This window comes from Pseudomonas rhizoryzae (assembly GCF_005250615.1).
GTDB lineage: Bacteria > Pseudomonadota > Gammaproteobacteria > Pseudomonadales > Pseudomonadaceae > Chryseomonas > Chryseomonas rhizoryzae.
In genome coordinates, this window is record NZ_SULM01000013.1 from 1 (window position 1) to 111,035 (window position 111,035).

Below are 111,035 nucleotides of genomic sequence, written 5' to 3' on the forward strand. Positions count from 1 at the left end.
GGTACCGGTATGGACAGCTTGCGCTCGCTACCTTCTAGAGATTCCGACAGCGCATTCAGCCAGATGCCTTCCTCGAAATTGGCCGGTTGGACGAACTGATCGATGTAGCGCAGGGTAGGCCGACCTTCTGCATCGGTGTCGAAAACCGAGTGAAAGACGTCTTCGGTCACCTTCTTGCTCGGCGGGGCGGTCCAGCGCATGACGCGACGCGCCATGGGATGCTGGAAGAATTCCTCGCACTGCTCCCAATCATCGAGGTGTAGCAGCAGCGAGTTGCCACCCTCCATGTTGCGCTCATCGATTTTCATCATCAGCACATAGTCGGTGATCTGATCGACGAAGGTGCCGTCGTTGTGCAGCTCCATCACCCGGTGCGGTTGCCGCAGGTAGCTGTCGGAATTGTCCGTGTTTACCACGGCGAAGCGGGCATAGAACTGGCCGCTCATGGCGTCGTAGTTGGAGCGGCCTACCAGATGAGCGCAGGCGGTCGCGAACTTGACCATGTCATCTGCTTGGGCGACGTCATCCAGGCCCAGTGGCTTGATCAACATGCCGCCGCTGTACCGACTGAGCAGCGTATTAAGTAGCACTGGACGCAGGGTGCTGGCGCAGAGGTCATCCAGGATCTCGCCTACGCGGAAGCGTAGTAAGGACTTGTATTCCAGCGCCTGTACCGGCCACTGCGCGACAGCCTCTACGAAGGCAGTCACGGTTTCCTTAGCGAAGGTCAACTCCAGCAGCCGGGGCGACTGTGCCGAGGCGGCGAGGGTGTAGCCGCGGGTTTCCAGTGGCATCGGCATCACAAGGTCTTCGATCGGAGTGAAGGCGTTCATGGTCTTGTCCTTATGCAAAGAGAAGGGGGATGCCGTTGGGTTAGGGACCATTTCCCATCAGCAGGATCAAGATTATCGCCAAAATGAAAAAATGTCTACATTTTTTTATTTTTGTATAAATTGTATCTCCGCCGAGCATTAAGGGTTGCGTGAGGCTTTGCTATCATCCGTCGATAGATCCTCAGGAGCAGACATTTGGAAGCGCTCAACCCTCGACAGAACTCTTCCCTCAATGGCTACGCTTGGCTGAAGCAAGACATCATTCGAGGCCTCTTCAAGCCGGGTGAAAAGCTGCTGATGAGTACGCTCAAGGAGCGCTACGAGCTCGGCGTCGGACCGTTACGGGAAGCCTTGTCACAGCTGGTTGCCGAGCGCCTGGTGGTGGCAATTAGCCAGAAGGGCTATCGCGTCGCCTCCATGTCGGTAGCTGAGCTGAACGACATCTACGACGCCCGAGCTCACCTGGAGGCGATGATCGTTACCCTGGCTATCGCCCGTGGTGACGACGCCTGGGAAGCGGCCGTGCTGTCCAGTGCCCATACACTTGCCAAAGTGGTCGATGTGAAAACGCCCGAGCAGCGACTCAACCTGTGGGACGAGCGGCACAAGGCTTTCCATACGGCGATTGCCACAGGCTGCGGGTCCAAACAGTTGCTACAAGCACGTAGCTATCTGTTCGACCAAGCCGAGCGTTATCGCCATCTCTGGCTGACGCAGACGGTTTTTTCTGATGAGGCATTGGCTTTGAAGCGCCAGGAACACAGCGCGCTGGTCGAGGTTATCCTCGCCCGCGACGCCATACGGGCGAGCGAGATGATGCGCCAGCACCTCATGACTCCGGTACCCATAATTGGTGAGCTATTAAAGGCACAAGGTTCAAGCATGCTTTAGGGCCCGAAGGACAGGTGGCCGCTAGTCTTTGTGCTGATCCTAAAAGCTCTACAGTACCAACTGCCCGTCAAACGTTTTCGGGGTGCCTTTCTTTACCCCAGGACATTGACGAAGCCGGGCGTCGCTTTCAGAATCATCTAAAGGTGCGCTGACTTTGTTAGCCATGCCCAGGTGGTCAGGATCTCAAGACCACAGCGCCTTGCGCTGATCCAACCCCAAGCTTGCCGAGCATCCGGTAGCGCAAGCGGTCGGCTCCGCCGATGGATGCACCTCTCACCGTTTTCTCCCACAGGGTACCCATCCCCCTGCTGGGCATGGCGTGCCCCCTTTTTACGAGGACCGCCATGATCAAGATCCCCGGCCATCTGGCCATCCGCACCATCCAGGGACGCAACGGCGCCTTCAACGTCGGCCGCCTCTCTACCTCTATTGGCGAATTCGTCATCAAGGACGCTGTGCTCGAGCAACACGTCGAGGGCAAGTACCGCGGCGAGTTCGTCATCACCGAGATCCGTGCCTCGTCCTACAGCACCGGCGGCCGCCTGGTCATCGAGATTCGCGCGCGCCTGGACAGCATGGTGCTCGAGGACCTCGACACCCTGACGGCCTACGACAACGCGCAGATCGATGCGCAGTCACCAGATCCACTCGATGAAGAGCAACCTGTTGCGGCGCCCCCGCCAAAGGCTCGACCACAACCCTCTCGTCCAGCCAGGCCTGCCAGCGCTCCGGTCGCACCTGCAGACGACAACGCACCCTTCGGGATGCCGGCATCACCAGCCTCTACTCAGCTGACACCTGAGCCGGATGTCGATGAAGCTGACCAGGAGCTCTTCGGCACCGTCTGGCCCTTGGGCGAGACCGTGCGGCTGGACTCCACGGTCGACCGGCAACGCCTGCGTCAGCAATGCCACCGGCTGGGCGAGCTGGGCTACAACATGGACTTCAAGTCGCAGGCCTGGAATCGAGCGGCCTGACCTCACCCTTCACAACCACACCCGGCTGGGACCTCTCCCAGCGGGAAGGCCTGGCCATCACCACAAGGACCTTCCCTATGCATGAACCTGTACGCCTGGTCGTGGACATCTGCGGCGGAGCCATACAAGGTACCTACGCGGGTCTCCCGGTAGAGATCATTTTCGTCAGCAGTGACTCGGACGACATCGAGTGCGCCGATCACGTCGTCACTGATGAAGAGGGCAAAGACACTGCCGTATGGCTTCATTTCGCCGACGGCGATCAATCCGTTGTCGATCACTTCTTCACGCAGATGGCCGCTTTCCTACAGTCATCCAGCTGATCTATCACCCACTTCGGGGCAACCGCCCCGAAGGGCGCGTTGCCTCCCTCAGGAGCTGACGATGCCCCTCTACCCTATTGATGAGTGCCCCGATCTGCTGGTGGACGCCTGCGTCTGCGATGAAGAACGGCGGCTGATCTTTCTCTCGGCCTGGGGCCGTGACACCGCCGTCCAGGAATTCCTGGCCAGGCTCACCCTGGGACGCAGCGAAGGCGGCCTCGAGCAATTCCACCTGGTCCAGAGCGGTCGCAGCCTGCCGGTTTTTCCGGACGCTGAGCGGCTGAAGAAACGCACGACTCGCCAGCTGCGCGGCACCCTGTTTGGCAGCCTGCTTCACGTCTGGCTGTTCGATGAGCGCTGCGCGGTACCGGACCGCGCCAATCACCTGGCCTACGCCCTGGTGCGCGAAAACATGGACCCCCTGACCAGCCTCTGGCCGCTGGTGGTCGACACCTGCCCACTCCCTCTCCTGCCGCACTGGCAGGAGCCGGTCATGGAGCTGCTCCTGCAGGAGCAGATGCTCGAGCGCCTGCCCGGCGCCCTGGGCGAACTGGCCGGCTGGCGACTTCGACTCAAGCTCGACGAGCTGCAGTACCACCTTGGCCAGCGCATCCGCGTGGGCCAGCTCACCACCTCCTGATCCGGCCGTTCGCGGCCCCTCCCCCCTCACTTTCCCAACACTGGAGCTCCGACCATGGCCCTGATGTTTCCGCGCCTGGCGCGCAACTTCGCCAAGAACGGCTATTACCCCACCGATGAGGTCACCCTCGAACGTACCCTGCAGGCCCTGGGCCCTGCCGCCAATGGCACCATGCGGATCCTCGATCCGTGCGCCGGCGAAGGGGTGGCCCTGGCGGAAGCCGCTCATACCCTCGGGCGTGAGCGCGTTCAGGCCTGCGCGGTGGAGTACGATCGAGAGCGCGCCGAGCACGCTCGCGGCCTGCTTGATCGCGTCCTGCAGGGCGACCTCATGGATACCATCGTCACGCGGCAGGCCTTTGGGCTGCTCTGGCTCAACCCACCCTATGGCGACCTGGTCGCCGACCACAGCGGTGCCGCCCAGTATCAGGGCAGCGGCCGCCGGCGCCTGGAGAAGCTGTTCTATCAGCGCTCGCTACCACTGCTGCAGTACGGGGGCACCCTGGTGCTGATCGTGCCGCACTACGTTCTGGACGATGAGCTGTGTGGCTGGCTCTGCAACCACTTCACCAGCCTGCAGATCCATGCGGCCGCGGATCCAACCTTCAAGCAGGTAGTGATCTTCGGTATCCGGATTCGCCGGCAGGACCTGGCGAGACCCGCTGACGTCAAGGCAACCCGAGAGTGCTTCCGTGCGATCGGTAGCGGCGAGACCGTGGCCGAACCGCTGCCGGAGGTATGGCTCGGGGAACCCTATGGTGTGCCAGCCGCCGTCACGGAGCTGGAGCACTTCTACCGCGTCACCCTGGAGCACGAGCAGCTCGCCCTGGAGACAGGTCGACTGGGCGGACTCTGGAGCGACTTCACCCTACACTTTGGCCAGGCTGGCCAAGTACCACGACCACCGGTCAAGGCGCTGTCGCAATGGCACCTGGCCCTGGCCCTCGCGGCCGGAGCGATCTCGGGCGTGGTCACCTCTCCCAATGGGCGCGTCTTGGTACTCAAGGGCGACACCTACAAGGAAAAGGTCAGCCGCACCGAGATCACCGAGGATGAGGACGGCAACGTCCTGGAATCGCGGATCCTGACCGACCGTTTCGTGCCCGTGATCCGGGCCTGGGACATGACACCAGGATCTCAGACGCTGGGACAGGTTCTGACCATTACGTCGGCGCCGGCGACCGAGCCACCCGCACCGGCAGCACCTGAACCGCTCCGGCTACCGGCTGGACGCTTCGACCCTGGTCGGATCGTCATGACGGCAGCGGTAAGCGACCTGGTGGAGCGCGGTGAGCTCAACCCCGCGACCTACCTGCGGCGTCATCTGCAGGCGGACTGGGGCGAGCTTGACCAAGAGGACAAACACAGTAACGACCAGGCCCTGCGCCTGGGCAATCGGCTGTTCTCAAGCTACGACACCCCGATGTCCGACGAGCCCCGGCTCTGGATCATCACCGAAGCTGACCGCAGCGTTACCACACTGCTGTTGCCCTCCGACTACTAAACAACACCGCCCGCTGGCGGAACCGTTCCATCACCTCAACCCCTTGGGTACGCCGATACCCGTCCGGGGTCGGTCGTGCCCGTCTCTCATCCCAGGAGATCCACATGACCGACCTCAACGCTGGCCAACCGGCTCTGCTCACCACCGTCAGCCTGACCGACTTCATCGCCGAGTTCGGCGAGGGTCTGCTCGACTCCCTCAACCGCTCCAACCCACCCGTCTATGCCGGCGCCGCTCACCCCGGACGCCAAGCCGTGATGGCAGGTCTCAAACGCACACCCTTCCCGGCGCAAGCCGATGTCGTCCAGGCGATTGCCGCGCTGCTGCTCGACCGCGGCGAACACGCCGGCATCATCAACGCCGAGATGGGGACTGGAAAGACCATGATGGCCATCGCCGTGGCCGCTGTACTTCACGCCGAGGGCTATCGCCGCACCCTGGTCGTCTCGCCGCCCCACCTGGTCTACAAGTGGCGGCGGGAGATCCTCGAAACCGTCCCGGGCGCGCGCGTGTGGGTGCTCAACGGGCCGGACACCCTGGTGAAGCTGCTCAAGCTCCGCCAGGCCTTGGGCGAGCCCTACGATGGTCGTCAGGAGTTTTTCATCCTGGGCCGCGTGCGGATGCGGATGGGCTTCCACTGGCGGCTGGCGTGCGGTACGCGCCGCGCCGCCGGCGGAAGACGACTGGCCTGCTGCACTGACTGTGGTCGCGTGCTCGAGGACGAGGAAGGCAACTACCTCACCCTGGAAGACTTCCAGCGCGAGGAGCGGCGCCGGCAGTGCCCGAAGTGCAAGGCGCCCCTCTGGACGCTGATGCGCCCGGGCAAGGCCGCCTGCGGTGACAGGCGCAGCGTGATGCTCAAGTCGATGTGCCGCATACCGACCATTGGTCCCATCCGGGCCGAGAAATTGGTGGCGGACTTCGGCGAAGAGTTTCTCGCCACCATGCTGGCTGACAACGTCCACGAGTTCATCAACCTGATGGACGCCAAGGGCAACTTCGTCTTCAGTGACCGCCAGGCTAAGCGCATGGAGCGGGCGATGGCCAACCTGGAATTCGGCTTTGGCGAGGGCGGCTACCAGCCGACCGAGTTCATCAAGCGCTACCTCCCGGACGGTTACTTCGACCTGCTGGTGGTGGACGAGGGACACGAGTACAAGAACAGCGGTTCGGCCCAGGGCCAGGCCATGGGGGTGCTGGCAGCGAAAGCGCGCAAGACGCTGCTGCTGACGGGCACGCTCATGGGCGGCTACGCCGACGACCTGTTCTACCTCCTGTTCCGGATCCTCTCCCGGCGCATGATCGAGGACGGCTACCGACCGAACGCACGCGGCAGCATGGCCCCCGCGGCCATGTCGTTCATGCGCGACCACGGCGTGCTCAAGGACATCTACACCGAGCGCGACAGCCAGTCGCACAAGACGGCTCGGGGCAAGAAGCTCTCGGTGCGGACTGTGAAGGCCCCAGGCTTCGGCCCCAAGGGCATCCACCGCTTCGTGCTGCCCTTTACCGTGTTTCTCAAGCTCAAGGACATCGGCGGCAATGTGCTGCCGGCGTACCAGGAGGAGTTCGTAGACATCCCGATGGAGGCGCACCAGGACGCGGCCTATCGGCAGCTCGCTGGCAAACTGACCGCGGAGCTTCGCCAGGCCCTGGCACGGCGAGACACCACGCTACTCGGGGTGGTGCTCAACGTGCTGCTGGCTTGGCCGGACTGCTGTTTCCGGCCGGAGGTGGTGAAACACCCTCGGACTCGGGACACCTTGGCCAGGGTCGACGCGATCTTCGACGAAGACCAGGCCAGCCCCAAGGAGGAGGCGCTGATCGAGCTGTGCCGTCAGGAGAAGGCACTGGGCCGTAAGGTGCTGGCGTACACCGTCTACAGCGGCACCCGGGACACAACCAGCCGGCTCAAGCGCTTGCTCGAGCAGGCGGGTTTGAAGGTGGCGGTACTGCGTGCCTCGGTGGACACGGCCAGGCGCGAGGATTGGATCCTCGACCAGGTCGACCGCGGCGTCGACGTGTTGGTCACCAACCCGGAGCTGGTGAAGACCGGGCTGGATCTGCTGGACTTTCCGACCATCGTCTTCCTGCAGACGGGTTACAACGTCTACACCCTGCAGCAAGCCGCGCGCCGGTCGTGGCGGATCGGCCAGAAGCAGGCGGTACGTGTGCTGTTCTTCGGCTATGCCGGTAGCTCGCAGATCACCTGCCTGCAGCTGATGGCCAAGAAGATCGCAGTGGCTCAGAGCACATCAGGCGACGTTCCAGAGTCAGGGCTAGATGCGTTGAACCAAGACGGTGATTCGGTCGAGGTGGCATTAGCTAGGCAACTCATTAATAGCTGATAATCACCCCTCTTCGGAGGGGTTCTTTTCCTCCATACTGCTGGGAACGTTGCTGCTTGGTCTAGGGACATCGCATATCTCCTGAGCAATAGCCAAGTCATTCATCAACTGATTCGGCCTATCCAATGCAGCGCTCGGGGGCAACGGATTATTTTTCAGGCCTTCCTGAATCCGCTTTGCTGCTCGGTAGATTCGAACATCCTTTAGAAAATAGCGAACTACAAATGAGCACCCAATGAAAAAACCTGTTCCTACCAACATTGGTAAAAGGGCACTTTCTGTGACACCTAAGTAGCTAAGCCTCGCAAACACCGTAAGGCTATAGAAAAACACCACGCCAGCACTAATAGCAGCGTAAATCATAAACGCTTTATCTATTTTACCGATCTGAATAGAAATTTTGCCGTCAGCGGATAATCTAACGAATGGCGCGATTCTCTTTACCTGATTAGAAGCCAATAAACCATATTCGCATAAACACATGAGAGCGGATGCGTCACGATCACTAGCTTTCACTCCTGAAGCAATTTTGAAAATCTCTCCATTGATGACCAGTCGCAAGAACTTTTGCTGCTGGCTGCCTATATCAGTCAACGGCAACAATTCGACCATACGCTTAAGGTGCCGCCTAGTTATGTAGTCATAGTGAAAGTCCCATGCACCTCTAACGACTTTAAGAACCGCGCCAAATGCGGACAGCCCTCCAACAAGCGCTGCTAGCGGCCAGTACGAATATAGGGTTTCCGGCATTGGAACGTCCATAATTATCCTTGAAATTTTTTAGAGGCGATATCGCAACGCCCGACCACGGTTCGATTCTACTGTAGTTCAATGAGGCGCTTGCAGCCATCCAGGCTGAGCTTTGCCTTTTACACCCGAGCTACCAGCTTTCTTTTGCATATGGCTCAATGACTACATACCGCCTGTCGCCCGTAGCAAGCCATTGACTGCAAAAGTCCACAAAAAAGATAGTTATCGAGCGGAAATAGCATCCCGTGAAATACATCTATTGACAATAAGCCTCCTCTAACCAGCGACCAGATTCTTAGCTACGCAACTCGTCAACTGAATATTACTGCGCGCTTAAATGGCCCATAAGAGAAGAACCAAGACACCCTAAATAGGGTCGCAGGTTAAATATCTGCGACCTCGTACGGGCCAATGCCTTTCAAGCTTTTAGCTATTTATTCATGGCTTGGTAGTGCTCGGAGTAACCGCACTCTTCAAAAATCAACCTTAGGCCATCCTTGAACACTTCGTAGTCAAACTCCTTTATGTCAAATATATTCTGACCCAAGGAGTGAGACTCCCTATTCATGTATCTGTAGAAAGTAGCAAATTTATCAGCGGACAAAGCAGGCGCCTGAAAAACATTATTGAAATCCTTCTTCTGAACGAAATTAAAGAAATATTCAACGATGTTACGCATGCAGTTAGCTATTAGCGCCGGCGGAGATGTTTTATCTTTTATGATTGACCAATAGGACTGGTAGTCATTTTGAATCTCCTCATACCGCATTGTCGCCACACAGCTACCATTTGCATTCTTAAAAATTCTAAATAAGTGCTGACTCTCTCCGCGCACTTTGTGGTTCGCGTGAGTCAACTCATAAAAGAAATATAAGCTATGCGTTAGCACAACGACTTGCTTATACAAATCGTTATTTACGAAATTCTTCTTGATTAGCTGCCCAATATTAAAAACGTAAAGGTGAGAGAGACTGGAAATGGGATCATCAATCACAACCACTCTAGCTCGAGGGACTGCACCAGCCGTTTTCTGCCCCTTACAAAGTTCTATGAAATAAAGAAAACTAATAACTGTTTTTTCACCTTCGCTCAGTGAGTGAAAAGCATTTGATTGATCGGCGGCGCGAGATACTCGATAAAAATTCTCTCCATACGGCACCACCAAAAACCCATCAATGCCAATCTCTAAAAGCCCTAAGTTAATATTCTCGATTGACTCTTCAATATTGACTGTCTGCCTTCTAAGTGAGGCAATCTTACGCTTAGATTCTGCAATCCTTGTATTTATCTCGGCAGCTTCCTCATTTATTTTGCTAGCATCTTCTTCAAGCTCCAATACTGCTTGCAGATAGGCGGAAATCGTCTGATCAAATTCCCAGCGCATCAGCCTCCAGAAGCGAGACTTTATGTCGTCTTTGGTTTTTTTCTTATTAGCCAGCCTATCATTGTGTGTACTAATCTTCCCATTCAAATCATTGATAATATCGTTAATCAAATCGACCGCAGGCTTCGTATCGGCAAGGACAACCGATGTGCTAGGGCTTTTTATCTTGTTGCCAATATGAAGAATATTCTCGCGTACAGCTGCTTTTAGAGCTTCGCAGGCGGCAGTCCAAGCCTCTACAACCTCTTTGGTAGCAAACGGAAGATTCGAAATATCTTGAGTATTAAGATTTGATGTTTCCGTCTCATAGCGATCTTTGATTGTCTCAAGCTGCTTGATATCCCGTTCGTAAGCCTCATCAAAAACGCGGCGTATTGAGTCGATAATATTTTGCTTGATTGTTTCCTGCTGGCAAAATGGGCATGCTTGGGAATCTTTATCATCTGAGAGGTACTGAAGCCCTTGCTTTACCCAATCAGAATTGCCGGTCTTCGCGATAAACTCTGCAACTGATCCATCTTTGCTACCGACTATAACCTTTGACCATAATGAATCCTCTTCGATAGTCAGCCAGCTAGCCGAAAGAACTGGAACATTTGAGAAGGAAACTGCAGCCTCCCCCTCAATAGATGATGCTTCTGATTTCAAATCTTCAGCCGTGTAATTAGGCTCATCACTAGGCAAAGGTAATCCAACAATATACTGAAAAAGTAGCTCTGTTCTTTTTAGGTTATCCAGGCAAAACTCGAGAACACGATCACCTCCCGTAAAATTTGTTTTAACCCACCAAACCTTGTTACTGGCCTTTGTTTTTTCCTGGCTTACCCTTTCATTTACTTCCAAGGTCAGCTTTGAATTTTCCTGTTGAGCAGCCAGATTTTTCTCCAGGTTCTTTGTTTCGGTTTCGATTTGCTGGAGAACAGACTTGTTTTCTTTTGAAAGAGTAAATATTCCTTTTAAGCTATCTGCCTCGTAAAAATAGTCATTAAGAAAGCTTTGATTGTATACGAGCGTTTCGCAAGCATAGCTCGTTTTCATACTGCACTTTGCAAATCTCGCCGCGCTGGGGTCATATAGATATTCGGAGATGGTGCTTTTTCCTGCTCCATTTAATCCGTAGATCAAAGACGTCTTATTGGTGAGCGCAATAGTAGACCTTGACTTGTAACTGGCAACGCCATCTATGTTCAACTCCGTGATCATGATCATACTCCTGACTGTTAAATGGCTTTGTATTATTTCTATTGACAAGGTGCAGTTATGGGCTGACTAGGGAATACCTTTGGATAGGTTCCAAGCTCGCATATCGGCATTCCATGTACTCTCCCCAGAGCGCTTGACAGGGTGGATAAGCCTACCTGTCTACCTTGTTTTCGACGGGCAGAGCGAGATCTGAAGCTGTCTTGACGAGCGGCTAATTTTGGCCGGAAGAATTTTGCCGTCCGTGCAAAAGTCAACTGTTTTAGCAGAGGCTTTTGGCTGTACCTCAAGCGATACGCCAATCAGGGCACCCGAAGACGTGGCGAAAAGTAGTCAGGCGGACCCAAACGACTACAGGTATATTTCGATACTCCAAACGACTACACCGGAGCCCGCCATGTTCGTTCGTGCCTACCTTCGCGCCTCGACCGACGATCAGGACGCCACCCGAGCACGGGAGGCCTTGCGCGCGTTCGCCGCCGAGCACGGCGCCCGGATCGCGGCGACCTACGTCGAGAACGCTTCCGGCACCCTGCTGGATCGTCGCGAACTGCTGCGCCTGCTGGCCGATGCCGAGCCTGGGGACGTGCTGCTGGTGGAAGCTGTCGACCGGCTGTCCCGTCTTGACCGTGCGACCTGGGACCAGCTGCGCGACCGGATCGCCCGGGCGGGCCTGCAGGTGGTTTCCCTCGATCTACCGCTGACCCATGCACTGATCCGGCCAGCGGCGGCCGGTGGCGATGGCCTGCAAGAGTGGATGACGCGGGCTCTATCCCAGATGTTCTTGGAATTCATGGCGGCGTTCGCCAGGAAAGATTATGAGACGCGCAGGGCCAGGGCGGCCCAGGGTATCGCCAAGGCGAAGGCGGCGGGGATCTATAAGGGCAGGCCAAGGGATGAGCAGCTGCACGCGCGGATCCGCGAATGCCTGGACAGAGGGATGTCTGTGCGTGGGACGGCTAAGCTACTCCAGTGCTCCACCAGTACCGTCAATCGGTGCCGGACCATCCTTTACGCCGCTCAGTGAAGACCGACATAACTATGAGTAAAGAACGCCTCATTGGGACCTGCCACTGCGGTTTAGTACAGCTGACGCTGTTTTCAAAGCCCAACCATGCCATCAGCTGCAATTGCTCAATCTGCCGCCGATTGGGGGCAATCTGGGCCATCTATGATCACAGCGCTGTTTCGTTCAAGGGTCATCCAGAGCACACGCAAGCCTATGAGTGGGGACAGAAGACAATTCTGACCTACAGATGCAGGGTTTGCGGCTGTGTATCCCATTGGGAGTCTGCACCAGACCAACCACGGTCCGAGTGCGGCGTTAACCTGAACAACTTTGAAGCCGGCCCTATGGGTGACGTGCCCATCAGGCGGTTTGATGGTGCAGACACCTGGCAGTATCTAGATTAAACATAATCGCTACTTATCCGTAGCCGGCTTGTTACGGCCAAATAGTAATGTCGCGATCCAGCCAGATAGAAATGTCCCGATCACTTGCAGCGGCTAGCCTACCGGTTTTCCAGTCGACGCGGAGCGATCAGGATGTCAGCCTACGAGCGGATCACGATGAGCCTACGTGAAGTTGATCGTCTCAAGGTCATCCAGGCGGTGACCGAGGGTTTCCTCACGCCTACCCGTGCCGCCCAACGCCTGCAGTTGAGTACCCGGCAAATTCACCGCCTGGTCCAGCGTTACCGCGAAGCTGGCGTTCTAGGGCTCACCTCCAGAAAGCGCGGCCAGCCCAGCAACCATCAGCTGCGTCCAGGCCTTGAGCGGCGTGCCGCGAATCTGATCCGCGCGCACTATCAGGATTTTGGCCCTACGCTCGCCGCCGAGAAGCTGGCCGAGTGCCACGGCCTGCGTATGGCCAAAGAAACGGTCAGGCGGATCATGATGGATGCGGGATTGTGGACGCCTCGTCGGCAGCGCCCGCCCAAGGTGTACCAGCCACGCAATCGCCGAGCCTGCCTGGGCGAGTTGATCCAGATCGATGGCAGCGATCATCGCTGGTTCGAGGACCGAGCGCCGGCATGTACCCTGCTGGTCTACATCGATGATGCCACCAGTCGCCTGATGCACCTGGCCTTCGCCCGCAGCGAATCGACCTTCAGCTACTTTCAGGCTACCCGGGCCTATTTGGAGCACCACGGGAAGCCCTTGGCGCTCTACAGCGACAAGGCTAGTGTGTTCCGAGTCAACAACAAGGACGCCCAGGGCGGCGCTGGCCACACGCACTTCGCTCGGGCCATGTTCGAGCTGAATATCGATACCTTTTGCGCTAACTCCAGCCAGGCCAAGGGGCGTGTCGAACGTGCTCACCTCACCTTGCAGGATCGTCTGGTCAAGGAGCTGCGACTGCGACATATCAGCACTGTCGAGGCCGCGAACGCCTATCTCCCGCTGTTCATGGTTGATTACAACCGGCGATTCGCCAAACCGCCCCGCTCTGATTTTGATTCCCACCGCCCAATCCGCGGCGACGAGGACCTGACCCTTATCTTCACGTGGCGCGAGCCGCGGAGAGTGTCGAAGAGCCTCACGCTGCAATACGACAAGCGCCTCTTTGTCCTGCACGATACGCCGCAGACGCGTGCATTGGCCGGCCGTTACGCCGAGATCTATCACTACCCGGACGGCCAAATCGAGGTGCGATCGGAAGGCGCTGCGTTGCCCTATGGCATCCTCGATCAGCTGCCCGAGGTCAACCAGGGCGCTATCGTCGATAATAAGCGGCTGGGGCACGTTCTGCAGGTCGCGCAGCGGATGCAAGAGCAGCGCGATAGCCGTCGTTCCCAAGCGGTACCGGGCAATCCGAAGCCAACCAAAGCGCAACGCCAGGAGCCGCCGAAGAAGAAGGCCAAAGAGTTCATGCCAGAGGACATCCTAGCTGCTCTGCAGCAAGGCTCACTGCCGAAGCGGAGCCGCCATGCGTCAATCGATCAGCGCTGAAGGACTCAGTGCTTTGGTGGCTGCCGGGGCCGCATGGGATGTACGAGCTGTTCCAGGCCCCGACGGACATGGATGGCAACTGCAGGTACGCTACAGCAAAGAAAGCCGGCACTTCCCTCTCCGCTCGCGACGGGAGTTGGTCAGGGTATTTCGCTCGCTGGACACGCTCAATAGGTATGCGCAGAGCGTTGGAATACACGCTTTCCGGGTGGAGACCTGAAAGATACGGACTGCGGTTGAAGGCAAGCCGGCGGTGTTCGGCGCTTGTCGAACGCCAAACTCAGAAACCAGTAACCCCACCGGCGACCTTAGTATGGCTGGAACAATCTGCTAGCCCTTGCAGAATGCCGCAGGACTCAATGGGGCGGGCTCCACCGCACCTTTTACGTAAAGCAGCCATGTGCTGCTTTAGCTGCAGCAATGCCGCGATTCGCTCTTCCACCTGCTGAAGATGTGAGTCCAGCAGTGCGTTGACCTCGCTACAGTCTTGGGTGGGGTTATCCCGCAGCCCCTGCAGAGCGCGTATCTCGGCATGCGTCATGTCCAGCGTGCGGCAGTGCAGAACGAACTGCAATTGCTCAAGGTGGGCCTTGCTGTACAACCGGTAATTCCCGCCGCTACGTGCTGGTGCCGACAGCAGCCCTTCCTTCTCAAAGTAGCGGATGGTCACGACTTCGCATCCTGTGAGCCGGGCTAGCTCCCCAATTCTCATTTCCACTTCGACCGCCTTGAGCGCTTGACTCTATAGTAGCTATAGGGATTGTAATGCTCCCCCTTCAACGATGAAAGTGGGGTCTGGACATGAGCGATTGCGGATCAAAGGGATGCGGTTGCAGCTCGGCCGCATCAGGCCCTCTCCTTACGCCCGAATCGACGGCCAGCGCCTTGGCCGAGGCTAAGGAAGCTCACTACCTCATCCAGAACATGGACTGCCCCACAGAGGAAGCGCTCATTCGGCGCAGGCTGGGCGGCATGTCTGACGTGGTCGGCTTAGAATTCAACCTGATGCAGCGCACGCTGATCGTGCGGCACAACCTGCCGTCGTTGTCCCCGATAGAAGAAGCCCTGTCGGCGGTCGGTATGCGGGCGGTGCTTCAGGGAGACGAACCAAGCACGCAGATTACCCGTCTTGGCATCGCCCAGATGGATTGCCCTACCGAAGAGACCCTGATTCGAAACAAGCTCGCCCTTCTGCCTGGTGTAGTCGATCTGGACTTCAATCTAATACAGCGCACATTGACTGTGCGTCATACCGCCAGCGCACGAGTCAAGATACTCGATGCGATCCAGTCGTTAGGCTTCGAGGCCCTAGAGCTGGATACCCAGGATTATCGCACTCCACCATCCAGGGCCTATAGCGACTCGACGCCGTGGCTGCAGCTCGGCTTCTCTCTTGCTGCTGCAATAGCCGCAGAGGGCGTGTACTGGTATCTAGGTGGCAATCACTGGTCGGTCCTGGTGTTGGCGTTGATTGCCATCTCCATGGGCGGCTTGTCCACCTACAAGAAGGGCTGGATAGCGCTTAAAAACCGCAACCTCAACATGAACGCCCTGATGTCGATTGCCGTCACCGGGGCCATGTTGATCGGCCATTGGCCGGAGGCGGCGATGGTGATGGTGTTGTTCGCCCTCGCCGAGGTCATTGAGGCTAAGTCGCTGGATCGTGCCCGCAATGCCATCCGGGATCTACTCGACCTAGCCCCTGAGCAAGCCACGGTGCAGCAGCCTGACGGTAGTTGGCTCGCTGTGGAGGCCAAGCAGGTCGCAATCGGTAGCCGGGTGCGAGTGCGGCCGGGCGAGCGCATCGCCCTCGATGGCGTGCTGCTAGAGGGCGGGTCCACTGTGAGCCAAGCGCCGATCACCGGGGAAAGCCTTCCCGTTGAAAAGGTCCCTGGCGACCCGGTCTATGCCGGCACCATCAACGAATCGGGGTCCTTCGAATACCACGTCACGGCGATGGCCGGTAACTCCACCTTGGCACGCATCATCCAAATGGTGGAAGAAGCGCAAGGGAGCCGCGCTCCAACCCAGCGCTTCGTCGATCAATTCGCCCGCTGGTACACGCCTGCCGTTTTCGTGCTGGCCATTGCCGTGGCGGTACTGCCGCCCCTGCTTCTGGGCGCAGCTTGGATGGAGTGGATCTATCGGGCCCTGATTCTGCTGGTGGTGGCCTGCCCCTGCGCCTTGGTCATTTCCACCCCGGTCACCATTGTCAGCGGGCTGGCTGCCGCAGCACGTCAAGGCATCCTCATCAAGGGTGGGGTGTACTTGGAGGATGGTCGCAAGCTGCGATGGCTAGCCTTGGACAAGACCGGCACGCTCACCCACGGCAAACCCGAGCAGACCGATGCCATCTCCCTGAACAGCGCCTTGACCGACAGCAGTCGCAGCATTGCAGCGAGTCTCGCCAGCCGCTCTGATCATCCGGTATCCAAAGCCATCGCGAAAGCCGCCATCGGCGACGGTGTGGTGCTGCGAGAGGTCGGGGAATTTGCCGCGCTGCCTGGCCAGGGCGTACGCGGTGTGATCAATGGAGAGATCTATCATCTTGGCAACCATCGAATGGTCGACGGATTGGGGGGAGGCTCCGCGGACCTGAAACAACGTATCACCGCGCTCGAACGCGAGGGCAAGACCGTAGTGATGCTGGTAGGGGCTGACGATGTACTGGCGATCTTTGCTGTCGCCGACACCATCAAGGACAGCAGTCGCAGTGCGATAGCCGAGCTGCATGCGCTGGGTATCCAGACCGTGATCCTGACGGGCGATAATCCACATACCGCCCAAGCAATTGCTGTTCAGGCCGGCATAGATCGCGCCCAAGGTAACTTGCTACCGGCCGACAAGGTGCGCGAAGTCGAACAGCTTGCCCAGTCCAGTAAGGTCGGCATGGTAGGAGACGGTATCAACGATGCCCCGGCATTGGCACGCGCCAATATTGGCTTTGCAATGGGGGCTGCGGGCACCGACACGGCCATCGAGACAGCAGACATAGCACTCATGGACGATGACCTGCGCAAGATCCCGACCTTCGTCAGGCTGTCTCACGCCACCGCTCACGTGCTCTTGCAAAACATCGTGCTCGCGCTTGGCCTGAAGGCTGCATTCCTGGTGCTCACCTTCACGGGGCAAGCAACCATGTGGATGGCCGTATTCGCCGATATGGGAGCCAGCCTGCTGGTGGTCGGCAACGGCTTGAGGCTACTGCGCCGATAAGTAGGACAATCGCCCCGTAGCAGGCTCATAGCCGCCCAACGTACTTACCTGGTCAGTTAGTCGACCACGGGGTAGTCCGCACGATCTTCACCTCTAGTCGGCTATGACCTGCAGGAGATCTTCACAACACAAAAATATATTCGTATATTCGAATATACGAATATTTGAATGACTAGGCCTCACATGGACCTCCAGCCGCATACGTTTTTCAAGTGCCTCGCCGACGAGACACGAGTCCGGATCATGCTCATGCTCGCCGCTGAGGGCGAGCTATGCGTTTGCGAATTGATTTGGGCGCTCGACGATAGTCAGCCGAAGGTCTCTCGCCACCTGGCTCAACTCCGCGTCTGCGGTTTGCTGGAGGATCGCCGGCAAGGTCAGTGGATCTACTACCGCCTTCATCCGAAGCTGCCTCAATGGGCAATGGATGTGCTCCAGGCAACGCTCGAGGCGAATCGCTCTTGGCTTGGCGAAGACCAGGGCCGCCTTGCTTCGATGGAAGGTCGCCCGGTACGCCAGGCCTCCTGTTGCTAAGTGATTTCGGAGACTTGACATGCTGTTGGCAATTGCAATTTTTCTCATCACGCTGGTGTTGGTGATCTGGCAACCTCGCGGGCTTGGCGTGGGCTGGAGCGCGTCGGGCGGAGCGATACTCGCCTTGGTGACGGGTGTTGTCACGCTCAGTGACATTCCGGTGGTCTGGCACATCGTGTGGAACGCCACGGCAACGTTCATCGCGGTCATCATCATCAGCCTCCTGCTGGATGAGGCGGGCTTTTTCGAGTGGGCTGCGCTTCACGTGGCTCGCTGGGGCCGGGGCAGTGGTGCGCGCCTATTTGCGCTCATGGTGCTCCTCGGGGCAGCTGTCTCAGCGCTATTTGCCAACGATGGCGCAGCTTTGATTTTGACTCCCATCGTCATCGCCATGCTGACTGCGCTGCGCTTCAGCCCGGCGGCGACCCTGGCTTTCGTTATGGCAGCCGGGTTCATTGCCGACACGGCCAGCCTTCCCCTGGTTGTCTCAAACCTGGTGAACATCGTCTCCGCGGATTTCTTCAACATAGGGTTCGCTCGGTACGCCTCGATCATGTGGCCGGTGAATCTGGTAAGCGTCGTGGCAACCTTGGGCATGCTCTGGTGGTTCTATCGAAAAGAGGTGCCGCTTTCGTATTCGCCCGAGGAGCTACGCCGACCAGAAGAGGCGATCAAGGATCGCCCTACGTTTATTGCTGGCTGGTGGGTGCTGGTGCTCCTGCTGGTCGGCTTGTTCGCTCTTGAGCCGCTTGGCATTCCTATCAGCGCGGTGGCCGCCGCCTGTGCGCTGGTGCTGCTGATCATTGCAACGAAGGGTCATGTGATCTCGACCCGCAAGGTGTTGATCAACGCGCCCTGGCAGGTCGTGCTGTTTTCACTCGGCATGTACCTGGTGATCTACGGGCTGAAAAATGCCGGGCTGACGGAGGGGCTCAGTTCTTTGCTTAGCACCTTTTCCGATCATGGCCTGTGGGCTGCCACATTGGGCACCGGTTTCACCGCGGCGCTGCTGTCCTCTGTCATGAACAACATGCCCAGCGTGCTGATCGGTGCTTTGTCGATCCAGGGCAGTGGCGTGACGGGACTTGTACATGAAGCCATGGTGTACGCCAACGTCATTGGCTGCGACCTGGGCCCGAAGATCACGCCTATTGGCAGTCTGGCGACGCTGCTGTGGTTGCATGTCTTGGCTCAGAAAAACATCCGCATCACCTGGGGTTACTACTTCAAGGTCGGCTGTGTACTCACCTTTCCCATTCTGCTCACGACGCTGGCAGCCCTCGCCGTGCGCTTGAGCATCACCGCTTAGGAGTGACCTTATGAAGATCCTGTTCATGTGTACGGCCAATAGCTGCCGCAGCGTTTTATCCGAAGGGTTGTTCAACCAGATGGCGCCGGCCGGCTTTACCGCCATCAGTTCGGGAAGCTTCCCGAGTGGCAAACTCAATCCACGAGCGGTAAGCACTTTGCAAGGCTTGGGCATCGACACGTCGAGCCTGTACAGCAAGGGATCTGAAGTGTTCGCCGACACGCCCCCCGATATCGTCATCACCGTATGTGACAAGGCTGGCGGTGAACCTTGCCCGGTGTATTTTGGGCCAGCCATCAAGAGCCACTGGGGACTGTCTGACCCCTCCGATGTAGAAGGCAGCGATGAGGCTATCCAGGCCGCTTTCGACGCAACTGTTGAGCACATCAAAAGGCGATTCGCGGCATTCTTCACGCTGGATCTTGCAGCGCTTCAAGGCGCGGAGCTGAAGCAGGCACTGGATCGGATCGGGGCACTGTGATGAGCGATTTAGAGATGGCATCTGCCGAGATCTTCCCGGCCCTCGATCTGTCGCTGCTAGATCTGCCCAGCACAAACAGGTTGGGTCTTTCAGACACCTCTGATACCAAGCCACGAATCCTTCTGCTCTATGGGTCGAACAGGGAGCGTTCATTCAGCCGCCTGCTGACGCAAGAAGCCGCACGTCTGCTGCAGCGCATGGGCGCCGAGACCGTGATCTTCGATCCCTCCGGACTCCCCTTACCGGATGACGCACCGGCCGACCACCCCAAGGTGCAAGAGCTGCGCGACCTGGTGCTCTGGTCAGAGGGGCAGGTGTGGTGTTCACCAGAACGTCACGGCGCCATGTCTGCGGTGCTCAAGGCGCAAATCGACTGGATTCCCCTGACCCTGGGTGCCGTACGGCCTACGCAGGGCAAGACACTCGCCGTCATGCAAGTGTCAGGCGGCTCTCAATCGTTCAACACCGTGAACCAGATGAGAATTCTTGGGCGGTGGATGCGGATGCTGACCATCCCCAATCAGTCATCCGTGCCGAAGGCGTATCTTGAGTTCGACGACGCCGACCGGATGAAGCCTTCCGCGTATTACGACCGTGTAGTCGATGTGATGGAGGAATTGGTGAAATTCACCCTACTGGTTCGTGGCCGTGAGGATTACCTCGTTGATCGCTACTCGGAGCGAAAAGAAAGCGCGGACGCTTTATCGGCCAGAGTCAATCAGCGCTCTATCTAGCATTTGAGCGGATGGAGCCAGCGCTGGGCGCTAACCAAGCTAGCCCAGCGCTATGGTAGATCCTGAATCAAGGTCCGTTCGACTGACCTCTTGTTTTGACACTTCTACTTGGCCGCCAGAGCGACATCTGTACTTAGCCTTGACAGCAAGCCTGATGCTAAACGGAACGTGCGCGTGTGGTTTTGATGTGTGAATAAGGCAGTGTGCCATTTGGCAACGGCTCCAGACCCTAATCCATACGAAATCTGGCACACCCAATGCGTACGGCTTGCGGTCTACCCTAAATGCACACTCTTTTTGGTCGACCGGAAGATCAAGTCGTATCAGCAACCGCCGCTTCGCTTCTACCGTTCGTCGGTGTCAAGCTTGCTGGGAACCCTTTCGCTGATTACTGTCTATCCATACAGTACCCAGAAAGGAGGTTTATCCCATGTTCACTTCGCGCCCCATTCCTCGTCTCTGCCACGGTTGTCCCGGTCGTTCTGTCGAGTACCAGAAGGTCACGGCTTCAGGGATTGAGCAGGTGGGCCGCTATGGACATGCTTGGTGATGAGCAGGACAGCTTCGAGCAGCAGCAGTCCCTCTTCCGTCCTACGGAGCTGATGTATTGCCGCAACCTCGTTGATCTGCTGACTGAAGAACTGGACCAGGTGCGTCAGTGCTTGGGGCAAGCCCAGCGTGCCAATCGGGTTTTGGTCGCTGAGCGGGATGTCCTGACGGCGGAGGTACAGCGCCACCGACTACGCTACGTCCAGTTCGTACAGGAAGAGAACCAGCGCCACGTGCCACGGGGTGACCGGCTCATTCCGGACGACCGCGACGACCCGCTCTCGCGTGCCCAGCGTCATATCCTGCGGCTGGAGTCTATGAACTCTGTCCTGCACGCAGACCTCTTCAAGGTGCGTGCGCAGCTGCAGATCCTGCTTACCGAACGAGGCAGCTCGCCGTCGGCGCCGGCGGGGGTGCAGCATGGATAACGCCGCCACCAATGTCGTTGCGCTTGACTTTCTGCTAGACAGTCGCCGCGTATGGCGCGGGCAGAGTCCTCACGTCGACGACGCCAGCACCCAGCCAACCGGGCACGCCGCGCTCGACGCCCAGCTACCCCTCGGCGGTTGGCCTGATGCCGCCCTGACCGAGATCCTGAGCCCCCGGCCGGGCCTGGGTGAGCTGACGCTCGTGTGGCCGGCGCTGGCGCGCCTTACCGCCACCGGCGAGCGAGTCGTGCTAATCGCCCCTCCCTATCTGCTCTACCCACACGCCTGGTTGCAGGCCGGCGTCGATCTCGGCCGGCTGAGCGTCATCCAGGTCCAGGGCAAGGACGTGCTGTGGGCCGCTGAGCAGTGCCTGCGCTCCGGTAGCTGTGGTGCGGTGCTCTGCTGGCCCAGCCGTGCGGACGATCGCGCGCTGCGCCGGCTGCAGGTGGCTGCAGAGACCGGGCAGACCCTGGCGTTTGCGTTCCGCCACCAGCGGGAAGCCGTCAATGCCTCACCTGCAGCGCTACGCCTGGTGCTCGAGGGTTCGCCTCAGCAGCTGCGGGTGCTCAAGTGCCGCGGCGGCAACCCACCGGCGACGGCCCTTGAGCATCGGGTTTGGCATTGAGGGACGACTGCCATGAAATGGGCCTGCATTTACTTTCCGCAGTTTGCGCTGGACGGCGTACTGCGTAATTGTCCTGACCCGGACGAACCCCTGTTACTGCTCCACGGGCCGATACAACGCCGGATCATCAAGGCGGCAAACCCGGCGGCGTTGGCGCTCGGCCTTCGGCCTCAGATGACCTACACCGCGGCTCAAGCGATCTGCCCGCAGTTTGCGACGGTGGAGTACGACGAAGCGGCGCTGAGGCGACAGCACGAGCTGCTGGCGGCGTGGGCGTACGGGTTCAGCTCCCAGGTGAGCCTGCACTTCGCCGACGCCCTGGTGCTGGAGGTGCAGTCGAGCCTGCCGCTCTTCGGGCCCTGGCCAAGATTTGAAGCGAGGCTGCGCCAGGAGCTCACGGCGCTGGGCTTCGGCCACCGAATCACCCTGGCACCCAACCCAGTCGCCGCCCGGGTGTTGGCCAACGCCGGCGACAGCCTGGCGGTTCGCGACGAGGCAGGCCTGGCCAGCGCCATGCGCACGCTGCCAGTAGCGCTGCTTGGCTTCGAGCCCGAGATCGTCCAGGCCTTGAGCCGCATGGGGCTTCGGCAGCTCAGCCAGGTGCTGGCGCTATCCCGGGCGCAGCTCGCCCGGCGCTTTCCCCTGAGTCTGCTGAACCACATCGATCAGATGCTGGGCAGCAAGGTTCTGCCCCTGGAGTTTTTCCTGCCCCCGGCCACCTTCAGGCTGCGGATCGAACTCAACTTCGAGGTCGAGTCGACGCAGGCCCTGCTGTTCCCGCTGCGTCGCCTGACCTCGGACCTGGCCACCTACCTCGCCGGCCGGGACATGGGCGCCCAACGCTTCACCCTACGGCTGGAGCATAGGGAGGCGCCGACCACGGAGGTGGTGGTTGGCTTACTCGCCCCGGAGCGTGACCCTGCGCTGCTGTTCGAATTTGCCCGGGGACGCCTGGAGCCCACCCAGGTGGTGGAGCCGGTACTCGCGATCGGCCTGGTCGCTGACGAGCTGCCCTCGTTCGTCCCTCAGCACCGCGGCCTCTTCGATGAGCGCCCGCAACAGACCGTGAGCTGGGAGCAGCTGCGCGAGCGGCTGCGCTCTCGCCTGGGCGACGACGCGGTCTATGCGGTCGGCGCCCAGGGCGATCACCGGCCGGAGCGGGCCTGGCGGCGCGACACGCCTTCGTTGGCGCTCCAGGCACTAGGGCCGAATCGGCGGCCTGGCTGGCTGCTACCGGCGCCGGAACCCCTGGACGTCGATCAGTCACGGGTCCTGAGCGGGCCTGAGCGTATCGAGAGCGGATGGTGGGACGGTGAAGATGCCCGTCGGGACTACTACGTGCTCGAGCTCGCCGACGGGCGTACGGCCTGGGCCTTCCAGTCTCCGGCGGAGGGGCCGGGCTGGTGGGTGCAGGGGTGGTTTGCGTGACAGTCCGCTATGCGGAGCTCCACTGCCTGTCGAACTTCAGCTTCCAGCGCGGTGCCTCCAGCGTCGATCAGCTGTTCGAGCGGGCCAAGGCCATGGGCTATGAGGCACTGGCCATCACCGACGAGTGCACCCTCGCCGGCATCGTGCGCGCCTGGCAGGCATCGGAGAAGCATGGCGTCCGGCTGATCGTGGGCGCGGAGTTCCAGGTCGCCCAGGGCCCCAAGCTCGTGCTGCTGGTGGAAGACCTGCACGGCTACCAGCAGCTGTGCCGGCTGATCACCCTCGCCCGCCGGCGCGCGGAAAAGGGCAGCTACCGGCTGCTGCGCGAGGACCTCGACCAGGTCGCCGGCCTTGTCGCGCTCTGGGTACCGGAGCGCGACGCGGAAGCGGAGGCGGTGCGCTGGTTGATAAAGGTGTTTCCCGGCCGGCTGTGGATTGCTGCCGAGCTCCACTTCGATCAGGACGACAAGGTACTGCTGCAGCAGTTGCAGGGGCTGGGTGCGGCCTTGGGCGTAGGGCTGGTGGCTACCGGTGATGTGCACATGCACTGCCGCGGGCGCCGGGCCCTGCAGGACACCATCACCGCGATCCGCCATCACGTCCCCGTGGCCGAGGCCGGTCAGCTGCTCTTCCCGAATGGGGAGCGCCACCTACGGACCCGTGAGGCCTTGGCGAGGTGCTATCCGCCCGAGCTGCTGGAAGAGACCCTGCGCATTGCAGAGCGCTGCACCTTCAGCCTGGCGGAGCTGCGCTACCAATACCCCAGCGAGGTGGTACCGGAAGGTCATACCGCCACCAGCTGGCTGCGGGTGCTGACCGAGGAGGGCTGCGCCTGGCGCTGGCCCGAAGGCCTGTCTGATCGGCTGCGAGCCCAGATCGAAAAGGAGCTGCAGCTGATCGCCGACAAGGCATACGAGAGTTACTTCCTGACGGTGCACGACATTGTCCGCTTCGCACGGCAGCAGGGGATCCTCTGCCAGGGGCGCGGCTCGGCCGCCAACTCTGCCGTCTGCTTTGCACTGGGCATCACTGAGCTGGATCCGACCCGGATCAACCTGCTGTTCGAGCGCTTCATCAGCCATGAGCGGGACGAGCCGCCGGACATCGACGTCGACTTCGAGCATGACCGCCGTGAAGAGGTCATCCAGTACATCTTCCGCCGCTACGGCCGGCAGCGTGCTGCGCTCACTGCGGTGGTGTCCACCTATCACGCCGCGGGCGCTGTGCGGGACGTGGCCAAGGCCCTGGGCCTGCCTCCGGATCAAATCACCGCGCTGGCGGACTGCTGCGGCCGCTGGACGGACAACCTGCCGCCACCGGAGAGACTGCGCGAATCAGGCTTCGATCCTGATAGCCCCGTCCTTCACCGGATCCTGGTGCTCACCGGCGAGCTGATCGGATTCCCGCGGCACCTGTCGCAGCACCCGGGCGGTTTCGTTATCGCCGACCAGACGCTGGATACCCTGGTGCCGGTCGAGAACGCGGCTATGGAAGGACGCACCGTCATCCAGTGGGACAAGGACGACCTCGATGCCATGGGCCTGCTCAAGGTCGACATCCTCGCCCTGGGCATGCTCAGTGCCCTGCGCCGGTGCTTCGACTTGGTGAGGGGCTACCGGGGTGAGGAGCTGACCCTGGCCACCGTGCCCCAGGAGGACAAGCCGACCTACGCGATGATCAGCCGGGCGGACACCCTTGGCGTGTTCCAGATCGAGTCACGCGCCCAGATGGCCATGCTGCCGCGGCTGAAGCCACAGACCTTTTACGACCTGGTGATCGAGGTGGCCATCGTCCGCCCGGGCCCCATCCAGGGAGGCATGGTCCACCCATACCTGCGCCGGCGGACGGGGCAGGAGGAGATCAGCTACCCGCCGGAACTCGAGCGCGTCTTCGGCCGAACGCTGGGTGTCCCATTGTTCCAGGAGCAGGTGATGGAGCTCGCCATCCTTGCCGCCGACTACACCCCGGGCGAAGCCGATCAGCTGCGCCGCAGCATGGCGGCGTGGAAGCGACATGGGGGCCTGGAACCCCATCGGGAGCGGCTCACCTCCCGCATGCTCGCCAACGGCTACAGCGCCGAGTACGCCGCGGACATCTTCCGCCAGATCGAGGGGTTCGGCAGCTACGGCTTTCCCGAGTCCCATGCGGCCAGCTTTGCCCTGCTGACCTATGCAAGCTGCTGGCTCAAATGCCACGAGCCGGCCGCTTTCGCCGCGGCGTTGATCAATTCCTACCCCATGGGCTTCTACAGCCCCGACCAGATCCTGCAGGACGCCCGGCGCCATCGGCTGCAGACCCTGCCGGTGGATGTGACCTGCAGTGACTGGGATTGCAGTCTTGAGGCTGTCGCTGATAGCTCGCAGCCGGCGATCCGGATGGGCTTGCGGATGGTGCGCGGCTTGGCCGAAAAAGCAGGACGTGCAGTTGAGCAAGCCCGCCTGCAGCGGCCATTCCGCGATGTCGCTGACCTGTGCCTACGGGCAGGCCTCGATGCCAAGGCCCGCGAGTGCCTGGCTGATGCGGGTGCACTGAAAGGCCTGGCTGGGCACCGGTTCCAGGCACGCTGGGCCATGGCCGCGGTTGAGCCGCAGCTGCCCCTCTTTGCTGAGGGCGCAGTGGTGGAGGAAGAGATCCAGGAGCTGGTGGCACCGACCGTGGGTGAAGACCTCTCTTCGGACTATGCGTCTCTCGGCACTACTCTGGGTCCCCACCCACTCACCCTGCTGCGGCCGGAACTTACGGCCCGGCGGCTTATGAGCTCAAAGGAGCTGAAGGAGCGGCGCCACGGTCAGCCAGCGCGGGTCGCCGGTCTGGTTGTTGGTCGGCAGCGGCCTGGTACAGCCAGCGGCGTGACCTTCGTGACCCTTGAGGATGAGTATGGGATGGTGAACGTGGTGGTGTGGCGGACCCTGGCAGAGCGCCAGCGGCGAGAGCTGGTGGCATCTCAGTTGATGCGCGTGGATGGCACTGTCGAGACACGAGGCGGCGTACTGCATGTAGTGGCGGGCCGACTGGAGGACATCAGCGAGCTGCTTCAAGGGTTGGATACACGCAGTCGGGATTTTCACTAGCCGTTCACCACCGATGAATTGTGATCAGAGGCCGCAGGTACGAAGTGGGAAGCGTTCCGGCCTTAATCAGACGGTTGAGTCCGGAACGAAGCTTGGGGCAATTCAAGACGTGTACAGCCTCGACCTGATCAATCGACCCCTCGAATGAACGCTGCACGGCTATCTGATAAGGGCTAGGCGCGATCAAAATAGATACTATGATGACCTTAAGGCTGCAGACTCAGAAACCTGGCATTGGCGGTCGCTTCAGAGCGTCAGCTATACTCAAAAGGCGGTCAACTGCAAGCAATTTGGGGGCTCAATGACGTTCTGCTCGCAGGACGCCGCAAGGTGATTGCGGGTCTAGCTGTTAGTAACTTGGTTTCTGGTGAGCACTGCGAGCCTTTGGAGGGAGAGTAATTAGCATTGGGGAACTCGACCGAAGCGGGGTAAGAAGTGGAAAAGGAAAAGCGAAAGATTGTCGTGCTACATAGCGGCGGGCTGGATTCAACTGTCTGTTTACTACTTGCGCAGTCACGTGGTCACGAGGTTGTTAGCCTCGGGGTAAGCTATAACCAGCATCACCACGTCGAGCTGGACTACGCAGCTGCACAGTGCGCTCGTTTTGGTATTGAGCGGAAGATTGTTTCGGTCGCATGGAGCAAGCCAGCACGTAATATCCCGAAAAACCGCTCAATGGAAGACATCAAGAAGGGGGTTTCGAGTGCCTTCCTTCCAGGCCGCAATGGCATTTTCCTTATGCTGGCTTCAGCCGAAGCTGCCGGAATCGGCGCTGACGAAGTATGGACAGGAATCAACTCGATTGATTTTTCCGGCTATCCTGATTGCCGCCCTGAGTTCATTGCAAGTTTCAGAAAGATGCTCTCGTATGCTATTCCTAAAGGACCGAAACTGTCCGCGCCGCTGCAAAATAAGTCGAAGCCTCAGATCGCCAAGCTTGCCCAACGTCTAGGTTTGCAGCGCCATGAAACATGGAGCTGTTACAGGCCTGAGATTGCGGAAGCTGGATTCGTACCATGCGGCGCATGCGATGCATGCAAGCTCCACGAGTTTGCATGGCAGGGCATTAAGTGACAGAGCTTTTGGAGAAGGCCGGCGTGAATACAGTTTGTTTGGTCGCCTGTACCAGCAAAAAGAGTGACCAACCGACAGCAGCTGAGCTTATCTACCGGTCGCCGCTCTTCTTAGCTGCACGCAGCTACGCTCAGCACCGTGCCGACCAATGGTTCATACTTTCAGCGAAGCATGGACTGCTATCTCCCGAAGAAATAATTGCTCCTTACAACGAGTCGCTTCTAAATCAAAGCGAGTTGCAACGACAGGAGTGGGCTACAGATGTCTATAAGGCTTTGAATGCACGCGTACCTGCGGGGGCGCGCATCATATTTTTAGCAGGATCTGCCTATCGCTCTTATCTTGCCCCTGCATTCGAGGCAGATGGCCGTGAAACAGCAGCTCCTATGTCAGCGCTGGGGATAGGTAGTCAAGTAGCTTGGCTGCAGAAAGTCGAGAGCGAACACGTACGTTTGTCCCAAATCGATCGCTTTTACGCGCTTCTAAAGCGTGTGATAGCTTTGAATACCGGTTTAAGCCAAAAACTATCTCAACAGACAGCTGCGTCTGTTCGACACGAGCGGGGCATTTACTTCTTCTTTGAAGATGGCGAGATGCGTATGACTGCACCGTTCCAGCAACGAGTTGTTCGAATCGGCACTCATGCGGTCAGTGAGGGATCAAAAGCCACACTCTGGAACCGCCTACGCACGCATCGAGGGGGAGGCAATGGTCTTGGAAATCACCGCGGATCGATCTTTCGTCTTCACGTGGGCGAATCACTCATAAGGCGTAAAGAGCTTGAGGCAAGCTTCCCGACCTGGGGTAAGGGGCAATCGGCACCAGCCAATGTTCGCTCGGGAGAAGAAGAAATTGAATTCGCAGTCTCCGAGCACATTCGAGCGATGCAAGTAGCGTGGCTAGAGGTGCCTGACGCATCGTCGGCTGATAGTGATCGTGGCTATTTAGAAAGAAATTTCATCGCGCTCTTAGCGGGCCCAACCGGACCACTGGATCTACCAAGTGGGAAGTGGCTAGGTCGGTGGAGTACTCGTGAAGCCGTCAAAAGCTCAGGACTATGGAACGTAAATCATGTCTACGAGACATTTGATGAAACGTCACTAGAGGTATTCGAGCAACACATTGAAGTCGCTGAGGGACTGCGTGCTAGAACAGAGCAGTCATTAGCGCCAAGTGGATGGCGCTCGCGCATTAAAGAGCGCGAAAACGCGAGCGGACAAATTGATTTGTTATAGGGAATAGCATGACCAAGGACAGATGCAACGATAGAGATAAGGATTTTTGCGATCTGCTGAAGCGGTACCCCCGTGCCATCGTGCACTTACGATCTCAGGTTCGCAAGCAGCGTTTCGGCGCAATCCTTGGGGCGGGAATCAGCGTTGATTTCGGCGCTCCACAGTGGAACAACTTGATCAATGACATCGCTTCTGATCCCGCTGTTGACGCAACTGATATAGTAGGAGGCAAGACATTCACCAGCATGGCAGCCCCCTACCAGACCGAAATTCTCTATCAAAAATTTAGGGGCAAGTTTTATGAAAACTTGACGGGCCTATCCCCGGCAGAGCAATTAAATTCTGCTACGGCAGAGTGGCTCACAATATGCCAAAAGTATTTATACAAAACACCACCAATCGATATAGCAGAAGCGCTTCCTAAACATCCATATATGGAAGAGTTGATTCCGCTAATTCAAAATAGCGCGCTAACTATAAATTTTAACTTTGACGACTATCTAGAACGGGCACTCGTAATAAGAAAGCGCCCTATAGATAAGGGTAATCGCGGCTTCGAGGTTGTCACTGACCCTTGGCCACAGTTTCGGCGACAAGACTGTGTGATTTATCATATTCACGGATATGTCCCGGAAGGCCTTATGGAGAAAACTGTCGATCGATTTGTATTTTCAGAAGCTTCATATTCAAAGCAATATGTTGGATCTCGCGGCCATGACTCGTCATTTTTTCTGGCTCACCTGGCTAGAAACACCTGCCTACTAATCGGCTGCTCGTTGGAGGCAGAACTTAGAAATGTATTAATGCGAGGTGCTGAAACAAACCCCGGAAACTTTCATTACTATTGCCATTGGGTTCCTCGCCACGACGCTCTTTCCGATGTCGAAAAGCAGCTAATTTCCGATACGAATTTCAAAGTTTACAATATAATAACACTCTTCCTAACCTCCTCAGAGATTAGACTGCTACTAAAATTAATTAACGGAAATGATATCTTGGACGGCAGGCTTAATGACCTGGCGACACGCAGCGCTACTCCACTGAAGTACACTTTCTATATGACGGGCTCGCTCGGAGTTGGTAAGAGCACTACCACAAGTCATCTTCGCAATTTAAACGTTCTAGATGAGTGGCTTGAACCTCGCCCTGAGGTACTAGGTAAACCGTGGGACGACCTGACGGAGAATGAGAAAGTTTCTGCGGACAGTTGGGTCGCAGGTCAGTTTACGCAAAAGAATGACACACTTAGACACGAGAAACATCCAGTTATCAGTGTTGTTGATCGTCCACCGCTCGACCCATTGGTGTTCACGCTGCCTGTAGAAAGGTCTGCCAAGGCGAAATTCTTAGCGGACCATATATGCCCTAATGACGGTCTCGGGAGCTACGGTATAGAAAAAGGCGTCGTCATCCTGTTACTGGGCGATCCTAAGGAATTGTCTGCTCGGGTACGCGCAACAGGCAGGAGCAAATATACGGCGGAAAGATTGGAGGACATGCAACAGCAAATGAGGGAACTGTACGAGCCCATGCAGGGCACTGTTACTATCGATACCCAATTTATGAGTATAGCAGAGCTAACCAAGCGAGTCGCTGAAGTCATACATCGAGAAAAATACGAGCCTGCAGATTTAACAACGAAGCTGCATAGTTACCTCGGAGACGGCAGTGGATCTGTTTGATCACAACCGGCCGCTTGTTTACCTCGCGGGCCCCCTCTTTTCAGAGGCTGAACTCAACTTCAATCTCGCTTTGACTGAGCGTATTGAGCAAAGTTTGGATGTATATCTGCCGCAACGAGATGGCGGAAAACTCGTTGATTTGCTGGCATGCGGTGTGGAAAAGCGAGCAGCCTATAAGTCAATTTTTGACCGCGACCTGCGAGCTCTAGAGGCCGCAAGCGCTGTGATCATCGTGCTTGATGGACGTACGATTGACGAGGGCGCAGCTTTCGAGCTCGGGTACGCCTATGCCCATGCAAAGCTGTGTTTCGGCCTCCAAACCGATCCCCGGCGTTTAATGCCGGCGGGAAACAATCCGATGATCGAAATGCCATTGCAGAAAATTTTCCATAGTATCGAGAGTGTCGGCGAGTGGGCCGACTGGTTCGCGCGCACTGAGGTAACGCTCTACAGGAAATGAAGTGCCAAAGGATACGGATTAGGCTGTCATGATTTCGCTCAGCAGCTCCGTGTGACCATCAAGTACCGTGAGCAGCTTGACTAGAGCCAGTGACGGCTTTGTCTTACCAGTTTCATGCTGGGAGAATGCGTTGACTCCGCCGCCGAATCTGCCGGACCCAGGCCGTCGCTCGTCGCCGACGACTGGAGATATATACATGGCCAAGCCCAATCAGCGTGACCTGACCTACTGCACGTTGGCTCTGCTGCTAACGGTACGGATCCATGGCACCGAGAGCGCCGTACGTGACACGGCCAGGCGCTGTGTAAAGCTGCTCCCCAGGCGGCAGCGAGACCTAATGCTAAACGTCGTCCAGGCTCAGTATCCCTTGGATCTAGTCCGCCATATCGCCCGAAACCTAGATGCATGACATGGTCGTTAGGACTGCAGAACTCTTCTGCCTAGAGAACTTCCTACTTCAGATTAGCTAGTTCCTCTCGAGCAGCGCCAATAGCTTTTGCGCGGAATTACACTGAGGTGAAAGCAGAACCTGCCGCACCTTCTCATATGCTCGAGCGGCTTGCTCATAGGGCAGGTGACTCTCGTCGTAGTGCCAGCCCGCTGCTGCCAGAGCTGCGCACTTCAACTGGCGTGCTGCTCCCCATCCCTTCCAGCCTTCCCAGCTGGGCTGCGATCTGATGACGCCTACGCCCCATCCAAGCTTTTCTAAGAGACCAGTGTTGGCCTTCGCTTCAGCCTCAGCTAGCTCAGCGATCGCGGCTTCCACCTTTAGATACCTCGGGATGGGCCCTTCGATTCGATACATTTCTGTGGCCGTGATCGGCTCGATGTCACGAAGCTCGTCTTTAAATCGCATTGCTCAACATCCCACATAAAGAAGTGAAGGCATCTCGATAGCAACGGGAGACGAATCAGATTCCGTCGAAGCTAGCGATCCCTACCCGGAAGGGCTTCCATTCATTCTCCGGCGTACCAGGCAGACAGATCGCCACGCTCACCTGCTGTCCAGCCTGAGGATCAGCCGGCTTTATCGCCACGTGCCGATAGACCGTGAAATCAGGCCTATACATCGTCGAGCTCTGGCTCCGGTGGTACTCCCAGATGCCGTACCCGTTCAAGGTACTCACCTGGCGCTCCAGATTGATCACGCCACCTTTTTCCAGCCGAATCACTAGCACCTTGGTAGCCCTCTCAGCCAAAGCACGCATCATAACCTGCCCGCTCTCAGCACCTGGCCAAAGGGCGACCTATGAGCTGTTGAACGCCGAAACCTAACCTCCTGAGACCTGGATAAGGTTTCCTGCTGATCCCATTCCGCACTTCTGCGACCGTGCACGGCATCCTGTGCGAGGTCTCCTATGAAGCGCCCTTCCCTCTCTCAAACGCTTGCCGCTGTAGGCTTTGTTGCCTTGTCGGGTGCGTGCCTTTATCTCTACGTAGAGCTGTCTCACGTCAATCGTGACCTCAACGCGACGGCAGACCAGAACACGGTCCAAGCCATTACCCAGCGTCTGGACAAGATGCAGGACCAGATGGATGGCTTCGCCGGCGGCAAGCCTGTCCAAGACGCCGATTTCCGGGCCAGTCAGCAAGCGCTGTCTCAACGGATCGATACCGCCCAGGCCATGCTGGTGGAGATCCAGCGTGCCAATCAGACCGCGCTGCAGGGCATGGCCCAGGCCGGTGACCTAGTGGTGCTCGAGGCGAAGATCGAAGACCTGCAAAACGACCTTGGCGACCTGCGCAGAAAAGCAGTGGAGCCTGTCAAGGCACCGCCTCCACTGATGGTTCCCAAGCAGCGCAGCGCTCCATCCACCGCGCACAAGCCCGAGCCACCCAAGCCAGTCGACACCCCTCCACCTTTCACCGTCGTGGGCATCGAGTACCGCGGCGGCGAGCGCTTTCTTTCAATCGCCCCGCCCGGTAGCACCCAGCTCAGCGAGCTCTACCTGGTGCGCCCAGGCGACAACGTCGGCGGTACCCGCTGGCGGCTGGCCAACCTCGACGACCGCCAGGCGCAGTTCAGCGTCGACGGCGCGACCCGCACCCTATCCGTCAAGTAGTAGAGGCAACCCATGCATCCACAGTCCCATCTTCTTCCCGCGAGCCTTGCAGTTGCCCTCCTCCTACTCTCGCCATCCGCGCCGGCACTCACCGCTGATCTAGTGGCCGCTCAAGTCTTCTCGGGCGAAACGGGCAGTGCTGAGCGCCAAAGCGCGGTACAGCGCAATGACAGCGCCGCTGCCCAGGAATGGGGCCTCAGCAGCCAGGAATTCCAGCGCTACCGGACCCTGATGCAAGGCAGCCGCGGCGTTTACTCACCCGGGCTGGATCCGCTCACCGCCCTGGGCATCGAAGCTCAGACCGATGCTGAGCGGCGTCGCTATGCCGAGCTGCAGGTCCGCGCCGAGGCGCAGCGGGTACAGAAGGAGCTGGCCTACGACCAGGCCTACCGCGACGCCTGGAATCGCCTCTACCCGAACCTACAACCGGTACAGGCCGGCGGCCAGGCAGCGCCGCAGGCCAGCCCCGCAGCACGCGGCAACGGGCGACTCGCCATATTCGTGACGGACAGCTGCGCGGCCTGTACCGAGCGGGTCCAGGCCCTGCAGAGCGCTGGCCAGGCCTTCGATCTCTATTTGATCGGTAGCCAGAACGACGATGCCAAGATCCGCCGCTGGGCGGTGCTCGCCGGCATCGATCCGGCCAAGGTGCGGACCCGACAGATCACCCTCAACCACGACGCCGGGCGCTGGGTCCAGCTCGGCCTGGGCGGTGAACTGCCCGCAGCCGTACGCGAGGTGAATGGGCAATGGCTCAGGCAATGATCAAGGCGCTCGGCGCCGGTGTGATCCTGCAGGCCTTCGCGATCGGCGCCCAGGCTTCCGAGACACCGCCGCCCGCCTATCAGCTGGCCGCCTACCAGGCCGGCATCCCTTCCGAGGTGCTGTACTCGGTTGCTCTGCAGGAGAGCGGCACTCGCCTGCGCGGCCAAGGCAAGCAGCTGGTGCCCTGGCCCTGGACGCTCAACGTCGCCGGCGCCGGCTATCGCTTCGCCACCCGGGCAGACGCCTGTACCGCACTGCTGGTCGCGCTCAATACCGCCGGCGCCAAACGCGTCGACGTCGGTATCGCCCAGGTCAACATGGGCTGGAACGGCCACCGCTTCGGCCGCGGCGTCTCGCCCTGTGAGGCGCTGAACCCCTACAAAAACCTGGAAGTCGCGGCCCGGATGCTCGCCGAGCTGCGTGCACAGGGCGGCGACTGGATCAATGTCGCCGGTCGCTATCACCGCCCCGCCGGCGGCGCCCCTGCCGCCAAGTACCGCGAACTCTTCGCCAAACACCTGAGCCGGGTCACCGGCCTGAATCTCCTGGCCTCGAACCCATGAAGCAGATCCTCTCCCTCTCCCTCACCCTCACCCTCACCGTGACCCTGCCGCTGGCCGCCCAGGCCGCCAACCTCACAGTGGTCGAAGACCGCGGTGGCGTCTCCGCCCTGCCCTATTACCAAGGCCTCAATCCAGAGCCTGCGCAGACGCAGCACCAGGCACCGGTGCCACAGCCCACCCTGGCACAGGGTTTCCCGGTGCGATCGCAGCGGCTGACTCCCGGCACCGTCCAGGGGCGCGCGCTCAACGCACCCGGCCTGCAGCCCTTCTTCCTGGTCGGCGACGACGAGCTGTCTCGCCAATGGCTGGCCAGCCGCGGCGAAACCCTGCAGCGCCTTGGCGCCGTAGGCTTGGTCGTCAACGTTGCCAGCGCTGAACGCCTGGCGGTGATTCGCCGATGGACCGGCGGACTGGCCGTCAGCCCTGTCGTCGGCGATGACCTGGCCGCCCGCCTGGGCCTTACCCATTACCCCGTGCTCATCACCGCTACGGCACTCGAGCAATAGGAGCCCACATGCCCAGCCCCCAATCCCTCTACCTGACCCTGGTGATCCGGATGCCCAATGGCCAGGCCGCCCGTGCGGCCCTGGCGGGGGATGTCGAGGTCCTGGTCGACCTCCATGGCGGCGAGGTCACTGGCCGGTCACTGGACGACAAACTGACGCTCTGCGAGCGCTTCGAGGCGGCGCTTTCACCTGGTGAAGCCGAGGCGATCCGCAGGGACCATGCCGCTGGACTGCGCTTGCCAGGCGCTGACGAGCAGGAGCGCTAGCCATGGCCCGCAACCATGCACTGGACACGCTGTTGCGCCCTGCCGTTGAGCTCTACACGGTCCAAGTGTGCCTGGCCATGGCCTTCCTGTGCGTGTTCGCACCCTGGGCCATCGCCCTGACGCCACTGTTCGGCCTGGTCACGGCCGTCGCCTTTCTTGGCTTCGGGATCTACCGCCTGCGCCAGGCGCTGCGCGTGCTGCGCTATCGGCGCAACATCCGGCGCCTGTCGTACTACAGCATGACCAGCAAGGAGATCCCGGTCAGCAATGAGCGGCTGTTCGTGGGTAAGGGCTTTCGCTGGGAGCAGAAGCACACCCAGCGCCTGGTCGACACCTACCTGCCGCAGTACGCGCCCTATGTCGAGCCGTCGGAGTGGACCAATAAGGCACGGCGCCTCGAGGCGCGCCTTGAGTTCGCGCCCTTCCCGCTCACCCTGCTGGCCAAGGCCACGGCCTGGGATAACGCCGTGAACCCCTTCCGCCCGCTGCCCCCGGTGGGCGGCCTACCACGGCTGCATGGTATTGAGCCCGAGGAGCATGACGTCACCCTGCCGCTGGGCGAGCGGGTAGGTCATTCCATCGTCCTGGGCACTACCCGGGTGGGCAAGACGCGCCTGGCCGAGCTCTTCATCACCCAGGACATCCGCCGCAAGCGGCGCGGTCAGCATGAGGTGGTGATCGTCTTCGACCCCAAGGGCGATGCCGACCTGCTCAAGCGCATGTACGTCGAGTGCGAACGCGCCGGTCGGGCCAACGAGTTCTACGTCTTCCATCTGGGCTGGCCGGACCACTCCGCGCGCTACAACGCCGTGGGCCGCTTCGGTCGGATCTCGGAGGTGGCCACCCGTGTCGCGGGCCAGCTGTCCAGCGAGGGCAACTCGGCGGCGTTCAAGGAATTCGCCTGGCGCTTCGTCAACATCATCGCTCGGGCCCTGGTCGCTCTCGGCCGGCGGCCGGACTACCTGCAGATCCAGCAGCACGTGATCAACATCGAAGGGCTGTTTCTGGAATACGCCCAGAAATACTTCGATGAGCACGACCCCAAGGCCTGGGAAAAGATCATCTTCATCGAAAGCAAGCTCAACGATAAGAACGTCCCCTTCAACATGAAGGGCCGGCCGTTTCGGGTCATCGCCATCGACCAATACCTGAACCAGACGCGAGTGCTGGATCCGGTTATGGACGGCCTGCGTAGCGCCGTGCGCTACGACAAGACCTACTTCGACAAGATCGTCGCCTCGCTGCTGCCGCTGCTAGAAAAACTCACCACCGGCCGCATGGCGGAGCTGATCGCTCCGGACTACCACGACGTCAACGATCCCCGACCGATCTTCGACTGGATGCAGGTGGTGCGCAAACGCGCCGTGGTCTACGTCGGCCTGGACGCTCTCTCCGACACCGAGGTCGCCGCGGCGGTGGGCAACTCCATGTTCTCGGACCTGGTCTCGGTTGCCGGCCATATCTACAAGTACGGCATCGATGATGGCTTGCCCGGGGAGGCCAGCAGCAAGGTGGCCATCAACCTGCACGCTGACGAGTTCAACGAGCTGATCGGCGATGAGTTCATCCCCATGATCAACAAGGGTGGCGGCGCCGGTCTGCAGGTGACGGCCTACACTCAGACCCTGTCCGACATCGAGGCCAAGATCGGCAACCGCGCCAAGGCCGGGCAGATCATCGGCAACTTCAACAACCTCTTCATGCTGCGGGTCCGCGAGACTGCGACGGCTGAGCTGCTGACCAACCAGTTGCCCAAGGTGCAGGTCTTCACCGCCACACCGGCAAGCAGCGCGAGCGACGCCGTCAACGGCAAGACCGCCTTCACCTCCAACACCCATGACCAGCTTAGCGCTACCAGCGTGCCCATGCTGGAGCCCGCCCATGTGGTGGGCCTACCCAAGGGCCAATGCTACGCACTGATCGAGGGCGGCAACCTATGGAAGGTGCGGATGCCGCTGCCGGCAGTGGATCCGGATGAAGCGATGCCCAAGGACCTGCAGGAGCTCGCCGAGAAGATGCGCAAGGCCTACCAGGTGGGCCAGGCCACCGGCAGTGAGTGGTGGGAGGCCCCAGGGCAGCGCCGGGTCGCAGACGATCTGCCTTTGGACCTGCAGGACGACTTCCGGCAGATGGCCCAAGGCGCTGCAGACGAAGGAGACGCGGCATGACCATCGGCCCTGATCATGCCCGTCTCGTCGCACTGGGCGCCGCTTGGTTGCGTCGGCAGGGCTTTCCCCTCGTCGCCACCGAGCTGCGGTGCTTCGGATCACGCGAGCAGCCGGATGTGCTGGGCTTTCGCAGCAACTGCTCGACGCTGATCGAGGTGAAGACCAGCCGCGCCGACTTCCTAGCCGACCGGAACAAGCCTGAGCGCACCGCCGGCGGCCTAGGGCTCTATCGCTTCTACCTCTGTCCCGAAGGGCTGCTGCAGGCCGCTGACCTACCGCCGGGTTGGGGCTTGCTGGTAGCCACCGGCCGCCAGGTAGCCGAGGTCGTGCGGCCCCGCGGCAACCTCTGGCCGCCGGCAGGGCGAGCCGGTGGCACTGAGTGGGAAGCCTTCCAGCATCAGCCGGATCTTGCCGCCGAGCGCCAGGCGCTCTTCTCCATCGCCCGGCGCGCCAGCGCCGCTCCTCGAGGACGCAGATAATGGCCGACGTCGCCCAGCGCGCTCAGCAACAGCAGGTCAAAGAGCAGACCTTTATCGGGTCGGTGCTCAGCTTCCCCTTTCACTTCATCGGCGTGATGTTCCTGTCCCTGGGCGGTGCCATCCTGGTTGATTGGCTTTGCCTCTACTTCTTCTGGCCGGAGGCTGGCTGGCACCACGCGAAAGGCATGCTTGATCACGAGCTGGGCTGGCTGTCCCAGGGATTTCTCTCCAGCGTCGTGGTTCAGGAGCCCGGGCACACGGCGACCTGGCTGGTAGGGCTGCTCTACGACTGGCTCTTTGTGAAAACAGGACTGGTTCAGTGGCTGACCGGGATGCAGCAACTGGCGGCTGCCGGCCCGCGGAGCGAGCTCGATGTGCGCTACCTGGCCGCCCAGAGTGTCACGACGGTGCAGACCTATGGCCTATCTGCCCTCTTCACCATCCTGGTGTTCTGCGTGCGCCTGGTGATCCTGATCCTAGCGGTACCGCTCTTCGCCATGGCCGCCTTGGTCGGCTTCATCGACGGCCTTGTGCGGCGGGACATCCGCAAGTTCAGCGCCGGCCGCGAGTCGAGCTACTTCTACCACAAGGCCCGTAGCACCATGCTTCCGCTGGCCCTGCTGCCCTGGTCGCTGTACCTCGCCTTGCCTATCAGTGTGAGCCCACTCCTGGTGCTGCTGCCGTGTGCAGCGCTGCTGGCCCTGTCGGTGAACCTTACGACCGCGTCCTTCAAGAAATACCTGTAGCCGCCGGCGTGCTCCGTGGCCGCGACCTGGCCACAAGGAGCGCCCTCACGCCAATCAAAATGCAGGGGTGGTATTGAATCCCTGTCCCAGCCGATCTGGAGTTACCCCATGCAGTGGACCCCCGAGCAAGCCCCCGCTATCGCGTCAAATGCACGCAAGCTGCTGATCCAGGCCTTTGCTGGTACCGGCAAGACCACCACCCTGGTGGGTTACGCCAGCGCCCATGCGGACGTCAAGATGCTCTACCTCTGCTACAACAAGTCGGTCGAGATGGCGGCCAAGAATCGCTTCCCGCGCAACGTCATCTGCAAGACCGCCCACGGCCTGGCCTATGCGGTCTATGGCACCCAGTACCAGCACAAGCAGGCGGGCAACTTGCGCATCACCGAGGTCGCCCGGGTGCTGGATACTCAGGATTGGGAGCTGGCCCGGGACGTGGTCAACACCCTCAACACCTTCATGGCCAGCGCTGACATGGCCCTGGACGGTCGTCACTTCACTCGCTACGACGGCCGCGGCCTGACGCCGCTGCAGGAGCGGCGCATCACCCAGGTCGTGGGGATGGCCATCAGCGTCTGGAAGCGCATGATCGACCTGCAGGACGCCGGCGTGCAGATCACCCACGACGGCTATCTCAAGCTCTACCAGATGAGCCGCCCGGATCTCTCCAACCGCTTCGGCGCGATCCTGCTCGATGAGGGCCAGGACGTGAATCCGGTGATCGCCGACCTGGTGCAGCGGCAGCGCACCATCCAGGTCATGGTCGGCGATCGCCACCAGCAGCTCTACCGCTTCCGTGGAGCCCAGGACGCCCTGAACGCGGCATGGATGGCTGATGCCGAGAAGCACTACCTGACCCAATCATTTCGCTTCGGTCCGGCCGTGGCCCACGTGGCCAACGTCATCCTGTCGTTCAAGGGCGAAACGGTGAAGCTGCAGGGGCTCGGCCAGCGCACCCTGGTCAAGCGCGCGCTGCCGGAGGACCTCTCCCACCGAACCTGGCTGCATCGCACGGTCAGCGGCGTGATCGAGAACGCTCTGCGCCTGGAGAAACAGGGTGGCCACCGCATGTTCTGGATTGGCGGGATCGACAGCTATTCGCTGCGCGAGCTCGAGGACCTGTTCCAGTTCAGCCGAGGTCGCAATGACCTGGTGCAGCAGAAGAAGCTCTTGCGTGACTACCGTGACTTCGAGCAGTACCAGGAGATCGCCAAGGCTACTCAGGATCCGGAAATGCAGCGCTCGGTGAGGATCATCGAGGCCTACTTCGATCTACCCAAGCGCATCGAGCAGCTGCGGCGCTGCGCGGTGGCCAGCGAGCTGGATGCCACGGTCACCTTGACGACCGCGCACAAGGCCAAGGGCCTGGAGTGGGACTTCGTGGGGTTGTACGAAGATTTCAGTGCGGATCCGCTAGCACCGGAGATCGATCGCGCCAGCCGCGACGATGAGCTGAACCTGCTGTACGTCTCAGTGACTCGGGCGATGCAGATCTTGGCGCTTAACTCGCTGGTCATCGATATCATGCAGAGGTACAAGGAAACGCATGGCAGCATCGCCACGTAAGTCCTCTCCCCCTTTAGGAGGAACCATCAAATGCGCTTTGCCAACGTGGACGGCACTCGATCAGAAGCCCAGCCCAAGCTGAGAGGTATCTGCCGAGGTTGCGGGGAAGAGGTCATCGCAAAATGCGGGAAGCACGTTGTCTGGCACTGGGCGCACCGCTCGCTTGCAAACTGCGATAGATGGTGGGAAGCCGAAACGGAATGGCACCGAGCGTGGAAAAATCGATTTCCAGTCGAATGGCAGGAAACGATCTTGCACGACAGCGCGAGTGGGGAAAAACACATTGCTGACGTCAAAACGGCGCATGGCGTCGTCGTGGAATTTCAACGATCCTCGATTGATCCCGCCGAAGTTAAGCTGAGGGAACAATTTTACCAGCGCATGGTTTGGGTGATCGACGGAACCAGAAATGAACTCGATCAGGCAAATTTCGGGATGTCCAGAAGCCGTGTAGACGGTAACGGCTTCGCAAGCCTGCATTGGTTCAGCAGGAGCAAACTGTTCGCCCGGTGGCATACAACCGTACCCGTATTCATCGACTTCGGCGAAGGCCACGGCTTTTGGCGCATCTGCAGATTCGACCCTGTAACCAAGCGGGGCGTGCTCAAAGTGGTGGATCGCTCGGTGTTCGCTGACGAGCTAATCAATGGCCTCACAGATTACAGCCGTAATGGAGGTCCGGCATCAGCCTGATATAGGAAAGCTTAGCCCAGCAGCGGTCGCTTCCCTTTTGATCGCCTGACTCTTTCTGCGACCGCACCAGCGATATGTCGACGTGGCTTCTGCTTATGCTTCAAGTATTCAGACCGGCAATGACCGAAGAGATCGGCCGCTGCCTTGAGGAGCTGTTTACCCTGCGGCGCAGTGATTTGCTCGAAGTCGAGCAGTGCCATGATGTAGCCCTCAAGCTGGCCGTACAGCCTGGCCAGATGCCCAAGGCCCATGACGGCCATTGCATGAGTCAGGTCCTGCCAGCGTTGTTTGGCATCTTCGGGGAGAAACGCAATCTCGGTCATACAACCTCCCGTGATTTTCCTAACGACAGCATAGGCGGCGGTTTCGTTCGTCACCCAGCTGTAACCGTTTAGGACTTGAATACGGTTTTACCTCGTAAGGGCAATGAAGCCAGTTCGAAGATGACAAGCCCATCGAACTGGAGCCGTCCATGTCCCCTGCCCGCTTCGAATACCACACCGAATTCGCCCCCCTCACATACCGCGTCCAAGAGCGCGGCTGGCTGCTGTTCAAGCACGAAGAGCAGACCGGTACACCTGACATCGCGGCTTTCCTGGCCGACCCGGAGCGGCAGGCACGATTGCAAGCCCTCGGCGCCGACGGCTGGGAGCTGGTCAGCGTGCAGCCGGTGCTGGAAGGCCGGGCCCAGATCGGACAGCAGACCGCCCAGGGCAACCAGGGCTGGGGTGTTGGCTACGCGGTGGCCACCGGCTTTCTGCTGTTTTTCAAGCGACTCATCGTCCCGATCGGAAGCCAGTAACCAAGCGGGTTTGCAACCTATTTGGGTGCAGTAATGGTTTCCCGCTGACCTCGCCTACGGCCCTCGGCATCCTGTGCGGCATCAACCCGCTAGCCCAGGGCCCTGCTGTGAAACTGTCCTTCTACTCTCGCACGCCAACCCGCCGCTTCGCCGTTGCCGGCAGTCTGGCCATCGCGCTCGGGATCCTGACGAGTCAGGTCCAGGCCGCCGGCACCGCCTCCGAGCAGGCCAACGTCGACGTGATGATCCGCCAGCTCAATGCCGTCGAGGCCGTCGCCCGGCGAAGCGCAGAGTTGCCCAGCGATGGCAGCACCCGTTACCGCCTGGACTACAACCGTCTGGCCGCTGACATCGCGCGAATTCGTCAGGGCCTGCAGGACTACCTGGCACCGAGCCGCGCCCAGCCGCGCGACGCGGCCGAGCTCTCCGGTCAGTACCAGCGCGAAGGCGTACAGCCATGAGCATGACCGCGGCGCAGACCGCTGCCTTTCAGGCGGCGAGCGGTATTCCGCCCTCTGCCAGCAACCTGTTCTGGCTCTCCGCGGCCATGGCGGTCACCACCCTCTGGTTCGCCTGGCTCGCCATCAGCCTCTACAAGGGCTGGGCCAACCAAAACCTCAAACCCGCCGCGGCCAAGGGCGCCCTCATCAAGGGGCTGCTCCTCTACTTCGTCCTGTCCTGGCTGATCTTGCATTAACCCCCTCGAGGAGAAATCCATGCTGTCCCTCAAACGTCTGTTCACCCTCGGCGCTCGCGCCAAATGCTTCACTTCTGCGGTAGCCAGCGTGGCCTTGATGCCGGCCGTCAGCCAAGCCGCGTTACCTAGCGCTCAAGCGCCCTCGCGCGGCGAAGGTTCCACTTGGCTCGAAACGCTCAAGAACTACGGCTACGACGGCTTCATGCTGATCGCACTGGTGCTATGTGCCTTCGTCTTGATCGTCGTGGCTACCCATGGCGTGGGTGTCTATCACGAAATCCACACAGGCAAGAAAACCTGGAAAGACCTGGGCGTCACCGTTGTCGTCGGCGTGATCCTCATCGGCCTGGTGATCTTCATCGTCACCAAAGCCAGCGGCATCATGTAAGGCAGGACGGCGCAGATGGACATCACCCAGGACCTGCACGAGGACGGCACGCTTCTCTTCTTGCCGAATCGCCTCAATACCCAACCCGTTGTCGTGGGCGGCCTGACCACCGACGAGATGTTCGCCACCATCATCGTCTGCGCCTCGTTCGGCTTTGTGGTCGGCATTCCCTTGGCGTTTTTCACGACTCCGGCCATGCCGATCTTTGCCGCGCTAGCCTGCGGCTCCCTGGGCCTTGTGCTTGCCGGACGTCAACTGCGCCGCTGGAAGCGCGGGCGGCCCGAAACATGGCTGTGGCGGCAAGTGGAATGCCGCCTGGCCCAATGGGGGATTGCCGGGCGCCACCTGGTGATCCGCAGTGGTAGCTGGAGCTGCAAACGGATGGTGGGGCTATGAGTCGCGCCTGGAAGCTCTCCGACTCGCAGCGCGCCCACATCACGACGCTTCGCCTCGCGCTAGGGATGATGACCGGCATCGCCGTGTTCAACGGCTATGGCTGGTCCACGGCGCCGAAGGACCTGACCGTCCATGTGCCCCCGGACCTGCGCTCGGGTAGCACGCGCCCCTGGTGGGAGATACCGCCTGAGTCGGTCTATGCCTACGCCTTCTACATCTTCCAGCAGATGAACAGCTGGCCCTCCGATGGCGAGAAGAACTACAGCGACAACATCGCGCGGCTGGCCAACTTCATCACCCCGTCCTGCAAGGTCTACCTGGAAGGTGATGAGGCGCTCAAGCGCAATGCCGGCGAATTACGCAGGCGCGTGCGCAACGTGGCGGAGATCCCCGGATCGGGCTACGGCGATGACCCCACCCGGCGCGTCCAGGTGCTGGGCAACAGCGAGTGGACCGTCATGCTCGATGTCGTCGCGAACGAGTACTTGGGCGGCGAGAAGGTCAAGACGGCGCTCACGCGCTACCCGCTGCACGTCGTCAGAGCCGACGTCGATCCCGAGAAAAATCCTTGGGGTATGAAATGGGACTGTTACAGCGGTCAGCCGCAGCGGATCGAGGCTGGTATCGAAGTCAAAGCCCGAGGTACACCATGAGGTCCAGTCATTCCCTCGCCCTGGTGCTGGGCGGCCTGCTGCTGAGCAGCCTGGCCCAGGCCATCGAGATCCGCAAATGGGAACGCGTCCCCATGGCCATCCCTTTGGTGGTGGGCCAGGAGCGGATCCTGTTCGTCGACGCCAACGTCCGCGTCGGTGTTCCTCCGGCCATCGCCGACAAGATCCGAGTGCAAAGCACCGGTGGTGCGATCTACCTGCTGGCCAAGGAGCCCATCGAACCGAGTCGGTTGCAGCTGCAGAACGCGGCCACTGGCGAGATCATGCTGGCCGACATCGCGGCCACCCCCGCCCAGGAAGGTCACGCCCCGCTGGAGGCGATCAAGATTGTGCCCGGCGATACGACCCCGACCCGATATGGCCAGGCAGCTTCGACCAGCGGAAGCAATGCCCCAAGGGCCACAGCCAAGGCCAGCAGCCAGGCTGATGAAGAGAACGACGAGCCGGCCCCGCCCAAACGCGAAACGCCGATTCCCGTCGTGCTCACGCGGTATGCCGCTCAGATGCTTTATGCCCCGCTCCGTACGGTGGAGCCGGTCGACGGCGTCGCCCAAGTCAAAGTCGACAAGCGCCTGGACCTGTCGACGCTGATGCCGGCCTTGCCCGTCGAGGCAAGCCAGTTGGGCGCCTGGCGGTTGGACGACCATTGGGTGACCGCCGTGAAGTTGCGAAACCAGACCGGCCAGCGCCTGGCCCTGGATCCACGCGAGCTAATGGGCGACTTCGCGACTGCCACCTTTCAGCACCCCTACCTCGGAGCCCGCGGCGATGCCAGCGACACCACGGTGCTCTACCTGGTCACCAAGGACCACGGACTCGGCCAGTCGCTGTTACCGAGCCTGAGCGCTGCTGATCCTCGAGTGAGCTCGGAGGCGCGCCATGCAGCTCAGAAGTAATCCGCTACTCAAGTACGCTCTGCTACCCCTCCTCGTCCTGGTGGTATTCGTCGGGGTGAAAATGCTCGGCCGTAGCAAGTCCGTAGAGCCGGAGCAGCCGCAATCCGCCCAGCTCACCCCCGAACAGGCCCAGGCGCTCGGCATTGAAGGCGATACGGCCAACGACACCCTGCGCACCATCGTCGCCGAGAGTCGCCAGTTGAAGGACCAGATGAGCAAGGTCCTGAAAGACAACGAAGAGGCCAAGCGGGAGAACGAAGGCCTCAAAGCCCAGTTGAGCAACATCAACAGCACGGTCGACAACCGCGTTCAGGCAGGCATCAACCAGGGCATGGAGAATCAGCAGAAGCAGACCCAAGGACTCGTTGATAATTTGCAGAAGCAGCTCAACACCCTGTCGCAGATGGGCAGTCAGTTGGGGGGCGCTGCAGGCGCCGGCGGCGATATGCCAATCGGGCTCGGCATCAACCCGGGCGAAGGTAATCAGTTCAAGAAAGGCAGTGGCAGCTCGGACCTGGTCTGGATCGAGCCGCAGGACGGCACGGCCGTCGATGCCAATGGCAAACCGCTCGCCGCCGGCAGTGGCCAGGCGGCCAGTGGTTTTGCCTTCCCCACGTCGTTCGGCACCGCTGGCCAGAAGACCCTGGACGCGGCGTCCGGAGGTGCGCAGCGCGTGGCGGATGGTGTGGGTGGGGATGAACAGACGCGCAAGAAGGTGCGCAAGGTCTACACCCTGCCCCAGAACTCGACGCTCATGGGTTCGGTATCCATGACCGCACTGGTGGGCAGAGTGCCGGTCGACGGCACGGTCAACGACCCCTACCCCTTTAAGGTGCTGATCGGCCCCGACAACCTGACCGCTAACGGTATCGACCTGCCCGACGTCGCCGGCGCCGTCGTGAGCGGTACCGCCTCAGGCGATTGGACCCTGTCGTGCGTGCGAGGCCAGATCCGCAGCATGACCTTTGTCTTCACCGACGGCACCGTGCGTACCCTGCCGGCACCGCAGGAGAACGGCGGTCAGCAGAACAACGGCCAGAACAACCAGAACAGCTCCACCAATGGCCAACCGGCTGCGGTCCAGGGCGGTATGGGCTGGATCAGCGATCCCTATGGCATCCCGTGCATCGCGGGCGATCGCCGCAGCAATGCTGCCCAGTACATCGGCTCCCAGGCGCTGATCACGGCCGCAGGCGCCGGCGCGGCCTCACTCATCAAGAGCGACGGCAGCAGCTCCAGCTACGTGCAGACCTCCAGCGGCACCATCGGCACGACCGGGATCTCCGGCAACGAGGCGATGGGCAAGATCCTGAACCAGGGCGTCAGCGATATCTCCACCTGGGTGAACAAGCTCTACGGCCAGGCCTTCGCCGCTATTTACGTCCAACCCGGGGCGAAGGTGGCCATCCATCTCGACCAAGAGCTGGCCATCGACTACGAACTCAAGGGCCGCAAGGTCGACTATCGCAAGGGAGCTCGCCATGCCTCGGCTGACCTCGACTAATCACGCACGACTACAGATGGCGGCTGTGCTGGCCATGGCCCTGCTGGCCGCGGGCTGCTCGGTCAACAAGGAGAAGATGCTCCCTCACGGCGACCAGACCATGATGGACGTCTGGAACGCCGGCACCACCGGCTCAGCCGGCAGCAGCCAGGGTCGCCAACTGATCGATGCCCGGGCGGAGCTGCGCCGTCCTGTGGACACGGCTCAGGCTCGGCCGCTGGCGGATAACGCCGGCTATTCGCGCACCGCGCAGAACGAGATCTACAGCCAGTTCAAGCGCCTGCCCAATCCGGACCTGGTCATGTACGTCTTCCCGCACCTGGCCGGCTCCGACCCAGCACCCATCCCCGGCTACACCACCGTTTTCCCGCTCTATCAGCGTGTGCAATACGCCATGCCCGGTGAGCGGGTGGAGAACTACTGATGGGCATCTTCGAACGCCTGCGTGGCAAAAAGACCACCGACACTTCAGCGGCTGAGCCGGATCTTGTACCGGGCCAGCCTGGACATACTGACGCGGTTGATGAAGGGGCTCTGTCAGCCGAAGCTGAGCCAGTCATCCACCCCGAATCCATCCGTGCCACCCGCGCGCTGGAGGTCGACGAGGAAGCCGCCTATCAACGCCATCTGGATCGTTTGAAGGCTCATGGCATCCCGGAGCCCGGTGCCTGGATGACAGGCAAGGAGAAGCCTGCGACCGTGGCCGACGTGGCCAGGCTCTACGATGTCAATCCCAGCTTCACCAACCTGCTGCCCTGGGTCGAGTATCTACCTGAGCACCAGGCCATGCTGCTCGAGGACGGCAAGTCCTTGGCGGCGTTCTTCGATATCGTGCCGATCGGCACCGAAGGCCGCTCACCGGCCTGGCTACGCCAAGCGCGGGATGCCCTGGAGAACGCCCTGCAGGACAGCTTCGATGAGCTTGAGGTCAGTCCCTGGGTTATTCAGATGTACGCCTACGACGAGATCCAGTTCGACAGCTATCTCGAAGGCTTCCGTAACTACGTGAAGCCACGCGCCCAAGGTTCGGCCTTTACCGAGCTCTACCAGGGGCTGATGAAGCACCACCTCTCGGCCATCTCCAAACCCGGAGGCTTGTTCGAGGATAAAGTGGTTTCCAAGCTGCCCTGGCGTGGCCAGCAGCGCCGCGTCCGCCTGGTGGTATCACGACGCAGCGTCGGCGACGGCCTGATGCGTGGCCAGGATCCCGCGCTCTATCTGCGCAATACGTGTGAGCGCCTGGTCGGCTCGTTGGCCAACGCCGGCGTCCGAGCCATCCGCATGGAAGAGCGTGCGATCCGACACTGGCTCCTGCAGTGGTTCAATCCCTGCCCCGATCACCTAGGCACCACGCGCAAAGACCATGACCGCTTTTTCGAGCTGGTGAATACACCGACCGAAGTCGAGGATGGCACCATCCCGGTGCTGGCCAGCGGCACGGACTTCTCGCAGTGCCTGCTGTACCGAGAGCCTCGCTCGGACGCAGACAAGGGCATCTGGTTTTTCGATGGCCAGCCTACCCGGGTGATCATGCTTGATCGGCTTCGCGAGGCGCCTAAGACCGGGCATTTGACGGGCGAAACCCGCCAGGGCGGTGATGCGCTCAATGCCCTGATGGACAAGCTACCTGAGGACACGGTGCTGGCCATCACCCTAGTGGTTACACCTCAAGACACTCTTGAAGCCCACCTCAACGACCTGCACAAGAAAGCTGTGGGTGACAATCAGGCCTCGGCGCTGACCCGTGAGGCCATTCAGGATGCTCGATACCTCATTGGCCGCAAGCACAAGCTGTACAAGGGCAGCGTCGCCTTCTACGTCCGCGGCAAGCACGAAGCGGAGTTGACGCAGCGCTGCATGAACCTGACCAACATCCTGTTGGGGGCAGGCATGGAGCCCGTGCAGCCAGACGATGAGGTCGCTGGCCTTTCCAGCTACCTGAGATGGCTGCCGGCCAACTTCGATCCGAATCAGCCCCGGGCCCTGCAGTGGTACGCCCAGATGCTGCTCGTCCAGCACGTGGCCAACCTGGCCCCGGTCTGGGGCCGCCACACCGGTACCGGGCATCCCGGGACTACCGTCTTCAATCGCGGCGGCGCGCCGCTGACGTTCGATCCTTTCAACAAGGAAGATCGTCAGATGAACGCCCACGGGTTCGTCTTCGGTCCCACCGGGGCTGGTAAGTCGGCGACTCTCAACAACCTGATGATCCAGTGGCTGGCCGGTTACCGACCGCGCATGTTTGTTGCCGAGGCCGGTAACAGCTTTGGGCTGCTGGCGGACTTCGCGCAGCGCCTGGGGCTGACCGTGCATCGCGTACGTCTCTCTCCAGGATCCGGCGTCAGTCTGGCGCCTTTCGCTGACGCCATCCGGCTCGCGGGTGATCCGACCCAAATCGCCGTCCTCGATGCCGAAGATCTGGAAGCGTCGGATCGCAACAGTGCCCCTCAGGCCAACCTAGAGGACGATCAGCGCGATGTGCTCGGTGAGATGGAAATCGTGGCGCGCCTGATGATCACTGGTGGTGAGGAGAAGGAGGACGCTCGTCTGACCCGCGCCGACCGTGCTGCCATCCGTCACGCCATCATCAATGCGGCTAAGGCCTGCTTCAAGGCCGAGAAGACCGTGCTGACCCAGGACGTCCGCGATGCTCTGAGTGCGGCCGCGCGGGACGAAGGCCTTCCCGCGGCGCGTAGAGAGCGCCTGCAAGAGATGGCCGAATCCATGGATATGTTCTGCATGGGCGCCGATGGAGAGATGTTCAACCGCCCCGGTACGCCCTGGCCGGAAGCCGACCTGACCGTAGTGGACTTCGCTACGTACGCCCGGGAGGGCTACCAGGCACAGCTCGGCATCGCCTATATCTCGCTGCTCAACTCGATCAACAACATTGCCGAGCGTGACCAGTACAAGGGCAGGCCGTTAATCAAGCTGACAGACGAAGGCCACATCATCACCAAGCATCCTCTGCTGCTGCCCTACGCCATGAAGATCACCAAGATGTGGCGAAAGCTCGGGGCCTGGTTCTGGCTTGCTACCCAGAACATCGACGATATCCCGCTCTCCGGCGCGCCGATGCTCAACATGATCGAGTGGTGGATTTGCCTCAACATGCCGCCGGATGAGGTCGAGAAGATTTCCAAATTCCGCTCCCTCACCCCTGCGCAGAAGGAGCTGATGCTGTCAGCACGCAAGCAGAGCGGCGCCTATACCGAAGGCGTGGTGCTGTCCAAATCCATGGAGATCCTCTTTCGCGCGGTTCCGCCGAGCCTCTTCCTGGCCCTGGCAATGACGGAGCCGGAAGAGAAGGCTGAACGTGCACAGCTGATGGAGGAACTCGGCACCGATGAGCTGGGCGCGGCCGTCGCCGTGGCGGCGCGACTGGATCGGCTGCGCGGCATCGAGCCCTACCCCTTCGATTTGCCACCCGCTTCGGGAGCACGCGGATGAGGGCGATGGACCGCTTTACTCAGGACCTCATCGACAGCCTGACACAGCTGCTCAGCCAACCCGGGCAGGATACCCTGACCGCGCTGCAGATCTGCGCTCCGGTACTAATCACCAACCTGCAGGCGGTCAAAGCGCGCGCAGTGGATCGCCGGGAGATCGAGGCCCAGCTTGATACGGCGCTCAAAGACTGGCTGGCCAAGCACCCGCAGCCGGATGAAGCGCAGCAGGCCTTGCTCGAGGCACTGCATCGAGATGTGCTGGGCAGGGACAGCGATGAGACTACGGCTAGGGAGGCTTCAGCATGAAGAAGCCCGACATCCTGGCTACCCCATGGGGCCTCTACGGAATCTTGGCCGCGGTGCTCGCCTGCGCCTTAGCCGTGCATGCCATCCAGGGGCGTAGCACGCCGGAATCTGTCCAGACTAGCTCCAAACCACCGACCTTCGTCTACGGAAATGCTTTCGCGCGCTTCACGCTGATCGAGTACGGCGACCTGGAGTGCCCTTACTGCAAGGACGCCTTCCCGCAGCTAAAGCAGCTGATTGCGCGGCACGACCAGCTGAATTGGCAATGGCAGCACCTACCACTCCCCATGCATGGGGAGGCAGCCCAGTTCGAAGCACGGCTGGTGACTTGCGCCGGTTGGTATGGAGGCAATCCGGTGTTCTGGCAAGCCATCGAAGCCGTTTACCAACATAGCCGTGGCAACGGTGCTGGCCTCGCGGTGCCGATCGATCAACTGGGCCTACAACCCGCCGTTTCGCTGCAGCACCTCCAGGGCTGCGTCCAGGACAACGCTGCGGTACGCCAAGCAATCGCGGAGCAGACTAGCACTGTGGCAAAGCAGCGCATCGATGCTACGCCGACCTTCGAGCTGAGGGATAATAGCTCTGGCCGGGTCATCCGCCTGCCAGCGCTGCTGGATGACGCCGGCATGCTGTCCGCCATGGACTGGCTGGCTACCCAGGAGGGGGCCGATGCGCAGCAGCGCCAATGACATCCCGCTATGGCTGGCCAGCCTCTCCGATAAAACCCTGCAGCGGCTTAACAGCCGCCTCACCCATCTGCTGCGGATGATCGATGTCGAGAGACAACATCGTGAAGCCCAGCGCCGACCTTCCCTCTCAGCAGGCATCCGCGATGAGTCATCCCGCTAAGTCATCCCACTCGTCGGCAGTAGGCGCCTCGACTCCGAAAGCCCGGATCGTCTTCGAACCCAGAGACGCACTTCCTCCGATCAAGCTGGCACAGGTCACTCATCTGTTCCATGAGCATTGGCTGTTCCGCGTGGGTGTCTATGAGCATCAGGAAGCCTACGACAGCGAGCGGGAGGCGATGCAGTCAGCGGAACGTCTGCTGTTCACCCTCTTCAGTGACATCGCCGATGACCAGCAGAAGGCAGCCCTTCGCCGCGGTGATACCGCCCTGGCCTTTCGTTTCGCCGAACGCCGTGGGTACTGGCAGGGCCGACAGGACGAAAAGCACCTGCACCAGGCTGCCGTTAGTAGTGCGCTAGCCGTCTTGAGATACCTCAGCTGACCCAGATCACGACCTCGAGGTAGAAGCCGTTTCCTAACCTCCTGCGATCTAGATACGGTTTCCCGCTGACCCAGCTCTACTGATCGCGTTTCCTGTACCAGCCATCCCTTTGCCTGGTACTGCGCATGCCCCCTCTACTCTCCCGCTCGCTAGCTGGGCCACCGCTCCGCTGGCTGATCTATGCACTCGCCGCCTGCAGCGCGCCCCTCGCGAGGGCTGACGTGCTAGCCATCTCCAACGCCGCTCACCCCCTGACCAACGTTGCTAGCGCTCGCGTCGTCCTGCTGGACGCCCCTGAGCGCCTAGAGCAGCAGCTCTCCGAGGGCCTGCCTGCAGATCCGCGGCAGGCCGCAGCCATCATGCAGCAGCGGATGCGTTCAGCCTCTGCGCAGCAGCTGGGGCGCGACCTTGCCAAGGCGCACCAGGACGTTGCCGACGCCTGGAGCCTGGGCGTAGCCAAGCTGCCGGCCGTCGTGGTGGATCGCCAGTATGTGGTCTATGGCCAGCCCGACGTAGCAGCAGCCGTGGCCAGCGTCGAGCGATTCCGGAGCACTGGACGATGACGCCGCGCCTGCAGCGCCTCCGGCGCCTCGCACTGGCCTTTCCGCTCGCTACCAGCCTGCAGGCCACCGCAGCGGTCACCACCGCAACCATCGTGTCGTCCTCGCTCTCGCCCGAGTGCCTCGAATACAAGGTGGTTGGCATCTGCTACTGGCTGTTCTGCACCCCGTACGGCTGCAAGGTGAAGACCTCGGCCAAGGTACGGCACTTCGTGCCCGATGCAGTGGTGTCCAGCTACGCCAATACCGGCGAGAACCCGTGGGCGGAGATGGCCTCTTTCAGCCCTATCAGCAGTGTGGCCGCCGGCGGCAATGATCCGGGCGATAGCGCAACCCAGGCCAACACTACGATCAGCGCCCGCTTCAAGAACACCGATGTCATCGGTCACCCGGGCGGCTTCGCCTTCAGCCAGTTCGCCAGCGGATCCGGCTATACCTGCAAGGGCGCCGGTACCTCCTATATGCCCTACCTGCTGAGCAACTACGACTACCTAGCCTGGCGGTACGGCATCCCCGAGGCCGTTTATCCGGAGGCCCTCATCCCAGGCAAGCGCGAAGTAGGCGGCACCTTGTCCGGCGACCTGTGGGGCAACGTCTATCCGCGCAGCGGCTTCCTGCATCAACCCGACGACTACAAGGCCGCGGCGGTCATGGCCCAGCGCGCCGGCGACGTGGTCACGCGCTCTGGCCAGATCCACGTCTACCAGTCGCTGCTGGCCCAGCCCGAGGACGGTTACTGGCCTGCAGGCGAGCTGCTCGAGAGCGACGCCACCACCGGTAAGTGGCAGGAGCTCACGCCGACGCTGAGCCAGAGCTGCGCTGCCTTCCCCAACCCGGGTCCACACGTCCAGGACGCCGTCGGCGCCTACGCCTGGGCGCTATGGCGCCCCTACAGCTGCTGCAAGCGCGAAGGCCAGGTCTTCCTGGGCAGCACCGACTTTCAATGATCAGGGAGCCGTCGATCATGAGCACCACTCGCCTCACCCTGCTGGCCAGCACCTGCTTGGCCGGTCTTCTTCTCGGCAGCGCTGTCCAGGCGGCCGAGCCCTACCGTGTGCAGTCCCAGGGCAGCGTCATCGGTGACGACGTGCTCTACAGCATCGGCGGCGGCAATGCCGTGTCGATGGGCAGCGTTGGCAACATGGACAGTATCCAGATTGGCGGTGGCTGGAACACCAACCTGATCTGCGGAAACATGAGCCTCACCAACACCCTGCAGAACCAACTCAACGGCGCCACTCAGGGCTTCCAGACCATCATGAGCTCGGTGCTGCAGAACGCCACCGGCGCCGTTGCCTCGCTACCCGGCCTGATCCTGCAGCGCGCCAACCCGGGCCTGTACAACCTCATCACCAACGGCATTGGCCAGGCGCGCCTGGACTTCGATCGCTCGAAGGGCACCTGCCGCGCGATCGCCGACAAGATGCTCGATGTCGCCGGCGGCCAGGTCGGCTGGAACAAGCTTGCCGAGGGTGAGGCGATGAAGTCGGCCGCTGCCGGCACCACCGATGCGGTCGCCGCGATCAACCAGGTCGAGCAGAAGAGCGGAAATGAGGGCGTGACGTGGGTCGGCGGCAGCAAGGCTGGGGGCAGTGGCCAGCAGCCCATCAAGGTGGTCAGCGACGTCACCAAGGCCGGTTACAACCTGCTGAGCGGCCGCTCGCCTACCGCCACCGGCTCGATCCCGGCCAGTAGCTGCAATGGCGGCCTGGTCTGCAGCACCTGGTCATCGCCGCAGGAGGCCGCGACCTTCGCCACCCGGGTGCTGGGCGAGCAACAGCAGCAGACCTGCGACAATTGCCAGAAGACGGTGACCCAGGCCGGGGTCGGGCTCACCCCGCTGATTCAGGAAACCTACGACACGAAGCTCAAGGCGGTGAATGCGCTGATCGCCGGCACCCAGCCGATGACGGCTGAGAACCTGGCCGCTGCCGGCAGCAACTCCATCCCGATCACCCGCGGCATCATCGAATCGCTGCGTACCGAGCAAGACCAGGACGTACTGGCCAAGCGGCTGGTGTCCGAGGTCTCCTTGGCCGATGTCATCGAGAAGGCGCTGTCTCTGGTTCGTACCTTGGCCGCTGGCCGCCAGGAGCCGAACGTCGCTGCCAACCAGGTCGCCCAAACGCAGGTCGACCAGAACGCCGCCAACCTGCAGGCCGAGATCCAGAACCTCAAGACCGAGCTGGACATGCGCCGGGAGCTGGCCGGCAACTCGCCGACCACCATCCTGCAGCGTGCCTCGATCCGCAAGGACGCCTCCAAAGGCATCTTCCAGGGCGATCCGCTGCCGAACCGGCTGGATCGCACCGAGAATCCGGCCAAGAAGGGGGAATGACCATGACGACCTCTTCCTGGACCCAGCGCGTTCGGACCGGTCTCCAGATCGGCCGGCGCGGCCTCCGTCTGACCTGGTCACTGCTGTGGCCCTTCCTGGTCGCAGTTTGTCTCGCCCTAGGCTTTGTACTTGTGGCGGCTTGGGGCTTCGGCGATCTGCAGAGCTATCGGCAGTGGCAGGCCGATCATCACATTCACTTTTTGGCATGGCGGATCTGCCTATACGCCGGCCTGGTGATTTTCTGGTGGTCCTGCCGGAAGCGGCTCATCGCACAGACCAATGATCGCGGACGCCTCTATCGCTGCGAAGTGATGGCCGTATTGATCATCGGCCTCTTCGAATTGCGCAATGCCGGGATGCTGTAGGAGATCGCCATGCAGCTCTATACCAACGACTACCTTGAGTATTACCTGACCCTGGTGGGCTGGATCATCAACAGCGGTATCTGGGAGATGATCGGTGGGACCGGCCTATTCGCCGCGCCCTTTGCCGCGATCGTTATCCAGGAATGGCTACGGGCCCGCGGCGAGGGTCAGGACGAAGGAAACAAGGGAGTCCTCAGCTTGGCCAGGATCGAAAATCGGTTCTATACAGCCATCTTCGTCATCATGCTCGGGCTCATGCCATCCACAGCTGCAACCATCAGCTTCTCGACCATCCAGTACGACCAAACTCGCTCCAAGCAATGCCAGGTCGACGTGCCCAAGCCGGACGGAACGGGCTGGGCGACCTCCTTCAGCACCCTCAACGGCAAGAGCGCCCAGGTGCCGGTTTGGTGGATGGTGGTCCACGCCCTGTCGAAGGGCATGGCGGCCGGCGCTGTGGCCAGCATTCCCTGTGGTCAGGATCTGCAGCAGCTGCGCATGGAGGTCAATGCGGAGCGGATCGACAACCCCCTCCTCGCCCAGGAGGTCGCCGACTTTACCAATGACTGCTACGCCCGGGCTCGCGCCAAGCTGTTCATGACCCAGCCCACCCTGACCGACAAGCAGTACCTGGACGTCAGCTGGATCGGCTCGAAGTACTTCCTCAACACCAGCGGCTACTACAGCGATGGCAGCTCGGGCTTCCGCTCCCATACCCCGCGTACGGCATGGCCCTACGACGCTACCCGGGACGCGGGTCTGGCACAGACTACCGGCGGCGGTGGCTATCCCACCTGCACCCAGTGGTGGTCGGACGGCTCCAAGGGGCTCAGGGCACGACTGCTGGCACAGGTGGAGCCGGGCATCCTGACCAAGCTCGCCAAGTGGGCAAGCTTCATGTCTCAGGACGAGGTGAATGACTCCGTGATTCGGGACCTGGTGTCTCCGAAGAAGCAGACGCTGACACAGGGGCAGGTCTACGGGGACTACGGTGGCCAGATCGGCAGCTCGCTGTACAACGACGCCGCCAGGGTCACGGCTGGCCTGGGACAAGCAGTGGGCTCGCTCGCCTACTTCCCGGCCATGGACAGCGTCCGGCAGGCCGCGCCGATGGTGATGGCCTTCCTGAAGATGGCACTCATCATCTGCATCCCGATCGTGCTGGTACTGGGAACCTATGACCTCAAAGTGGCCATGACACTCACGTTTGCCCAGTTCGCACTGATCTTCGTGGACTTCTGGCTGCAACTGGCGAGGTGGGTAGACAGCACCATCATGGACGCGCTGTATGGCACCGGGATCTACAAGGTAAATAACACCGCACCGCACGCGAACTTCGACCCCATCATCGGCCTGAGCAACATGCAAGGAGACATGCTGCTGAACTATGTCATGGGAGCAATGTTTCTGATCCTGCCAGTATTTTGGATGACAGCTATGACTTGGGCTGGCTATCAGGTAGGAGGCCTAGCAAATGGCTTGAGTGTTGGAACACAAGATGCCAAGGCGGCGGGAAGAGGAGGTGCGGATGTGATGATGGGGCCGTTAAAAGCAGGCATTGACGCTAGCGGTAGCAAGAAAGGCTGAAGGTTATCAGGGCGTTGCGGTATTACCGTACGCCCTGTTTTCAGTCGTGCTGCTTCAATCCATTGGCATCGTAGTATCCAAAGCCTTGGAGACCGGTTTGATAACCTTCTTCAGTCTCAAACTGGCTACCAATAGCACTGCTTCCCGAACCCTCAAGAGAGACCTCCCCAGAAGTCGAGCGCGAGAGGTGATAGGCGATAGCCAACAAGCCAATGACTGGGACAACAACTCCTGCCGACCAAGCAAGTAAAACGACAACTGCAGCTACGCGAGCCAACCACATGAGCAGCCTGCAGAACGCTCTCGGAATCCCTATTTTGCCTAGAGCATTCCAGATTCGGGCTTCAATTCTCAACGCGACGGAAACGGCACAACCTAGGCCTTGGCCAAGCCGAGATGCGGTCGAAGGAGAATTAGTGCTCATTTGGATACCCAATAATTCATGAAAAGGGATGCCGTTATGACATCACTTATACGCCCCAGCTCACTAGCCTGCAACAGCTTTATCGTGCTAGGCCCTGCCGAGATTCGAGCAATCTGTCACATGGATCAAGGGGTTAGGAGCGGAAATGGGCTGGAGCAAAGGGGGGAATGGAAGGGAGCTTTAAGGGTAAAAGCCCTACCAGAAAGGGCTCCGCCGTTGGTGAAATGACCCCCAAATGTTGGACAGGGTTGGTTTCAAGCAACGAGCACTGGTCTGAACGGGAACTAGAGAGGTGGCCTCTGCGAGATCGCCTCACGCAAGGTATCAAACGATGCTTCGCTAGGACTCACCAACGCAAAGTTGTAGCCCTGTCCTGACCAATAGTCAGCCGTAACATCGCTTTCCCTACGAGATCCGTGGCCAACGTCGCGCTGGCTGTTGGGATGCCGCACATAGAAGATCACTTGGCGCCCTTTCGTATCCCGGTAGAGCACCATCGCGGCGGCGCCGGTGTCCGTGGCCATGAGACGACCACCCACTGGGATCAAGCCGAAGCGCTCCAGGTTAGGGAGGGCGGGCGCCTGCACAAATGTCCTTTCAAGCCAATGCTGAATCGCACCGTCCTGGCCGGTTACATCGACTGGCGGCCGCCCCTCGGCGCTCGCAAATAGTCGATAAGCCTCCACGGCATCCGCCATTGGAACGTGCGCCCGCCGCAGCATCGATTCCCGTGCCTGCCACCCTAAGCCGCTACCCAGGCCTAACGTCAGCACTAGCGAAGCGAGATAAGTCATACGTCTTTTACGTCTGGCGACTATCCGGTGTCGCACGACTGCTGGCATAAGGTGTGTCGGTAAAGGCTCAAGCACGGGAGAAAAAATCAGCCGTAGCCGACGATTCTGCTCGCGGATATCAGCTACCCGTGCGGCATCTTCCGGATGGGTTGCAAGATAGCGCATCACCTCCTCGTGCCGCAGCGCATCCAACTGATTGTCGGCATAAGCCATCAACTCTTCAGGAGTAGGAGGTCGATACATCATTTCAATACTCGCAAAGCGGCGGTAGCCAAAGGACTTTCGTGGATCTGTCTCAAGGCCGCGCGTGCCCGCGCCAAACGAGACATGACGGTTCCCAGTGGAATGCCAAGCGCCTGTGATACATCGCGATAGCTCATGCCTTCCACCGCGACCAACAGCAGCAGGGCACGCTGTTCGTCATTGAGTCTCTCAAGATTCGTCAACGCTTCTTGATCCAGATAGATCGTCTCAGCCGAAGGCTCAACCGGGACCTCTTGGAATCCCAGCCACTCCAACAGACGACCATAGCGGCGCTCACGACGTCGGCCATCAACGAATTGGCGGTACAGGATGGTGAACAGCCAGGCTCGCACATCACCGGCGGGACAGCGCGTGTTCCCATGCGTAAGCGCCCGTTCTAGACAACTCTGGACCAAGTCATCGGCGCTGGCTTCGTGACGAGTAAGCGATCTTGCGAAGCGACGCAGAGACGGTAGTAGCTGAGAAAGCATGGCGTCATCAAGCATGGACATTCCCCTGGTATCGCTGACAGACGCTTGAGCTGACCTTTTATTCCCCACAATTTTTATTTTTGTAGGTATGGAATAACCCAGACCGTACAAACGTCTGCATTGGAAACTCACCAGTCTGCTGGAGCGCCACGTGTTTTCAGTCAAACACCCGTTGTTGGCAGTCACCCTTCTGGTGCTCGTGCTTCCCATTGCCTGGGCCGAACCTGATAGCAGCGCCGCCACGGCGCAGGCCGACAACCGCCAGGCCATGGATCAGATGATGGCCGCGATGCACAAGCCCAGCAGTGGCAACGTAGACCGCGACTTTGTGACCCAGATGACGGCACATCACCAGGGTGCGATCGAAATGGCACGGATCCAATTGCGGTATGGCCATAACGAACGCCTACGCCGTCTGGCCCAAGAGATCATTGTCACCCAACAACAGGAAATCGCCGTCATGCAGCAGGCGCTTTCTGAATTGCCCGCCTCTCCAACTCGGTAATCCTCATGCCTCGATTGTCGCTCACCCCGCTCGCCGCTGTGTTGTTAGTAATCTCCTGCACCGCTTCAGCCGGTCAAGTTCCGCGTGCTGCTGCACAACCGGACATCACGATTAGTTCCCAAGACCGTGTGTATACGGCGGAGCAGTTCTCCAACACGGTATCGGTGATTGATCCCAGCACGGAAAAATTGCTCGGCGTCATCACCCTAGGCGACAGCCAACCCAAGAACTTGAGTCCTTTGTACAAGGGCGAGCTACTGGTGCATGGCTTGGGATTTTCGCCAGATGGGCGAACCTTGGCCGTCGTAGCGATAGGCTCGAACTCCGTGTCCTTCATCGACACCGCCAACAACCAGGTGAAGGGTAAAACCTATCTGGGTCGCGCGCCTCATGAAGCCTTTTTCACCCCTGACGGCAAAGAGCTCTGGGTCACGGTACGGGGCGAGGACTATATCGCCGTGATCGACCCGGTGACTTTCAAAGAGAAGACGCGAATTGGCGTACCGCCAGGCCCTGGCATGCAGATCTTCTCCCCTGATGGCCGCTATGGCTACGTCTGCTCCTCGTTCACTCCGGAAACCGTAGTGGTTTCGGTTGCCGAGCATCGAATTGTTGGCCGCGTCGCTCAGGCGAGTCCCTTCTGCCCCAACATCGCTGCGTCTGCAGATGGCCAACAGGTCTGGCTCACCCTAAAAGATGTCGGTAAGACCCAGGTGTTCGCAGCCAAACCGCCGTTCAGCTTGATTAAGACGCTTGATACTGGCGCGATCACTAATCACGTCAACTTGGTTCGCAATGCCCGCGGAAGCTTCGCCTATGTAACGGTAGGCGGAGAAAATCGAGTCAAGGTCTTCCGAACCGATGATTTCAGCCAAGTCGCCAGCATTCCTGTTGGCGCTTTGCCCCACGGTCTCTGGCCGTCAGGAGATGGCACGCGGTTGTACGTGGGACTAGAGAATGCTGACAGTGTGGCCGTCATCAATACGCTGACCAATAGCGTTGAAACCACTGTACCCGTGGGGCAGGCGCCCCAGGCTTTGGTCTACGTTCCCCGCGCCGCTACCCAGGGCGCTGGGCTGGCAAATCTTAAGCCGTTAGGGAGCGCCGCCAAGAGTATTCAGATCGCCCTGGCTCCGCCGGGTCAACACGAACGTCATACCACTCAGGTGACACTTTTCGACCAGGGCTTGACTCAGGTCCTGCAGGCCTCGGTTACGGGCCTGGTGGCCAAGCAGCCCTATGTACTAGCGTTGGCTCGTCATGCAGACGGTAGCGGCGCTCTTGAGTCTCTCGCCGCTTTTCAAACCAATCCCGCCGGCGCAGCTATCGTGAATGCGGTAGGACCGATACGCCAACTGGTTCAGCAATCCCAGGCGGATGAACAGCGCTACCTCGTCATCGCACCTGGTGCAGCCGATGCGCCAGGTGCTCCCGTGCAAGTGCAAGTGCTCCAATCGAAATACTAATAACCAATAACCATCGAGGTCCAGCATGCTCAGACAAGTGTTGATTGCCACTGCCATTTTCTCCATGACAGGGCTGGCCGTGGCGGCCACGCCCGCCAAGGTTGGCGACACCACCTTGGGTAAGGTGCTTGTGGATGAAAAGGGTATGACGCTTTACACCTTCACCAAGGACAGCGAGGGTAAGTCCGCCTGCAACGGCCCGTGCGCCAAGAACTGGCCGCCGCTGATGGCACCGGCAGGGGCCAAGAGCGGTGACGGCTATACCGTAGTACAGCGTGAGGATGGTAGCCAGCAATGGGCCTATAAGGGGCAGCCACTCTATACCTGGGTAAAGGACAGCAAGCCCGGTGAAACGACCGGTGAAGGTGTCAATCAAGTCTGGCACGTCGCGAAGCCTTGATCGTGGAGCAGTCCCTGCGGACAGCGGGGACTGCTTATCTATTTAGTAGATTACTTTTTATATCATATTCAATTTTTCAGATAATCGAGCCGGGCTAGACTGTTTGCATTCCTCAGCGGAGCTCACCTCATGACATTAAAGGATGCTATAGCCCTGCGCACCGGCGGCAAGCCGCTCAGCCAGCTCAAGCAGCCGCTCGAAGTCGTTCGCCAGTTCACCCCCAACTGGTTTGCGGCAACGATGGGCACCGGTATTTTGGCAATCGCCTTAGCGAGTTTTCCCGCGTCGGTACCCGGCTTGCGTCTGATCGCCGAAGGACTGTGGCTGTTCAACATCTTGCTTTTCGTTCTATTCAGCGGCTTGTATGCCGCTCGCTGGATCTTGTTCTACAACGAAGCCAAGCAAATTTTTGCCCACTCCACCGTATCGATGTTCTTCGGCACCATTCCGATGGGGTTGGCAACAATCATCAACGGGATGCTGATCTTTGGGCTGCCACGATGGGGTGAGGTGGCTGTCACGATTGCCACCGGACTTTGGTGGGTCGATGCGGCCATGGCACTGGTTTGCGGAGTAGCGATTCCGTACCTGATGTTTACTCGTCAGCAGCACAGCATCGATCAAATGACGGCGGTATGGTTGCTACCTGTGGTAGCCGCCGAAGTGGCCGCTGCCAGTGGCGGGCTGTTGGCACCGCACCTAGCCGATGGCGGGCACCAATTCACCGTGCTGGTGACCAGCTATGTGCTTTGGGCCTATTCGGTACCTGTCGCCCTAAGTGTCCTCGTGATCCTGCTATTGCGGATGGCACTGCACAAGCTGCCTCACGAGAACATGGCTGCATCGAGCTGGTTATCGCTTGGCCCCATTGGTACAGGTGCGTTGGGTCTGCTCGTGATGGGCAGCGACGCGCCGGTCATCTTCGCTGCTCACGGTATGGCCGGAATTGGCGCCGTCGCGCAGGGGCTAGGCGTAATTGGCGGGATCCTACTATGGGGACTCGGCTTGTGGTGGATGAGCCTTGCCATACTGATCACGCTGAAGTACGCGCGCCACGGCATCCCTTTCAACCTGGGATGGTGGGGTTTTACTTTTCCACTGGGCGTCTATGCCGTCACGACGCTACGTTTGGGAAGCACGCTTGGGTCAGGTTTCCTTACCGTCTTCGGTGCCTTTTTGGTCGTCGCCTTGACTGCTCTGTGGGCGGTGGTCGCGGGACGCACCCTAGCCGGTGCCTACCGCGGGACGCTGTTCGTCTCGCCTTGCATTGCTCATCTGCAACCACGCAAATGAGGTCGATTAGGTGGCGCCTCGCTGAGCAACGCTACCAAGCTAGGACCATCAGCCCACTCTCTACGACGAGTGAGCTGATGAGTCCGCAAATGGGGCTCAGTGAAAGCCATCCCTTGATGCCGTTGGTTACCGCGGCCGCCTTAACCGATTCAAAGGTGCGTCAGCTCAGGACGAGGATGACTCTGTCTCTTGGGAAGGGCGGTGGCGTCCTACCGTGCCAATCTCGGCAGGCGTCTTGATGTAGAACAGTGCCAAGTCTTCCGATTCGAGGCGTTGAAACAGCATGTCGTGTTGAATTTGAGTCAGCGCCATCGTTACCTGGATGGGCTGATCGGCAAGCTCAAAAAAATGAGCGGAGTGGCGTTTTCCATCTTGGCCAAAGCCTTCAGCCGCCACTGACAACGTTGCGCCACTTAGGTGAAGCTCTTTAGCAAGATCCAGAAGCCAATCTCCAATCTGCTGATGTTCATGGCGACGATTTTGTTCGGTATAGAACGTAACGAGATAGTCGTTCATGCTATTGCCTTTAGCGTGGGTGCAGCAGGTTGATGGTCAAGATACCCAGGGCTGTCATGCACAGGGACCCCACGACATGAACGCTGATTGCAGTCAGCGCCATGAGCAGCCTTCCTTGCTGGATTAGCATCAGTGTCTCAGCAGAAAACGTCGAGAAGGTGGTTAAGCCGCCGCAAAATCCGGTGATCAGAAACAGCCGCCATTCAGGCGCAATCCCGGGCCAAGCAGCGAAGATGGCTACGGCCATTCCGATGATGTAGCCACCTACAAGATTCGCAACGACCGTCCCAGGCGGGAGCGACGGGAACCAGGCATTTAGCTTCAAGCCCAGTATCCAACGGAGCCAGGCACCCAAGGTCGCACCGAGTGCGATGGCTATGAGCGGCTTCAGCATGGAACGTCTCCCAAGGGGAATGGAAGACTAGGGGCCGGGGAGGGATATGGTCGGTGCATAGCGCTGTCCTCGAAAAAGACAGGGCGCACCTACGCACCCTGCCAAGGGGTTACGTAGGCATCATCAGCACGAGGCGGTTTGAGGAGGAATGCCATCTCCTTAGCGGATCATAGCAGCGCAGCAGATGACTTTGAAGATGGCTCGTTCTTGAAGCCGACATGCCTGCCACTGCTTATTGAGACCCGGAGCATGCCTGCACTCCTCAAACGCCGAGGGTCTAGAAACCGATCGACTCTGCGGTAGCTATGAGGCAAACGTCCTATTCGTCACAGGTATTCACAGCTTTCGCTATTGCCAGACGATATTCAGCTGGACTGCGCCCACCCAGTGCCAATTTGATTCGCTCCTTATTGTAGTAGTCGATATAGGCCCGAATTGCTACTGCCAGCTCCTCTACGCTTGAGAACCTGTTGCAGTGGAAAAGCTCAGATTTTAGTACTGCAAAAAAGCTTTCCATTGCCGCATTGTCGAGGCAATTGGCTCGCCTTGACATACTCTGAGTCAGTCCATGCTGACGGATCAGCTGTTGGTAGGCAGGGTATTGATAGTGCCAGCCTTGATCGGAATGGATGAGCGGTTTCTCATGAGGCCGAAGGGTCTTCAATCCGTCTTTCAACATACGTAAGACCATCTCGAACGATGGGCGCTCACTTATCTCGAAAGCCACAATTTCCTTATTGAAGAGGTCAAGAATCGGTGACAGGTATAGCCGGTTTTGATTGACACGAAACTCCGTTATGTCAGTCGCCCACCGCTGATTGGGCTGCGGTGCGGTAAAGCGGCGTTCCAGCAGGTTAGGCGCCACGCAGGACTCCGGCCCTGTGAATGGACGATAGCGACGGCGTCGCAGCGTGCACTTTAACGACATTTCGCCCATCAGCCGCTGTACTGCCTTGTGATTGATCTGCTGCCCCTGATTGCGTAGCGCCTGCGTGATGCGGCGATAGCCATAGCGACCCCGATGATGCGCGAACATCGTCCGGATGCTCTCTTTGCGGGCACCTTGTTTGTCTGGTTGGCGAGTGACCTTGAGGTGGTAGTAGAAGCTGCTTCGAGGAAGACATGCTCCCTGAAGAAGCGCATCAAGTGGATATCGTGACCGCAACTCCTGCACGATAAGTGCTTTCTGCTGATTGTCCAGGTCACTGTCCTTGAGACCCAAGCTCATGGCTTTGCGCAGAAAGGCGTTTTTGACCTGCAGATAGGCAACCTGCTTTTCCAGCTCTCGGACTGGGTTTGCGATGTGGGGCTTGAAAGCGGATGGATCTGGAACGGGAAGAAGGGGCAAGGAGTCACCTCTGCGTTTGCTGGCCAACCCCTCGATACCATACCTCTGCCACGCATCGACCCAGCGCTGCATTTGGGAGCGATTGAGACTAAATCGCTCACTAGCCCGTCGGATTGATAGGCCTTCGACGATCTGTCGCACCACCTCGATCTTGAAATCGATGCTGTGATAACGATAACGCTTTTGTAGAGCCGCTTTTCCGTGATTGGCATAGGCGCCAATCCATCCTTTTACCTGCACCACGCTGACGTCATGCACCCTAGCGAGGTGGCCGTAGCTGCAATCGCCCTTTTGGTACTGAGCGACGATCTTCAATTTGAACGCTAGAGAGTACTTGGGCATGGTACGCCTTCAAGGCAGCGTCCAACTTTCGGGGGTCATTTCATGGCTGCGAGAAGCAAAGGGTCCCCAGGCTCCCGGCCATAGTAGCCATCCGCCGCCCCAACCTCCTGAGTAGTGATAGCGGTTTACCATTGTCCGGCCGACCTCGCTGATCGACAACGCAGGCCCAAGAACCACCAAGGCCATGCCATGTTCGATCTCATTTTCAGGAAGAAAGCCCCACCACCCCCTCCTCCGGGCTCAGGCAAACAGGGTTTCACGCAGCCGTCCCTAGGTAGGGATCTCCTGGCACTCCCCCGCCGGCAGAAACTCATCGAGAACATCTGGCAGCGGACTTCGCTGTCGCGCGAGCAATTCGCCTCGCTCTACCGCGTCCCCCTCGAACGCTACGCCGACCTGGTCCAGCAGCTACCAGCTTCGGAAAACCACCACCATGCTTATCCCGGGGGCCTGCTCGACCACGGGCTGGAGATCGTCGCCTACGCACTGAAGATCCGGCAGAACTACCTCCTCCCCATCGGCGCACCGCCTGAGTCACAAGCAGCCCAGGCAGAAGCGTGGTCAGCAGCGGTAGCCTACGGCGCCCTCCTCCACGATTTGGGCAAGATCGCCGTCGACATCGAGGTCGTTCTCGAAGACGGCAAGCCATGGCACCCCTGGCATGGTCGCATTCAGAAGCCCTACCGCTTCAGGTACGTCAAAGGTCGCGACTACCAGCTTCATGGCGCTGCTTCAGCACTCGTCTATTTCCAGGTGCTGCCGCCCGACGTGCTGGACTGGCTCAGTGGCTACCGCGAGCTATGGTCATCGCTGATCTTCGTCTTGGCCGGGCAATACCAGCATGCCAGCGTACTGGGCGAGATGATCGTCCAGGCCGACCAGGCAAGTGTTGCCCAAGAGCTTGGCGCCAACCCGCAACGTGCGATGGAAGCACCCAAGAACACGATCCAGCGTCAACTGGCTGATGGGCTACGTACCCTGGTCATCGAGAAATTCAAGCTGAACCAACCAGATGGGCCGTCGGACGGGTGGCTGACCCAAGATGCGCTATGGCTCGTGAGCAAGCCTGCCTCAGACCAGCTGCGAGCACTGATGCTCTCCCAGGGTGTGGAGGGCATTCCCACCTCGAATGCACCGTTCTTCAACCTGATCCAGGATCAGGCCATCATCCAGGTCAACGCTCAGGACAAGGCTATCTGGAAAGCCACGATCGATACCGGTCACGGATGGAAGAACACCTTTACCCTTCTCAAGGTCTCGCCTGCGCTGGTCTGGCCGGATCCTGCAGATCGACCAGCCCCTTTTTCAGGAATTTTCACGCTCGAGCAGACCGAGGACGGACCGCCAGGAATAACGCACCCTGGCACAACGAGCGATATCACTTTGCCATCAAATCCGATATCACAAGATGTGACTAATGTCACATCTTCACAAGCGATGGCCTATTCCGAAACACTGCCGCAGCCCGCATTCCAGACCGGTTTGGACCCCATGGAAGACATACTCGCACTGGCAGACGAACTATTCGCTGCAACACCTCAGGCCCCAGCAGTTTCAGTCCATGAAGCGCCAGGTCTCCAAGACGTGGAAAACCTTCCCGAACACGTTATCGCTGCCACAACCAATTCAAGAGCTGAATCGATCACTACAGCCGACTTAGGCCAGGCATTCATAGCCTGGAGCCGCCAGGGCGTGCTTTCACACAAGCTATTGATCAACGATGCCAAAGCGATGATCCACACGGTAGATGGCACCGCGTTCCTGGTTAGCCCAGGCCTGTTCAAGCGATACGCCCAAGAGCATCCCCACTTAGAAATCGACGCCAAGGCCAGACAGCTAGATCCCTGGCAACTGGTGCAACGTGCTTTCGAAAAGCTGAAGCAGCACAGAAAGACTGCAGACAACCTCAACATCTGGACGTGCGAAGTCGTGGGCCCCCGCAAGACAAAGAGCCTCAAGGGCTATCTGCTAGAGAATCCAACACTAATTTTCAATCAACCGCCTTTTGACAATTGCAGTTTGCGCTTGCAGGAAACGGGGACGGTCGAAAAGTGAATATCCTCGAAATCGCCAGCGAGTACAACGAGACTCACGATCTAAGGCCTGCTACTAGAACCATTTACTTGGCTGCCGCAAGAGCACTAGGGCGAAGATTTGGTGAAGATTTCGCACTGGAAAAACTCCATAACCGAGACGTCCTAATTTGGAGAAAGGAAATTCTTGATTCCGGCTTAGCAAAGCGCAGCTGGAATACATACGCGAGTCATCTTAAAACGCTTTTCCAGTATGCGATCAAGCATGATTTACTGAGCATGCGGCAAAATCCATTTACTGAAACTTCCGTGGTTCCGCCTAGGAAACGCAAGAAGACTGTGCCGCACGAGGCTATCACCCAAGGCCGATCGCAGCTGCTTAGACTCCAGGAAAGTGAGAGAGTCTCTGGAAAACGCAGCAGTATTACGCCTGCCTGGTTCTGGCTATCAGTCTTCGAGACGTTCCATTACACAGGAATTCGTCTTAACTCACTGCTAATGATGCAGCGAAAGGACGTATGCCTGAAACGGAAGACCATCTACATAAGAAGTGAAAGTGACAAGACACACAAAGAATTCGTTTTACCTATTCCTGGCCCGCTCTATGAGCATCTTGATAGGCTAACGGCTTGGGCGGATTCTTTGCATTTCAATGACACAGACCAATTATTCAACGTCAACAGATTTTCGCAACATTACAAACGCGACACTATGGATATAAACCAAATTGAGTCAATGTATAAAAAACTGACTACCCTCGTGGGAACGCGCATGACGCCACACCGTTTCAGGCACACCTTGGCGACGGACTTGATGCGGCAAGCGGACCGAAACATCCATGTGGCCAAAGCCCTGCTTAATCACTCCAGCATTGTCACAACGATGGAGTACATCGAGACCGATCCACACCAGATGCGCAATGTCCTGGAAGACCGTGCCGCCAAGATGCCAAAGAGTTTGCTCGCACGCGTCGATACCAGCGCTCGACTGCCTCAGGAGCGTTTACAGAAGCACCTGAATCAACCGATGGCAGTGCCCGCCCTGCAGTCAGCAAATGCTGCTGGATCTTTTTCTCAAGAGGCATTCGATCAGCTGGCTGAATGGATCAGCAACGGAGCCCTACCCTTCGCATCAGCCAGACGCGGATAGCTCATCAGCGCTGAAGTTTTATAGATAGGTGCTGAGACCAGGCGCGCCTGAGGCTCCTGGTCATCGCATGTGCAGTTTGACATCATCGAGACGCAGGGCTAGATTCCGCTCCAGACGGCTGCTTGTCTTAGCTGCGAGAAACGAAAAAACCCTCCTTGCGGAGGGCTCCTGGTGAAGATGGTGGGTCGTGTGGGATTCGAACCTACGACCAATTGGTTAAAAGCCAACTGCTCTACCACTGAGCTAACGACCCGTTAGTGCGCGCCATTCTAGCGATTTTCTCAGGAGAATCAACACCCTAGATAAAAAAATTACTGGTAGCGGGTAGGGTCGGAGATTCCGGCCGCCTTGAAGCCTTCGGCGCGCAGGCGGCAGCTGTCACAACGACCGCAGGCTTCCCCTTCAGCGTTGGCCTGGTAGCAGGAGACAGTCAGGCCGTAGTCGACACCCAGCTGCGTACCGGTCTCGACGATCTGGGCCTTGGACATGAACTGCAGCGGCGCCTCGATCTTGAAGGCGTCCCCTTCCACTCCAGCCTTGGTGGCCAGGTTCGCCAGGCGCTCGAAGGCTTCGACGAATTCCGGCCGGCAATCTGGATAGCCAGAATAGTCCACTGCGTTCACACCGATGAACAGATGACGGGCACCCAAGACCTCGGCCCAGCCCAGGGCGAGGGACAGGAATACGGTATTGCGTGCCGGCACGTAGGTGACCGGGATGCCCTCGCCCGGCGTTTCCGGCACGGCGATGTCCAGATCGGTGAGCGCAGAGCCACCGATGCCGTTGAGATCGAGGCCTATGACCTTGTGTTCGATTACCCCGAGTTGGCGGGCCACTCGCACGGCGGCTTGCAACTCGGCTCTATGGCGCTGGCCATAATCGAAGCTCATGGTGTAGCAGGCGAAGCCTTGGGCCTTGGCCATGGCGACGACCGTGGCGGAATCGAGGCCGCCGGAGAGAAGGATGACCGCTTTAGGCTGACTCATGCTCAATGTCCCGGCTCGTCGTTCCACAGAATCTTGTGTAGTTGCAACTGGAAGCGTACCGGCAGATTGTCTGCCACGATCCATTCGGCGAGTTCTCGCGGCACGACCTGACCATGGCTGGGCGAAAACAGCACCTCGCCGGCACGTTGCTCCAGGCGGTACTCGATTAGTTTGGAAACCGCCCAGTCGTAATCCTCACGCGAGCAGATGACGAATTTGACCTGATCGTTGGGCGTTAGGTACGCCATGTTGGCGTACAGGTTGCGCCCCATCTCCCCCGACCCAGGGGTCTTGAGGTCGACCACCTTGCTGACACGCGCGTCGACACCGCTGACGTCAAGGGCACCGCTGGTTTCCAGGGAAACCTCGTAGCCAGCGTCGCAAAGTTTTTCGAGCAGCGAGAGACAGTTGGGCTGTGCCAGCGGCTCACCCCCGGTCACGCAGATATGGCGCGGACGATAGCTGGCGACCTGCTCCAGGATGGCATCGAGGTGATGGATCTCGCCACCGGTGAAGGCATAGGCCGTGTCGCAATACTGGCAGCGTAAGGGGCAGCCGGTCAGACGAACGAAAACGGTAGGGAGACCGGCAGTGCGAGCTTCACCCTGCAGCGAATAGAAGATTTCGGTAAGGCGTAAGGTATCTTTTTGCATAGAAGCCACGGGCGTGACGGCTAAACAGGCCATCCGCCTCCGTTGCGGTAGATGAAAGAAAAAAGCCTGCGCTAGGGCAGGCTTTTCAGATCCCGCTGCGCCAGCTGCGCAGCGGATGTACCGGGATACTGGCTGATGACCTGCTGGTACATAGCCTTCGCCCTATCGGTACGGCCAAGCTTCTGCTCGACCCCAGCCAATTTATACAACGAATCCGGCACCTTGTTGCTGGTGGGATACGCCTGGCTGACACGGGCGAAGGCTTGACCTGCGGACTGCAGATCGCCCTTGGCCAAATTCACTTCACCCAACCAATATTGAGCATTGCCCGCATACTGGCTGTTGGGATACTTGCGCAGGAAGGCGTTGAACGCCTGGCTGGCCTTGTCGAAGTCCTTGGACTTGATCAGGTCGAAGGCAGCTTCGTAATAGAGCTTTTCCTTGGCCGGATCAGCAGGCTCGCTACCGGCGGCCGGAGCATTGGCAGCAGCGGGAGGCGTCGGCGTACTGTTGGCGGCGATAGCGCCACCCTGGGCCTGAGAGGCACCGGCGGCGGCTCCGGCACCTGCGTTGGCAGGAGCGGAAGAAAGCTGGGAAATGCGACCGTCCAGATCCTGGTAACGATCCAATCCTTCCTGCTTGAGCTGGCGGATTTCGTTTTCCTGAACCTCGAGCTGGCCACGCAGGCGAGAGATATCGTCCTGCATCTGTTGCAACTGACTGAACAGTTGACCCATGCCGGAAACGGGAGCCCCGTTTCCGGCACCGGCCGCGCCTGCGCCGCCATAGCCTTGCCCAGCGGACTGGGCAGCACCATAGCTACTATCCTGTACGGGAACCTGAGCCCCGGCGACAACCGGTACACCGAGGGTCAGGGCGATCAAGAACTGCAAGCGCTTGGACATCTTTTATTACTTCACCAGCACGACGCGACGGTTCTGGGCCCAGCAGGATTCATCATGCTGTACGCAGACCGGGTTGGTCTTGCCGTAGGAAACGACTTCCAGCTGAGCCGGGGAGACGCCCTGCAGCACCAGGTAACGCTGAACGGCCTGAGCACGACGCTCACCCAGAGCCATGTTGTACTCGGCAGTGCCGCGCTCGTCGGTGTAGCCGTTCAGGACAACGCGCTGGCCGCTGGCCTTCAGGTCCTTGGCATGGACGTCGAGGGCGCGCATGGCGTCCGGACGCAGATCGGAGCTGTCGAAAGCGAAGTAGAAGGTGTTGACGTTACGCAGGGCAGCTTCGTCGCCCATGCTGCCGTCGACGGCACCGGCGTTAGCGCCGTAACCAGCGTTCGGGTCAACGGCACCGGCGCCAGCGCCAGCACCTTCGCCAGAGGCGTCGCCGCCCTTGGAGGAACAGCCCACGGCAACGGCCATGGCCAGAGCCAGCGCGGCAAACTTGCCGAATTTCAGCATTTCCATCATGTAACTCCTAAAAGAACCGCAATTTGGTGTTTCTAAGGACTTTTCTAATTAGCCGTCAGTTCAGGTAAGAGGACCACGAAGGTTCACTTGCATCACCTTGGGCGGTAGGGATGGTGATCCGAACGCGGCCGTTGATGGAGACAAGCATGAGGACACCTCGGTCCTGCTGGCGGGTGGCGTAGATTATCATGGTGCCATTGGGCGCAATAGTGGGCGAGTCATTGAGCGTGCCGTTGGACAGTACTCGCACGGAACCGCGCTGCAGATCCTGGGCACCAATCTGGAAGTTGGTGAAGCCTTCCTGCCGATGGACCATAACCAGGGTTTTCTCGTCGGCCGACAGTTTCGGGTTGGCGTTGTAGTTGCCCACGAAGGTCACCCGCTCCGCGCCGCCACCATTGACGTTCATCTTGTAGATCTGCGGCTTGCCGGAACGGTCGGAGGTGAAGTAGATGGACTGTCCATCCTTGCCCCAGAACGGCTCGGTGTCGATGGCGGAATCGTTGGTGATGCGACGCAGCGCGCGGCTACCCAGGTCCATGACATAGATCTCCGGGTTACCGTCCTTGGACAGCACCAGGGCCAGGCGGTTGCCGTCCGGCGAGAAGGCCGGCGCCCCGTTGAGGCCTTCGAAATTGGTCAGCTGTTCGCGACGACCGGTATCGATGTATTGCAGGAAGATACGCGGACGCTTTTGCTCGAAGGACACGTAGGCGATGCGCTTGCCGTCCGGCGAGAAGCGCGGCGACAGGATCGGCTCGCGGGACTGCAGCAGGGTCACGGCACGAGCGCCGTCATAGTCGGCCCGTTGCAGGGTGTAGCGGGTGTTATTGGGGCCGAAACGCTCGGTGGTCACATAGAGGATGCGCGTGGAGAAAGCGCCCTTCACACCGGTCAGCTTTTCATAGGCCTGATCGGAGATGAAGTGGGCCATGTCGCGCAACTGATCGGTGCTGCCGCCGACATTGCCGGTCATGACCTGCTGCTCGGTGGCAACGTTGAACAGGGCGTATTGAGCCTGCAGCTTGCCGCCGTTCGGGACGATGTTGCCGACCAGTACATAACTGGCGCCCAGGGCTTTCCAGTCACGGAAGATGACTTCGCTGGCCTGGGTCGGCTGGCTCAGCATGTTCTGCCGCGGAATGGGTGCGAACACCCCGGAGTTGCGCAGGTCATCGCCAACGATGCTGGCAATGTCGTCCGGCAGGGGCTGACCACCCTGCCACCCGAACGGCACGACGGCGATCGGTATGGCACGATCGCTACCGCTGGAGATCACCAGCGGATCGGCCGCCTGGGCGGAGCCCACCACCAGGACGAGGCCCAGCAGGATGTAACGGATCAGGGTGTTCACAGACTCAGGTCCTCCGGTTTGAAGATCATGCGACGCTGACGATACAGCTGGTCGAAGGTTTTGCGATCCAGCTGCTGCAGCTCACGGATACGACCGACGTTACGCACGGCCGACACCGCTGAATTATCGAATTCCTTGTTGCCACTGGAGCGGGTCACCGTAGCGCTGGTGATGGTGCCATCCGGCAGCATGTTGATCTGCACCTCGACACTCATCCCGTTGCGTGCCGATTGCGGACGGGTCCACTGCTCGCTGACCAGACGCACGATCAGGTCATCGAAGCTGGATGCCACCTCGTCACCCTGCTCATCGGCCAAGGCCTGCTGCCGCTGGGTGTCTTCAGACAACAGCTCGGCCAGGGCCTGCGCCTTCTTGTCTTCCGCTGCCTTGCGTGCAGCTGCCTGGGCAGCCTTCTTCTTGGCTTCGTCAGCCGCTTTCTTCTTCGCCGCTTCCGCAGCCGCTTCTTTCTTGGCGGCCTCGGCAGCAGCCTTTTGTTTGGCTTCTTCCGCGGCCTTCTGCTTGGCAGCTTCTGCCGCTTTCGCCTTGGCCGCTTCATCGGCCGCCTTCTGCTTGGCGGCTTCGTCGGCTTTCTTCTTGGCGATGTCCGCCTGCTTCTTCTGCTCGGCGGCCTGCTTGGCTTCCGCCGCCGCCTTGGCAGACTCGGCCTGCTTCTCGGCTTCGGCCTTGGCTTCAGCGGCTTTGGCCGCCGCTTCGGCTTGCTGCGCCTTTCGAGCGTCGTCGGCTTTCTTTTGTTCCGCGGCCTCTTGCTGGGCTTCCTTCTGTTGCTGAGCCGCCTTGGCCGCCGCCGCTTCACGCTGGGCTTCCTGTTGCTGGCGACGTTGCTCCAACTGCTCCTGCTCGTACTGCTTGGCCGCTGTCTTCTTTGCTTCCCCGGCCAGCTTCTGCTCGGTCTGGACCTGAGCCGAGCTCTTGGATTTGAGTTGCACCAGGGTTGCCTGGACGATCGGGCGGGACTCGGGTAACTCAGGGGCAAAGGCGAAGCTGACGAACAGCAGGCCGAAGATCAGCACATGCAGGGCAACCGCCCAGATGACCGGCCAGAAATAACTTTCAGACGACGAACGCTCGCGGTGTCGCATCAAGGCGCCTCGGTAATCAACCCGACGTTGGGCACGCCGGCCTGCTGCAAGGCACCCATGGCGCCGGCGACGACCCCATAGTTGGCGGCCTTGTCACCACGGATGAATACCTGGGTGTCCGGACGCTGACGCATGATGGCACCGACTTGCTGACTCAGTTGTGACAGGGATACCGCAGTCGCGGACTTGGCCTTCTGATCCGTATCCACCTCGGAACCGACGTTCCAGTAGTAGGTACCGTCGGCCTTCACCGACACGGTAAGGATCTGCTTGTTGTTGTCCTGCGGCAGGGCCTGGCTGTCGACCTTGGGTAGGTCGACCTTCACGCCCTGGTTGAGCATGGGCGCCGTCACCATGAAGATGACCAGGAGCACCAACATCACGTCGATGTAGGGCACCACGTTCATTTCGGCGACGGGTTTGCGTTTCTGGCGGCGAGGGACCATGGGATACCTCTTTATTCGTCGCTGGTGTGGACTTTGCGGTGCAGGATGGCCTGGAATTCGTCCGCAAAGGTGTAGTAGCGGTTGATCAGCAGTTCCGAGCGGGCGGCAAAGCGGTTATAGGCCACGACCGCGGGAATGGCGGCGAACAGACCGATGGCGGTGGCGATCAGGGCTTCGGCGATGCCGGGGGCCACGGTGGCCAGGGTCGCCTGCTGCGCGGTGGACAGGCCACGGAAGGAGTTCATGATGCCCCAGACGGTACCGAACAGACCCACGTAGGGGCTGGTGGAACCGACGGTGGCCAGGAACGGCAGGGCTTGTTCGAGCTTCTCTTCCTCACGGGAGATGGCCACGCGCATGGCCCGGGCGACGCCTTCCATGACGGCATCCGGATCGACACCGGGCTGCTGGCGCAGGCGGGAAAACTCCTTGAAGCCGGCCCGGAAGATCTGCTCGACACCGGAATCCGGATCGGGGTTGCTACCGGCCTGGCGATAGAGCTTGGACAGATCGATACCCGACCAGAATTTCTCTTCGAAGGCGTCCAGCGCACGCTTGGCAGCGCGCATGGCGTTGCCGCGCTGGATGATCATGATCCAGGACGTGACGGAGGCAGCGACCAGTATGAGCATCACCAATTGCACCACCAGACTGGCGTTGGCGATGAGGCTCCACATGGACGAATGGTCGACGTTGGGTTGCACGCTTAATCTCCTGATTGAATTGACGCCGGATTTCCGGCAAGAACCGTTCGCATGGCTTCGGGCATGGCCCTGGGCCTGAAGCTGTCGGCACGCACGCAGGCGACCGTCACCCACCCTTCGCAGAGCAGGACATCATCCTTTGCGCGCCTGACCTCCTGGTAAAATCTGAGGCTGGCGCGCTTCGCTTCGACCACCTCGGCACCGATCAACAGCTCGTCATCCAGGCGCGCGGGCGCATGGTAGCGCGCTTCGCTGCTGTGGACGACGAAGAGTAGATTGTCCCGGGCGAGTTCGGACTGGGCATAGCCCAGCGCGCGCAGTCGCTCGGTACGGGCGCGTTCCATGAACTTGAGGTAGTTGACGTAGTAGACGATGCCGCCGGCATCGGTATCTTCGTAATAGACACGACACCTGAGGACGGGCGGCGACGGGCTCCGCGATTGCGCGTGCATACTCTAGAACCTAGCCTCGCCGTTGCCAATCAGAAATGTTCGCAACTGCATTTAGTTACCATTGACCTCGAACAGATCGGGCGTACCGCCCTGCGCCAGGCGAGTGGGCAGGTTGAGACCGAAGTGCAGATAGGCGTGCCGGGTCACCACCCGTCCGCGCGGCGTGCGCATGATATAGCCTTGCTGGATCAGATAGGGTTCCAGCACGTCTTCGATGGTGTGACGCTCTTCGCTGATGGCGGCGGCGAGACTGTCCACGCCGACCGGGCCGCCGTCGAACTTGTCGATCATGGTCAGCAGCAGGCGACGATCCTGGTGGTCGAAGCCCTGGGCATCGACGTCCAGCAGATCGAGGGCGCGGCTGGCGATGTCGTGACTGATGTGGCCCTGCCCACGGACTTCGGCGAAGTCCCGCACCCGGCGCAACAGGCGGTTGGCGATGCGCGGCGTACCCCGCGCCCGACGGGCGATTTCCAGGGCGCCTTCGGCTTCGATGGCCAGCCCCAGGATGCCGGCGGAACGGGTCACGATGGTGGCGAGGTCCGCGGTACCGTAGAACTCCAGGCGCTGGACGATCCCGAAGCGGTCACGCAGCGGATTGGTCAGCATGCCGGCCCGGGTGGTGGCCCCGACCAGGGTGAAGGGCGGCAGGTCGAGCTTGATGGAGCGCGCGGCCGGGCCTTCGCCGATCATGATGTCGAGTTGGTAGTCCTCCATCGCCGGATAGAGCACCTCTTCGACGATGGGCGAGAGCCGATGGATCTCGTCGATGAACAGCACATCGCCCGCTTCCAGGTTGGTCAGCAGCGCGGCGAGATCGCCCGGCCGTTCCAGCACGGGGCCGGAGGTGCTCTTCAGGGAAACCCCCATTTCCTGGGCGATGATGTTGGCCAGGGTGGTCTTGCCCAGACCGGGCGGGCCGAAGATCAGGGTATGGTCAAGGGCCTCGCCCCTGCCCTTGGCGGCCTGGATGAACAGCCCCATCTGGTCGCGCACCACCGGCTGGCCGATGTAGTCCGCCAGGCGCACCGGGCGGATGGCGCGGTCCTGGAATTCCTCGCGGTCGCGGCCACCGGCCGAGATGAGACGATCGGTTTCTATCATGGGGTCAGACCATGCCCTTCAGGGCGCGACGGATGAGTTCCTCGCTGGAAAGGTCTTCCCCTTCCACGGCGGCGACGGCGCGACTGGCTTCCTGCGGCTTGAAGCCCAGGGCGACCAGGGCGCTGACCGCATCGGCCTCGGCACTGGCAGCGACCGGCGCCTGGTTCGGCAGCACCAGGGGCGCGATGGTGGGCAGATTTTCCCAGGCCTTGAATCTGTCCTTCAGTTCGACCAGCAGGCGCTCGGCGGTTTTCTTGCCCACCCCTGGCACCTTGACCAGGACGGAGGTGTCCTGGGCCTGAACACAGCGAACCAATTCATCCACCTCGAGACTGGACATCAACGCCAGGGCCAGCTTGGGGCCGACACCATTGAGTCGGATCAGCTCGCGAAACAGCTCACGCTCGCGTTTTTCGCCGAACCCATACAGCAGGTGCGCATCTTCCCGTACCACGAGGTGGGTATGCAATGTGACGACCTCACCCTGGGCCGGCAGCCGATAAAGGGTCGTCATGGGCACCTCGACCTCGTAGCCGACTCCACCCACGTCGAGCAGGAGATGGGGCGGCTGCTTGTCCGCCAGGGTGCCACGTAGACGACCGATCACAGGGATACCTTCCTACCGTTGGAGCGAGATGTTGTGCGGATGAGACTAGAGACGCAGACGACCGCCACGGCGGCGGGTCGCGAGCAGGCCATGGGGCACCAGGCTTTGCCGGGTATGGGCATGGCAGAGGGCGATGGCCAGGGCATCGGAGGCGTCGATCTGCGGCTTCTCGGTCAGCCGCAGCAGGTGCATGACCATCAGCATCACCTGCTGCTTGTCCGCTCCGCCGCTACCGACCACGGCCTGCTTGACCTGGCTCGCGGTGTATTCGCTGATTTCCAGGCCACCCTCGGCACCGGCGACGATAGCCGCACCACGTGCCTGACCCAGCTTGAGCGCCGAGTCGGCGTTGCGCGCCATGAACACCTGCTCGATGCCCATGGTCACCGGCCCGTATTGGGCGATGACGTCACGCACGCCGCGATAGACGATCTGCAGCCGCTCCGGCAAGGGACCGTTGCCCGTACGGATACAGCCAGAGGCGACGTATTCGCAGCCACGCCCGGTGTCGCGCACCACGCCGAAGCCGGTCAGCCGGGAGCCGGGGTCGATCCCCAGCACCAGGGTTCCGCCAGCCGGGTCGAACGGCGCGCGCTCATAGAGGGACATCAGCCGAGCTGCGCCATGACGTCGTCGGGAATGTCGGCGTTGGAGTAGACGTTCTGCACGTCGTCCAGGTCTTCGAGCATGTCGATCAGCTTGAGCACCTTCTGCGCCGTTTCCAGATCCAGGGTCGCGGAGGTCGAGGGGATCATGGTCACCTCGGCTTCGTCGGCCTTGTAGCCGGCGGCGGTCAGGGCTTCGTTGACGGCGATGAAGTCGGCGAAGCTGGTGAAGACGTCGATGGAGCCGTCGTCGTTGGCCACCACGTCGTCGGCTCCGGCTTCCAGGGCGGCTTCCATCAGGGCGTCCTCGTCGAGGCCCGGGGCGTAGCTGATCTGGCCCTTGCGCTCGAAGAGGTAGGCCACCGAGCCATCGGTGCCCAGGTTGCCACCGCACTTGTTGAAGGCATGACGAACCTCGGCCGCGGTGCGGTTGCGGTTGTCGGTCATGGCTTCGACGATGAGGGCGACACCGCTCGGGGCGTAGCCTTCATAGGTCAGCTCCTCGACGTTCTCGCCTTCGCCGGCGCCCACGCCGCGGGCGATGGCCCGGTCGATGGTGTCGCGGGTCATGTTGGCGGTGAGCGCCTTGTCCACGGCCAGGCGCAGACGGGGGTTATCCGCCGGCACGCCGCCGCCCTGGCGCGCAGCCACGGTCAGTTCACGGATGATCTTGGTGAAGATCTTGCCTTTCTTGGCGTCCTGACGCTCTTTGCGGTGCTTGATGTTGGCCCATTTGGAATGACCGGCCATGAGCTACTCCATTGTCTTGACGAGAACTGCGCCGGGCGACTAGGCCATGCGCAGTGGAACGAAGAAACGGAAGGCGCCCTGCTCGGGCCGCCCTCCTCCGGTATGGCTTATTCCGCCTTGGGCTGCTCGCGCAGGCGGATATGCAGTTCGCGCAGGGCCTTGGCGTCGACCGCGCCGGGCGCCTGGGTCATGACGTCGGCGGCGCTCTGGGTCTTCGGGAAGGCGATGACTTCGCGAATCGACGAGGCGCCGGTCATCAGCATCACCAGGCGATCCAGGCCGAAGGCCAGACCACCGTGGGGCGGGGCGCCGAACTTCAGGGCATCCAGCAGGAAGCCGAATTTCTCTTCCTGCTCTTCCTCGCTGATCCCCAGCACCTCGAAGACGGCCTGCTGCATCTTCTTGTCGTGGATACGGATGGAACCGCCGCCCAGCTCGGTGCCGTTGAGCACCATGTCGTAGGCGCGCGACAGCGCGGCACCGGGGTTGGCCTTGAGCTCGTCCGGGCTGCACTTGGGCGAGGTGAAGGGGTGGTGCATGGCGGTCAGGCTGCCGTCGTCGTTTTCCTCGAACATCGGGAAGTCGACCACCCACAGCGGGGCCCACTCGCAGGTCAGCAGCTTCAGGTCGTGGCCGAGCTTGATGCGCAGCGCGCCCAGGGCCTCGGAGACGATCTTGGTCTTGTCCGCACCGAAGAAGACGATATCGCCGTCGACCGCACCGACGCGGTCGAGGATGACGTTGATGTTGTCCAGCGGGATGTTCTTGACGATCGGCGACTGCAGGCCTTCGACGCCGGCGGCGCGCTCGTTGACCTTGATGTAGGCCAGCCCCTTGGCGCCGTAGATGCCGACGAACTTGGTGTAGTCGTCGATCTGCTTGCGCGGCATGCTCGCCCCACCCGGTACCCGCAGGGCGGCGACGCGGCACTTGGGATCGTTGGCCGGACCGGCGAAGACCTTGAAGTCGACGTCCTTGAGCTGGTCTTCCACGTCCACCAGCTCCAGCGGGATGCGCAGGTCCGGCTTGTCCGAGCCGAAGCGACGCATGGCTTCGGCCAGGGTCATGTGCGGCAGTTCGCCGAATTCGACGTCCAGCACTTCCTTGAACAGGTTGCGCACCATGGTCTCGGTGATGTCCATGATGTCTCGTTCATCGAGGAAGCTGGTCTCGATGTCGATCTGGGTGAATTCCGGCTGGCGGTCGGCGCGCAGGTCCTCGTCGCGGAAGCACTTGGCGATCTGGTAGTAGCGGTCGAAGCCGGCCACCATCAGCAGCTGCTTGAACAGCTGGGGCGACTGCGGCAGGGCGAAGAAGCTGCCGGGATGAGTGCGGCTGGGCACCAGATAGTCACGGGCACCCTCGGGGGTGGCGCGGGTCAGGATCGGTGTCTCGACGTCGAGAAAACCGTTTTCGTCCAGATAGCGGCGGATGCTGGAGGTGATGCGCGAACGCAGCTTGAGCTTCTCGGCCATCTCCGGGCGACGCAGGTCGATGAAGCGGTAACGCAGGCGGGTTTCCTCGCCGACGTCGGTGTATTCGTTGAGCGGGAACGGCGGGGTTTCCGCCTCGTTGAGCACGTCCAGCTCGTAGCCGAGCACCTCGATGGCGCCGGACGCCATGTTGGCGTTGCGCGCGCCCTCGGGACGCAGCCGCACCTTGCCGGTGATCTTGACCACGTACTCGCTGCGCACCCGGTCAGCCTTGGCGAAGGTCTCGGCGCGATCCGGATCGAACACCACCTGGGCCAGGCCTTCGCGATCGCGGATGTCGAGGAAGATGACCCCGCCGTGGTCACGGCGGCGGTGGACCCAACCGCAGAGGGTGATTTCCTGGCCGTCCAGGCTCTCGTTCAACTGGCCGCAATAGTGGCTGCGCATCATGATGGTGTTTTCGCTTCTCTAGAACAGGCTGAATGCGTGGAGGCGCCAAGCCGGCAAGACCGGGCGCTCGACAGAACGGGTGATTCTATATCATTCCGTATCATTGTATCGAACATCACGCCGCCTCTCGCCCTACAAACACTGGCTAAACGGCCAGCAGTTCTGTGATAGCCTCGAAGCCTTTCGCAACCGACCGCACAGGAGCCATAAGAATGGAAATCAACATTGGAATCGCCGAACAGGATCGCGCCGAGATCGCCGCCGGCCTGTCGCGCCTCTTGGCCGATACCTACACCCTGTACCTGAAGACCCATAACTTCCACTGGAACGTGACCGGGCCGATGTTCAACACCCTGCACCTGATGTTCGAGACCCAGTACACCGAACTGGCGGTGGCCGTTGACGACATCGCCGAGCGTATTCGCGCCTTGGGTTTCCCGGCGCCCGGCACCTATGCCGCCTATGCGCGCCTGTCGAGCATCAAGGAAGAGGAAGGGGTACCGGACGCCCAGGAGATGATCCGCCTGCTGGTCCAGGGCCAGGAAGCCGTGGTGCGTACCGCCCGGGGTATCTTCCCGCTGCTGGACAAGGTCAACGACGAGCCCACCGCCGATCTGCTGACCCAGCGCATGCAGATCCACGAGAAGACCGCCTGGATGCTGCGCAGCCTGCTCGCCGCCTGAGTTGTCGCACTGTCGCGGGCCACGGCCTGCGACAGCGCCACGATTGAGCCGCCTTCACCTTTTCGGTTTAATAAGGACGCGCGTTCTGCGCCGGGTCACGCCGCTGCCGTGCATCGCCTTGGCAGTTTCGGCAGACCCGCGTTCTTGACTCCAAGGTGATTTCACATTGAACACGTTATCTACTGTCCATGTCGTGGTGGGCGCTGCTGCGCTCTTGTTATCGGCTATTCCCGGACTGCAGTCCGACACCTCTACCTTCGACCAACCCGAGTCCATCCATCTGGCCCTGCTGGGTCTTGCCACCCTCCTCTTCACACCCTTCTCCCGCAGCCGCAGCAGCGGCGCCCAGAAAATCGCCAGCGCCCTGCTGGTGCTCGCCGTCGTGGTGCAAACCTTCATCCTGCTCGCACCGCTCTCCCACATCGGCGGCGTGCCCGCTGAATTGCTGCCCCTGGGCATGACCCTGGTCGCCGCCCTGGCCAGCCTGCCGGAGAAGTTTCGCGCTCCGGCCAGCGGCACTGCTGCAATCGAACCCGAGGCGCGTCCGCGGCCGACGGTTCGCCCGGCTCCGGTCGCCGCCGCCCCGGCACGTCCGCTGGCGGATGACCGCGAGCGCGGCACGGTGAAGTGGTTCAACACGTCCAAGGGCTTCGGCTTCATCTCCCGCGACACCGGCGACGATATCTTCGTGCATTTCCGGGCGATCCGCGGCGAAGGCCACCGGGTGCTGATGGAAGGTCAGCGCGTGGAGTTCTCGGTGATCCAGCGCGACAAGGGCCTGCAGGCCGAAGACGTGGTCATCGCGGCCTGATCCTGTTGGCAAAAAGAAGGGCCGCCCTCGGGCGGCCTTTCTTTTTGGGCGAGAGTCCTGGGCGGCAATTACTGCCGCTGGGCGGCGGCGGCCTTGCTGTCGGTCATGCCGGTGGTGTTGCCCAGCAGGCTGGCGGTGGCGGTCTGGATGAAGGCTTCCAGGCGCTTCTGCAGCTCGGGCGCACTGGCGTCGCCCTTGAGCACTTCGCCGCCGGCCTGGGTACCCAGGTGGTAGCGATAGAGCACGGCGTCGCGATCACGCGGCTTGACCAGGATGCGATCGCCGGTCACCAGGGCGACGGTCTGGTCGCTACCCGACGGCTTGATCACGGCGACGCCCTGGTCGCCCTGGGGCAGGCCGAGCAGGTCGCGCCCCCAGCACTGGTGCTGGGTCGGCTGGCCGAAGCGGGCCAGGACGGTGGGTACCACGTCGATCTGGCTGCCCACGGTGTCACGGCGGGCGCCGAAGGTTTCCTGCACGCCCGGACCGATCAATAGCAGCGGCACGTTGAAGCGTGACAGGTCCATCTCGGTGATCTGCTCGTTATTGCCGAAGCCGTGGTCGCCGAGGATCACGAACAGAGTGTTCTTGTACCAGGGCTCGTTTTTCACCTTGGCGAAGAACTGGCCCAGCGACCAGTCGGCGTAGCGCATGGCGGTGAGGTGCTCGTCGAGCGAGCCATGCCCGGTGACCGGCGTGACCGGCAGGTCCTTGGGCAACGCATAGGGCGTATGGTTGGACAGCGTCTGCAGCAGCGCATAGAAGGGCTTGCCGTCCGGCGCCTTGGCCAGCTTGTCCAGTTCCTGCACCGAGCGGTCGAACATGTCCTGGTCAGAGACGCCCCAGGTCGGATCCATGAACACCGGGTTGACGAAGTCTTCACGGCCGACGAAGCGGGTCATGCCCTGATTGCTGAAGAAGCCGGACTGGTTGTCCCACTGGAAGTTGCCGTTGTAGACGTAGACGTCGTCGAAACCCCGGGTGCTGAGCAATTGCGGCAGGCCGGAGAACTGGTGGGCGCCCTCGGGCATGCGCATCAGGTACTCGAAGGCCGGCAGGTTGGGGAAGCAGGCCATGCTGGCGAACATGCCCTGGTGGGTATGGGTGCCGTTGGAGAAGAAGCGGGTGAACAGGGTGCCTTGCTTGGCCAGGGCATCGAAATTCGGGGTGATGCCGTCCTGGTTGCCGAGGGCGCCGATGTAGCGACCGGCCATGCTTTCCATGAGGATGACCACCACGTTGCGTACCTGGGGCAACTTGCCTTCGGCGGGCGGCGTGTAGATCCGGCGGATGGCGGCCTTGTCGGCGTCGATCAGTTCATCGCGCGGGGTCAGCAGCATTTGCCGGGTGACGGCCAGGGCCTCGGCGGCCGGCATGGTTGCCTTCCAGCTGTTGTCGCGGTGATCGGAGAAGCTGTTCTCGGCGGCATTGATCAGGGTCAGGGTGCCGTTCAGGCCGAGGTGATTGGCGAACATCGAATCGGTGGTGTAGGCATCGCCCCAACGCAGCGGCGGACCGGATCTCAGGGTGCCCCGGGCGGCGATGACCGCCACCACCAGGCAGAGCAGGAACACCGCACCCCGGCGATACCAGACCGGCGGACGCGGCGCGGCATAGCGGCGGGTGGCCCGCTCGATGCCGAAGAACACCAGGCCCAGCAGCAGCGTAGCCACGGCCCAGGCCAAGAGCAGACGCACCACTGGGAAGCCGTTCCAGATCATGCTGGTGACGGTATGCAGATCTTCCTGCATGTATTGGAAAACCAGGCTGTTCAGGCGCTGATGGAATTCCCGGTAGAAGTTCAGCTCGCCAACGCCCAGCAGCAGGCAGAGGCTGGCCGCCAGGGTGAACCAACCGGCCTGCAGGCGACGCGCGGCCATGGCTCTGGCGCTCAACAGGCAGAGCAGCGAGGGTACGCAGATATAGACCACCAGGCGCAGATCGAAGCGAGCACCGTTGAAGAAGGCTTCGGCGAAGGTGGCGAAGGGCGAATTGCCTATCAGGTCGGTGTTGTAGCCCAGCAGCGCCAGGCGCAGCAGGGTGAACATGACCATCAGCGCCAGGGCGCAACCCAGCACGAAGCTCAGGTGGCTGCCCAGCGTCGGCACCGGCCGGACGCCGGCGGCGCGTGGGGATTGGGGGACTTCCGTTTGCGACATGAAAACACCTGGTCAAAGGGGCGGGAATTCGCGGCGGGGCCGCTCGGCAACGACGGCGAGGACGTCTCGCGCGCAGCCGACAGGCGGAGGAGTGTAACCGCCCCGCTCCGCTGCGCCAGCCTTGTAGCGCCCTGATTTGGCGCGGCGAGACGCCGGCCGTGCCGGAAATTGCGCAGCCTGACGCAGGCATCGTCAAATTTTCGTCAAGGGATTGTCTGGAGACGACCTCCGCGCAGGCATGGGCGGCAGCCAGCGCTTGCAGTAAAATCCAGCACCTTTTCACCGCTCCAGCGCCGTATTCAGGATGCCCCATGGCTCACCGTGACGCTCTGCAGGTGCTGCGCACCTATCTGACCAGCCAGATCCTCGGCCAGGAAACCCTGGTGGAGCGGCTGCTCATCGCAGTGCTGGCGGATGGGCACCTATTGGTGGAAGGTGCGCCGGGGCTGGCCAAGACCAAGGCCATCAAGGACCTGGCGGAAGGCCTGGAGGCGGACTTCCACCGCATCCAGTTCACCCCCGACCTGCTGCCCGCCGACATCACCGGCACCGAGATCTACCGCCCGGATACCGCGAGCTTCTCCTTCCAGCAGGGACCGATCTTCCACAACCTGGTCCTGGCCGACGAGATCAACCGGGCGCCGGCCAAGGTGCAGTCGGCACTGCTGGAAGCCATGGCCGAGCGCCAGGTGAGCATCGGCCGCACCTCCTACGCCCTGCCCGAGCTGTTCCTGGTGATGGCGACCCAGAACCCCATCGAGCAGGAGGGTACCTATCCCCTGCCCGAGGCCCAGCTCGACCGCTTCCTGATGCACGTCAAGATCGGCTACCCCGACGCCTCGGTGGAGCGCCGCATCCTGGCCCAGGCCCGCGGCGAGGCCCTGGAGGGCGAAACCCTGCCGACCGAGCGGGTCAGCCAGGCGGCCATCGCCGCGGCGCGCCGCGAGGTATTGAGCCTGTACATGGCCGATGCCGTGGAGGAGTACCTGGTGCAGCTGATCATGGCGACCCGTACCCCGGGGCGTTTCGACCAGGATCTGGCGCACTGGATCACCTATGGCGCCAGCCCGCGCGGTTCCATCGCCCTGGATCGCTGCGCCCGGGCCCATGCCTGGCTGGCGGGCCGGGATTTCGTCAGTCCGGAGGATATCCAGGCGGTGGTGTTCGATGTATTGCGCCATCGCATCATCCTGTCGTTCGAGGCGGAGGCTGCCGGCATCGATCACGACCGGGTGGTGCAGCGCATCCTCGATCTGGTGGCCGTGGCCTGAGATGGCCGAGCGCAACGGCGTGACCCTGGGCCTGGCCGAGCTCATCGAGATGCGCCACCGGGTGGTCGAGGTGCAACTGTTTTCCGCCGCCGGACGGCGCAGCCCATTGATCGGCCTGCACCACTCGCGCCTGCGTGGCCGCGGCGTGGACTTCGACCAGGTGCGCGCCTACCAGCCCGGCGACGACGTGCGGGCCATCGACTGGCGCGTCACCGCCCGCACCCGCGAGCCCCACACCAAGTTGTTCCACGAAGAGCGCGAACGCCCGGTCTATCTGCTGCTGGAGCAGAGTCCGCGCACCTTCTTCGGCACCGGCCAGCAATTCAAGTCGGTATTGGCCGCGCGGCTGGCGGCCCTGATCGGCTGGGCGGTGCTGGAACACAACGACCGGATCGGCGGCATGATCTTCGGTGGCGAGCGCCTGCACGAGGTACGCCCGCGGCGCAGCAAGCAGAATCTGCTGCGCTTCTTCGACCATCTGCTCAACGCCAATCGCGCCTTGCAGGATCCGGCACTGGCCCAGGTACCGCGGATCAGCTTCAACCAGGTCTTGCGCCGCGCTCGGGAGGTGCTGCGCCCGGGCAGCCTGGCCCTGGTGATCTGCGACGAGCGCAGCCTGGACGTGGCGACCGAGCAACACCTCACCCTGCTGTCGCGGCACAGCGATCTGGTCCTGCTGCCGCTCTCCGATCCGCTCGATCACGCCCTGCCCCAGGCCGGCCTGCTGAGATTCACCAGCGGCCAGGCCGAGGTCGAGCTGGACACCGATCGCGCCGACGTCCGCCAGGGCTATGCCGAACAGGCCGCCCACCGTCGCGAGCGCTGGACCGAGCTCAGCTTGCGCCTGGGCATTCCGCTGTTGCCGCTGTCCACCGCCGACGACCTGGTCGAGCAGCTCCGCCATCTGCTGCGCCAGCATCGTCCGGGGTATGCCTCGTGAACCCCGGCGTACCCAATCTGGAGCCGTTGCGCCTGCCGCCGGAGCCGCCCTTCTGGCCGCCCGCGCCGGGCTGGTGGCTGCTGGCACTGGTGGTGCTGGCACTGGGCCTGTTCCTGCGGCATCGCCGTGGCCGCCGCCCGTTGGTCACCGCGCCGGTCATCGAGGAAAGCAGCGAGGAAGACCTGCGCAGTACCGCCCTGGCCGAACTGACCCGCCTGCCCCGCCCCTACGGTGCCCCGGCCGGCCCCTGGCTGCAGGCGCTCAACGCCCTGCTCAAGCGTCTCTGCCGTGCCAGCTATCCGGATCAGATCAGCCAGACCCTGAGTGGTCGCGACTGGCTGGCCTTTCTCGATTCCCGCTGCCCGGCGGCCGGCCTGACGCGCTACATGATCCTGGTGGATGGCGGCTACCGTCCGGATCTCCGGCTCGAAGACCGCACCATCGACGGCTTGCAGGACGCGGTCGCCACCTGGATCCGCAAGCATGTTTGAATTCGCCTGGCCCTGGCTCTGGCTGCTGGCACCGCTGCCCTGGCTGCTGCGCGTGCTGCTGCCCGCCGCGGACAGCGGCCAGGCGGCCCTGCGGGTCGAGTTCCTCAGCGAACTCACGCATCTCGGCGGTCGTACCGCGCGCTCCGGCAGCCTCAGCGGCGCCCGGCGCCTGCTGCCCTACCTGCTGGGCTGGCTGCTGATCCTGGCCGCGGCGGCCCGGCCACAGTGGGTGGGCCCACCCCAGCCGCTCGCCGTGAGCGGTCGCGATCTGCTGCTGGCGGTGGACGTCTCCGGCTCGATGGACACCCCGGATATGCAGCTGGGTGACGAGAACGTCAGCCGCCTGACGCTGGTCAAGCAGTTGCTCGGTCGCTTCATCGACAGCCGCCAGGGCGACCGGGTCGGGCTGATCCTGTTCGGCTCCCAGGCCTATCTGCAAGCGCCCTTGACTGCCGACCGGCGCACCGTGCACACCCTGCTGGACGAAGCCCAGATCGGCCTGGCCGGGCGCAACACGGCGGTGGGCGATGCCGTGGGCCTGGCGGTCAAGCACCTGCGCAAACGGCCGGACAACAGCCGCACCCTGATCCTGGTCACCGATGGCGCCAGCAACGGCGGGGTGGTGACGCCTGCGGTGGCGGCCGCCCTGGCGGCGAGCGAGCGGGTCCGGGTCTACACCCTGGGCATCGGCGCCGATCCGGACCCGCTCGCCGCCGGGAGCACGCCGAGCGACCTCGACGAGCCGATGCTGCGCCATCTCGCCGAAGTCACCAACGGCGCCTACTTCCGGGTGAGATCCAGCGAGGAACTCGCGGCGGTGTCCCGCCAGCTCGACCGCCTCGAACCCATCCGCCAGCAGCCCGACCAGGCTCGCCCGACCAAGGAACTCTATCCCTGGCCCCTGGCCATGGCGTTGCTGCTTGGCCTGGCCATGGCCGTCGCCCGCCTGCCACTGCCCGAGCGCTGGCGCCGCCTGGGAGGACGCCCATGAGCGACTGGCTGCCGCTGTTCTTGCGCCCGGCCTGGCTACTGGCGCTGCTGCCGGTCGCCCTGGTGATCTGGGCATTGCGCCAGCGCCGCCATCGTCATGGCAGTTGGCTGGCGCTGCTCCCACCCGCCCTGCATCCCTGGCTGCTCAGCGACGGTGACCGCCAACGCTCGCCGCTCGGCTTGAGCCTGCTGGGCGCCGCGGGACTGCTGGCCTGCCTCGCCTTGGCCGGCCCCAGTTGGCAGCAAGGCGAGCAGCAGAGCTTCCGGCGTAACGATCCCCTGGTGGTGGTACTGGCGCTGACCCCGGATCTGCTCGCCACCGATGTCACCCCCAATCGCCTGCTGGCCGTGCAACGCAAGCTGCAGGACCTGCTCAAGGCACGCCAGGATGGCGAGACCGCCATCGTCGTCTATGCCGGCAGCGCCCACACCCTGGTGCCGCTGACCGATGACCTGGCGACCACGGAAAACCTGCTGATGGCCCTGCGCCCCTCGATCATGCCGGTGCCGGGTCAGCGCGCCGATCTGGGTGTCGCCCAGGCGTTGCAGCTGCTCGGACCGGCGCCGAGTCCGAGCGCCCGCCTGCTGCTCATCGCCAGCAGCCTGGATGATCGCGAACGCCAGGGTATCGAGCGCCTGCTGCAGGGCCATCTGCGCCAGCTGGCGATCCTCGGACCGGGCACGCCGCAAGGCGCCCCGGTGGCGACCGAGACGGGCAACTACCTGAGCGACGCGGCGGGTGGCATCCGTATCGCCCGCCTGGCGGAAGGACAATTACAGGGCCTGGCTCAGACCCTGGGGGGGCGTTATCAGCGGCTGCAACGCGACGACAGCGACCTGCGTCGGCTCGGCCTGCTGGAACGCCCGGACGAGGTCAGGCTCAACGACGGCGAAGGCCCCTCGGGCTGGCGCGACCAGGGCTATCTGCTGCTCCTGCCGCTGCTGCTACTGGTCGCCTGTGGTGCGCGGCGCGGCTGGCTGCTGTGCCTGCCCTTCTGTCTGCTGCTGACGCCGCCACCCGCGCAGGCGGGCGGCTGGGACGACCTCTGGCTAAGACGCGACCAACAGGGCATGCAACTGCTGGGCGACGATCAACCCGCGGCAGCCGCCGAACGCTTCGCCGATGAGCGCTGGCGCGGCGTGGCCCTCTATCGCAGTGGCGACTATCCCGGTGCCGCCGCCGCCTTCGCCCGCGATCCTTCCGCGGACGGCCACTACAACCGAGGTAACGCCCTGGCCATGGCCGGTCGCTACGACGAGGCGCTACGTGCCTACAACGCCGCGCTGGTCCTGCGTCCGGACCTGGCCGTCGCCCTGCGCAACCGTAACCGCCTCGAGCGTCTGCTCGCCCAGCGCGCGGCCGCTCAGGCAGAGGCCGCCGCCCGCAGCCACAAGCCCCAGGCCGCCACCGCGACCAGTGGCCAGGCCGACGAGCTCAGCAATGCCAGCAGCGCCAGTCCCGACACCACCGCCGCAGCCAGCCCGCAGTTCCAGGCCCAGGCCGGCGCCGACTGGCTGGTCAGCCCCAGCTCCGCCGACGATCCTCAGGTGGAAGAGCAACGCCAGGCGGCCGAACAATGGTTGCGGGAAATTCCCGACAATCCGGCCGACCTCTTGCGTCGCAAGTTCTGGTATCAGCAGCAACAACGTGAGGAGAACGCGTTGCAATGAAGCCCTATCCGTTGCTCGTGACCCTCGCGCTGCTGGCGCCCGCCCTCCAGGCGGCCGATCTCAGCGCGCGCCTGGAGCGCAGCCAGGTCGGTGAAAACGAGACCCTCGACCTTATCCTCGAAACCACCGACCCCGCCCAGTTCGGCAAACCCGACCTCGGTCCGCTGGCGCAGGACTTCAAGGTGCTGGGCGTCCGGCAGAACAGCCTGCCCCCTGGCGAACGAGTGACCACCCGTTGGAACGTGACCCTGCAACCCAAGAGCAGCGGTGCCCTCACCATTCCCGCCCTTACCCTGGACGGCGCCCGCAGCCAGCCGCTGAGCGTGACCGTCGAGGCGAGCGCCGCCAAGCGGCATACCCGCGAACCCGTCTATCTGGAAGCGTCCGTGGACCGTACCAAGGTCTACGTGCAGGCGGAGGCTATCCTTACCATCCGTCTCTATCACGCGGTGGCGCTCTACGACGACCACGTGCTGACACCGCCTACCCCCAGCGATGCCCGGGTCGATCTGCTGGGTACGCCGCAGGTCTACGAGCGCGACATCGACGGCGTACGGCATGGGGTGATCGAATGGCGCTATGCCATCCATCCCCTGCAAAGCGGCACCCTGGTGCTGCCGCCCCAGACCTTCAGTGCCACCCTGGCCGGCGGCATCGACGACAGCTCGCGGGCCGGCCAGCCGATCCAGTTGCGCACCCAGGCCTTGACCCTGGAGGTCCAGCCCCAGCCGGCAGGCTATCCACCACAAACGCCCTGGCTGCCAGCGCGCAGCCTGACCCTCACCCAACAGTGGAATCCCGCACCGGAAAACGCTCGCGAAGGCAGTGCCCTGACCCGGACGCTGCAATTGCGGGCCGAGGGGTTGGCAGCGAGCCAACTACCGCCGCTGGTGCTGCCCGAGGTCGCGGGCGTGAAGCGCTACGCTGAACAGCCGCGGTTGTCCGTGCAGGCGCAGCCCAGTGGACTGGTCGGCCAACGCGAAGAGCGCATCGCGCTGATCCCGACGTCCACCGGCGACAAGCTGTTGCCACCGGTGGAGGTGGTCTGGTGGAACACCGAGACCGATACCCTGGAGCGGGCGACCTTGCCGGCGCAAACCCTGGTGGTCGCCGAAGATCCGACCCTGCAACCCGCCCCCACGCCGAGCACGGCCAAGGCCGCCAGCGGCGAACGCGGCCTGTGGCGCTGGCAACTGGCGACCGCCTTCCTGGCGCTGACCACCCTGCTGGGCTTCGGTCTCTGGTGGCGGGCGCGGCGCCAGCCGGCGGTCTTGCCGGCGACGCCCGGCGTGGACAGTCGCCTGCAACGCGAAGACCTGCTGCGCGCCTGCCAGAGCAACGATCCCCACGCCACTCGCCATGCCCTGGACGCCTGGGCCCGGCAGCAACCGGAAACCTTGGCCGCCATGGGTGCCCGCTTCGAACCGCTGGCCGCCGCCCTCGACGATCTCAATGGCGCGCTGTACAGCGAAGCCGGTCAGCGCTGGCAGGGCGAGACGCTGTGGCAGGCGATCAACGCCCTGCCACCGCTCACGCCCGAGGCGGTTCATCACACCCTACCGCCGCTCTATCCGCGCTGAGCGGCTTCCTCCAGGCGCGCCAGGCGCTCTTCCAGCGTGGCGATCCGGGCTTCCAGGGCTTCCAGCCGTCCTTCGCGACCACCCGCTGACGCCGCGCCTTCGCTGGCACTGCCCAGCTGAGCGATCTGGGCCTCGCGCTCCGCGGCACTGCCGAACAGATGCAGGTAGCGCTCTTCGCGCTGCCCGGGCTGACGGCCAAGACCGACAGCCAAGCCGCGGGCGATCAGGCGCTCCAGGTGATGGCGCACCTGCTCGGTATCGTCGAAGGCATGCATCCGCCCGCTGCGGGCGAGCAACTCACCCAGGGTCTGGGGACCGCGCAGGAACAACAGCGCACAGAGCACCCACTGCGGGGGTGGCAATTCCAGCGCCTTGTCCAGGCGCTGCTCCCAGCGATCCGCCCGACTGCCCATCACCAGACGGGCCAGGCCGCGCTCTTCCAACCGCCGCAGCCCCTGCCCCACTTCGCCCGGGGTCAGGTTGAGCACCGGCTCGCGACTGGTCTTCTGGTTGCAGGCCAGTACCAGCGCATTGAGGGTCAGCGGATAGGTTTCTGGCGTGGTCAGCTGCTTTTCGATCAGGCTGCCGAGGACGCGGATCTCGGCCGCGCTCAGCGGTTCTTCAGCGAAGGCAGGGGTGGCTTCTTGGCTCATGGCGAACTCCGCAAGGATGAGGCGCCAGCCTAGCCTGCCGTCAGCGCCGTCGCCACTGGGGCACACCAATCAACACCACGGCACCGACGATGACCAGCATCGCCAGCATTTCCGCCGGCCCGATCCGCTCACCGGCGAACAGCGTCCCCAGGAGCACCGCCACCACCGGATTGACGTAGGCATAGCTGGTAGCGGCAGCCGGTCGGACTCGCCCGAGCAGATAGAGATAGGCGCTGAAGGCGATCAGCGAACCGAAGACCACCAGGTAGCCCAGCGCCAACCAGCCGCCCAGTGTCGGCCACTGCTGCAACTGCTCGCCACTGAACCGGCTGGCGAGCAACAGCGCGGCACCGGCTACCAGCATCTCCACCGCGCTGGCCATGGCGCCCCGTGGCATTGGCAGGTAGCGACTCCAGATCGAGCCGAAGGCCCAGGCCGCCGCCGCGAGCAGGATCACCGCCGCGCCCAGGGGCGTCGCGCTCATGGTGTCGCCCAGATTGAGCAGCGCGATGCCCACCAGCCCGAGCGCTATGCCAGCCCACTCCAGCAGGGTATTGCGTTGCCCCCAGAGCAGGCTGAACAGCAGGGTGAACAGCGGTACCGTGGCGATCGCCAGGGCCGCGACGCCCGAGGTCACGCCCCAGTGCTCGGCCAGGGTCACGCCGCCGTTGCCGACGCCCAGCAGCAGGATACCGATCACCCCGGCAGCCAGGGTTTCACGCAGGTTCGGCCAGGGCGCGCCGCGCCAACGCAGCCAACCAAGCATGAGCAGGCCAGCCACCGTGAATCTCAGCCCCGCCATCAACAACGGCGGCCAGTGGGCGATACCGAGACGAATCACCAGATAGGTGGAGCCCCAGATCACATAGAGGGCGAAGAAGGCGCCCAGCAAGGGCAGCCAGGTGGGCAGGCGCGGCGCGCTGCAGGGCGAGGCGGAGGTATCCATGCGCAACAGATTTCCAGGGGGTGTCCGGTAGATATTGTAGGAGCGGGTGCGCAGGAGGCTAAGATACAGTCACTGGAGAAACAGCCAGAATGACCTTCGACTCAGTGGCTTTTGTGGGAGCTGGCCTTCGATTCGAAGGCTCAAGGAGCAAAGGATGGATCACCTCGATCGACGCCTGATCGACCTGCTGCTGGTGGATGGCCGCGCCAGCTACGCCGAGCTGGGCCGCCGACTGGGGCTTTCCGCGCCAGCCATCGCCGAGCGCGTCGCCAAGCTCGAGGACGCCGGGATCATCACCGGCTACGGCGCCCGCATCGATCGCCGCGCTCTCGGCTACGGTACCGAATGCCTGATCTCCTTGCGCCTGCACAGTACCAGCCAGGGACCGCTGCTCAAGAAGCTGGAAGCCCTGCCGCAGTTGATCGCCTGCCACCGCGTCACTGGCGAGGATTGCCTGATGCTGCGCGCTGCCGTGCGTGACATGGGCGAGCTGGAGGCCCTGATCGATACCCTGATGACCTTCGGCATGAGCCGTACCGTGGTAGTGCTGTCGACGCCTTTCGAACGCCCGCTGCCGCTCGACTCCGCCTGACGCCGCCCATGAAAAAGCCCCGGGCCTTGCGGCGCCGGGGCTGTGGGGGCTAGACGCTAGATGAAGGAGTCGTCGTCACCGTTGTCATCGAAGAAACCGCCGCCGCCGTTATCACCGTAGTCGGCCGCATCCTGGAAGCCACCGTTATCCTGGAAGCCGTTGTTGTCCTGGAAACCGCCAGCGTCCTGGAAGCCGCCGCCATTGTCGTAGTTGCCATTGTCGGCCCAGGCATCCTGGGGACCACCGCCAGCGAAGCCAGGGTCGGTAGGCGTTTCGTTGATGACGTTGACGATCTCCTCGGGCTGCGAGTGATGGAACAGCCCGGAGATGGCCTGGGCCGCCAGCATGCCACCTGCCACGCCGGCTGCGGTCTGCAACGCGCCGCCCATGAAGCCGCCCATGCGCGAGGGCGCGGCTTGAGGTGCGGCATAGCCCGGCGCCGGTTGGCCATAGCCGGGGGCGGGTTGGGCGTAGCCGGGGTTGGGCTGGCCGTAACCGGGACGGGCCGCTGCCGGACCGGGATCGTTCCAGCCGCCGCGTGACGGCGCCGCGTTGCTGCTTGGCGCCTGTGCGCTGGAGGACTGGCCGCCACCGAACAGGCTAGAAAGAAAGCCACCGCTGCTGGGCCGGTTCTGTTGCAACTGCGCCATCTGGCTCTCCAGCTCCTTGACCCGCTGGTCGAGGCGCTTGATGGCGGCCTCCTGGATCAGCATGGCCTGGGCCATGTAGTAAGGCGCGGCCGGTTGCTCGCGCAACCGCTGTTGAATCAAGGCCTCGGCTTCGCGATCCCGGGGCGCGGTCTGGGCTTCCGTGGTCTTGAGGCGGTCGAACAGACCCTCGATCAATTGGCTTTCTTGGCTGTGCATGGTGACCCTCCGCAAACGAGCTACTGATGGCGTTCCCCTGGGAACGGCCTGAATGTCGAAAGGCGCACCACGGTGCGCTTGCTGTTCAGATAATGGCGGGCCAGCCGCTTTTCAAGATTGATCACCTGCATGTTCAGCCTGGATTCAGCCAGTCCCTGCAGCCCAGGCGCAATCATCGATTGCTCAGGCTTGGAAAAGGCGCTGGGCGGGGGAGTTCCAGGTTCCGGGCGAGTCTGGACAATTGGCGGCTACTACCGGACGCTGGCCCCTTTCGCCGAGGACCGACCATGCCGCCGCTGCTTCTCTTAATCGATCAGCAACAGGGTATCCGCGCTCCCCACCTGGGGCCGCGCAACCATCCCGAGGCCGAGCTGCGCATGGCCGAGCTGCTGGCCACCTGGCGCCAGAGGCGTGCGCCGCTGATCCATGTCCGGCATCTCTCGCGCAGCCCCAGCTCGGTGTTCTGGCCCGGCCAGCTCGGCGTCGAGTTTCAGCCAGAGCTGGCGCCCCTGCCCGGAGAAACGATATTCGACAAGCAGGTCCCCGATGCCTTCACCCATAGCGGCCTGGAGCGCTGGCTGCTCCAGCGCGGCATCGAGGAGCTGCTCATCTGCGGTGTGGCCAGCGAGAATTCGGTGGAAGCTACCGCCCGTAGCGCCGGTAATCTCGGCTTTCGCACCTGGGTGGCGGAAGATGCCTGCTATACCTTCGCCAAGGCCGACTTCGCCGGACGAGCTCGCAGTGCCGCTGAGGTCCATGCGATGGCCATGGCCAACCTCGACGGTGAATATGCCACCGTCATCTCCACCGCCCTGTCGCTCGAACGCCTGCGAGCAGGCAGGTCGTCCTGCTAGACTGCCGCCCTGCCCGTCTGGAATAGCTGCATGAACCCTGTCGATATCCTGCGCGACTCGCTGTTGTTCTTCGCCCGCAACCTGCGCCCCCTGGCCATCCTCACCCTGCCCTGGCTGCTACTCGAATCCCTGCTGCGCTACCAGGTGCTGGAGCGTTTCGGCGTGAGCAACGGACTGTGGGACATGCTGGTCAGCCTGCTGTGCTATCCGTTGTATACCGCCTCACTGCTGATCTTTCTCGAGGCGCGTACCCAGGGCACTACACCGCGACTGAGCGGCGTCTGGGGCGCTGCGCTGGTGCTCTGGCCGCGCTTCGCCATCCTGGCGGCGATCACCTCGGGGTTGGTGATGCTGGGCTTTTCGCTGTTGATCGTCCCGGGCTTCCTGATCATGACCCTGCTGGCCTTCGCCGAGAACCTACTGGTATTGGAAGGACGGGCACCGTTGGATGCCCTGCGCGGCAGCCTCCGCATGACCCGCGGCCATTTCTTCACGCTGCTGGCCTGCATCCTGGCGACGGTCTTGCCCGCCTGGCTGATCGATGCCTGGATCGCCCAGCACTTCGCCAAGGCAGCGACCTCGGAGATCGTCCTGCAGACCCTCTCGGGCCTGCTGCAACTGATCCCCAGCATCGCCATCTATCGCATCTACATGCTGGTCAGGCCAGCAGCCTGACCAGGGGTCACCACATCAGGTCGTCAGGCACCTGGTAGGCGGCGTAGGGATCGTCCGGGTCTGGTTCCCCGCTCTGCACGTTGAGCAGGACCACCCGCTTGGGATCGCGTTCCTGGATGCGCTCGGCGGTCGCCCGCGGCACCACCTCGTAGCGACCCTCATGGCGGACGATGGCTAGACTGCCCTTGCTGAGCTTGTCTCTCATCATGACATTGACCGACAGGCGCTTGACCTTCTTGTCGTCGACGAAGTTGTAGTAATCCTCGGTAGTGAGCTTGGGCAGGCGACTGGTCTCGATCAGTTGCTTGATCTGCGCCTGCTCGGCCTTGCGCTTCTTTTTCTCTTCCTGGGCACGGTTGAGTTCCTGGTCCTTGGCCAGTTTCTCCGCCTGGGCCTGCTGGACGGCCAACTCCTGGGAGCGATCCTTTTCCGCCTGCCCGCGGTGCTCCATGCGGTTCTGCTTCTGCTTCTGCTTGACGGCCTGCTTGGCCTGCTTTTCATTGACCAACCCGGCTTTCAGCAGTTGGTCGCGTAGGGACATGCTCATCGATACGACTCGTCTAGATCATCCAAGAGGGGCGCGGCCGAACGTCAGCCGCGCGCCAGGGTGTTCATCCTGCGCAGCCGACGAACCGAGTGCAAGCCTTTCGCGGGGGTGAAATAATGCGACCATTACCTATCCGCCCCTGGTTCGGGCGCTGCCGATCAAAATTCGCCCATGATTACTCTCGCGATCGTCCTGCTCTTCGTCGCCAGCGTGCTCTTCGTCCACCTTCGCGGACAAGCGCGCCTGCCCTTCCTGCGCCAGTTGGTCAACCACTCGGCAGTCTTCGCCCCCTACAACGCGCTGATGTACCTGTTCTCCAGCGTGCCGTCCAAGCCCTACCTGGATCGCAGCCGCTTTCCGGAACTGGACGTGCTCAAGGACAACTGGCAGGACATCCGTGTCGAAGCCCTGCGCCTGTTCGACGAGGGTTACATCCGCGCGGCGGAAAAGGACAACGATGCCGGCTTTGGCTCCTTCTTCAAGAAGGGCTGGAAGCGCTTCTACCTGACCTGGTACGGCGAGCCGCTGCCGTCCGCCCAGACCCTCTGCCCGCGCACCGTGGAACTGGTGCGGCAGATCCCCAACGTCAAGGGCGCCATGTTCGCCCTGCTACCGGGCGGCAGCCATCTGAATCCGCACCGCGACCCCTTCGGCGGCTCGCTGCGCTATCACCTGGGCCTGGCTACGCCCAACTCGGATGCCTGCCGCATCTATGTCGACGGCCAGCCCTATGCCTGGCGCGACGGCGAGGACGTGATGTTCGACGAAACCTATGTGCACTGGGTGAAGAACGAGACCGACCAGACCCGCGTCATCCTGTTCTGCGACGTGGAGCGGCCGCTGCGCAATCGGCTGCTGACCCGCGTCAACCAGGCGGTCAGTCGCTTCCTAGGCAGCGCCACGGCGCCGCAAAACGTGGAAGGCGAGCGCGTCGGCGGTATCAACCAGGCCTATGCCTTCAGCAAGAGATTCGGGGATCGGATCGGTGGCGGCGTGAAGAAATTCAAGCGGCGCCATCCCAAGGCCTATCGCATCGCCAAGCCAGTGCTGGCCGTGCTGGTAGTGATCGCCCTCTACCAGTGGATCGCCAGCTGAGGCGGCGATCCCGCGCCGGCAGTTTTAGCCGGAGCGCTGTTGACGCTGCTTGTGCAACCGCGTCACCAATTCGGCCTCGGCCTGGGACAGACCACAGGCCTGGGTGAGATCGTCGGCGCTGGCACCTAGCCCCACCAGGCGCGCGGCCTGGGAAAACGACAGACTGGTGGGGTCGCTCTGCTCGATCTGGGTCAACCGATCGGGCAAGGGAGCGACCACCTTGGCCAAGCCTTGGACCTGCTCGCCCATGCGCACCTGCCCCGCCTGGTAGGTTTCCAGACGCTTGAGCAGGATCTGCATGCGCTTGTCGACAAGGGCCTCTCGCTCGGCCAGCTTGGCCGCCTGCTGCTGCTGGCGCTGCCAGAGCAGCCAACAGCAGCCACCGAGGCCGGCACAGGCCAACCCCAGGGCGACGCTGAGCAGGATCAGCCCGACGAGCATCAGATGCTTTCCAGCTCCGACCACTCTTCTTCGGTCATCAGCTTGTCCAGCTCAACCAGGATCAGCAACTCGCCGTTCTTGTTGCACACGCCCTGGATGAACTTGGCGGACTCGTCGTTACCCACGCTCGGCGCCGTCTCGATCTCGGACTGGCGCAGGTAGACCACCTCGGCCACGCTGTCCACCAGGATGCCGACGACCTGCTTGTCGGCCTCGATGATGACGATCCGGGTGTTATCGGTCACTTCGGTGGGCAGCAAACCGAAGCGCTGACGGGTGTCGATCACCGTGACCACGTTGCCGCGCAAGTTGATGATGCCCAGCACGTAGCTCGGGGCACCCGGGACCGGAGCGATTTCGGTGTAGCGCAGGACTTCCTGGACTTGCATCACGTTGATGCCGTAGGTCTCGTTATCCAGACGGAAGGTGACCCATTGCAGGACCGGATCTTCGGAACCCTGTGCGGACGTTTTTTTCATGTTCCCTAGCCTCGTCAATTACCGCACGCGCGGCGAAGCGGGCGAACCCGCTGGTTAGTTGCGGTTGGCGGGCGCCCTAGCGACGGCCGCCAACCACCTGTTCAGCGAGCGCCGCCACATCCAGCAGCGCACACATCTGATCGATCACCGTACCGGCCAGCCAGGGGCGAGTCGCCCGCTGATTACGCCATTTGACCTCGGCGGGGTCCAGCCGGACCGAATGGCTGACGCCGTGTACGGCCAGGCCCCAATCCAGGCCTTGCAGCGATATCACGAATTTCAGTCCCTCGCGATAGTCGTCACGGTAGCGCTCCGGCATCACCCAACGGGCCGTGTCGAGCACGCGCAGATTGCCGGCCTGGCAGGGCAGCAGCCCCAGGAACCAGTCTGGCTGACCGAACAGCGGCGTCAACTCTTCGTCGGTGAGTGGATAGATGGAGCCGAGGCACACCAGAGGCGCGGCCAGGGTCAGGCCCGCGACATCGAACAGCAGGCACTCGAAGGGCTCCTCGCCCCACTCGGGTCGACCTTCCAGCTGCACGGCACTGGGCGGCACCGCCCCGGCCAGCACCGGCTGGGTCGGCATATTGATGCCCAGGGCGATGCCCTCCACGCCCGGACGCACCGGTTCGGCGACCGGGGCCAGGTCGGGGACGCGCCAATCCAGCTCGATATCGGTCTCTGGCACCGCCACGGGCAGCGCCGTGGGTATCAGCACCTCGGGCAGGGTCCGTTCGGCCAGGGCGACGCCCTGCAAACGAGGCGCCAGAGCTACGACCGTGGATTGACGCGCGGCATCGCGTTCGAGCTCCTCGCGCACCGCGGCGGCGAATTCGTCTTCGCTGACGCTGGCGACGGGTTCAGGCAACGCGACAGCGGGCACAGCCGCAGGGGCGACTGGCGCAGCTTCGGCGGTCGGCAGTTCCAGGAACGCATCCAGCAGCAGGGCATCGAGATAGCCCTGAAGGACACGTTGAGGACGATTGTCGAGGGACGTCGGTTGGCTCATGGCGATCTACGTGGGTTGATTGTCCAGCCTATCGGCCGGCGCAGGTGAAAACTTGAATCAGGCGACCTGGCTGCTCGGCGCGCCATCCAGCAAATGCCGCAGCAGCGCTCGATAGGCGATGACGCCGCGGCTGTTGGCTTCGTATTGGGAGGGCACCTGCCCGGAACGACTGGCGTCGCGCAAACGGGTGTCGATCGGGATGAACGCCTGCCATAACTGTTCGGGGTAGGTGTTACGCAGAACCTTGAGGGTGCCGATGGAGGCCTGGGTCCGCCGGTCGAACAGGGTCGGCACTATGGTGTACGGCAGTGCCTGCTTGCGCGAGCGGTTGATCATGCTCAGGGTGTTGACCATCCGTTCGAGGCCCTTGAGCGCGAGGAACTCGGTCTGGGTCGGAATCACCAGGTGCTGGCTGGCCGCCAGGGCATTGACCATCAGCACGCCCAGCAGCGGCGGACTATCGATCAACACGTGGTCGAAGTCGTTCCACAGCTGGGCCAGGCTTTTGGAGATGACCAGCCCCAGACCGCTCTGGCCGGGCGATTGCCGCTCCAGGGTGGCCAGGGCGGTACTGGACGGCAGCATCGACAACTGCGGATGGCTGGTGGGTAGCAACAGCTGCTTCGGCAGCCCATCGGGGACCTGGCCACCATGCTGGAACAGATCGAACACGCTGTGTTCGAGGCTATCCGGATCCTGCCCGAAATAGCTGGTCAGCGAGCCGTGGGGATCGAGGTCCACCAGCAACACCCGCTTGCCGGCATCACCGAGAAGACCGGCGAGGGCAACGGTGGTGGTGGTCTTGCCCACCCCACCCTTCTGATTGGCGATAGCCCAGACTCTCATGTGCAGATTTCCTCCCGACGACATGACCGGCCGGGTCAAGGTGCCGGCGCAGAGGCCGGCGACGAAGATTTGACAGGCGCCCCGTTGGGCGCTGGTTCTCCAGGCGATGTTGCAGATTGTGTGCCAGTCGACGGATTTTGCAAGGTGCTCTGTGGGCGGAACAGGTTGAGATTGCGCGAAATCAGCAGGACCACCCGTCGATTGCGCGCGCGGTTGGCCTCGGTGGTGTTGTCGGTCACCGGCTGGTAGGCACCATAGCCCACGACCGCCAGGCGTTGCGGCGCGATGCCATCGCCGACCAGCAGGCGCACGATGCTGGCCGCGCGGGCAGCCGAGAGCTCCCAATTGGTGGGATAGAGCGCAGTACTGATGGGGCGGTCGTCGGTGTAGCCCTGGACCTGGATCGGATTCTTGTAGGGCGCCAGGATCTTGGCCACCTTTTCCAGCAGGCCGAAGGCCGGGTTGCTCGGCAAGGCATCGCCACTGGAAAACAGCAGGTTGGAATTGAGTTCGATCTCCAGCCAGCTTTCACTGGCATGCAGATTGAGCTGGCCATCGGCGATCAGGTCGCCGAAGGACGAACGCACGCTGGCAGCGATCTGCTGCAACGGATCGACAGCGGGTTGGCTGCTCGCTCCCTGGTTGTTCGACTCCACCACGGGCGGCGCGGCGCCGACCGGATGCTGATCGCCGACCGGGATCGGGCGCAATGAGCGCTCCGGTTGGCTGAAGATGCCCGACAGGCTGTCGGAGAGCACCTTGTACTTGCTCTCGTTCAACGAGGAGATGGAGTACATGACCACGAAGAAGGCGAACAGCAGGGTGATGAAGTCCGCGTAGGAAACCAGCCAGCGCTCGTGGTTCTCATGCTCTTCGGGACGACGGCGGCGACGAGGCATGCGGCGTCCTCCTAGTCCAGGAAACCTTGCAGCTTCAATTCGATGGAACGGGGATTTTCACCCTCGCCGATGGACATCAGGCCTTCCAGCAGCATCTCCCGATAACGCGACTGCTGCTGGCCCAGGGATTTGAGCTTGTTGCCAATGGGGATCAGCAGCAGGTTGGCGAAGCCCACGCCATAGATGGTAGCTACGAAAGCCACGGCGATGCCGCTGCCCAACTGCGAAGGATCGGCCAGATTCTGCATCACGTGGATCAGGCCCATCACCGCGCCGATGATACCGACCGTGGGCGCGTAGCCACCCATGGCTTCGAACACCTTGGCGGCAGCGAGGTCACGATCCTCCTGGCTGTAGAGATCGACCTCCAGAATGCTGCGCAGGGTCTCCGGCTCGGTCCCGTCGACCAATAGCTGCAAGCCCTTGGCAGCGTAGGGATCGGCTTCTCGGGCGACCAGGGGTTCGAGGCCAAGCAGGCCTTCCTTGCGCGCCACATTGCTCCAGTTGACCACCTTGCGGATACCGCCGGTGATATCCAGGCGCGGTGGCTTGAACACCCACGCCAGCATGACCAGGGCCCGCCGCAACACGGGTAGCCGCGTTTGTAGCAGCACCGCGCCCAGGGTGCCGCCGACCACGATCAGCGCGGCCGGCGCGTTGGCCAGGGCGGCGAAGGTACCGCCTTCGAGCAGATTGCCACCCATGATGGCGGTGAACGCCAGCAGGATGCCGATGAGACTCAAAACGTCCAAGACCAACCGCCTCGTTGCGACCGGATGCCTGCCGTCACGAACAGGCCTCGGTCAGATACTTGCCGATATCGTCCAGACCATAGATGGCGTCGGCCAGGTTGGCCTTGGCGATGGCCATGGGCATGCCATAGATGACGCAACTGGCTTCGTCCTGGGCCCACACCTGGCTGCCGACCTGCTTGAGCATGCGGGCGCCTTCGCGACCGTCGGCGCCCATGCCGGTCAGCACCACTGCAAGCACCTTGTCGGCATAGGCCTTGGCCGCGGAGCCGAAGGTGACGTCGACGCAGGGCTTGTAGTTCAGGCGCTCGTCACCGGGCAGGATCTTCACCGTGCCACGACCGTCGACCATCATCTGCTTGCCTCCCGGTGCCAGCAGGGCCAGGCCCGGACGCAGCTGATCACCGTCCTCGGCTTCCTTGACGCTGATGCGGCAAAGCTTGTCGAGACGCTCGGCGAAGGCCTTGGTGAAGGCGGCGGGCATGTGCTGGATGAGCACCAGGGGCGCCGGAAAATTGGCTGGCAGCTGCGTCAGCACACGCTGGAGCGCCACGGGTCCACCGGTGGAGGTACCGATGGCGACCAGCCGGTAGTGCTTGCGCTTGGGCGGCGGTGAAGCAGGAGCGGCAGGTGCATGAGGCGCCGGAGTCCCCGCGCTCGGTGCTGGACGGGGCGTCGGACGGGCACTCGTCGGCGCGGGGGCTGCCGGCGCAGCGGCGGCGGCGACGCTGGGGGCGACGGCGAAGCGCCGATTGGAGCGGGCGATGTGATGAATCTTCTCGCACAGCAGCTTTTGTACGCTGGCGGGATTGCGCGAGATGTCTTCGAAATTCTTCGGCAGATAGTCGACCGCACCGGCATCCAGGGCATCCAGGGTGACGCGGGCGCCTTCATGGGTGAGCGAGGAGAACATCAGCACCGGGGTTGGACACTTCTGCATGATGTGGCGAACGGCGGTGATGCCGTCCATCATCGGCATCTCGTAGTCCATGGTGATGACATCGGGCCGCAGCGCCAGCGCCTGGTCGACCCCTTCACGCCCATTGCTCGCCGTGCCCACCACCGAAATGTTGGGATCGGCCGCCAGGATCTCCTTGAGCCGACGCCGGAAGAAGCCGGAATCGTCCACCACCAGTACATTTACCGGCATACGTTGAAACTCCTAACCTGGGGCGGCGCAGGCCACCCGATGGCGTCGAGCCTCGAGGCCCGACGCCGCTAGTACCCGACCGACTCAGAGCCCGCGACGGGCGTAGCGCTTGAGCATGCTGGGTACATCGAGGATGAGCGCGATGCGGCCATCGCCGGTGATGGTGGCGCCAGACATGCCGGGCGTACCCTGCAGCATCTTGCCCAAGGGCTTGATGACCACCTCTTCCTGACCGACCAGTTGGTCGACCACGAAGCCGATGCGCTGGGTACCGACCGACAGGATCACCACGTGCCCCTCGCCCTGCTCCACATGGGCCGCATTGGGCACCAGCCAACGCTTGAGATAGAACAGCGGCAGCGCCTTGTCGCGCACCACCACCACCTCCTGACCATCCACCACATTGGTGCGGGACAGGTCGAGGTGGAAGATCTCGTTGACGTTGACCAGCGGGAAGGCGAAGGCCTGGTTGCCCAGCATCACCATCAGCGTCGGCATGATCGCCAGGGTCAGGGGCACCTTGATGACGATCTTGGAGCCCTGGCCCTTGGTGGAGAAGACGTTCAGCGTACCGTTGAGCTGGCTGATCTTGGTCTTGACCACGTCCATGCCCACCCCACGGCCGGAGATGTCGGAAATCTCGGACTTGGTGGAGAAACCCGGGGCGAAGATCAGGTTGAAGCACTCGGTTTCGGTCAGACGATCGGCCGCGTCGCGGTCGAGCAGGCCTTTTTCCACGGCCTTGTTGCGCAGCAGGTCCGCGTCCATGCCCTTGCCGTCGTCGGAAATCGACAGGAGGATGTGATCACCCTCCTGCTCGGCGGAGAGCACTACACGTCCCGCGCGGGACTTGCCGCTCTCTTCACGCTCGGCCGGCCCTTCGATGCCGTGGTCGACCGCGTTGCGCACCAGGTGCACCAGCGGATCGGCCAGGGCCTCGACCAGGTTCTTGTCCAGGTCGGTTTCTTCACCGACCAGTTCCAGGTTGATTTCTTTCTTCAGGCTGCGCGCCAGATCCCGTACCAACCGCGGGAAGCGGCCGAATACTTTCTTGATCGGCTGCATCCGCGTCTTCATGACCGAGGTCTGCAGATCGGCGGTGACCACGTCGAGGTTGGACACGGCCTTGGCCATGGCTTCGTCGCCGCTGTTCAGGCCCAGGCGCACCAGGCGGTTACGCACCAGCACCAATTCGCCGACCATGTTCATGATTTCGTCCAGCCGCGCGGTATCGACCCGTACCGTGGTTTCCACCTCGGTAGCGGTCGGCCGTTCGGCCGGCACCGCGGGAGCGACCGGCTTGGCCGGCTCGGCCCGCGCTGGCGCGGCTTCGGCAGCTACCGGCGCCGGCTTCGGCGCAGGTGCTGGTGCGGGCTTGGCAGCAACAGGAGCAGCAGCCACGGGCTCGGACGCAACCGCAGGACCACTGAACTTGCCCTTGCCGTGCAGCTCGTCGAGCAAGGATTCGAATTCGTCGTCGGTGATCTCATCGCTCGTCGCCGCCACTGGCGCGGCAGCGGATGCCGCCGCGACAGGTGCAGCAGCTTCGCTTGCAGCGAACTTGCCCTTGCCGTGCAGTTCGTCGAGCAGGGCTTCGAATTCGTCATCGGTGATGTTTTCGCCACCCGCGGCAGCTGGCGTAGGCGCTGCCACGGGGGCAGCGACGGCCTCGGCTGGCGCTTCGCTGAACTTGCCCTTGCCATGCAGCTGATCGAGCAGAGCTTCGAATTCGTCATCGGTGATGTCGTCACCGCCAGCGACCGGACTGACCTCGGTAGCGGCGGCCTGCTCGGCACCCGGCTCGGCGCCCAGGGCATCGAGGAGATTCTGGAATTCGGCGTCGCTGAGTTCCGGCTCAGCCGACTCGGCCGCGGCAGGGGTCGGCGCTGGCACAGGCGGCGCGACGGGCGCGGCAGCGACCGGGGCAGGCGTGGGAGCCACGGCGGGCGCACTGCCTGCCGGCTCGGCCAGGCGCGCCAGGGCAGCCAGGAGTTCAGGCGAGGCAGGAGTGGGCTCTTCACGCTCCCGGACCTGGCTGAACATTTCGTTGACCGAGTCGAGGGCCTGCAGCACCACGTCCATCAATTCGGCATCTACGCGGCGTTCACCCTTGCGCAGGATATCGAAGACGTTTTCCGCGATATGGCAGCACTCGACCAGCGTATGAAGCTGAAGGAATCCGGCACCGCCCTTGACGGTATGGAAGCCCCGGAAAATGGCATTCAGCAGATCCATGTCATCCGGGCGGCTTTCCAGCTCGACCAATTGCTCGGACAACTGTTCGAGAATCTCGCCGGCCTCAACTAGGAAATCCTGAAGGATTTCTTCATCGGCGTCGAAGCTCATTCCTGCACTCCCAAAGAGGGTCTGGGTCAGAAGCCCAGACTGGATAGAAGATCGTCGACGTCGACCTGAGCGGCCACGACGTCTTCACGCTTATCGGCATGAATCTGCGGACCTTCACCCTTCATCGTCTTTTCTTTTCGGTTTTGTTCGATCAGTGCGGTGTGATCGTGGCTGAAGCCGGTGTAGCGGTCGACCTGGCTGGCCATCATCACCAGCTTGACGAGGTCTTTCTCGATCTGCCCGACGAGATTGACCACCCGCTTGATCACCTGCCCGGTGAGATCCTGGTAATCCTGCGCCAGGAGGATGTCGTTGAGCTTGGCCGACAATTGTCCGGCGCTGCTCTCGCTATGGCTCAGGAAGGTGTCGACGCGCTTGGCGAGTTCGCGAAATTCCTCGGCGCCCATTTCCCGGCGCATGAACTTCTTCCAATCCCCGTGCAAGGCCCGGGCCTCGTCGCCGAAGTTGCCTACCAGCGGGGCACTCTCCTCCACCAGATCCATGGTCCGGTTGGCGGCGTTCTCGGTCATCTTCACCACGTAGGAGAGACGATCGGTGGCATCGCTGATCTGGGAAACCTCTTCGCCGGCCACACCGCGCGGATCGATCTCGAAGTTGACGATGGCGTTGTGCAGCTCACGGGTCAGCTTGCCGACCTCCTGGTAGAGACCTCGGTCGCGAAGCTGATTGAGCTCATTGATGACGTGTACGGCCTGGGTGAAGTCGCCGCTCTCCAGGCATTTCACCAGCTCTTGGGCGTGCTGTTTTAGATTCGACTCGAAGTCGCTGAAGCTGTTCTTGCCAAGCTGATCCATAACGTCCCCGCGGCTTTCTTCAGCCGTTCACCCGCTCGAAGATCTTGTCGATCTTTTCTTTCAATACCTGCGCGGTGAAAGGCTTTACCACATAGCCGTTCACGCCGGCCTGGGCGGCTTCGATGATCTGCTCGCGCTTGGCTTCGGCGGTTACCATCAGCACCGGCAGGGTCTTCAGGCGCGCATCGGCGCGGACCTGGCGCAGCAGGTCGATGCCGGTCATGCCGGGCATGTTCCAGTCGGTGACGAGGAAGTCGAAGTTGCCGCTCTGCAGCATCGGCAGTGCGGTGTTGCCATCGTCCGCCTCGGCGGTATTGGTAAAGCCCAGATCGCGCAGCAAATTCTTGATGATGCGTCTCATCGTGGAAAAATCGTCCACGATGAGGATTTTCATGTTCTTGTCCAAGTCGACCTCCGTCCTAAGTCAGCACACGCGCCGTGACGCGCGCCTAAGCAATCGTAGTAGCCTGAGTACCAGCCCGTTAACGTGAACGCCAATCCGCCAGCCGAGCCCGCAGGCGCGCCGCGCATTGACTGTGGAGCTGGCAGACCCGGGATTCGCTCACTCCCAACACCTCGCCGATTTCCTTGAGGTTGAGTTCCTCGTCGTAATACAGCGAGAGCACCAGGCGTTCACGCTCCGGAAGATTGGCGATGGCGTCGGCCAGAGCCTTGCGGAAGCGCTCGTCTTCCAGGCCGCGACCGGGCTCGAGTTCATGCGAACCGCTCTCCTCGAGCCCATGCTCACCCCCCTCCATAAGGTCGTCGAAACTGAATAGGCGACTTCCCATGGTGTCGCCAAGGATGCCGTAGTACTCATCCAGACTCAATTTAAGTTCGGCAGCGACTTCGGAATCTTTAGCGTCGCGACCAGTGCGCGCTTCCACCGCCCGAATGGCGTCGGTGACCATGCGCGTGTTGCGATGGACCGAGCGTGGCGCCCAGTCGCCCTTGCGGACCTCGTCGAGCATGGCCCCGCGAATACGGATACCGGCGTAGGTCTCGAAGCTCGCACCCTTGCCGGAATCGTATTTACGCGAGGCCTCCAGCAGGCCGATCATGCCGGCCTGCATCAGGTCTTCGACCTGGACGCTGGCCGGCAAGCGCGCCAACAGGTGGTAGGCGATACGCTTCACCAACGGCGCGTAGCGGTTGATGAGTTGCTCCTGCTGGGTACGTTCCGAAGTTCTGCTGTACATGCGAAGCCCGCTGGATGCTGTCATGCGTGGGTACCGATGGCTGGTTGCACAAGGCGCTCGACAAAGAACTCGAGGTGGCCGCGTGGATTGGCCGGCAGTGGCCAGCCATCGACTTTTTGCGCCACCGCACGAAAGGCCAGCGAGGCCTTGGCACGCGGAAAGGCTTCGTAGACGGGGCGCTGTTTCTGTACCGCCTTGCGCACCGCTTCGTCGAACGGAATGGCGCCCACGTATTGCAGGGCGACATCCAGGAATCTGTCGGTCACTTTGGTCAGCTTAGCAAAGAGATTGCGACCTTCCTGGGGTGTTAGGGCCATGTTCGCCAGCACCCGGAAGCGGGTGACGCCATGGTCGCGATTGAGCAGTTTGATCAGGGCGTAGGCATCGGTGATGGAGGTGGGTTCGTCGCACACCACCACCAGGACTTCCTGGGCGGCGCGAACGAAGCTGACCACCTGATCGCCGATGCCCGCGGCGGTATCGACGATGAGCACGTCGAGATTCTCGCTGATGTCACTGAAGGCCTGGATCAGACCGGCGTGCTGGGCTGGCGTCAGATTGACCATCGCCTGGGTGCCCGACGCCGCCGGAACGATGCGGATGCCACCCGGCCCGGTCAGCAGTACGTCACGCAGATCGCACTCGCCGGCGATCACGTCGGCCAGGGTGCGCTTGGGCGAGAGGCCCAGGAGAACGTCGATGTTGGCCAGGCCCAGGTCGGCGTCGAGCAGCATGACGCGCCGCCCGATATCAGCCAGGGCCAAGGCCAGGTTGACCGACACATTGGTCTTGCCGACACCGCCTTTACCGCCCGTTACCGCGATGACTTGGACGGGATGCATGCTACCCATTGCCTGATACCTTTGATTGAAATCCGTCACACTTTAGACCAAGTGCATTTGGCGTGCCCAGACATGCGATGCACCTCTGCCGTTCGTCTGCGCTAGCCGGCGCGGCGGGCGGCGTTTTGGTACAGGCCGGCGAACATCCCGGCCATGGTTTCTTCGCTGGGTTCTTCCGGCGCCTGCAGGCTCACCGCGCGGCTCACCAGTTGGTGGCTGCGGGCCGCATGCAGGTCGTCCGGGATACGCGGGCCGTCGGCGATGTAGGCCACCGGCAGGCGCTGGGTGATGGCCAGGCCCAGGGCTTCGCCAAGGCTGGCGGCTTCGTCCAGCTTGGTCAGCACGCAGCCGCTCAGGCCGCAGCGCCGATAGCTGTGATAGGCCGACTTGAGCACCTGGCTCTGGCTGGTGACGCCGAGCACCAGGTAGTTGCGGATCTTCAGCTGGCGGTTGGCCAGGGCTTCGAGCTGCACCTTGAGCGCCGGATCGTTGGCGGGCATGCCCGCGGTGTCGATCAGAACCAGGCGCTTGCGTGCCAGCGGCGCCAGGGCCTGAGCCAGGGACTGACCCGGATCGACCAGGGTCACCGGCACGTCGAGGATGCGGCCGAGGGTCTTGATCTGCTCCTGGGCGCCGATGCGGAAACTGTCCATGCTGACCAATGCCAGGCTCTGCGGTCCGTACTTGAGGACATAGCTGGCGGCGAGCTTGGCCAGGGAGGTGGTCTTGCCCATGCCGGCCGGACCGACGAAGGCGACGATGCCGCCCTCCTCCAGGATCTTGGCGTCGGTGGTCTTGGCCAGTTGCGCGAAGTTGGCCAGCAGCATGCGCCAGGCGTGGCGTGGCTCCTGAATCTTGGCCACGCTGTCGAGCAGGTGGCGGGCCAGGTCGGCCGGCAGACCCATACGCTGCAGACGGCGCCAGAGCCCGGCTTGCTGCGGACGGGTGGACTGCACCTGGGTCCAAGCCATGGAGCCGAGTTGGACTTCCAGCAATTCACGCAGGCCACTGAGTTCGCTGCGCATGGCTTCCAGGGCGCGACGGTCTGCCGGCGCTGCGCTGGCGGTAGCAGCGGCGGCGGCCGGCTGGGGCGCGCGCGGCGGCGCGATCACCGGCTCACGACGGCTGTCGGCGGCGCTGATGGCGCCGAGCAGTTGCTTGTCCTTCGGCGCCGCCGAGGGCACGCCCGGCGCGCGGATGCTGAGGTCGGCATGGGCCTGGGCGATCTTCGCATGGGTCTTGCGCAACTCCGCCTGCAATTCGGCGTTGGGCGCAGCCGGTGCCGGGGCCTGGTAATCCAGGGCCGCGGTCAGCTCGATCCCGCCGGCGACCCGGCGGTTACCGAGGATGGCGGCATCCGGACCCAGCTCGTCGCGTACCAGCTTCATGGCTTGACGCATATCGGCGGCGAAGAAACGTTTGACTTGCATGATCTAGACCTCAGCCATTCTGGCCAACGGTAGCGACGATGGTGACCTGCTTGTTGTCCGGAATTTCCTGGTAGGCCAGTACACTCATGTTTGGCGCCGCCATCCGTGCGAAGCGGGACATCATCCCGCGGATCGCACCGGCTACCAGCAGCACCACCGGCTTACCCATCATTTCCTGACGCTGCGCCGCCTCGACGAGGGAACGCTGCAGTTTTTCCGCCATGCCAGGCTCGAGGAACATACCGTCCTCAGCGCCTTGACCGGCCTTCTGCATACTACTTAGCAACATCTGTTCCAACCTTGGTTCAAGGGTGATAACAGGCAGCTCAGGCTCCATTCCAACGATGTTCTGGACGATTGCGCGGGACAGGGCGACTCGCACGGCACCGGCGATCGCGGCGGGATCTTGACTCCGCGGACCGACGTTGGCGATGGCTTCGGCGATGGTCCGGATGTCGCGGACCGGGACCTGCTCCTGCAGCAACTGCTGGAGGATCTTGAGCAGGGTCGACAGGGAGACGATGCCGGGCACCAGTTCCTCGGCCAACTTGGGCGAACTCTTGGCCAGGACCTGCAGCAATTGCTGGACTTCTTCGTGGCCGATCAGCTCATGGGCGTGCTTGAAGAGGATCTGGTTGAGGTGGGTGGCGACCACGGTGCTGGCGTCGACCACCGTGTAGCCGAGGGATTGGGCCTGGTCGCGCTGGGTGACGTCGATCCAGACGGCCTCGAGACCGAATGCCGGATCCTTGGCGGCCACCCCGTTGAGGGTGCCATAGACCTGGCCCGGGTTGATGGCCAGTTCGCGATCGGGATAGATCTCGGCCTCGGCCACGCTCACACCCATAAGAGTCAGACGATAGGCATTGGGCAGCAGGTCCAGGTTGTCGCGGATATGCACCGAGGGCATGAGGAAACCGAGGTCCTGGGAGAGCTTCTTGCGCACACCCTTGATCCGCGCCAGCAGTTGCCCACCCTGGTTGCGGTCGACCATGGGGATCAGCCGGTAGCCGACTTCCAGACCGACCATGTCCACCGGCGTCACGTCGTCCCAGCCCAGCTCCTTGGCCTCGGCCGGACGCTGCACGGGGGCCAGGTCCTGCTGCTTCTTGGCCTCGACCTCGGCGGTCTGCTTGGCCTGGCGTTGACGCTTGTAGATCAGCCAGGCACCCGCGGCGGCACCACCGCCCAGGCCGAGGAACGGCAGGTGCGGCATGCCCGGCACCAGGCCCATGGCGATGATGATGAAGGCCGAGACCGCCAGCGCCTTGGGCGAGGCGAACATCTGACGATTGACCTGCTGGCCCATGTCTTCCGAGGAAGAGACCCGGGTCACCATGATGGCGGCGGCCACCGACAGCAAGAGCGCCGGGACCTGGGCGACCAGGCCGTCACCGATGGTCAGCAAGGCATAGATGCGCGCGGCATCGCCGAACGGCAGGCCGTGCTGGACCATGCCGATGGCCATGCCGCCGATGAGGTTGATGAAGAGGATCAGCAGGCCGGCGATGGCGTCACCGCGAACGAACTTGCTGGCACCGTCCATGGAACCGTAGAAGTCGGCTTCCTGGCCGACTTCGGTCCGGCGCTTCTTGGCTTCGGCCTGGTCGATGATGCCGGCGTTGAGGTCGGCGTCGATGGCCATCTGCTTGCCGGGCATGGCGTCCAGGGTGAAACGAGCCGACACCTCGGAGATACGGCCGGCACCCTTGGTGACCACCACGAAGTTGATGATCATGAGGATGGCGAAGACCACCGCACCGACCACGTAGTTACCGCCAACCACCACCTCACCGAAGGCCTGGATGACCTTGCCCGCGGCGTCGTGGCCATCCTGGCCGTGCAACAGCACCACGCGGCTCGAAGCCACGTTCAGCGCCAGGCGCAGCAGGGTCGAGACCAGCAGAATGGTCGGGAAAACGGCGAAATCCAGCGGCCGCAGGGCGTAGACGCTGACCAGCAGGACCACGATCGACAGGGCGATGTTGAAGGTGAACAGCACGTCCAGCAGGAACGGCGGCATCGGCAGCGTCATCATGGCGAGCATCGCCAGGACGGCCAACGGCACGCCCAGGTTGCCGCGCGCCAGACCACGCATGTTGCCCAACATCAGGGATTTGTCGACTTTCACACCCGTTCCTCGCTTGCTCGCGCTGCCGTCACGGAAAGTTGACGCAGCGCACTGTTCGCAAGGGCTTGAGCAAGCTCCGGGCCAACTGCTCAACATGTTGAAACAGCGAGGTTTTTCAAAGGCGGGACAGCATTGGTAACGGATCGCCGAGCACGCCGGGTGAACCGTGCGAGAAGGACGCAGGTCTGTCTAGGGACCCGCGCTAGCGCGCCTATCCGAGGAACATCACAATGAAAATCTGGACCGCGACGCTGTTGGCCACCTGCCTGGTGGGCACTGCCCAGGCCGCTGAATCCCTGACCATTCCCATGAACAAGATCTCGACCGACGGTGTGGGCGAGAGCGTCGGCAGCGTTCAGGTGACCCGGTCCAAGTACGGCCTGGTCTTTACGCCCGATCTCAAGGGCCTGGAGCCCGGCATCCACGGCTTCCATGTGCATACCAAGCCCAACTGCGGTCCGGCCGAGGTGGATGGCAAGGCGACCGCTGGCGGTGCTGCAGGGGGGCATCTCGATCCGCGCAACACTGGCAAACACAGCGCGCCCTGGTCGGATGACGGCCACCTGGGTGAATTGCCGGCGCTCTACGTGACGGCCGACGGCCAGGCGACCCAACCGGTGCTGGCGCCGCGCCTCAAGCGTCTGGAAGAGCTCAAGGGCCACGCCCTGATGATCCACGCCGGCGGCGACAACTATGCTGATCAGCCCAAGCCACTCGGCGGTGGCGGCGCTCGCGTGGTGTGCGGCGTCATCAAGTAGCCGGCTT

The 111,035-nt window shown here is 61.7% G+C and carries 118 protein-coding genes, 1 tRNA gene, 1 pseudogene and 1 riboswitch (1 of these 121 running past the window's edge); of the genes and pseudogenes, 72 read left to right on the plus strand and 48 right to left on the minus strand.

All coding sequences use genetic code 11. The features are described 5' to 3' along the window. The coding region (glaH, locus tag FAZ11_RS19920) for a glutarate dioxygenase GlaH (protein WP_137283167.1) at window positions 1-833 on the minus strand (833 nt) is incomplete at its 3' end. Between the two features lie 195 nt (window positions 834-1,028). Here glaH and csiR point away from each other — a divergent pair. From csiR to FAZ11_RS19950, 6 genes are all read left to right on the plus strand, one after another. Continuing rightward, window positions 1,029-1,724, plus strand: coding sequence for a DNA-binding transcriptional regulator CsiR (gene csiR, locus FAZ11_RS19925; RefSeq protein ID WP_042133122.1), 696 nt, complete (start codon window positions 1,029-1,031; stop codon window positions 1,722-1,724). A gap of 344 nt (window positions 1,725-2,068) precedes the next feature. Beyond that, entirely contained in the window at window positions 2,069-2,701 is a 633-nt protein-coding gene (locus FAZ11_RS19930; RefSeq protein WP_058783968.1) for a DUF3275 family protein, read from the plus strand. A 77-nt stretch (window positions 2,702-2,778) separates the two neighbouring features. Beyond that, complete coding sequence (locus tag FAZ11_RS19935; protein WP_042133119.1) at window positions 2,779-3,024, plus strand: hypothetical protein; 246 nt, start codon at window positions 2,779-2,781, stop codon at window positions 3,022-3,024. Window positions 3,025-3,085: 61 nt separating this feature from the next. Beyond that, complete coding sequence (locus tag FAZ11_RS19940) at window positions 3,086-3,664, plus strand: hypothetical protein (RefSeq protein ID WP_058767895.1); 579 nt, start codon at window positions 3,086-3,088, stop codon at window positions 3,662-3,664. Window positions 3,665-3,718: 54 nt separating this feature from the next. Next, window positions 3,719-5,167, plus strand: a complete 1,449-nt coding sequence (locus FAZ11_RS19945) for a DUF6094 domain-containing protein (RefSeq protein ID WP_058783967.1) — start codon at window positions 3,719-3,721, stop codon at window positions 5,165-5,167. A gap of 104 nt (window positions 5,168-5,271) precedes the next feature. Then, the gene (locus FAZ11_RS19950) at window positions 5,272-7,515 is read left to right on the plus strand and encodes a DEAD/DEAH box helicase (protein ID WP_058783966.1); all 2,244 of its coding nucleotides are present in this window, start codon (window positions 5,272-5,274) and stop codon (window positions 7,513-7,515) included. Window positions 7,516-7,518: 3 nt separating this feature from the next. Here FAZ11_RS19950 and FAZ11_RS19955 read toward each other — a convergent pair whose 3' ends face one another. Together FAZ11_RS19955 and FAZ11_RS19960 are read right to left on the minus strand one after the other, a co-directional pair. Further along, the gene (locus FAZ11_RS19955) at window positions 7,519-8,265 is read right to left on the minus strand and encodes a hypothetical protein (RefSeq protein WP_137279505.1); all 747 of its coding nucleotides are present in this window, start codon (window positions 8,263-8,265) and stop codon (window positions 7,519-7,521) included. A 430-nt stretch (window positions 8,266-8,695) separates the two neighbouring features. Further along, on the minus strand, window positions 8,696-10,852 hold the full coding sequence (locus tag FAZ11_RS19960; protein WP_158295283.1) for an AAA family ATPase: 2,157 nt from the start codon (window positions 10,850-10,852) through the stop codon (window positions 8,696-8,698). Window positions 10,853-11,246: 394 nt separating this feature from the next. Between FAZ11_RS19960 and FAZ11_RS19965 the strand changes: the two genes are divergently transcribed. The 3 genes from FAZ11_RS19965 (at window position 11,247) to FAZ11_RS19975 (ending at window position 13,801) form a co-directional block, all read left to right on the plus strand. Then, window positions 11,247-11,876 (plus strand): recombinase family protein, encoded by a 630-nt coding sequence (locus FAZ11_RS19965; RefSeq protein WP_058783964.1) that lies wholly within the window; start codon window positions 11,247-11,249, stop codon window positions 11,874-11,876. Window positions 11,877-11,890: 14 nt separating this feature from the next. Then, window positions 11,891-12,262 (plus strand): GFA family protein, encoded by a 372-nt coding sequence (locus tag FAZ11_RS25730; RefSeq protein WP_081320991.1) that lies wholly within the window; start codon window positions 11,891-11,893, stop codon window positions 12,260-12,262. Window positions 12,263-12,394: 132 nt separating this feature from the next. Next, window positions 12,395-13,801 carry an ISNCY family transposase gene (locus FAZ11_RS19975; RefSeq protein WP_058783963.1) on the plus strand — a complete coding sequence of 469 codons (1,407 nt, stop codon included), beginning with the start codon at window positions 12,395-12,397 and terminating at the stop codon, window positions 13,799-13,801. 280 nt (window positions 13,802-14,081) lie between these two features. Here the strand turns inward: FAZ11_RS19975 and cadR are convergent, their stop codons facing one another. Then, on the minus strand, window positions 14,082-14,513 hold the full coding sequence (cadR, locus tag FAZ11_RS19980) for a Cd(II)/Pb(II)-responsive transcriptional regulator (protein WP_437123556.1): 432 nt from the start codon (window positions 14,511-14,513) through the stop codon (window positions 14,082-14,084). Window positions 14,514-14,773: 260 nt separating this feature from the next. Between cadR and FAZ11_RS19985 the strand changes: the two genes are divergently transcribed. From FAZ11_RS19985 to FAZ11_RS20045, 13 genes are all read left to right on the plus strand, one after another. Next, window positions 14,774-17,017: a heavy metal translocating P-type ATPase gene (locus FAZ11_RS19985; RefSeq protein ID WP_437123555.1), complete on the plus strand. Its 2,244-nt coding sequence runs from the start codon at window positions 14,774-14,776 to the stop codon at window positions 17,015-17,017. A gap of 183 nt (window positions 17,018-17,200) precedes the next feature. Then, window positions 17,201-17,551 carry a metalloregulator ArsR/SmtB family transcription factor gene (locus FAZ11_RS19990; RefSeq protein WP_058784047.1) on the plus strand — a complete coding sequence of 117 codons (351 nt, stop codon included), beginning with the start codon at window positions 17,201-17,203 and terminating at the stop codon, window positions 17,549-17,551. Window positions 17,552-17,570: 19 nt separating this feature from the next. Further along, complete coding sequence (locus FAZ11_RS19995) at window positions 17,571-18,860, plus strand: arsenic transporter (protein WP_058783960.1); 1,290 nt, start codon at window positions 17,571-17,573, stop codon at window positions 18,858-18,860. A gap of 10 nt (window positions 18,861-18,870) precedes the next feature. Beyond that, window positions 18,871-19,341 carry an arsenate reductase ArsC gene (locus tag FAZ11_RS20000; RefSeq protein ID WP_058783959.1) on the plus strand — a complete coding sequence of 157 codons (471 nt, stop codon included), beginning with the start codon at window positions 18,871-18,873 and terminating at the stop codon, window positions 19,339-19,341. A gap of 14 nt (window positions 19,342-19,355) precedes the next feature. Beyond that, a complete protein-coding gene (arsH, locus tag FAZ11_RS20005) occupies window positions 19,356-20,075 on the plus strand; it encodes an arsenical resistance protein ArsH (RefSeq protein ID WP_181902084.1) in 720 nt (239 codons plus the stop codon). Between the two features lie 533 nt (window positions 20,076-20,608). Continuing rightward, window positions 20,609-21,052, plus strand: a complete 444-nt coding sequence (locus FAZ11_RS20010; RefSeq protein ID WP_058783957.1) for a hypothetical protein — start codon at window positions 20,609-20,611, stop codon at window positions 21,050-21,052. Beyond that, complete coding sequence (gene imuA / locus FAZ11_RS20015) at window positions 21,045-21,677, plus strand: translesion DNA synthesis-associated protein ImuA (protein ID WP_137279507.1); 633 nt, start codon at window positions 21,045-21,047, stop codon at window positions 21,675-21,677. Before FAZ11_RS20010 ends, imuA begins: the two co-directional genes overlap by 8 nt. A 12-nt stretch (window positions 21,678-21,689) precedes the next feature. Next, window positions 21,690-23,105 carry a Y-family DNA polymerase gene (locus FAZ11_RS20020; protein WP_058783955.1) on the plus strand — a complete coding sequence of 472 codons (1,416 nt, stop codon included), beginning with the start codon at window positions 21,690-21,692 and terminating at the stop codon, window positions 23,103-23,105. Beyond that, window positions 23,102-26,176: an error-prone DNA polymerase gene (locus FAZ11_RS20025; protein WP_058783954.1), complete on the plus strand. Its 3,075-nt coding sequence runs from the start codon at window positions 23,102-23,104 to the stop codon at window positions 26,174-26,176. The genes FAZ11_RS20020 and FAZ11_RS20025 overlap by 4 nt, the downstream gene beginning before the upstream one ends. Before the next feature lie 435 nt (window positions 26,177-26,611). Continuing rightward, window positions 26,612-27,250, plus strand: coding sequence for a 7-cyano-7-deazaguanine synthase QueC (queC, locus tag FAZ11_RS20030; protein WP_081322063.1), 639 nt, complete (start codon window positions 26,612-26,614; stop codon window positions 27,248-27,250). 23 nt (window positions 27,251-27,273) lie between these two features. Beyond that, a complete protein-coding gene (locus tag FAZ11_RS20035) occupies window positions 27,274-28,485 on the plus strand; it encodes a GIY-YIG domain-containing protein (RefSeq protein ID WP_137279508.1) in 1,212 nt (403 codons plus the stop codon). A gap of 8 nt (window positions 28,486-28,493) precedes the next feature. Beyond that, entirely contained in the window at window positions 28,494-30,167 is a 1,674-nt protein-coding gene (locus tag FAZ11_RS20040; protein WP_081322062.1) for an SIR2 family protein, read from the plus strand. After that, the gene (locus tag FAZ11_RS20045) at window positions 30,154-30,627 is read left to right on the plus strand and encodes a nucleoside 2-deoxyribosyltransferase (protein ID WP_058783953.1); all 474 of its coding nucleotides are present in this window, start codon (window positions 30,154-30,156) and stop codon (window positions 30,625-30,627) included. Before FAZ11_RS20040 ends, FAZ11_RS20045 begins: the two co-directional genes overlap by 14 nt. Window positions 30,628-30,645: 18 nt before the next feature. On the opposite strand, the gene FAZ11_RS20050 is transcribed toward FAZ11_RS20045, so the two are convergent. Then, window positions 30,646-30,825 (minus strand): type II toxin-antitoxin system MqsA family antitoxin, encoded by a 180-nt coding sequence (locus tag FAZ11_RS20050; RefSeq protein WP_081322060.1) that lies wholly within the window; start codon window positions 30,823-30,825, stop codon window positions 30,646-30,648. On the opposite strand from FAZ11_RS20050, the gene FAZ11_RS25735 reads away from it, so the two are divergent. Then, entirely contained in the window at window positions 30,824-31,036 is a 213-nt protein-coding gene (locus tag FAZ11_RS25735; RefSeq protein WP_058783952.1) for a DUF7740 domain-containing protein, read from the plus strand. The two genes, FAZ11_RS20050 and FAZ11_RS25735, sit on opposite strands and share 2 nt — an antisense overlap. A gap of 502 nt (window positions 31,037-31,538) precedes the next feature. On the opposite strand, the gene FAZ11_RS20060 is transcribed toward FAZ11_RS25735, so the two are convergent. Next, window positions 31,539-31,838, minus strand: a complete 300-nt coding sequence (locus FAZ11_RS20060; protein WP_241667491.1) for a hypothetical protein — start codon at window positions 31,836-31,838, stop codon at window positions 31,539-31,541. A 147-nt stretch (window positions 31,839-31,985) separates the two neighbouring features. Here FAZ11_RS20060 and FAZ11_RS20065 point away from each other — a divergent pair, with 147 nt between their 5' ends. The 10 genes from FAZ11_RS20065 to FAZ11_RS20110 all read left to right on the plus strand — a co-directional run bounded on the left by FAZ11_RS20065 (window position 31,986) and on the right by FAZ11_RS20110 (window position 40,442). Continuing rightward, window positions 31,986-32,690, plus strand: a complete 705-nt coding sequence (locus tag FAZ11_RS20065) for a hypothetical protein (protein WP_137279509.1) — start codon at window positions 31,986-31,988, stop codon at window positions 32,688-32,690. A 12-nt stretch (window positions 32,691-32,702) separates the two neighbouring features. Then, window positions 32,703-33,455, plus strand: coding sequence for a TIGR03759 family integrating conjugative element protein (locus FAZ11_RS20070; protein WP_058783949.1), 753 nt, complete (start codon window positions 32,703-32,705; stop codon window positions 33,453-33,455). Continuing rightward, window positions 33,440-34,018 carry a transglycosylase SLT domain-containing protein gene (locus FAZ11_RS20075; protein ID WP_058783948.1) on the plus strand — a complete coding sequence of 193 codons (579 nt, stop codon included), beginning with the start codon at window positions 33,440-33,442 and terminating at the stop codon, window positions 34,016-34,018. The genes FAZ11_RS20070 and FAZ11_RS20075 overlap by 16 nt, the downstream gene beginning before the upstream one ends. Beyond that, window positions 34,015-34,524, plus strand: coding sequence for an integrating conjugative element protein (locus FAZ11_RS20080; RefSeq protein WP_058783947.1), 510 nt, complete (start codon window positions 34,015-34,017; stop codon window positions 34,522-34,524). The genes FAZ11_RS20075 and FAZ11_RS20080 overlap by 4 nt, the downstream gene beginning before the upstream one ends. Before the next feature lie 8 nt (window positions 34,525-34,532). Further along, on the plus strand, window positions 34,533-34,790 hold the full coding sequence (locus FAZ11_RS20085) for a hypothetical protein (RefSeq protein ID WP_058783946.1): 258 nt from the start codon (window positions 34,533-34,535) through the stop codon (window positions 34,788-34,790). A 2-nt stretch (window positions 34,791-34,792) separates the two neighbouring features. Then, window positions 34,793-36,958 (plus strand): type IV conjugative transfer system coupling protein TraD, encoded by a 2,166-nt coding sequence (gene traD / locus FAZ11_RS20090; RefSeq protein WP_058783945.1) that lies wholly within the window; start codon window positions 34,793-34,795, stop codon window positions 36,956-36,958. Then, entirely contained in the window at window positions 36,955-37,437 is a 483-nt protein-coding gene (locus tag FAZ11_RS20095; protein ID WP_058783944.1) for a hypothetical protein, read from the plus strand. The genes traD and FAZ11_RS20095 overlap by 4 nt, the downstream gene beginning before the upstream one ends. Continuing rightward, window positions 37,437-38,183, plus strand: a complete 747-nt coding sequence (locus tag FAZ11_RS20100; protein WP_058783943.1) for a TIGR03747 family integrating conjugative element membrane protein — start codon at window positions 37,437-37,439, stop codon at window positions 38,181-38,183. Before FAZ11_RS20095 ends, FAZ11_RS20100 begins: the two co-directional genes overlap by 1 nt. 108 nt (window positions 38,184-38,291) lie before the next feature. Beyond that, window positions 38,292-39,749 carry a UvrD-helicase domain-containing protein gene (locus FAZ11_RS20105; RefSeq protein ID WP_058783942.1) on the plus strand — a complete coding sequence of 486 codons (1,458 nt, stop codon included), beginning with the start codon at window positions 38,292-38,294 and terminating at the stop codon, window positions 39,747-39,749. Window positions 39,750-39,779: 30 nt separating this feature from the next. Next, window positions 39,780-40,442, plus strand: a complete 663-nt coding sequence (locus FAZ11_RS20110) for a competence protein CoiA (protein WP_058783941.1) — start codon at window positions 39,780-39,782, stop codon at window positions 40,440-40,442. 11 nt (window positions 40,443-40,453) lie between these two features. Here the strand turns inward: FAZ11_RS20110 and FAZ11_RS20115 are convergent, their stop codons facing one another. Beyond that, a complete protein-coding gene (locus FAZ11_RS20115) occupies window positions 40,454-40,765 on the minus strand; it encodes a hypothetical protein (RefSeq protein WP_058783940.1) in 312 nt (103 codons plus the stop codon). Between the two features lie 149 nt (window positions 40,766-40,914). Between FAZ11_RS20115 and FAZ11_RS20120 the strand changes: the two genes are divergently transcribed. The 19 genes from FAZ11_RS20120 to FAZ11_RS20210 all read left to right on the plus strand — a co-directional run bounded on the left by FAZ11_RS20120 (window position 40,915) and on the right by FAZ11_RS20210 (window position 55,635). Beyond that, window positions 40,915-41,244 (plus strand): DUF4177 domain-containing protein, encoded by a 330-nt coding sequence (locus FAZ11_RS20120; RefSeq protein ID WP_058783939.1) that lies wholly within the window; start codon window positions 40,915-40,917, stop codon window positions 41,242-41,244. 164 nt (window positions 41,245-41,408) lie between these two features. Continuing rightward, entirely contained in the window at window positions 41,409-41,705 is a 297-nt protein-coding gene (locus FAZ11_RS20125) for an integrative conjugative element protein, RAQPRD family (RefSeq protein WP_240043629.1), read from the plus strand. After that, on the plus strand, window positions 41,702-41,941 hold the full coding sequence (locus tag FAZ11_RS20130) for a TIGR03758 family integrating conjugative element protein (RefSeq protein WP_058783937.1): 240 nt from the start codon (window positions 41,702-41,704) through the stop codon (window positions 41,939-41,941). The genes FAZ11_RS20125 and FAZ11_RS20130 overlap by 4 nt, the downstream gene beginning before the upstream one ends. 19 nt (window positions 41,942-41,960) lie before the next feature. Next, on the plus strand, window positions 41,961-42,329 hold the full coding sequence (locus tag FAZ11_RS20135; RefSeq protein WP_081320989.1) for a TIGR03745 family integrating conjugative element membrane protein: 369 nt from the start codon (window positions 41,961-41,963) through the stop codon (window positions 42,327-42,329). Between the two features lie 15 nt (window positions 42,330-42,344). Further along, window positions 42,345-42,725, plus strand: a complete 381-nt coding sequence (locus FAZ11_RS20140; RefSeq protein WP_058783936.1) for a TIGR03750 family conjugal transfer protein — start codon at window positions 42,345-42,347, stop codon at window positions 42,723-42,725. Then, window positions 42,722-43,378, plus strand: coding sequence for a PFL_4703 family integrating conjugative element protein (locus tag FAZ11_RS20145; RefSeq protein ID WP_058783935.1), 657 nt, complete (start codon window positions 42,722-42,724; stop codon window positions 43,376-43,378). The genes FAZ11_RS20140 and FAZ11_RS20145 overlap by 4 nt, the downstream gene beginning before the upstream one ends. Next, window positions 43,375-44,292: a TIGR03749 family integrating conjugative element protein gene (locus tag FAZ11_RS20150; RefSeq protein ID WP_058783934.1), complete on the plus strand. Its 918-nt coding sequence runs from the start codon at window positions 43,375-43,377 to the stop codon at window positions 44,290-44,292. The genes FAZ11_RS20145 and FAZ11_RS20150 overlap by 4 nt, the downstream gene beginning before the upstream one ends. Beyond that, the gene (locus tag FAZ11_RS20155) at window positions 44,276-45,796 is read left to right on the plus strand and encodes a TIGR03752 family integrating conjugative element protein (protein ID WP_058783933.1); all 1,521 of its coding nucleotides are present in this window, start codon (window positions 44,276-44,278) and stop codon (window positions 45,794-45,796) included. Before FAZ11_RS20150 ends, FAZ11_RS20155 begins: the two co-directional genes overlap by 17 nt. Next, a complete protein-coding gene (locus FAZ11_RS20160) occupies window positions 45,774-46,220 on the plus strand; it encodes a TIGR03751 family conjugal transfer lipoprotein (RefSeq protein WP_058783932.1) in 447 nt (148 codons plus the stop codon). The genes FAZ11_RS20155 and FAZ11_RS20160 overlap by 23 nt, the downstream gene beginning before the upstream one ends. Continuing rightward, window positions 46,220-49,246, plus strand: coding sequence for a conjugative transfer ATPase (locus FAZ11_RS20165; RefSeq protein ID WP_058783931.1), 3,027 nt, complete (start codon window positions 46,220-46,222; stop codon window positions 49,244-49,246). The genes FAZ11_RS20160 and FAZ11_RS20165 overlap by 1 nt, the downstream gene beginning before the upstream one ends. Next, window positions 49,243-49,551, plus strand: coding sequence for a hypothetical protein (locus FAZ11_RS20170; protein ID WP_058778629.1), 309 nt, complete (start codon window positions 49,243-49,245; stop codon window positions 49,549-49,551). The genes FAZ11_RS20165 and FAZ11_RS20170 overlap by 4 nt, the downstream gene beginning before the upstream one ends. Beyond that, window positions 49,548-50,243: a DsbA family protein gene (locus FAZ11_RS20175; RefSeq protein WP_058783930.1), complete on the plus strand. Its 696-nt coding sequence runs from the start codon at window positions 49,548-49,550 to the stop codon at window positions 50,241-50,243. The genes FAZ11_RS20170 and FAZ11_RS20175 overlap by 4 nt, the downstream gene beginning before the upstream one ends. Next, entirely contained in the window at window positions 50,224-50,403 is a 180-nt protein-coding gene (locus tag FAZ11_RS20180) for a hypothetical protein (RefSeq protein WP_137279510.1), read from the plus strand. The genes FAZ11_RS20175 and FAZ11_RS20180 overlap by 20 nt, the downstream gene beginning before the upstream one ends. Next, window positions 50,387-50,785 carry a hypothetical protein gene (locus FAZ11_RS20185; protein WP_137279511.1) on the plus strand — a complete coding sequence of 133 codons (399 nt, stop codon included), beginning with the start codon at window positions 50,387-50,389 and terminating at the stop codon, window positions 50,783-50,785. The genes FAZ11_RS20180 and FAZ11_RS20185 overlap by 17 nt, the downstream gene beginning before the upstream one ends. Window positions 50,786-51,006: 221 nt before the next feature. Beyond that, on the plus strand, window positions 51,007-51,348 hold the full coding sequence (locus FAZ11_RS20190) for a TIGR03757 family integrating conjugative element protein (protein ID WP_235389864.1): 342 nt from the start codon (window positions 51,007-51,009) through the stop codon (window positions 51,346-51,348). Then, window positions 51,345-52,292: a TIGR03756 family integrating conjugative element protein gene (locus FAZ11_RS20195; RefSeq protein ID WP_058783928.1), complete on the plus strand. Its 948-nt coding sequence runs from the start codon at window positions 51,345-51,347 to the stop codon at window positions 52,290-52,292. Before FAZ11_RS20190 ends, FAZ11_RS20195 begins: the two co-directional genes overlap by 4 nt. A gap of 17 nt (window positions 52,293-52,309) precedes the next feature. Next, complete coding sequence (locus tag FAZ11_RS20200; RefSeq protein ID WP_137279512.1) at window positions 52,310-53,683, plus strand: integrating conjugative element protein; 1,374 nt, start codon at window positions 52,310-52,312, stop codon at window positions 53,681-53,683. Then, on the plus strand, window positions 53,680-54,048 hold the full coding sequence (locus FAZ11_RS20205) for a hypothetical protein (protein WP_058783927.1): 369 nt from the start codon (window positions 53,680-53,682) through the stop codon (window positions 54,046-54,048). The genes FAZ11_RS20200 and FAZ11_RS20205 overlap by 4 nt, the downstream gene beginning before the upstream one ends. 9 nt (window positions 54,049-54,057) lie before the next feature. Continuing rightward, window positions 54,058-55,635, plus strand: coding sequence for a conjugal transfer protein TraG N-terminal domain-containing protein (locus FAZ11_RS20210; protein WP_058783926.1), 1,578 nt, complete (start codon window positions 54,058-54,060; stop codon window positions 55,633-55,635). Between the two features lie 40 nt (window positions 55,636-55,675). Here FAZ11_RS20210 and FAZ11_RS25625 read toward each other — a convergent pair whose 3' ends face one another. The 3 genes from FAZ11_RS25625 to FAZ11_RS20225 form a co-directional block, all read right to left on the minus strand. Beyond that, window positions 55,676-56,059, minus strand: coding sequence for a DUF3742 family protein (locus FAZ11_RS25625; protein WP_081320988.1), 384 nt, complete (start codon window positions 56,057-56,059; stop codon window positions 55,676-55,678). Window positions 56,060-56,343: 284 nt separating this feature from the next. Next, complete coding sequence (locus FAZ11_RS20220) at window positions 56,344-57,066, minus strand: anti-sigma factor family protein (protein WP_108576350.1); 723 nt, start codon at window positions 57,064-57,066, stop codon at window positions 56,344-56,346. Window positions 57,067-57,095: 29 nt separating this feature from the next. Next, a complete protein-coding gene (locus FAZ11_RS20225; protein ID WP_027597937.1) occupies window positions 57,096-57,608 on the minus strand; it encodes an RNA polymerase sigma factor in 513 nt (170 codons plus the stop codon). Window positions 57,609-57,738: 130 nt separating this feature from the next. Between FAZ11_RS20225 and FAZ11_RS20230 the strand changes: the two genes are divergently transcribed. From FAZ11_RS20230 to FAZ11_RS20245, 4 genes are all read left to right on the plus strand, one after another. Then, the gene (locus FAZ11_RS20230; protein WP_051398701.1) at window positions 57,739-58,092 is read left to right on the plus strand and encodes a DUF305 domain-containing protein; all 354 of its coding nucleotides are present in this window, start codon (window positions 57,739-57,741) and stop codon (window positions 58,090-58,092) included. Between the two features lie 5 nt (window positions 58,093-58,097). After that, window positions 58,098-59,558: a YncE family protein gene (locus tag FAZ11_RS20235; protein WP_037007585.1), complete on the plus strand. Its 1,461-nt coding sequence runs from the start codon at window positions 58,098-58,100 to the stop codon at window positions 59,556-59,558. 25 nt (window positions 59,559-59,583) lie between these two features. Beyond that, entirely contained in the window at window positions 59,584-59,958 is a 375-nt protein-coding gene (locus FAZ11_RS20240; RefSeq protein WP_027597935.1) for a COG4315 family predicted lipoprotein, read from the plus strand. Window positions 59,959-60,087: 129 nt separating this feature from the next. Further along, a complete protein-coding gene (locus FAZ11_RS20245) occupies window positions 60,088-61,251 on the plus strand; it encodes a TDT family transporter (RefSeq protein WP_027597934.1) in 1,164 nt (387 codons plus the stop codon). 165 nt (window positions 61,252-61,416) lie between these two features. Here the strand turns inward: FAZ11_RS20245 and FAZ11_RS20250 are convergent, their stop codons facing one another. The 3 genes from FAZ11_RS20250 to FAZ11_RS20260 form a co-directional block, all read right to left on the minus strand. Further along, the gene (locus FAZ11_RS20250; protein ID WP_027597933.1) at window positions 61,417-61,767 is read right to left on the minus strand and encodes a DUF190 domain-containing protein; all 351 of its coding nucleotides are present in this window, start codon (window positions 61,765-61,767) and stop codon (window positions 61,417-61,419) included. Window positions 61,768-61,777: 10 nt separating this feature from the next. Then, window positions 61,778-62,161 carry a fluoride efflux transporter CrcB gene (gene crcB, locus FAZ11_RS20255; protein ID WP_027597932.1) on the minus strand — a complete coding sequence of 128 codons (384 nt, stop codon included), beginning with the start codon at window positions 62,159-62,161 and terminating at the stop codon, window positions 61,778-61,780. A 107-nt stretch (window positions 62,162-62,268) separates the two neighbouring features. Next, window positions 62,269-62,329, minus strand: a riboswitch (Fluoride riboswitch). Window positions 62,330-62,480: 151 nt separating this feature from the next. Further along, a complete protein-coding gene (locus FAZ11_RS20260) occupies window positions 62,481-63,851 on the minus strand; it encodes an IS3 family transposase (protein WP_081049679.1) in 1,371 nt (456 codons plus the stop codon). A gap of 189 nt (window positions 63,852-64,040) precedes the next feature. Between FAZ11_RS20260 and mobH the strand changes: the two genes are divergently transcribed. Continuing rightward, entirely contained in the window at window positions 64,041-65,906 is a 1,866-nt protein-coding gene (gene mobH, locus FAZ11_RS20265) for a MobH family relaxase (protein WP_058783924.1), read from the plus strand. Then, a complete protein-coding gene (locus tag FAZ11_RS20270) occupies window positions 65,903-67,033 on the plus strand; it encodes a site-specific integrase (RefSeq protein WP_158295284.1) in 1,131 nt (376 codons plus the stop codon). Before mobH ends, FAZ11_RS20270 begins: the two co-directional genes overlap by 4 nt. Before the next feature lie 178 nt (window positions 67,034-67,211). Here FAZ11_RS20270 and FAZ11_RS20275 read toward each other — a convergent pair. The 15 genes from FAZ11_RS20275 to aspS all read right to left on the minus strand — a co-directional run bounded on the left by FAZ11_RS20275 (window position 67,212) and on the right by aspS (window position 79,107). Further along, a tRNA-Lys gene (locus FAZ11_RS20275) sits at window positions 67,212-67,286 on the minus strand. A 58-nt stretch (window positions 67,287-67,344) separates the two neighbouring features. Beyond that, window positions 67,345-68,019, minus strand: coding sequence for a 7-cyano-7-deazaguanine synthase QueC (queC, locus tag FAZ11_RS20280; RefSeq protein WP_058773046.1), 675 nt, complete (start codon window positions 68,017-68,019; stop codon window positions 67,345-67,347). Between the two features lie 2 nt (window positions 68,020-68,021). After that, complete coding sequence (gene queE / locus FAZ11_RS20285) at window positions 68,022-68,672, minus strand: 7-carboxy-7-deazaguanine synthase QueE (protein ID WP_099049412.1); 651 nt, start codon at window positions 68,670-68,672, stop codon at window positions 68,022-68,024. Between the two features lie 71 nt (window positions 68,673-68,743). After that, window positions 68,744-69,577, minus strand: a complete 834-nt coding sequence (gene ybgF / locus FAZ11_RS20290) for a tol-pal system protein YbgF (protein ID WP_058761235.1) — start codon at window positions 69,575-69,577, stop codon at window positions 68,744-68,746. Between the two features lie 6 nt (window positions 69,578-69,583). Further along, entirely contained in the window at window positions 69,584-70,099 is a 516-nt protein-coding gene (gene pal, locus FAZ11_RS20295) for a peptidoglycan-associated lipoprotein Pal (protein WP_058761236.1), read from the minus strand. A 58-nt stretch (window positions 70,100-70,157) separates the two neighbouring features. Next, entirely contained in the window at window positions 70,158-71,456 is a 1,299-nt protein-coding gene (gene tolB / locus FAZ11_RS20300) for a Tol-Pal system beta propeller repeat protein TolB (protein WP_058773045.1), read from the minus strand. Beyond that, complete coding sequence (gene tolA, locus FAZ11_RS20305) at window positions 71,453-72,556, minus strand: cell envelope integrity protein TolA (RefSeq protein ID WP_058761238.1); 1,104 nt, start codon at window positions 72,554-72,556, stop codon at window positions 71,453-71,455. The genes tolB and tolA overlap by 4 nt, the downstream gene beginning before the upstream one ends. Continuing rightward, complete coding sequence (gene tolR, locus FAZ11_RS20310) at window positions 72,556-73,002, minus strand: protein TolR (protein ID WP_058761239.1); 447 nt, start codon at window positions 73,000-73,002, stop codon at window positions 72,556-72,558. The genes tolA and tolR overlap by 1 nt, the downstream gene beginning before the upstream one ends. Before the next feature lie 11 nt (window positions 73,003-73,013). Then, window positions 73,014-73,706 (minus strand): protein TolQ, encoded by a 693-nt coding sequence (tolQ, locus tag FAZ11_RS20315; protein ID WP_058761240.1) that lies wholly within the window; start codon window positions 73,704-73,706, stop codon window positions 73,014-73,016. A gap of 2 nt (window positions 73,707-73,708) precedes the next feature. Beyond that, a complete protein-coding gene (ybgC, locus tag FAZ11_RS20320) occupies window positions 73,709-74,158 on the minus strand; it encodes a tol-pal system-associated acyl-CoA thioesterase (protein ID WP_058773044.1) in 450 nt (149 codons plus the stop codon). Window positions 74,159-74,209: 51 nt separating this feature from the next. After that, window positions 74,210-75,262, minus strand: coding sequence for a Holliday junction branch migration DNA helicase RuvB (gene ruvB / locus FAZ11_RS20325; protein WP_058761242.1), 1,053 nt, complete (start codon window positions 75,260-75,262; stop codon window positions 74,210-74,212). Window positions 75,263-75,266: 4 nt separating this feature from the next. Continuing rightward, on the minus strand, window positions 75,267-75,869 hold the full coding sequence (gene ruvA / locus FAZ11_RS20330) for a Holliday junction branch migration protein RuvA (RefSeq protein WP_058761243.1): 603 nt from the start codon (window positions 75,867-75,869) through the stop codon (window positions 75,267-75,269). A 45-nt stretch (window positions 75,870-75,914) separates the two neighbouring features. Then, window positions 75,915-76,478 (minus strand): crossover junction endodeoxyribonuclease RuvC, encoded by a 564-nt coding sequence (ruvC, locus tag FAZ11_RS20335; protein WP_058761244.1) that lies wholly within the window; start codon window positions 76,476-76,478, stop codon window positions 75,915-75,917. Beyond that, window positions 76,478-77,224 carry a YebC/PmpR family DNA-binding transcriptional regulator gene (locus FAZ11_RS20340; RefSeq protein ID WP_058761245.1) on the minus strand — a complete coding sequence of 249 codons (747 nt, stop codon included), beginning with the start codon at window positions 77,222-77,224 and terminating at the stop codon, window positions 76,478-76,480. The genes ruvC and FAZ11_RS20340 overlap by 1 nt, the downstream gene beginning before the upstream one ends. Before the next feature lie 107 nt (window positions 77,225-77,331). Beyond that, window positions 77,332-79,107, minus strand: a complete 1,776-nt coding sequence (gene aspS, locus FAZ11_RS20345; protein WP_058761246.1) for an aspartate--tRNA ligase — start codon at window positions 79,105-79,107, stop codon at window positions 77,332-77,334. Between the two features lie 212 nt (window positions 79,108-79,319). On the opposite strand from aspS, the gene FAZ11_RS20350 reads away from it, so the two are divergent. The 3 genes and pseudogenes from FAZ11_RS20350 to FAZ11_RS25070 all read left to right on the plus strand — a co-directional run bounded on the left by FAZ11_RS20350 (window position 79,320) and on the right by FAZ11_RS25070 (window position 80,601). Then, the gene (locus FAZ11_RS20350) at window positions 79,320-79,790 is read left to right on the plus strand and encodes a Dps family protein (protein ID WP_058761247.1); all 471 of its coding nucleotides are present in this window, start codon (window positions 79,320-79,322) and stop codon (window positions 79,788-79,790) included. Between the two features lie 166 nt (window positions 79,791-79,956). Beyond that, window positions 79,957-80,265 (plus strand): annotated as a pseudogene (locus tag FAZ11_RS25240) (cold shock domain-containing protein membrane protein); the annotation flags it as partial. Window positions 80,266-80,385: 120 nt separating this feature from the next. Then, window positions 80,386-80,601, plus strand: a complete 216-nt coding sequence (locus FAZ11_RS25070; protein WP_160923550.1) for a cold shock domain-containing protein — start codon at window positions 80,386-80,388, stop codon at window positions 80,599-80,601. Between the two features lie 68 nt (window positions 80,602-80,669). Here FAZ11_RS25070 and FAZ11_RS20360 read toward each other — a convergent pair whose 3' ends face one another. Further along, entirely contained in the window at window positions 80,670-82,760 is a 2,091-nt protein-coding gene (locus FAZ11_RS20360) for an LTA synthase family protein (RefSeq protein WP_058765988.1), read from the minus strand. Between the two features lie 311 nt (window positions 82,761-83,071). On the opposite strand from FAZ11_RS20360, the gene FAZ11_RS20365 reads away from it, so the two are divergent. Genes FAZ11_RS20365 through FAZ11_RS20390 form a run of 6 tightly spaced genes read left to right on the plus strand, consistent with a single transcriptional unit; the run spans window position 83,072 to window position 89,703 of the window. After that, complete coding sequence (locus FAZ11_RS20365) at window positions 83,072-84,031, plus strand: AAA family ATPase (RefSeq protein ID WP_058761250.1); 960 nt, start codon at window positions 83,072-83,074, stop codon at window positions 84,029-84,031. Window position 84,032: 1 nt separating this feature from the next. After that, a complete protein-coding gene (locus FAZ11_RS20370; RefSeq protein ID WP_058761251.1) occupies window positions 84,033-84,971 on the plus strand; it encodes a DUF58 domain-containing protein in 939 nt (312 codons plus the stop codon). Beyond that, a complete protein-coding gene (locus FAZ11_RS20375) occupies window positions 84,968-85,462 on the plus strand; it encodes a DUF4381 domain-containing protein (RefSeq protein ID WP_058773042.1) in 495 nt (164 codons plus the stop codon). Before FAZ11_RS20370 ends, FAZ11_RS20375 begins: the two co-directional genes overlap by 4 nt. After that, window positions 85,455-86,453 (plus strand): VWA domain-containing protein, encoded by a 999-nt coding sequence (locus FAZ11_RS20380; RefSeq protein ID WP_058773041.1) that lies wholly within the window; start codon window positions 85,455-85,457, stop codon window positions 86,451-86,453. The genes FAZ11_RS20375 and FAZ11_RS20380 overlap by 8 nt, the downstream gene beginning before the upstream one ends. Beyond that, the gene (locus tag FAZ11_RS20385) at window positions 86,450-88,123 is read left to right on the plus strand and encodes a tetratricopeptide repeat protein (RefSeq protein WP_058773040.1); all 1,674 of its coding nucleotides are present in this window, start codon (window positions 86,450-86,452) and stop codon (window positions 88,121-88,123) included. The genes FAZ11_RS20380 and FAZ11_RS20385 overlap by 4 nt, the downstream gene beginning before the upstream one ends. Next, window positions 88,120-89,703, plus strand: a complete 1,584-nt coding sequence (locus FAZ11_RS20390; protein ID WP_058773039.1) for a BatD family protein — start codon at window positions 88,120-88,122, stop codon at window positions 89,701-89,703. The genes FAZ11_RS20385 and FAZ11_RS20390 overlap by 4 nt, the downstream gene beginning before the upstream one ends. On the opposite strand, the gene FAZ11_RS20395 is transcribed toward FAZ11_RS20390, so the two are convergent. Then, a complete protein-coding gene (locus FAZ11_RS20395) occupies window positions 89,691-90,356 on the minus strand; it encodes a YceH family protein (RefSeq protein WP_058761256.1) in 666 nt (221 codons plus the stop codon). The genes FAZ11_RS20390 and FAZ11_RS20395 overlap by 13 nt on opposite strands. 40 nt (window positions 90,357-90,396) lie before the next feature. Then, window positions 90,397-91,302: a drug/metabolite exporter YedA gene (gene yedA / locus FAZ11_RS20400; protein WP_058773038.1), complete on the minus strand. Its 906-nt coding sequence runs from the start codon at window positions 91,300-91,302 to the stop codon at window positions 90,397-90,399. A 154-nt stretch (window positions 91,303-91,456) separates the two neighbouring features. On the opposite strand from yedA, the gene FAZ11_RS20405 reads away from it, so the two are divergent. After that, window positions 91,457-91,894 (plus strand): Lrp/AsnC family transcriptional regulator, encoded by a 438-nt coding sequence (locus tag FAZ11_RS20405; protein WP_058773037.1) that lies wholly within the window; start codon window positions 91,457-91,459, stop codon window positions 91,892-91,894. Between the two features lie 56 nt (window positions 91,895-91,950). Here the strand turns inward: FAZ11_RS20405 and FAZ11_RS20410 are convergent, their stop codons facing one another. Further along, the gene (locus FAZ11_RS20410) at window positions 91,951-92,760 is read right to left on the minus strand and encodes a DUF2076 domain-containing protein (protein WP_058765980.1); all 810 of its coding nucleotides are present in this window, start codon (window positions 92,758-92,760) and stop codon (window positions 91,951-91,953) included. A gap of 287 nt (window positions 92,761-93,047) precedes the next feature. On the opposite strand from FAZ11_RS20410, the gene FAZ11_RS20415 reads away from it, so the two are divergent. Next, on the plus strand, window positions 93,048-93,614 hold the full coding sequence (locus FAZ11_RS20415; RefSeq protein WP_058773036.1) for a cysteine hydrolase family protein: 567 nt from the start codon (window positions 93,048-93,050) through the stop codon (window positions 93,612-93,614). Between the two features lie 30 nt (window positions 93,615-93,644). Then, entirely contained in the window at window positions 93,645-94,289 is a 645-nt protein-coding gene (locus FAZ11_RS20420; RefSeq protein ID WP_058765978.1) for a YciC family protein, read from the plus strand. A gap of 7 nt (window positions 94,290-94,296) precedes the next feature. On the opposite strand, the gene FAZ11_RS20425 is transcribed toward FAZ11_RS20420, so the two are convergent. Then, on the minus strand, window positions 94,297-94,836 hold the full coding sequence (locus tag FAZ11_RS20425) for a DUF2058 domain-containing protein (RefSeq protein WP_058761261.1): 540 nt from the start codon (window positions 94,834-94,836) through the stop codon (window positions 94,297-94,299). 171 nt (window positions 94,837-95,007) lie between these two features. Between FAZ11_RS20425 and FAZ11_RS20430 the strand changes: the two genes are divergently transcribed. Beyond that, on the plus strand, window positions 95,008-95,931 hold the full coding sequence (locus tag FAZ11_RS20430) for an aspartyl/asparaginyl beta-hydroxylase domain-containing protein (RefSeq protein ID WP_058761262.1): 924 nt from the start codon (window positions 95,008-95,010) through the stop codon (window positions 95,929-95,931). Between the two features lie 24 nt (window positions 95,932-95,955). Here FAZ11_RS20430 and FAZ11_RS20435 read toward each other — a convergent pair whose 3' ends face one another. From FAZ11_RS20435 to flhA, 14 genes are all read right to left on the minus strand, one after another. Then, window positions 95,956-96,372, minus strand: a complete 417-nt coding sequence (locus FAZ11_RS20435; protein ID WP_058773035.1) for a DUF2802 domain-containing protein — start codon at window positions 96,370-96,372, stop codon at window positions 95,956-95,958. Then, window positions 96,372-96,851, minus strand: a complete 480-nt coding sequence (locus tag FAZ11_RS20440; protein WP_058761264.1) for a chemotaxis protein CheW — start codon at window positions 96,849-96,851, stop codon at window positions 96,372-96,374. The genes FAZ11_RS20435 and FAZ11_RS20440 overlap by 1 nt, the downstream gene beginning before the upstream one ends. 76 nt (window positions 96,852-96,927) lie before the next feature. Next, window positions 96,928-97,860: a chemotaxis protein CheW gene (locus tag FAZ11_RS20445; protein WP_058773034.1), complete on the minus strand. Its 933-nt coding sequence runs from the start codon at window positions 97,858-97,860 to the stop codon at window positions 96,928-96,930. A gap of 57 nt (window positions 97,861-97,917) precedes the next feature. Beyond that, the gene (locus tag FAZ11_RS20450) at window positions 97,918-98,706 is read right to left on the minus strand and encodes a ParA family protein (protein WP_058761266.1); all 789 of its coding nucleotides are present in this window, start codon (window positions 98,704-98,706) and stop codon (window positions 97,918-97,920) included. A 35-nt stretch (window positions 98,707-98,741) separates the two neighbouring features. Beyond that, the gene (gene motD / locus FAZ11_RS20455; RefSeq protein ID WP_058765976.1) at window positions 98,742-99,605 is read right to left on the minus strand and encodes a flagellar motor protein MotD; all 864 of its coding nucleotides are present in this window, start codon (window positions 99,603-99,605) and stop codon (window positions 98,742-98,744) included. 11 nt (window positions 99,606-99,616) lie between these two features. Further along, complete coding sequence (locus FAZ11_RS20460; RefSeq protein WP_058773033.1) at window positions 99,617-100,357, minus strand: flagellar motor protein; 741 nt, start codon at window positions 100,355-100,357, stop codon at window positions 99,617-99,619. Window positions 100,358-100,391: 34 nt separating this feature from the next. Further along, a complete protein-coding gene (locus tag FAZ11_RS20465; protein ID WP_137279513.1) occupies window positions 100,392-101,507 on the minus strand; it encodes a protein-glutamate methylesterase/protein-glutamine glutaminase in 1,116 nt (371 codons plus the stop codon). 84 nt (window positions 101,508-101,591) lie between these two features. Next, window positions 101,592-103,853: a chemotaxis protein CheA gene (locus tag FAZ11_RS20470; protein ID WP_058765974.1), complete on the minus strand. Its 2,262-nt coding sequence runs from the start codon at window positions 103,851-103,853 to the stop codon at window positions 101,592-101,594. Window positions 103,854-103,879: 26 nt separating this feature from the next. Next, window positions 103,880-104,668, minus strand: coding sequence for a protein phosphatase CheZ (locus tag FAZ11_RS20475; RefSeq protein ID WP_058761271.1), 789 nt, complete (start codon window positions 104,666-104,668; stop codon window positions 103,880-103,882). 19 nt (window positions 104,669-104,687) lie between these two features. Beyond that, complete coding sequence (locus tag FAZ11_RS20480; protein ID WP_169853335.1) at window positions 104,688-105,062, minus strand: chemotaxis response regulator CheY; 375 nt, start codon at window positions 105,060-105,062, stop codon at window positions 104,688-104,690. A gap of 88 nt (window positions 105,063-105,150) precedes the next feature. Further along, window positions 105,151-105,891, minus strand: a complete 741-nt coding sequence (gene fliA, locus FAZ11_RS20485) for an RNA polymerase sigma factor FliA (protein WP_099049413.1) — start codon at window positions 105,889-105,891, stop codon at window positions 105,151-105,153. After that, a complete protein-coding gene (fleN, locus tag FAZ11_RS20490) occupies window positions 105,888-106,718 on the minus strand; it encodes a flagellar synthesis regulator FleN (protein WP_099049414.1) in 831 nt (276 codons plus the stop codon). The genes fliA and fleN overlap by 4 nt, the downstream gene beginning before the upstream one ends. Before the next feature lie 92 nt (window positions 106,719-106,810). Beyond that, window positions 106,811-108,139, minus strand: coding sequence for a flagellar biosynthesis GTPase FlhF (flhF, locus tag FAZ11_RS20495; RefSeq protein ID WP_058773032.1), 1,329 nt, complete (start codon window positions 108,137-108,139; stop codon window positions 106,811-106,813). 10 nt (window positions 108,140-108,149) lie between these two features. Then, window positions 108,150-110,249, minus strand: coding sequence for a flagellar biosynthesis protein FlhA (gene flhA / locus FAZ11_RS20500; protein ID WP_058761338.1), 2,100 nt, complete (start codon window positions 110,247-110,249; stop codon window positions 108,150-108,152). A gap of 251 nt (window positions 110,250-110,500) precedes the next feature. On the opposite strand from flhA, the gene sodC reads away from it, so the two are divergent. Further along, window positions 110,501-111,028: a superoxide dismutase family protein gene (gene sodC, locus FAZ11_RS20505; RefSeq protein ID WP_058765972.1), complete on the plus strand. Its 528-nt coding sequence runs from the start codon at window positions 110,501-110,503 to the stop codon at window positions 111,026-111,028. Here sodC and flhB read toward each other — a convergent pair. Next, window positions 111,021-111,035, minus strand: partial view of a flagellar biosynthesis protein FlhB gene (flhB, locus tag FAZ11_RS20510; RefSeq protein ID WP_058773031.1) — the final stretch only. It continues 1,134 nt past the right edge of the window; the window shows 15 of its 1,149 coding nt (coding positions 1,135-1,149); its start codon lies beyond the right edge, outside the window; it ends in the stop codon at window positions 111,021-111,023. The genes sodC and flhB overlap by 8 nt on opposite strands.

Coding starts and splice junctions, on each gene's coding strand:
- FAZ11_RS19930 (WP_058783968.1), top strand. CDS start 2,069: ATGATCAAGATCCCCGGCCATCTGGCCATCCGCACCATCCAGGGACGC.
- FAZ11_RS19935 (WP_042133119.1), top strand. CDS start 2,779: ATGCATGAACCTGTACGCCTGGTCGTGGACATCTGCGGCGGAGCCATA.
- FAZ11_RS19940 (WP_058767895.1), top strand. CDS start 3,086: ATGCCCCTCTACCCTATTGATGAGTGCCCCGATCTGCTGGTGGACGCC.
- FAZ11_RS19945 (WP_058783967.1), top strand. CDS start 3,719: ATGGCCCTGATGTTTCCGCGCCTGGCGCGCAACTTCGCCAAGAACGGC.
- FAZ11_RS19950 (WP_058783966.1), top strand. CDS start 5,272: ATGACCGACCTCAACGCTGGCCAACCGGCTCTGCTCACCACCGTCAGC.
- FAZ11_RS19955 (WP_137279505.1), bottom strand. CDS start 8,265: ATGCCGGAAACCCTATATTCGTACTGGCCGCTAGCAGCGCTTGTTGGA.
- FAZ11_RS19960 (WP_158295283.1), bottom strand. CDS start 10,852: ATGATCACGGAGTTGAACATAGATGGCGTTGCCAGTTACAAGTCAAGG.
- FAZ11_RS19965 (WP_058783964.1), top strand. CDS start 11,247: ATGTTCGTTCGTGCCTACCTTCGCGCCTCGACCGACGATCAGGACGCC.
- FAZ11_RS25730 (WP_081320991.1), top strand. CDS start 11,891: ATGAGTAAAGAACGCCTCATTGGGACCTGCCACTGCGGTTTAGTACAG.
- FAZ11_RS19975 (WP_058783963.1), top strand. CDS start 12,395: ATGTCAGCCTACGAGCGGATCACGATGAGCCTACGTGAAGTTGATCGT.
- cadR (WP_437123556.1), bottom strand. CDS start 14,513: ATGAGAATTGGGGAGCTAGCCCGGCTCACAGGATGCGAAGTCGTGACC.
- FAZ11_RS19985 (WP_437123555.1), top strand. CDS start 14,774: ATGTCTGACGTGGTCGGCTTAGAATTCAACCTGATGCAGCGCACGCTG.
- FAZ11_RS19990 (WP_058784047.1), top strand. CDS start 17,201: ATGGACCTCCAGCCGCATACGTTTTTCAAGTGCCTCGCCGACGAGACA.
- FAZ11_RS19995 (WP_058783960.1), top strand. CDS start 17,571: ATGCTGTTGGCAATTGCAATTTTTCTCATCACGCTGGTGTTGGTGATC.
- FAZ11_RS20000 (WP_058783959.1), top strand. CDS start 18,871: ATGAAGATCCTGTTCATGTGTACGGCCAATAGCTGCCGCAGCGTTTTA.
- arsH (WP_181902084.1), top strand. CDS start 19,356: ATGGCATCTGCCGAGATCTTCCCGGCCCTCGATCTGTCGCTGCTAGAT.
- FAZ11_RS20010 (WP_058783957.1), top strand. CDS start 20,609: ATGGACATGCTTGGTGATGAGCAGGACAGCTTCGAGCAGCAGCAGTCC.
- imuA (WP_137279507.1), top strand. CDS start 21,045: ATGGATAACGCCGCCACCAATGTCGTTGCGCTTGACTTTCTGCTAGAC.
- FAZ11_RS20020 (WP_058783955.1), top strand. CDS start 21,690: ATGAAATGGGCCTGCATTTACTTTCCGCAGTTTGCGCTGGACGGCGTA.
- FAZ11_RS20040 (WP_081322062.1), top strand. CDS start 28,494: ATGACCAAGGACAGATGCAACGATAGAGATAAGGATTTTTGCGATCTG.
- FAZ11_RS25735 (WP_058783952.1), top strand. CDS start 30,824: ATGGCCAAGCCCAATCAGCGTGACCTGACCTACTGCACGTTGGCTCTG.
- FAZ11_RS20050 (WP_081322060.1), bottom strand. CDS start 30,825: ATGTATATATCTCCAGTCGTCGGCGACGAGCGACGGCCTGGGTCCGGC.
- FAZ11_RS20060 (WP_241667491.1), bottom strand. CDS start 31,838: ATGATGCGTGCTTTGGCTGAGAGGGCTACCAAGGTGCTAGTGATTCGG.
- FAZ11_RS20065 (WP_137279509.1), top strand. CDS start 31,986: ATGAAGCGCCCTTCCCTCTCTCAAACGCTTGCCGCTGTAGGCTTTGTT.
- FAZ11_RS20070 (WP_058783949.1), top strand. CDS start 32,703: ATGCATCCACAGTCCCATCTTCTTCCCGCGAGCCTTGCAGTTGCCCTC.
- FAZ11_RS20075 (WP_058783948.1), top strand. CDS start 33,440: ATGGCTCAGGCAATGATCAAGGCGCTCGGCGCCGGTGTGATCCTGCAG.
- FAZ11_RS20080 (WP_058783947.1), top strand. CDS start 34,015: ATGAAGCAGATCCTCTCCCTCTCCCTCACCCTCACCCTCACCGTGACC.
- FAZ11_RS20085 (WP_058783946.1), top strand. CDS start 34,533: ATGCCCAGCCCCCAATCCCTCTACCTGACCCTGGTGATCCGGATGCCC.
- traD (WP_058783945.1), top strand. CDS start 34,793: ATGGCCCGCAACCATGCACTGGACACGCTGTTGCGCCCTGCCGTTGAG.
- FAZ11_RS20095 (WP_058783944.1), top strand. CDS start 36,955: ATGACCATCGGCCCTGATCATGCCCGTCTCGTCGCACTGGGCGCCGCT.
- FAZ11_RS20100 (WP_058783943.1), top strand. CDS start 37,437: ATGGCCGACGTCGCCCAGCGCGCTCAGCAACAGCAGGTCAAAGAGCAG.
- FAZ11_RS20105 (WP_058783942.1), top strand. CDS start 38,292: ATGCAGTGGACCCCCGAGCAAGCCCCCGCTATCGCGTCAAATGCACGC.
- FAZ11_RS20110 (WP_058783941.1), top strand. CDS start 39,780: ATGCGCTTTGCCAACGTGGACGGCACTCGATCAGAAGCCCAGCCCAAG.
- FAZ11_RS20115 (WP_058783940.1), bottom strand. CDS start 40,765: ATGACCGAGATTGCGTTTCTCCCCGAAGATGCCAAACAACGCTGGCAG.
- FAZ11_RS20120 (WP_058783939.1), top strand. CDS start 40,915: ATGTCCCCTGCCCGCTTCGAATACCACACCGAATTCGCCCCCCTCACA.
- FAZ11_RS20130 (WP_058783937.1), top strand. CDS start 41,702: ATGAGCATGACCGCGGCGCAGACCGCTGCCTTTCAGGCGGCGAGCGGT.
- FAZ11_RS20135 (WP_081320989.1), top strand. CDS start 41,961: ATGCTGTCCCTCAAACGTCTGTTCACCCTCGGCGCTCGCGCCAAATGC.
- FAZ11_RS20140 (WP_058783936.1), top strand. CDS start 42,345: ATGGACATCACCCAGGACCTGCACGAGGACGGCACGCTTCTCTTCTTG.
- FAZ11_RS20145 (WP_058783935.1), top strand. CDS start 42,722: ATGAGTCGCGCCTGGAAGCTCTCCGACTCGCAGCGCGCCCACATCACG.
- FAZ11_RS20150 (WP_058783934.1), top strand. CDS start 43,375: ATGAGGTCCAGTCATTCCCTCGCCCTGGTGCTGGGCGGCCTGCTGCTG.
- FAZ11_RS20155 (WP_058783933.1), top strand. CDS start 44,276: ATGCAGCTCAGAAGTAATCCGCTACTCAAGTACGCTCTGCTACCCCTC.
- FAZ11_RS20160 (WP_058783932.1), top strand. CDS start 45,774: ATGCCTCGGCTGACCTCGACTAATCACGCACGACTACAGATGGCGGCT.
- FAZ11_RS20165 (WP_058783931.1), top strand. CDS start 46,220: ATGGGCATCTTCGAACGCCTGCGTGGCAAAAAGACCACCGACACTTCA.
- FAZ11_RS20170 (WP_058778629.1), top strand. CDS start 49,243: ATGAGGGCGATGGACCGCTTTACTCAGGACCTCATCGACAGCCTGACA.
- FAZ11_RS20175 (WP_058783930.1), top strand. CDS start 49,548: ATGAAGAAGCCCGACATCCTGGCTACCCCATGGGGCCTCTACGGAATC.
- FAZ11_RS20180 (WP_137279510.1), top strand. CDS start 50,224: ATGCGCAGCAGCGCCAATGACATCCCGCTATGGCTGGCCAGCCTCTCC.
- FAZ11_RS20185 (WP_137279511.1), top strand. CDS start 50,387: ATGAGTCATCCCGCTAAGTCATCCCACTCGTCGGCAGTAGGCGCCTCG.
- FAZ11_RS20195 (WP_058783928.1), top strand. CDS start 51,345: ATGACGCCGCGCCTGCAGCGCCTCCGGCGCCTCGCACTGGCCTTTCCG.
- FAZ11_RS20200 (WP_137279512.1), top strand. CDS start 52,310: ATGAGCACCACTCGCCTCACCCTGCTGGCCAGCACCTGCTTGGCCGGT.
- FAZ11_RS20205 (WP_058783927.1), top strand. CDS start 53,680: ATGACCATGACGACCTCTTCCTGGACCCAGCGCGTTCGGACCGGTCTC.
- FAZ11_RS20210 (WP_058783926.1), top strand. CDS start 54,058: ATGCAGCTCTATACCAACGACTACCTTGAGTATTACCTGACCCTGGTG.
- FAZ11_RS25625 (WP_081320988.1), bottom strand. CDS start 56,059: ATGAGCACTAATTCTCCTTCGACCGCATCTCGGCTTGGCCAAGGCCTA.
- FAZ11_RS20220 (WP_108576350.1), bottom strand. CDS start 57,066: ATGGCTTATGCCGACAATCAGTTGGATGCGCTGCGGCACGAGGAGGTG.
- FAZ11_RS20225 (WP_027597937.1), bottom strand. CDS start 57,608: ATGTCCATGCTTGATGACGCCATGCTTTCTCAGCTACTACCGTCTCTG.
- FAZ11_RS20235 (WP_037007585.1), top strand. CDS start 58,098: ATGCCTCGATTGTCGCTCACCCCGCTCGCCGCTGTGTTGTTAGTAATC.
- FAZ11_RS20240 (WP_027597935.1), top strand. CDS start 59,584: ATGCTCAGACAAGTGTTGATTGCCACTGCCATTTTCTCCATGACAGGG.
- FAZ11_RS20245 (WP_027597934.1), top strand. CDS start 60,088: ATGACATTAAAGGATGCTATAGCCCTGCGCACCGGCGGCAAGCCGCTC.
- FAZ11_RS20250 (WP_027597933.1), bottom strand. CDS start 61,767: ATGAACGACTATCTCGTTACGTTCTATACCGAACAAAATCGTCGCCAT.
- crcB (WP_027597932.1), bottom strand. CDS start 62,161: ATGCTGAAGCCGCTCATAGCCATCGCACTCGGTGCGACCTTGGGTGCC.
- FAZ11_RS20260 (WP_081049679.1), bottom strand. CDS start 63,851: ATGCCCAAGTACTCTCTAGCGTTCAAATTGAAGATCGTCGCTCAGTAC.
- mobH (WP_058783924.1), top strand. CDS start 64,041: ATGTTCGATCTCATTTTCAGGAAGAAAGCCCCACCACCCCCTCCTCCG.
- queC (WP_058773046.1), bottom strand. CDS start 68,019: ATGAGTCAGCCTAAAGCGGTCATCCTTCTCTCCGGCGGCCTCGATTCC.
- queE (WP_099049412.1), bottom strand. CDS start 68,672: ATGCAAAAAGATACCTTACGCCTTACCGAAATCTTCTATTCGCTGCAG.
- ybgF (WP_058761235.1), bottom strand. CDS start 69,577: ATGTCCAAGCGCTTGCAGTTCTTGATCGCCCTGACCCTCGGTGTACCG.
- pal (WP_058761236.1), bottom strand. CDS start 70,099: ATGGAAATGCTGAAATTCGGCAAGTTTGCCGCGCTGGCTCTGGCCATG.
- tolA (WP_058761238.1), bottom strand. CDS start 72,556: ATGCGACACCGCGAGCGTTCGTCGTCTGAAAGTTATTTCTGGCCGGTC.
- tolR (WP_058761239.1), bottom strand. CDS start 73,002: ATGGTCCCTCGCCGCCAGAAACGCAAACCCGTCGCCGAAATGAACGTG.
- ybgC (WP_058773044.1), bottom strand. CDS start 74,158: ATGCACGCGCAATCGCGGAGCCCGTCGCCGCCCGTCCTCAGGTGTCGT.
- ruvB (WP_058761242.1), bottom strand. CDS start 75,262: ATGATAGAAACCGATCGTCTCATCTCGGCCGGTGGCCGCGACCGCGAG.
- ruvC (WP_058761244.1), bottom strand. CDS start 76,478: ATGTCCCTCTATGAGCGCGCGCCGTTCGACCCGGCTGGCGGAACCCTG.
- FAZ11_RS20340 (WP_058761245.1), bottom strand. CDS start 77,224: ATGGCCGGTCATTCCAAATGGGCCAACATCAAGCACCGCAAAGAGCGT.
- aspS (WP_058761246.1), bottom strand. CDS start 79,107: ATGATGCGCAGCCACTATTGCGGCCAGTTGAACGAGAGCCTGGACGGC.
- FAZ11_RS20350 (WP_058761247.1), top strand. CDS start 79,320: ATGGAAATCAACATTGGAATCGCCGAACAGGATCGCGCCGAGATCGCC.
- FAZ11_RS20360 (WP_058765988.1), bottom strand. CDS start 82,760: ATGTCGCAAACGGAAGTCCCCCAATCCCCACGCGCCGCCGGCGTCCGG.
- FAZ11_RS20365 (WP_058761250.1), top strand. CDS start 83,072: ATGGCTCACCGTGACGCTCTGCAGGTGCTGCGCACCTATCTGACCAGC.
- FAZ11_RS20370 (WP_058761251.1), top strand. CDS start 84,033: ATGGCCGAGCGCAACGGCGTGACCCTGGGCCTGGCCGAGCTCATCGAG.
- FAZ11_RS20380 (WP_058773041.1), top strand. CDS start 85,455: ATGTTTGAATTCGCCTGGCCCTGGCTCTGGCTGCTGGCACCGCTGCCC.
- FAZ11_RS20385 (WP_058773040.1), top strand. CDS start 86,450: ATGAGCGACTGGCTGCCGCTGTTCTTGCGCCCGGCCTGGCTACTGGCG.
- FAZ11_RS20390 (WP_058773039.1), top strand. CDS start 88,120: ATGAAGCCCTATCCGTTGCTCGTGACCCTCGCGCTGCTGGCGCCCGCC.
- FAZ11_RS20395 (WP_058761256.1), bottom strand. CDS start 90,356: ATGAGCCAAGAAGCCACCCCTGCCTTCGCTGAAGAACCGCTGAGCGCG.
- yedA (WP_058773038.1), bottom strand. CDS start 91,302: ATGGATACCTCCGCCTCGCCCTGCAGCGCGCCGCGCCTGCCCACCTGG.
- FAZ11_RS20405 (WP_058773037.1), top strand. CDS start 91,457: ATGGATCACCTCGATCGACGCCTGATCGACCTGCTGCTGGTGGATGGC.
- FAZ11_RS20410 (WP_058765980.1), bottom strand. CDS start 92,760: ATGCACAGCCAAGAAAGCCAATTGATCGAGGGTCTGTTCGACCGCCTC.
- FAZ11_RS20415 (WP_058773036.1), top strand. CDS start 93,048: ATGCCGCCGCTGCTTCTCTTAATCGATCAGCAACAGGGTATCCGCGCT.
- FAZ11_RS20420 (WP_058765978.1), top strand. CDS start 93,645: ATGAACCCTGTCGATATCCTGCGCGACTCGCTGTTGTTCTTCGCCCGC.
- FAZ11_RS20425 (WP_058761261.1), bottom strand. CDS start 94,836: ATGAGCATGTCCCTACGCGACCAACTGCTGAAAGCCGGGTTGGTCAAT.
- FAZ11_RS20430 (WP_058761262.1), top strand. CDS start 95,008: ATGATTACTCTCGCGATCGTCCTGCTCTTCGTCGCCAGCGTGCTCTTC.
- FAZ11_RS20435 (WP_058773035.1), bottom strand. CDS start 96,372: ATGCTCGTCGGGCTGATCCTGCTCAGCGTCGCCCTGGGGTTGGCCTGT.
- FAZ11_RS20440 (WP_058761264.1), bottom strand. CDS start 96,851: ATGAAAAAAACGTCCGCACAGGGTTCCGAAGATCCGGTCCTGCAATGG.
- FAZ11_RS20445 (WP_058773034.1), bottom strand. CDS start 97,860: ATGAGCCAACCGACGTCCCTCGACAATCGTCCTCAACGTGTCCTTCAG.
- FAZ11_RS20450 (WP_058761266.1), bottom strand. CDS start 98,706: ATGAGAGTCTGGGCTATCGCCAATCAGAAGGGTGGGGTGGGCAAGACC.
- motD (WP_058765976.1), bottom strand. CDS start 99,605: ATGCCTCGTCGCCGCCGTCGTCCCGAAGAGCATGAGAACCACGAGCGC.
- FAZ11_RS20465 (WP_137279513.1), bottom strand. CDS start 101,507: ATGCCGGTAAATGTACTGGTGGTGGACGATTCCGGCTTCTTCCGGCGT.
- FAZ11_RS20470 (WP_058765974.1), bottom strand. CDS start 103,853: ATGAGCTTCGACGCCGATGAAGAAATCCTTCAGGATTTCCTAGTTGAG.
- FAZ11_RS20475 (WP_058761271.1), bottom strand. CDS start 104,668: ATGGATCAGCTTGGCAAGAACAGCTTCAGCGACTTCGAGTCGAATCTA.
- FAZ11_RS20480 (WP_169853335.1), bottom strand. CDS start 105,062: ATGAAAATCCTCATCGTGGACGATTTTTCCACGATGAGACGCATCATC.
- fliA (WP_099049413.1), bottom strand. CDS start 105,891: ATGACAGCATCCAGCGGGCTTCGCATGTACAGCAGAACTTCGGAACGT.
- fleN (WP_099049414.1), bottom strand. CDS start 106,718: ATGGGTAGCATGCATCCCGTCCAAGTCATCGCGGTAACGGGCGGTAAA.
- flhF (WP_058773032.1), bottom strand. CDS start 108,139: ATGCAAGTCAAACGTTTCTTCGCCGCCGATATGCGTCAAGCCATGAAG.
- flhA (WP_058761338.1), bottom strand. CDS start 110,249: ATGTTGGGCAACATGCGTGGTCTGGCGCGCGGCAACCTGGGCGTGCCG.
- sodC (WP_058765972.1), top strand. CDS start 110,501: ATGAAAATCTGGACCGCGACGCTGTTGGCCACCTGCCTGGTGGGCACT.